89 protein-coding genes, 1 tRNA gene and 2 pseudogenes are annotated in these 108,600 nt (G+C 58.8%); 48 read left to right on the top strand and 44 right to left on the bottom strand.

Annotated features, from left to right (window positions below):
- The first annotated feature begins 563 nt into the window (after positions 1–563).
- Positions 564–1,379, top strand: a complete 816-nt coding sequence (locus HMPREF2849_RS02050) for a hypothetical protein (protein ID WP_049172588.1) — start codon at positions 564–566, stop codon at positions 1,377–1,379.
- 38 nt (positions 1,380–1,417) lie between these two features.
- Here the strand turns inward: HMPREF2849_RS02050 and HMPREF2849_RS11450 are convergent, their stop codons facing one another.
- Both HMPREF2849_RS11450 and HMPREF2849_RS02060 read right to left on the bottom strand, forming a co-directional pair.
- Positions 1,418–1,540, bottom strand: a complete 123-nt coding sequence (locus tag HMPREF2849_RS11450) for a hypothetical protein (RefSeq protein ID WP_255351592.1) — start codon at positions 1,538–1,540, stop codon at positions 1,418–1,420.
- 124 nt (positions 1,541–1,664) lie between these two features.
- Entirely contained in the window at positions 1,665–2,927 is a 1,263-nt protein-coding gene (locus tag HMPREF2849_RS02060; protein ID WP_070862535.1) for an aminotransferase class I/II-fold pyridoxal phosphate-dependent enzyme, read from the bottom strand.
- Here HMPREF2849_RS02060 and HMPREF2849_RS02065 point away from each other — a divergent pair.
- Positions 2,926–4,299 carry an aminotransferase-like domain-containing protein gene (locus tag HMPREF2849_RS02065; RefSeq protein WP_048731913.1) on the top strand — a complete coding sequence of 458 codons (1,374 nt, stop codon included), beginning with the start codon at positions 2,926–2,928 and terminating at the stop codon, positions 4,297–4,299. The two genes, HMPREF2849_RS02060 and HMPREF2849_RS02065, sit on opposite strands and share 2 nt — an antisense overlap.
- A 24-nt stretch (positions 4,300–4,323) precedes the next feature.
- Here the strand turns inward: HMPREF2849_RS02065 and HMPREF2849_RS02070 are convergent, their stop codons facing one another.
- Positions 4,324–4,740 (bottom strand): iron chaperone, encoded by a 417-nt coding sequence (locus tag HMPREF2849_RS02070; RefSeq protein WP_070652678.1) that lies wholly within the window; start codon positions 4,738–4,740, stop codon positions 4,324–4,326.
- A 59-nt stretch (positions 4,741–4,799) separates the two neighbouring features.
- On the opposite strand from HMPREF2849_RS02070, the gene HMPREF2849_RS02075 reads away from it, so the two are divergent.
- Positions 4,800–6,182, top strand: a complete 1,383-nt coding sequence (locus tag HMPREF2849_RS02075; RefSeq protein ID WP_070439242.1) for a DHA2 family efflux MFS transporter permease subunit — start codon at positions 4,800–4,802, stop codon at positions 6,180–6,182.
- On the opposite strand, the gene HMPREF2849_RS02080 is transcribed toward HMPREF2849_RS02075, so the two are convergent.
- Positions 6,166–6,858, bottom strand: coding sequence for an AAA family ATPase (locus HMPREF2849_RS02080; protein WP_070439245.1), 693 nt, complete (start codon positions 6,856–6,858; stop codon positions 6,166–6,168). The two genes, HMPREF2849_RS02075 and HMPREF2849_RS02080, sit on opposite strands and share 17 nt — an antisense overlap.
- The gene (locus HMPREF2849_RS02085; RefSeq protein WP_049193407.1) at positions 6,855–7,868 is read right to left on the bottom strand and encodes an App1 family protein; all 1,014 of its coding nucleotides are present in this window, start codon (positions 7,866–7,868) and stop codon (positions 6,855–6,857) included. The genes HMPREF2849_RS02080 and HMPREF2849_RS02085 overlap by 4 nt, the downstream gene beginning before the upstream one ends.
- A 93-nt stretch (positions 7,869–7,961) precedes the next feature.
- Between HMPREF2849_RS02085 and HMPREF2849_RS02090 the strand changes: the two genes are divergently transcribed.
- Complete coding sequence (locus tag HMPREF2849_RS02090) at positions 7,962–8,288, top strand: transglycosylase family protein (protein WP_005511827.1); 327 nt, start codon at positions 7,962–7,964, stop codon at positions 8,286–8,288.
- Here HMPREF2849_RS02090 and HMPREF2849_RS02095 read toward each other — a convergent pair.
- Complete coding sequence (locus HMPREF2849_RS02095; protein WP_070862536.1) at positions 8,285–9,514, bottom strand: HNH endonuclease signature motif containing protein; 1,230 nt, start codon at positions 9,512–9,514, stop codon at positions 8,285–8,287. The two genes, HMPREF2849_RS02090 and HMPREF2849_RS02095, sit on opposite strands and share 4 nt — an antisense overlap.
- Before the next feature lie 296 nt (positions 9,515–9,810).
- Between HMPREF2849_RS02095 and HMPREF2849_RS02100 the strand changes: the two genes are divergently transcribed.
- Entirely contained in the window at positions 9,811–10,332 is a 522-nt protein-coding gene (locus HMPREF2849_RS02100; RefSeq protein ID WP_070862537.1) for a GNAT family N-acetyltransferase, read from the top strand.
- On the opposite strand, the gene HMPREF2849_RS02105 is transcribed toward HMPREF2849_RS02100, so the two are convergent.
- Positions 10,289–11,206 carry an FAD-dependent oxidoreductase gene (locus HMPREF2849_RS02105; RefSeq protein WP_070862538.1) on the bottom strand — a complete coding sequence of 306 codons (918 nt, stop codon included), beginning with the start codon at positions 11,204–11,206 and terminating at the stop codon, positions 10,289–10,291. The two genes, HMPREF2849_RS02100 and HMPREF2849_RS02105, sit on opposite strands and share 44 nt — an antisense overlap.
- 54 nt (positions 11,207–11,260) lie before the next feature.
- On the opposite strand from HMPREF2849_RS02105, the gene HMPREF2849_RS02110 reads away from it, so the two are divergent.
- The gene (locus HMPREF2849_RS02110) at positions 11,261–12,259 is read left to right on the top strand and encodes an LLM class oxidoreductase (protein ID WP_049193400.1); all 999 of its coding nucleotides are present in this window, start codon (positions 11,261–11,263) and stop codon (positions 12,257–12,259) included.
- On the opposite strand, the gene HMPREF2849_RS02115 is transcribed toward HMPREF2849_RS02110, so the two are convergent.
- On the bottom strand, positions 12,243–13,280 hold the full coding sequence (locus tag HMPREF2849_RS02115) for an aldo/keto reductase (RefSeq protein WP_070862539.1): 1,038 nt from the start codon (positions 13,278–13,280) through the stop codon (positions 12,243–12,245). The two genes, HMPREF2849_RS02110 and HMPREF2849_RS02115, sit on opposite strands and share 17 nt — an antisense overlap.
- 145 nt (positions 13,281–13,425) lie before the next feature.
- Here HMPREF2849_RS02115 and HMPREF2849_RS02120 point away from each other — a divergent pair, with 145 nt between their 5' ends.
- The 3 genes from HMPREF2849_RS02120 to HMPREF2849_RS02130 all read left to right on the top strand — a co-directional run bounded on the left by HMPREF2849_RS02120 (position 13,426) and on the right by HMPREF2849_RS02130 (position 15,763).
- Positions 13,426–14,754 carry a PepSY-associated TM helix domain-containing protein gene (locus HMPREF2849_RS02120; protein ID WP_070862540.1) on the top strand — a complete coding sequence of 443 codons (1,329 nt, stop codon included), beginning with the start codon at positions 13,426–13,428 and terminating at the stop codon, positions 14,752–14,754.
- A 79-nt stretch (positions 14,755–14,833) separates the two neighbouring features.
- Positions 14,834–15,319 carry a hypothetical protein gene (locus HMPREF2849_RS02125; protein ID WP_070549589.1) on the top strand — a complete coding sequence of 162 codons (486 nt, stop codon included), beginning with the start codon at positions 14,834–14,836 and terminating at the stop codon, positions 15,317–15,319.
- 108 nt (positions 15,320–15,427) lie between these two features.
- On the top strand, positions 15,428–15,763 hold the full coding sequence (locus HMPREF2849_RS02130) for a YciI family protein (protein ID WP_049189837.1): 336 nt from the start codon (positions 15,428–15,430) through the stop codon (positions 15,761–15,763).
- Position 15,764: 1 nt separating this feature from the next.
- Here the strand turns inward: HMPREF2849_RS02130 and HMPREF2849_RS02135 are convergent, their stop codons facing one another.
- Positions 15,765–16,616: an SDR family NAD(P)-dependent oxidoreductase gene (locus HMPREF2849_RS02135; RefSeq protein WP_070652682.1), complete on the bottom strand. Its 852-nt coding sequence runs from the start codon at positions 16,614–16,616 to the stop codon at positions 15,765–15,767.
- Positions 16,613–17,830, bottom strand: coding sequence for a saccharopine dehydrogenase family protein (locus tag HMPREF2849_RS02140; protein WP_070862541.1), 1,218 nt, complete (start codon positions 17,828–17,830; stop codon positions 16,613–16,615). The genes HMPREF2849_RS02135 and HMPREF2849_RS02140 overlap by 4 nt, the downstream gene beginning before the upstream one ends.
- A 106-nt stretch (positions 17,831–17,936) precedes the next feature.
- On the opposite strand from HMPREF2849_RS02140, the gene HMPREF2849_RS02145 reads away from it, so the two are divergent.
- Together HMPREF2849_RS02145 and HMPREF2849_RS02150 are read left to right on the top strand one after the other, a co-directional pair.
- The gene (locus HMPREF2849_RS02145; RefSeq protein ID WP_049172559.1) at positions 17,937–19,145 is read left to right on the top strand and encodes an MFS transporter; all 1,209 of its coding nucleotides are present in this window, start codon (positions 17,937–17,939) and stop codon (positions 19,143–19,145) included.
- A 202-nt stretch (positions 19,146–19,347) separates the two neighbouring features.
- Positions 19,348–20,562 (top strand): Fic family protein, encoded by a 1,215-nt coding sequence (locus tag HMPREF2849_RS02150; RefSeq protein WP_070862542.1) that lies wholly within the window; start codon positions 19,348–19,350, stop codon positions 20,560–20,562.
- Positions 20,563–20,576: 14 nt separating this feature from the next.
- On the opposite strand, the gene HMPREF2849_RS02155 is transcribed toward HMPREF2849_RS02150, so the two are convergent.
- Positions 20,577–20,963, bottom strand: a complete 387-nt coding sequence (locus HMPREF2849_RS02155) for a Rieske (2Fe-2S) protein (protein WP_049172555.1) — start codon at positions 20,961–20,963, stop codon at positions 20,577–20,579.
- Positions 20,964–20,993: 30 nt separating this feature from the next.
- Positions 20,994–21,716: a YggS family pyridoxal phosphate-dependent enzyme gene (locus HMPREF2849_RS02160; RefSeq protein ID WP_049172553.1), complete on the bottom strand. Its 723-nt coding sequence runs from the start codon at positions 21,714–21,716 to the stop codon at positions 20,994–20,996.
- Between the two features lie 84 nt (positions 21,717–21,800).
- Here HMPREF2849_RS02160 and HMPREF2849_RS02165 point away from each other — a divergent pair, with 84 nt between their 5' ends.
- Entirely contained in the window at positions 21,801–22,967 is a 1,167-nt protein-coding gene (locus HMPREF2849_RS02165) for a glycosyltransferase 87 family protein (RefSeq protein WP_246822083.1), read from the top strand.
- Here the strand turns inward: HMPREF2849_RS02165 and HMPREF2849_RS02170 are convergent.
- Positions 22,964–25,381: an ATP-dependent RNA helicase gene (locus HMPREF2849_RS02170; RefSeq protein ID WP_070862544.1), complete on the bottom strand. Its 2,418-nt coding sequence runs from the start codon at positions 25,379–25,381 to the stop codon at positions 22,964–22,966. The two genes, HMPREF2849_RS02165 and HMPREF2849_RS02170, sit on opposite strands and share 4 nt — an antisense overlap.
- Positions 25,382–25,424: 43 nt before the next feature.
- Between HMPREF2849_RS02170 and HMPREF2849_RS02175 the strand changes: the two genes are divergently transcribed.
- The 4 genes from HMPREF2849_RS02175 to HMPREF2849_RS02190 all read left to right on the top strand — a co-directional run bounded on the left by HMPREF2849_RS02175 (position 25,425) and on the right by HMPREF2849_RS02190 (position 28,554).
- On the top strand, positions 25,425–26,318 hold the full coding sequence (locus HMPREF2849_RS02175; RefSeq protein WP_070862545.1) for a cation diffusion facilitator family transporter: 894 nt from the start codon (positions 25,425–25,427) through the stop codon (positions 26,316–26,318).
- Positions 26,319–26,427: 109 nt separating this feature from the next.
- Positions 26,428–27,375 carry an alpha/beta hydrolase family protein gene (locus tag HMPREF2849_RS02180; RefSeq protein WP_049189819.1) on the top strand — a complete coding sequence of 316 codons (948 nt, stop codon included), beginning with the start codon at positions 26,428–26,430 and terminating at the stop codon, positions 27,373–27,375.
- Positions 27,376–27,387: 12 nt separating this feature from the next.
- On the top strand, positions 27,388–27,888 hold the full coding sequence (locus HMPREF2849_RS02185; RefSeq protein ID WP_070862546.1) for a methylated-DNA--[protein]-cysteine S-methyltransferase: 501 nt from the start codon (positions 27,388–27,390) through the stop codon (positions 27,886–27,888).
- Between the two features lie 3 nt (positions 27,889–27,891).
- Entirely contained in the window at positions 27,892–28,554 is a 663-nt protein-coding gene (locus HMPREF2849_RS02190; protein ID WP_049172542.1) for a nitroreductase family protein, read from the top strand.
- 11 nt (positions 28,555–28,565) lie between these two features.
- Here the strand turns inward: HMPREF2849_RS02190 and HMPREF2849_RS02195 are convergent, their stop codons facing one another.
- Complete coding sequence (locus tag HMPREF2849_RS02195; RefSeq protein WP_070862547.1) at positions 28,566–30,626, bottom strand: oxidoreductase; 2,061 nt, start codon at positions 30,624–30,626, stop codon at positions 28,566–28,568.
- A gap of 183 nt (positions 30,627–30,809) precedes the next feature.
- On the opposite strand from HMPREF2849_RS02195, the gene HMPREF2849_RS02200 reads away from it, so the two are divergent.
- Both HMPREF2849_RS02200 and HMPREF2849_RS02205 read left to right on the top strand, forming a co-directional pair.
- The gene (locus tag HMPREF2849_RS02200) at positions 30,810–31,571 is read left to right on the top strand and encodes an SDR family oxidoreductase (RefSeq protein WP_049193380.1); all 762 of its coding nucleotides are present in this window, start codon (positions 30,810–30,812) and stop codon (positions 31,569–31,571) included.
- Positions 31,572–31,595: 24 nt separating this feature from the next.
- On the top strand, positions 31,596–32,327 hold the full coding sequence (locus tag HMPREF2849_RS02205) for an SDR family oxidoreductase (protein WP_016421787.1): 732 nt from the start codon (positions 31,596–31,598) through the stop codon (positions 32,325–32,327).
- Between the two features lie 82 nt (positions 32,328–32,409).
- On the opposite strand, the gene HMPREF2849_RS02210 is transcribed toward HMPREF2849_RS02205, so the two are convergent.
- Together HMPREF2849_RS02210 and HMPREF2849_RS02215 are read right to left on the bottom strand one after the other, a co-directional pair.
- Entirely contained in the window at positions 32,410–34,107 is a 1,698-nt protein-coding gene (locus HMPREF2849_RS02210; protein WP_049193377.1) for an AMP-binding protein, read from the bottom strand.
- A gap of 539 nt (positions 34,108–34,646) precedes the next feature.
- Positions 34,647–35,504: an HNH endonuclease family protein gene (locus HMPREF2849_RS02215; protein ID WP_083327259.1), complete on the bottom strand. Its 858-nt coding sequence runs from the start codon at positions 35,502–35,504 to the stop codon at positions 34,647–34,649.
- 314 nt (positions 35,505–35,818) lie between these two features.
- Here HMPREF2849_RS02215 and gltB point away from each other — a divergent pair, with 314 nt between their 5' ends.
- Together gltB and HMPREF2849_RS02225 are read left to right on the top strand one after the other, a co-directional pair.
- Entirely contained in the window at positions 35,819–40,441 is a 4,623-nt protein-coding gene (gene gltB / locus HMPREF2849_RS02220) for a glutamate synthase large subunit (RefSeq protein ID WP_070862563.1), read from the top strand.
- Positions 40,434–41,975, top strand: coding sequence for a glutamate synthase subunit beta (locus HMPREF2849_RS02225; protein ID WP_070862548.1), 1,542 nt, complete (start codon positions 40,434–40,436; stop codon positions 41,973–41,975). The genes gltB and HMPREF2849_RS02225 overlap by 8 nt, the downstream gene beginning before the upstream one ends.
- A gap of 8 nt (positions 41,976–41,983) precedes the next feature.
- Here the strand turns inward: HMPREF2849_RS02225 and HMPREF2849_RS02230 are convergent, their stop codons facing one another.
- Both HMPREF2849_RS02230 and HMPREF2849_RS02235 read right to left on the bottom strand, forming a co-directional pair.
- Positions 41,984–44,551 carry a multicopper oxidase domain-containing protein gene (locus HMPREF2849_RS02230; RefSeq protein ID WP_070862549.1) on the bottom strand — a complete coding sequence of 856 codons (2,568 nt, stop codon included), beginning with the start codon at positions 44,549–44,551 and terminating at the stop codon, positions 41,984–41,986.
- 132 nt (positions 44,552–44,683) lie between these two features.
- Positions 44,684–45,673: an LCP family protein gene (locus tag HMPREF2849_RS02235; protein WP_141737765.1), complete on the bottom strand. Its 990-nt coding sequence runs from the start codon at positions 45,671–45,673 to the stop codon at positions 44,684–44,686.
- Between the two features lie 366 nt (positions 45,674–46,039).
- Here HMPREF2849_RS02235 and HMPREF2849_RS02240 point away from each other — a divergent pair, with 366 nt between their 5' ends.
- Genes HMPREF2849_RS02240 through HMPREF2849_RS02265 form a run of 6 tightly spaced genes read left to right on the top strand, consistent with a single transcriptional unit; the run spans position 46,040 to position 53,940 of the window.
- Entirely contained in the window at positions 46,040–47,917 is a 1,878-nt protein-coding gene (locus tag HMPREF2849_RS02240) for a polysaccharide biosynthesis protein (RefSeq protein ID WP_049189807.1), read from the top strand.
- Between the two features lie 18 nt (positions 47,918–47,935).
- The gene (locus HMPREF2849_RS02245) at positions 47,936–49,180 is read left to right on the top strand and encodes a lipopolysaccharide biosynthesis protein (RefSeq protein ID WP_049189806.1); all 1,245 of its coding nucleotides are present in this window, start codon (positions 47,936–47,938) and stop codon (positions 49,178–49,180) included.
- A gap of 3 nt (positions 49,181–49,183) precedes the next feature.
- Positions 49,184–50,374 carry a glycosyltransferase family 4 protein gene (locus HMPREF2849_RS02250; protein WP_049189805.1) on the top strand — a complete coding sequence of 397 codons (1,191 nt, stop codon included), beginning with the start codon at positions 49,184–49,186 and terminating at the stop codon, positions 50,372–50,374.
- Positions 50,374–51,552 (top strand): DegT/DnrJ/EryC1/StrS family aminotransferase, encoded by a 1,179-nt coding sequence (locus HMPREF2849_RS02255; RefSeq protein WP_070429098.1) that lies wholly within the window; start codon positions 50,374–50,376, stop codon positions 51,550–51,552. Before HMPREF2849_RS02250 ends, HMPREF2849_RS02255 begins: the two co-directional genes overlap by 1 nt.
- Positions 51,549–53,276: a hypothetical protein gene (locus HMPREF2849_RS02260; RefSeq protein ID WP_070429099.1), complete on the top strand. Its 1,728-nt coding sequence runs from the start codon at positions 51,549–51,551 to the stop codon at positions 53,274–53,276. Before HMPREF2849_RS02255 ends, HMPREF2849_RS02260 begins: the two co-directional genes overlap by 4 nt.
- A 10-nt stretch (positions 53,277–53,286) precedes the next feature.
- Positions 53,287–53,940 (top strand): sugar transferase, encoded by a 654-nt coding sequence (locus HMPREF2849_RS02265; RefSeq protein WP_070429100.1) that lies wholly within the window; start codon positions 53,287–53,289, stop codon positions 53,938–53,940.
- Between the two features lie 29 nt (positions 53,941–53,969).
- Here HMPREF2849_RS02265 and HMPREF2849_RS02270 read toward each other — a convergent pair whose 3' ends face one another.
- The gene (locus tag HMPREF2849_RS02270) at positions 53,970–54,665 is read right to left on the bottom strand and encodes a NeuD/PglB/VioB family sugar acetyltransferase (RefSeq protein ID WP_070429134.1); all 696 of its coding nucleotides are present in this window, start codon (positions 54,663–54,665) and stop codon (positions 53,970–53,972) included.
- Positions 54,666–54,723: 58 nt separating this feature from the next.
- On the bottom strand, positions 54,724–55,251 hold the full coding sequence (locus HMPREF2849_RS02275) for an HPP family protein (RefSeq protein WP_224784065.1): 528 nt from the start codon (positions 55,249–55,251) through the stop codon (positions 54,724–54,726).
- A 140-nt stretch (positions 55,252–55,391) separates the two neighbouring features.
- Between HMPREF2849_RS02275 and HMPREF2849_RS02280 the strand changes: the two genes are divergently transcribed.
- Positions 55,392–55,685 (top strand): RNA-binding S4 domain-containing protein, encoded by a 294-nt coding sequence (locus HMPREF2849_RS02280; RefSeq protein ID WP_070862550.1) that lies wholly within the window; start codon positions 55,392–55,394, stop codon positions 55,683–55,685.
- A gap of 3 nt (positions 55,686–55,688) precedes the next feature.
- The gene (locus tag HMPREF2849_RS02285; RefSeq protein WP_070566502.1) at positions 55,689–56,570 is read left to right on the top strand and encodes a glyoxalase/bleomycin resistance/extradiol dioxygenase family protein; all 882 of its coding nucleotides are present in this window, start codon (positions 55,689–55,691) and stop codon (positions 56,568–56,570) included.
- 249 nt (positions 56,571–56,819) lie between these two features.
- On the opposite strand, the gene HMPREF2849_RS02290 is transcribed toward HMPREF2849_RS02285, so the two are convergent.
- Together HMPREF2849_RS02290 and HMPREF2849_RS02295 are read right to left on the bottom strand one after the other, a co-directional pair.
- On the bottom strand, positions 56,820–58,004 hold the full coding sequence (locus HMPREF2849_RS02290) for an isocitrate/isopropylmalate family dehydrogenase (protein WP_070862551.1): 1,185 nt from the start codon (positions 58,002–58,004) through the stop codon (positions 56,820–56,822).
- A 44-nt stretch (positions 58,005–58,048) separates the two neighbouring features.
- On the bottom strand, positions 58,049–58,597 hold the full coding sequence (locus tag HMPREF2849_RS02295; protein WP_049172509.1) for a neocarzinostatin apoprotein domain-containing protein: 549 nt from the start codon (positions 58,595–58,597) through the stop codon (positions 58,049–58,051).
- Between the two features lie 203 nt (positions 58,598–58,800).
- Between HMPREF2849_RS02295 and HMPREF2849_RS02300 the strand changes: the two genes are divergently transcribed.
- From HMPREF2849_RS02300 to HMPREF2849_RS02315, 4 genes are read left to right on the top strand one after another with little or no spacing between them, the layout of a single operon-like run.
- Positions 58,801–59,874, top strand: coding sequence for a heme/hemin ABC transporter substrate-binding protein (locus HMPREF2849_RS02300; RefSeq protein WP_016421807.1), 1,074 nt, complete (start codon positions 58,801–58,803; stop codon positions 59,872–59,874).
- 11 nt (positions 59,875–59,885) lie between these two features.
- Entirely contained in the window at positions 59,886–60,965 is a 1,080-nt protein-coding gene (locus HMPREF2849_RS02305) for a FecCD family ABC transporter permease (protein ID WP_049172506.1), read from the top strand.
- Positions 60,965–61,789 (top strand): heme ABC transporter ATP-binding protein, encoded by an 825-nt coding sequence (locus tag HMPREF2849_RS02310; protein WP_083310794.1) that lies wholly within the window; start codon positions 60,965–60,967, stop codon positions 61,787–61,789. Before HMPREF2849_RS02305 ends, HMPREF2849_RS02310 begins: the two co-directional genes overlap by 1 nt.
- Complete coding sequence (locus tag HMPREF2849_RS02315) at positions 61,782–62,468, top strand: biliverdin-producing heme oxygenase (RefSeq protein WP_070439286.1); 687 nt, start codon at positions 61,782–61,784, stop codon at positions 62,466–62,468. The genes HMPREF2849_RS02310 and HMPREF2849_RS02315 overlap by 8 nt, the downstream gene beginning before the upstream one ends.
- Before the next feature lie 55 nt (positions 62,469–62,523).
- Here HMPREF2849_RS02315 and HMPREF2849_RS02320 read toward each other — a convergent pair whose 3' ends face one another.
- The 4 genes from HMPREF2849_RS02320 to HMPREF2849_RS02335 form a co-directional block, all read right to left on the bottom strand.
- On the bottom strand, positions 62,524–62,997 hold the full coding sequence (locus HMPREF2849_RS02320) for a hypothetical protein (protein WP_246822085.1): 474 nt from the start codon (positions 62,995–62,997) through the stop codon (positions 62,524–62,526).
- A gap of 644 nt (positions 62,998–63,641) precedes the next feature.
- Positions 63,642–65,405: a phospho-sugar mutase gene (locus tag HMPREF2849_RS02325; RefSeq protein WP_070862553.1), complete on the bottom strand. Its 1,764-nt coding sequence runs from the start codon at positions 65,403–65,405 to the stop codon at positions 63,642–63,644.
- Positions 65,406–65,415: 10 nt separating this feature from the next.
- Complete coding sequence (deoC, locus tag HMPREF2849_RS02330; protein ID WP_070862554.1) at positions 65,416–66,066, bottom strand: deoxyribose-phosphate aldolase; 651 nt, start codon at positions 66,064–66,066, stop codon at positions 65,416–65,418.
- Between the two features lie 105 nt (positions 66,067–66,171).
- Entirely contained in the window at positions 66,172–67,458 is a 1,287-nt protein-coding gene (locus HMPREF2849_RS02335; protein WP_070862555.1) for a thymidine phosphorylase, read from the bottom strand.
- Positions 67,459–67,627: 169 nt separating this feature from the next.
- Between HMPREF2849_RS02335 and HMPREF2849_RS02340 the strand changes: the two genes are divergently transcribed.
- Positions 67,628–68,047: a cytidine deaminase gene (locus tag HMPREF2849_RS02340; protein ID WP_048732021.1), complete on the top strand. Its 420-nt coding sequence runs from the start codon at positions 67,628–67,630 to the stop codon at positions 68,045–68,047.
- A gap of 45 nt (positions 68,048–68,092) precedes the next feature.
- Positions 68,093–69,310 carry a NupC/NupG family nucleoside CNT transporter gene (locus HMPREF2849_RS02345; RefSeq protein WP_070862556.1) on the top strand — a complete coding sequence of 406 codons (1,218 nt, stop codon included), beginning with the start codon at positions 68,093–68,095 and terminating at the stop codon, positions 69,308–69,310.
- 35 nt (positions 69,311–69,345) lie between these two features.
- Here the strand turns inward: HMPREF2849_RS02345 and HMPREF2849_RS02350 are convergent, their stop codons facing one another.
- The 3 genes from HMPREF2849_RS02350 to HMPREF2849_RS02360 all read right to left on the bottom strand — a co-directional run bounded on the left by HMPREF2849_RS02350 (position 69,346) and on the right by HMPREF2849_RS02360 (position 73,977).
- Positions 69,346–70,539 (bottom strand): YihY/virulence factor BrkB family protein, encoded by a 1,194-nt coding sequence (locus HMPREF2849_RS02350; RefSeq protein WP_224783750.1) that lies wholly within the window; start codon positions 70,537–70,539, stop codon positions 69,346–69,348.
- Positions 70,540–70,682: 143 nt separating this feature from the next.
- Positions 70,683–71,684 (bottom strand): sugar-binding transcriptional regulator, encoded by a 1,002-nt coding sequence (locus HMPREF2849_RS02355; protein ID WP_049172610.1) that lies wholly within the window; start codon positions 71,682–71,684, stop codon positions 70,683–70,685.
- Positions 71,685–71,943: 259 nt separating this feature from the next.
- A complete protein-coding gene (locus tag HMPREF2849_RS02360; protein ID WP_070862557.1) occupies positions 71,944–73,977 on the bottom strand; it encodes a M13 family metallopeptidase in 2,034 nt (677 codons plus the stop codon).
- A gap of 106 nt (positions 73,978–74,083) precedes the next feature.
- Here HMPREF2849_RS02360 and HMPREF2849_RS02365 point away from each other — a divergent pair, with 106 nt between their 5' ends.
- Positions 74,084–75,010: a glycoside hydrolase family 25 protein gene (locus HMPREF2849_RS02365; RefSeq protein WP_069359693.1), complete on the top strand. Its 927-nt coding sequence runs from the start codon at positions 74,084–74,086 to the stop codon at positions 75,008–75,010.
- Between the two features lie 27 nt (positions 75,011–75,037).
- On the opposite strand, the gene HMPREF2849_RS02370 is transcribed toward HMPREF2849_RS02365, so the two are convergent.
- The 8 genes from HMPREF2849_RS02370 to HMPREF2849_RS02400 form a co-directional block, all read right to left on the bottom strand.
- Positions 75,038–76,066 (bottom strand): TIGR00730 family Rossman fold protein, encoded by a 1,029-nt coding sequence (locus HMPREF2849_RS02370; RefSeq protein ID WP_070429112.1) that lies wholly within the window; start codon positions 76,064–76,066, stop codon positions 75,038–75,040.
- A gap of 40 nt (positions 76,067–76,106) precedes the next feature.
- Positions 76,107–79,505 (bottom strand): arabinosyltransferase domain-containing protein, encoded by a 3,399-nt coding sequence (locus tag HMPREF2849_RS02375; protein WP_070429113.1) that lies wholly within the window; start codon positions 79,503–79,505, stop codon positions 76,107–76,109.
- A 132-nt stretch (positions 79,506–79,637) separates the two neighbouring features.
- Entirely contained in the window at positions 79,638–81,671 is a 2,034-nt protein-coding gene (locus tag HMPREF2849_RS02380) for a galactan 5-O-arabinofuranosyltransferase (protein WP_070429114.1), read from the bottom strand.
- Positions 81,672–81,745: 74 nt separating this feature from the next.
- Entirely contained in the window at positions 81,746–83,266 is a 1,521-nt protein-coding gene (locus HMPREF2849_RS02385; protein WP_246817651.1) for an MATE family efflux transporter, read from the bottom strand.
- The gene (locus HMPREF2849_RS02390; protein ID WP_069359689.1) at positions 83,182–84,243 is read right to left on the bottom strand and encodes a PLP-dependent cysteine synthase family protein; all 1,062 of its coding nucleotides are present in this window, start codon (positions 84,241–84,243) and stop codon (positions 83,182–83,184) included. Before HMPREF2849_RS02390 ends, HMPREF2849_RS02385 begins: the two co-directional genes overlap by 85 nt.
- Before the next feature lie 18 nt (positions 84,244–84,261).
- Positions 84,262–85,650 (bottom strand): alanine racemase, encoded by a 1,389-nt coding sequence (locus tag HMPREF2849_RS10920; protein ID WP_076772194.1) that lies wholly within the window; start codon positions 85,648–85,650, stop codon positions 84,262–84,264.
- Positions 85,644–86,636 carry an ornithine cyclodeaminase gene (locus tag HMPREF2849_RS02395; protein WP_070429116.1) on the bottom strand — a complete coding sequence of 331 codons (993 nt, stop codon included), beginning with the start codon at positions 86,634–86,636 and terminating at the stop codon, positions 85,644–85,646. Before HMPREF2849_RS02395 ends, HMPREF2849_RS10920 begins: the two co-directional genes overlap by 7 nt.
- Positions 86,633–87,601: a TauD/TfdA family dioxygenase gene (locus HMPREF2849_RS02400; protein ID WP_069359687.1), complete on the bottom strand. Its 969-nt coding sequence runs from the start codon at positions 87,599–87,601 to the stop codon at positions 86,633–86,635. The genes HMPREF2849_RS02395 and HMPREF2849_RS02400 overlap by 4 nt, the downstream gene beginning before the upstream one ends.
- A gap of 164 nt (positions 87,602–87,765) precedes the next feature.
- Between HMPREF2849_RS02400 and HMPREF2849_RS02405 the strand changes: the two genes are divergently transcribed.
- The 5 genes and pseudogenes from HMPREF2849_RS02405 to HMPREF2849_RS11520 form a co-directional block, all read left to right on the top strand.
- Entirely contained in the window at positions 87,766–89,298 is a 1,533-nt protein-coding gene (locus HMPREF2849_RS02405; RefSeq protein ID WP_035010183.1) for an ABC transporter substrate-binding protein, read from the top strand.
- Between the two features lies 1 nt (position 89,299).
- The gene (locus HMPREF2849_RS02410) at positions 89,300–90,247 is read left to right on the top strand and encodes an ABC transporter permease (RefSeq protein WP_069359686.1); all 948 of its coding nucleotides are present in this window, start codon (positions 89,300–89,302) and stop codon (positions 90,245–90,247) included.
- A complete protein-coding gene (locus HMPREF2849_RS02415) occupies positions 90,244–91,035 on the top strand; it encodes an ABC transporter permease subunit (RefSeq protein WP_070429118.1) in 792 nt (263 codons plus the stop codon). The genes HMPREF2849_RS02410 and HMPREF2849_RS02415 overlap by 4 nt, the downstream gene beginning before the upstream one ends.
- Before the next feature lie 20 nt (positions 91,036–91,055).
- Positions 91,056–91,542: pseudogene (locus HMPREF2849_RS11515) on the top strand (ATP-binding cassette domain-containing protein); the annotation flags it as partial.
- A 365-nt stretch (positions 91,543–91,907) separates the two neighbouring features.
- Positions 91,908–92,498, top strand: a pseudogene (locus HMPREF2849_RS11520) (ABC transporter ATP-binding protein); the annotation flags it as partial.
- A 200-nt stretch (positions 92,499–92,698) separates the two neighbouring features.
- Here HMPREF2849_RS11520 and HMPREF2849_RS02425 read toward each other — a convergent pair.
- From HMPREF2849_RS02425 to HMPREF2849_RS02435, 3 genes are all read right to left on the bottom strand, one after another.
- Positions 92,699–93,460 (bottom strand): decaprenylphospho-beta-D-erythro-pentofuranosid-2-ulose 2-reductase, encoded by a 762-nt coding sequence (locus tag HMPREF2849_RS02425; RefSeq protein ID WP_038627263.1) that lies wholly within the window; start codon positions 93,458–93,460, stop codon positions 92,699–92,701.
- Positions 93,461–93,485: 25 nt separating this feature from the next.
- On the bottom strand, positions 93,486–94,955 hold the full coding sequence (locus tag HMPREF2849_RS02430) for a decaprenylphosphoryl-beta-D-ribose oxidase (protein ID WP_070607246.1): 1,470 nt from the start codon (positions 94,953–94,955) through the stop codon (positions 93,486–93,488).
- Positions 94,956–95,068: 113 nt separating this feature from the next.
- Positions 95,069–95,296, bottom strand: coding sequence for a hypothetical protein (locus HMPREF2849_RS02435; RefSeq protein ID WP_038627265.1), 228 nt, complete (start codon positions 95,294–95,296; stop codon positions 95,069–95,071).
- 52 nt (positions 95,297–95,348) lie between these two features.
- Between HMPREF2849_RS02435 and HMPREF2849_RS02440 the strand changes: the two genes are divergently transcribed.
- The 6 genes from HMPREF2849_RS02440 to HMPREF2849_RS02465 all read left to right on the top strand — a co-directional run bounded on the left by HMPREF2849_RS02440 (position 95,349) and on the right by HMPREF2849_RS02465 (position 102,074).
- Positions 95,349–95,969 carry a hypothetical protein gene (locus tag HMPREF2849_RS02440; protein WP_070862558.1) on the top strand — a complete coding sequence of 207 codons (621 nt, stop codon included), beginning with the start codon at positions 95,349–95,351 and terminating at the stop codon, positions 95,967–95,969.
- A 51-nt stretch (positions 95,970–96,020) separates the two neighbouring features.
- Entirely contained in the window at positions 96,021–97,004 is a 984-nt protein-coding gene (locus HMPREF2849_RS02445; protein ID WP_070862559.1) for a hypothetical protein, read from the top strand.
- Between the two features lie 78 nt (positions 97,005–97,082).
- Positions 97,083–97,616, top strand: coding sequence for a GtrA family protein (locus HMPREF2849_RS02450; protein ID WP_053093006.1), 534 nt, complete (start codon positions 97,083–97,085; stop codon positions 97,614–97,616).
- 18 nt (positions 97,617–97,634) lie between these two features.
- Positions 97,635–99,557, top strand: a complete 1,923-nt coding sequence (locus HMPREF2849_RS02455; protein ID WP_016421829.1) for a glycosyltransferase — start codon at positions 97,635–97,637, stop codon at positions 99,555–99,557.
- Between the two features lie 10 nt (positions 99,558–99,567).
- A complete protein-coding gene (locus HMPREF2849_RS02460; RefSeq protein WP_070862560.1) occupies positions 99,568–100,770 on the top strand; it encodes a hypothetical protein in 1,203 nt (400 codons plus the stop codon).
- 161 nt (positions 100,771–100,931) lie between these two features.
- Positions 100,932–102,074 carry an endonuclease domain-containing protein gene (locus HMPREF2849_RS02465; RefSeq protein WP_246822087.1) on the top strand — a complete coding sequence of 381 codons (1,143 nt, stop codon included), beginning with the start codon at positions 100,932–100,934 and terminating at the stop codon, positions 102,072–102,074.
- 363 nt (positions 102,075–102,437) lie between these two features.
- On the opposite strand, the gene HMPREF2849_RS02470 is transcribed toward HMPREF2849_RS02465, so the two are convergent.
- From HMPREF2849_RS02470 to HMPREF2849_RS02480, 3 genes are all read right to left on the bottom strand, one after another.
- Positions 102,438–103,544 carry a glycosyltransferase gene (locus tag HMPREF2849_RS02470; RefSeq protein WP_070429125.1) on the bottom strand — a complete coding sequence of 369 codons (1,107 nt, stop codon included), beginning with the start codon at positions 103,542–103,544 and terminating at the stop codon, positions 102,438–102,440.
- A gap of 155 nt (positions 103,545–103,699) precedes the next feature.
- On the bottom strand, positions 103,700–104,482 hold the full coding sequence (locus HMPREF2849_RS02475; protein WP_005510871.1) for a galactan export ABC transporter ATP-binding subunit Wzt/RfbE: 783 nt from the start codon (positions 104,480–104,482) through the stop codon (positions 103,700–103,702).
- A gap of 46 nt (positions 104,483–104,528) precedes the next feature.
- On the bottom strand, positions 104,529–105,497 hold the full coding sequence (locus HMPREF2849_RS02480; RefSeq protein ID WP_080969573.1) for a galactan export ABC transporter permease subunit Wzm/RfbD: 969 nt from the start codon (positions 105,495–105,497) through the stop codon (positions 104,529–104,531).
- Positions 105,498–105,967: 470 nt separating this feature from the next.
- Here HMPREF2849_RS02480 and HMPREF2849_RS02485 point away from each other — a divergent pair, with 470 nt between their 5' ends.
- Positions 105,968–107,236, top strand: coding sequence for an aminotransferase class V-fold PLP-dependent enzyme (locus tag HMPREF2849_RS02485; RefSeq protein WP_070862561.1), 1,269 nt, complete (start codon positions 105,968–105,970; stop codon positions 107,234–107,236).
- 16 nt (positions 107,237–107,252) lie between these two features.
- Here HMPREF2849_RS02485 and HMPREF2849_RS02490 read toward each other — a convergent pair whose 3' ends face one another.
- Positions 107,253–108,221, bottom strand: a complete 969-nt coding sequence (locus tag HMPREF2849_RS02490) for an NAD(P)H-quinone oxidoreductase (RefSeq protein ID WP_016421835.1) — start codon at positions 108,219–108,221, stop codon at positions 107,253–107,255.
- A gap of 197 nt (positions 108,222–108,418) precedes the next feature.
- Between HMPREF2849_RS02490 and HMPREF2849_RS02495 the strand changes: the two genes are divergently transcribed.
- Positions 108,419–108,503, top strand: a tRNA-Ser gene (locus HMPREF2849_RS02495).
- The last annotated feature ends 97 nt before the right edge of the window (positions 108,504–108,600 follow it).

Here is a 108,600-nt window from a genome sequence, read left to right on the forward strand (position 1 = left end):
AAAATCAGACACACTTTTTGTCACTTAACCCGAGGTTGTTGGCTTGTCCTTTAACTCTCCTTTAACCCTGTCCGGCACTTATGGCCAGGTTTCGGGGACTTGTCGATGGATTCTCCTGACTTATCGATGGTTTTTCGGCACTTATGCGCACGCTGTGGGCCAGGCTCTCTCACTTGTCGATGCGCTATTCACTTGTGGACACGCTGTAGCGCATCGATAGGTGAATAGCGTGGCCATAAGTCGTCGGATGCGTCGGCCAGCTAGCATTGCAACGGCTCACGAGAAGAAATGTAGAAATCTCACAACTCATTTTGTATTGAAAGTAGAAGAAAACTTGAATAGTTTTGAGATGTGCATGAGGGCAGTCGGCCCCCATCTGGGGCATTGATATAGCGGTGTTCAGTCATGAGCTTGGCTTACGGCCATATTTTAACGACCATTTGGTACCTGTTCATATCGTGAAAAGGCAACTCAAGAATGTGTAAGAAGTATTAAGAGAGAGCCCGTTTGGTGAGTAATCTTCTTCCGAGGAAAACCTGCCAATTCATAGTCGGAAGGCAAACATGAAAATTGTATTTAGAGCAATGCTGGGTGCCGCAATTATTTTTGAAGGAGTTCTTTTCCTTCTTATGAATGTGGTATCTGGTTTGCCGGGTTGGGTATTCCTGTTACCACTTGCCGTGGTGGTTGCGGCTTTTCTCTTACTGTTTGGAGGTATGTGGCAAGACTATCTCAGAAATGGCAGGTCATGGGCTTCTTCGCTGTCCGAGACGTCAAAGAAATTTGGCGTACCTCGAAAAATACTAGCGTTACTCGTTTCGGAAGTTGGTTCGCTGCTAGCTGCTTTCACCTTTTTTAAGCCTCAGAGAAATGTCGACAGTGAAGTCAGATCCTTCACAGCATATAGAAACCTTCGAACTGTTGTTTTTATGATACTGGCGCTGAGCGTTGCAGAAATAAGCATAGTGCATTTTGCTATTTCTAATGCGTTTTGGCGATATTTATTGCTGGTAATTAGTGTTTATGCCGTAGTTCTTTTATCTGGATTTTACGTAACTGTTCGGGATCATCCACATCTAATGACACCGCAAGGACTCGTACTGCGAAATGGGCGAAGGCTTATTTGCGAAATTCCGTGGTCACACTTACGTCATGCGAGCTCCGTAACGGCAGGTGAAGGAGGGGACGTAGCAATTGACGAGCACGGCAATCTCAGGGTGCCTGTTTTGAGTGAAGTGAACGTCAAGTTAGAAGTCGATTCGCAGGTCGTGGCAGAAGATCTTTACAAGGGACCAATGATGGTTTCCTCGATTGAGATTTACTGCGACGACAAAGACACATTCCTGCGTGATCTCGCTGAGGAAAGGAATGCTCATTAAGTGCTTGGCAGCTTCCAGGGCTGGTAATCAACCCCGACCTACCGCCAGAACTTGGTCATCCCGCGCTTGTCCTCGATGTTGAACTCAATCATTTTGGCCAGCAGGTCCAGCGGCATGGACTCGGCCTTGCCATCCTTTGGCCAGGGGAAGCGGACCATCATTTTTCCGTAGGAGAGGCCGCGGTCATCGAACTCGTCGGAGAACTTTTCAATACCTGCGCGGGTCGAAGATGGACGGCCTTTATTGATGAGGATGCCCTGGCGGATTTAGCGATGTAGGTAGGGGCTAGCGCTTAGCGTACTTCTCCAGGTGAGCTGCGAAGCGAGCGGCGAAATGTTCAATTGTCTCGACCTCAGGAAGAAAAGTAATCCGGACATATGTCCCGCCTTTCACATTGAAAGCGCTGCCTTGGACGATGTGAATGTGTTCTGCTTCCAGAAACGAGAGAACGAAGTCCTCATCCTTATCAATTTCGTAAATATTGCCGTCTAGTCGAATGAAAATGTACAGCGCCCCTTGCGGCTCGATGAACGAGATTCCGGGAATCTTGCTGAGTGCTGTAGTGGCAGCAACTTTTTGTTCGAAGAGGCGGCCACCGGGTCGTACTAAATTGTCGATGCTGTGTTCTTTGCCCAGCACGGCAGCAATCGCGTGCTGGGCTGGAATTGAGGCGCACATCCGCATTGAGGCCAGTAGTCGAATTCCTTTAAACAGGGTGTCCTGTTCGCGAAATCCAGTTGCAGTCACCCATCCAGCTCTCAATCCGGCCAAGCGATGCGTCTTGGAAAGGCCGGAGAACGTTAAGCAGGGGACATCCTGCGCTAGGCAAGCTGTTGGAGTGAACGAGGCTCCAGGGTACACAATGCGGTCGTAGATTTCGTCGGAAAGCAGCACTAGATTGTGCTCACGTGCGAGCTGGGCAATCTGGGAGAGAGTCTCCGGTGAGTAGATGGCGCCTGTGGGATTGTTTGGATTGATGATGACAATCGCCCGAGTTTTGGCTGTGATGGACTCGCGTATGGCATCGACGTCTGGCTGCCAATTATTTTCTTCTAGGCAGGAATAGTGCACGGGGACTCCGCCGGCGAGGGTGGTGGATGCGGTCCAGAGTGGATAGTCGGGTGAGGGGATGAGGATCTCATCACCGTCGTTGATGAGAGCTTGTAGACATAGGTTTACCAGCTCCGAGACACCATTTCCGACAAGAACGTGATTGCTATCGAGGGCGGGGAAGTCCTCATTCTGCGAGTAGTAGTCCACGACAGTCTGACGGGTGTCGCTCAGGCCGAGGGAATTTGAGTATCCAGAAGTTTCCTCGAGGCCACGGTGCATAGCGGAAAGTACCTCTGCAGATGGCCGGAAGCCGAATGGGGCAGGATTTCCGACATTGAGGGGAATGACCTTTACGCCCTGGCGCTGTAGCTCGTCGGCCTTGTCCTGAATTGGTCCGCGCAGGTCATAGAGAACATTGTCGAGGTGATGCGAAAAATGGATTGGGCAGGATAGCACTGCGCGCTTCGATACGATAGCGCTACTATGTATATTCATGGTTAACAGTAGCACGTCTATGTTGGTCGGCGAGCTGGAAACGTGGATTGCGCAACACAAAGCCGGAGAAAAGCTGCCATCCAGCCGTGAAATCACACGGTCGTATTCGGTTAGCCCGGTGACAGTGCGAAACGCTATCCACGAACTGGCTACCCGCGGACTGGTAGAAGTGCGAGTCGGCGTGGGGGTATTCGTCAGGCATCGCCAACAACTCCCACGGGCGGACTTTAGCTGGCAAGTCGGAGCGCTGGGACCTCAGCCCAATACCGGAAGGGTTCTGGCCGCCACCCAGAGAGCTTCCACTGATGAGGCAATCAGTCTGCATTCCGGTTATCCGGATGAATCTCTGCTGCCAACGAACTTGGTACGAAGAGCGCTTACCAGAGTCAGTAAATCGTACGATGCCTATCGACGAGCACCGGTGCGGGGGATGGCAGAACTGCGGCAGTGGTTTGCTTCGCAACTGGTACGGGCAAATGAGCGCGATGTGGTTATTGTTCCGGGCACACAGAGCGGGCTCGGTGCCATTTTTCGTGCCATTTCACCGAAGGAACTCATCATTGAGTCGCCTTCATATTGGGGTGCAATCCTGGCTGCTCGGCAGGCTGGGATTTCTCTACTACCAGTGGAAAGTGATGATGAGGGGCCAATCCCCGAGAGTTTGGAGAGGCTGCTACGAACGAGTTCTGCACGAGCTTTTTATGGTCAACCCACGTTCGGTAACCCTCATGGGAAACGGTGGTCGACAGCTCGTCGTAAAACAATTATTGAAATCATAAGAGCGTTCAACGCTTTCCTCATTGAGGACGATTGGGCACATGATTTCGCATTCGACGCACCTGATGTTCCGATAGCGGCGGATGATGCCGAAGGGCATGTCATCTATCTGCGATCGCTGACAAAGGTGATTTCGCCTGCAGTTCGGGTAGGGGCAGTAATTGCCAAGGGGCCGGTTCTTCAGCGGATACTCGCAGAAGTTTCAGCCGAAGCGTTGTACACCAGTGGAATTTTGCAGGCCGTGGCGCTGGACGTCGTCAAGCAAAGTGCGTACGCGACGCACCTCAAAAATATGCAGGTCGCACTGCGACAGCGACGAAATGATTTGCTTGAAGCTTTATCCAGATATGCGCCGTCGGTGGAAACTCCACACGTGCCTCAAGGAGGACTCAACTTGTGGTGCAGGCTTCCCGATGGCACAGACCCCCAAGAGGTTGCCGAACGTTGCGAAGGACGGGGACTGATAGTTGCGCCAGGACGGGACTGGTTTCCCTCCGAGGAAATCGGCCCGTATTTACGCCTGAACTTCGCGGGTCCCCATCCCGAGAGATTTGTTGATGCTGCGATGATTCTGGACAGCGTGGTTTCGGGCTAGCCACTAAATTCGACGGAGACCTTCCTACCGCCAAAACTTGGTCATCCCGCGCTTGTCCTCGATGTTGAACTCAATCATTTTGGCCAGCAGGTCCAGCGGCATGGACTCGGCCTTGCCATCCTTTGGCCAGGGGAAGCGGACCATCATTTTTCCGTAGGAGAGGCCGCGGTCATCGAACTCGTCGGAGAACTTCACAATGCCGTCGCGCTCTGGGGCGATGGACATGTGTTTCTTGGCGTAGGAAAAACCGATGATAAAAGTGCCATCGAGCGTGAACATCGGCTGATTCCAGGCAATGCGAACGCCGAGTTCCGGGTACTTTTCATGAACCCATTCCAACACCTCGAGAGCGACAGCGCGCTGCGTGTCATCATCTACCCGCGAGAGGTGATTGGCGAAGAACTCGGCGATGGTTTCATCGGTCATATGCTGAACAGCCATAGCCTGGATTTTACTGTGCCATCAACTAACACCCGAGCCATCAACTAACATAACTCCGAGTGGCTACAGATTTGAATACTCAGTTTGATCCCAAAAAGGCGTGGCCAGCGCTATGGACCGTGTTACTCGGCTTCTTCATGATCCTGGTCGACGCCACCATTGTCACCGTTGGTATCAACACCATCCAGCATGAACTGGGCGGTGAGCTCAACCAGGTCATGTGGGTGACCAGTGGTTATCTGCTGGCCTATGCCGTGCCGTTGCTCATTACTGGCAGGCTCGGTGACCTCTGGGGAGTCAAGCACACCTATGTAGCGGGCCTGGTTATCTTCGTGTTGGCGTCGCTGGCGTGTGGGTTGGCGCCGTCGTTAAGCATGCTGATCATTGCCCGCGTGGTGCAGGGACTGGGGGCCGCGCTGCTGACGCCGCAGACGATGGCGCTGATTACGCAGATGTTTCCGCCGGCGCATCGCGGTGCGGCGATGGGCCTGTGGGGTGCGGCGGCCGGAATTGCCTCGCTGACGGGGCCGCTGGCCGGTGGCGTGTTGATTGAGCTGCTGAGTTGGCGCTGGATTTTCCTCATTAATGTGCCGATTGGGCTGATCGGGCTCGTTTTTGCGTTCCGCTATCTGCCGACCTTTGAGACGCACCGCAACAAGATTGATTATCTCGGTGTTGTACTCAGCGCGATTGGTATGTTCCTGCTGGTCTTCGGCATTCAGGAGGGGGAGAGTGCCGACTGGTCCGGTTGGATCTGGGCACTGATTGCCGGTGGCGTGGTGGTTCTTGGACTATTCACCGCGTGGGAGGCCAAGACCACGGCCGAACCGTTGATGCCGCTGTCCCTTTTTAAGGATCGCAACTTCACCATCTCCTCGCTGGCGATTGCTGTGACGGGGGCGCTGGTGGTCGCGGTTGGTTTCCCAATCATCCTCTTCGCCCAGAATGCCCGCGACCTATCGACCATCCAAGCCTCACTACTGCTCGTGCCGCAGGCGGTCATCTCCGGTGTCATGGCACCGTGGACTGGGCGAATGCTAGACCGGCTGAAGTTCCGTGAGTTCGCGCTGATTGGTTTTGGGTCCTCACTGGTGGGCATGCTCGGGTTCCACTACCTCATCCACGAGGACCTTTCCGTGCTGTGGCTGCTGCTGCCGGGCGCCGCATTCGGTGTGGCAAACGCGTTTATTTGGGGCACGCTGTCGACGGCTGCCACCCGCAACATCGACCCGTCCCTCGCCGGTGCTGCCTCCGGTGTGTACAACACCATCCGCCAGATTGGCAGTGTGCTGGGTAGCGCACTGATTGCCACCGTCATGGCGGCGGCGCTCAGCAGCAACCGTGGCGACTTCACCACCGCCATGAGTGACGCGATGTGGTTGCCGGTGGCACTGTCGGCCCTGGGTGTCGTGGCGGCGCTGGGGCTTAAGAATCCGAAGTAAAACGCTCCACCATGTAGTCCGCGATGCCGACGGGATCGGCTAGGAAATCCCTGGTTGCCCGTACCGCGAGGGTGTCTTCGAAGTGGGTGGTGTCGGCGTCGTCAAGCGAAATAATCGTTGCTTCTGGCGTGGCGAGCAGGATGGGGGAATGCGTCGCCATGATGATTTGTGCGCCGGCTTCCGCGAGCGCGCCGAGGCGGCCGAGGAGCTCCAGTTGGCGTAGGACCGACAGTCCGGCCTCGGGTTCGTCAAGGAAAATCAGTGATTCGGGACTGAAGCGGCGTTCGGCCAGCGTCATGATGGATTGGCCGTGGCTCATCTGGGTGAGGTCTGCCATTTCTCTGCCACCTGGTAGCTGCCCAAGCGACTCGTAATAGCGCGCGAGGTTCAGGTGCGCGTCGCCGCGAAAGAAGAACGTGTCCGGGGGATTGCGCCTGGTCAGCGCCAGTGGGACCGGGGAGGTGCGCTCTTGCGTCTTGTATCGCGAGCCACCGTCCGTATCGACACCCATCGCCGACGCCAACGCCTCCAGCACCGTCGACTTTCCCTTGCCGTTTTCGCCGGTCAGAATGGTAATCGGCGTGGTGAAGGCCATGGGGAAGGGCAGGGCGAGCTTTACGACGTACGCCGGGAGCTCGGCATCATCGTGAATACGGGCATGGCGGAGGTAGATCATGGTTGCGGCAGTTGGTCGATCTGTTTGAGCAGTTCAAAGCCGTCTGCGCCCTCGATGAACGGGACCTCCTTGTTCTCCAGCTTTTCAATTGGCACTGCCGTGCCGTGAGAGAGCACGTGCTCGCTGGGAGTGAGGTTGCGGATTGCGATGGCCGCGACCTTGTCGGGATGCTCCGCCGCGGCCGTGCCGTAGATGAGCGGGTCGTACTGGCCATCATCGCCGACGAGGATCCAGTTGATCTCGGGGAAGTCAATAAACAGGTCCCGCAGCCGCACCTTCTTGTGTTCCTTGCCCGAGCGGAACAGGCCGGTGGGCGTTGGCCCCCAGTCGGTGAGAAGCAGTGGGCCCTTCGGCAGGTTGTTGCGGTGTAGGAACTTTTTTAGTGTGCTGAAGGTGTTCCACGCTCCGGTGGAGAGATAGATGACGGGAACGTCCGTGTCCTCGTCGGTTTTGCTCGCGTAACGACGGCGAAGTTGCGCATAGAACTCGCTGAAGCCAGCGACGGCCTTGCGCTCGTCTGTCTCCTTGACCCAGGAGTTGTAGGCGGCGATGAGGGCGCGCGGCAGCATAGTGACCAAAACGGTGTCATCAATATCGGAGACGATGCCGTATTTGGTCTCCGGGGAGAGGATGAGGACCTCTGCAGGAGTGTCGTTGATGGTGATTTCGTGCCAGCCGGGTTCCAGGCCGTGATTCCTGATTAGTACCTCGATATAGCCGTTGCTATCCGTGGTGGTTTCCACCGTGCGGTCGCCGGCAGTGATGGTGACGGGAAAGTCCGCGAGTTCGACGGTAAAGAACTGCCAAAATCCGCGTTTTTTGTTTCGTTCTTCGTCTCGTTTTTTGGCCGGATCCTTCAGGAGGACACGGCCGAATACGCGCACGCGCTCTGCATTTCCGTACCCGGTGAAACCGATGATTTCCGGTTCCCAACCAGCGTTTTTGGAACGCTTGGCGGCCAGCGCGTTGATCCTTCTCTCGGTCTTGCGGACGACATCTGCCACGGACATGCTTTCCAGGATACGGGTTGACAGGACGGGGGAGGGTGCGCGTAGGTTGGTCGCCCAAGAGAAAAGTCAACCCTTTAGGAGTGTTCTCTTTTTATGCGTTTTTCCGGTAAGTTCATCGCATCCGCCGCTGTGGCAGCAGGCATGATTGCTGCCCCGACCGCGGCCGCTAACGCTGCATCAGTTAGCGCCTGGGATCAGGTTGCGGCTTGTGAGTCCGGCGGAAATTGGCAGACCAATACCGGTAACGGCTACTACGGCGGACTGCAGTTCTCGCAGCAGACCTGGAGCGGCCACGGCGGTGACCAGTACGCACCGACGGCTGACCAGGCCACTAAGGAGCAGCAGATTGAGATTGGCGAGCGCGTGCTTGCCTCCCAGGGTGCTGGCGCATGGCCGAACTGCGGTGGTCCGCTGGGTTAATCCTCCCCATCATCAAAGACCAGATCTGGCACAGCCGCGAATGACAGCCACCACTTCATGTAGTGGTCATGGCGTGCTTTCGTCTTCTGGGTAGCGCGTTTGTCAAAAGTCTGTCGGCCGAACCCGGCTAATGGTCCGGCCGGGACGGTCGCCGCGGTAACGCCGTCGGCAGAGGACCACACCTCTGAGCCGTCCTCATAAGCGGTGATATCCCAGAGCTTGTGGGTTTTCAGGTTGTGGTGCTTCCTGCATAGGCAGTGCAGATTCTGCGTGTCGGTGGGACCACCGGCTTCGGGGTCTTCCTGGTTGTACGGCGCGATATGGTCAATATCGCACTTGTACGCTGGGACTTCGCAGCCGGGGAAGCGACATGTTCCATCGCGACCGTGGACGCGGGCGACCTGCGCTGGAGTTGGGCGGTAACCATTGGTGGCGCTGTCTGCTGAGAGGCGGACATGCGTCACCTTTTGCATCCACTCCTCCGTGACCAGCGCGCCTAGCCAGCCGGCACTGTCCAGCCAGGCGTCATCACTGTGGGGCTCGCGGAAAACATTGAGCACAACTTCCGCATTGGTGCGCTGGTGGATGAGTTCCACAAATGCATCCGCCTGCGTCATTTCCTCATTCGCGCGGAAGACCGTTTCAATTGCGCACATGGCGAAATAGGCGCGGTCCGGCCGCAGTGTGAGAATGATTTGGGAGTAGCTGTCGGGACGTTCCACCAGAGTCACCGATTCCGTGTCGGTGATGGTGGGAATTGTGCCGTCGGCGCGAGCACGGTCATCCAAGTCCGCAGCAATATCACCAATTTTGGTGGTGAGCGTGCGAGGACCAATCATTGCTTGACGACGCTTCCGTGGCGTAACCAATGCCAGAATCTTCTTCTCTGCATCGGGTATTTGATCAGGCTCGATGCCGACTACGCCATGTGCAATGATGCCGAGTTGCCGCATGGATAATGCGCAGCTTTCCCGGGCGTATTCCGCCAACTGTGGCATTTTCTCCAGCAACAGGCCAATGTCACAGATACGCAGTGCTTCACTGCGGGTGATTCCCAGCCGAATGCTGATGCGAGCGGCATGGTTTTCAACGTCATCATCACCTGCAGGGCAGCAGGCTTCAATCAACTCAAGTTGGGCGCGGTTGGTAGCCCGCGCGAGTGCTGAGAGCTCATCTTCAGGATTTTCGTGAGCCCAATATGGTTCGGGTACTTGTTCGGACTTCATTGGATCCCCCTGGTGCTCCAATGGTTGTCGGTTTTCTTTCGAACTTACTTGCTATCATACGGGCATGTTTCTAGTTTGTAAAGAGAAATGAAAAGAAATATTGGGGAGTTTTCGAAGATGGTTAGCCGACTATAAAAGCACATGTTACCTGGGTGTTTGTGGGTTGTTCGCGGGGTAGCGTACCAAAATACAAATAAAACACCCGTTCGAAATTGAAAGCTTGGTAATCTCGCTTTCATAAAAGCGGAGTTGTAGAAAACAGCACAGAAACAGCGCAGACAGCGGGGAGTAAAACCATGATCATCCGACAGGCAACGCGGGAGGACGCCGCAGCAATCGCGGAGATCTACAACGAGGCCGTGATCAACACCGTCGCCATCTGGAACGATGACACCGTCAGCGCGGAGAATCGCATCGCATGGCTGGAGGCGCACTGGGACAAGGGCTACCCGGTTTTCGTCGCCACGCTTGACGACGAAGTCGCTGGATATGCCACCTTTAGCGATTTCCGTGACTTCGACGGGTTTCAGTACACGGTGGAAAACTCCATCTACGTGCATCCGAACTTTCAAGGCAGGGGAATTGGAGGCGCACTGTTAAGCGCGACCATCGATGCTGCTCGCGAGGCGGGAAAGCATGTCTTGGTTGTGGCGATTGAAGGCGGCAATGAGGGGTCGATTGCGCTGCACAAAAAGTATGGCTTTCAGCGTGTTGGGCTACTGCCGCAGGTGGGGACGAAGAACGGGCGATGGTTGGACATGCTGTTGATGCAGGTCATGCTGACAGACGGGCAGCCACCCGCTCGGCCGCGCGCTTAGCGAAGGGGCCAACACCCATGATCGTGGCGGCACCGGGGCCAACCCAGTCGCCGTAGCCGACGAACTCGATGAGGTCAGAGTCGATGCTGCGGAAAGGGTCGAGCGCTGGGCGGAAACCGGTGCACCAGATGAGGTGGTCCGCGTGGACGTCGTCAAGCGAAGAAAACATGGGCGTCCAGGTGAGTGCGCCGGAGTCGCGGGCTTTGCGGACGGGCGGTAGGACGACGATGTCGCCGATGCTGTCGGTGGCGTCCTGCCGGTAGCGTTTGAACAGGACGCGGCCGTCGACGTCGTTGGGCATCCAGCGTGGTTCGTGGCGGGTGAACCAGCTGGTGTCGATGTTGGAAAGTACCAGTTCAGAGGCAATTTGTGCGCCGGAGTTTGCCGCGCCGACAACGGCAACGCGGGAGCCTTCGAATGGCTCGGGACCTGGGTAGTTGGCCGAATGCCACTGTTTCGCGGTGGTCGTGCCGGGGTAATACGGGACGAAGGGCTGGTTGCCGGTGGCGGCGATGAGCTGGCGGGATTCGAAGTCACCGGCATCGCTGGTGAGGTGGAAGGTGCCGTCATGGGAGACGTGCGTGACGGCGACCGGGCGCTGAACGCGCAGTTCGTAGCGCTTTTCGTAGGAGCTGAGGTAGTCAATCACGTGGGAAGCGGGCGGGAAACCGTCATAATCGGGCATCTGGATGCCCGGAAGGTTGGAAAAGTCCGGGGTGGAAAAGAGCGTCAGTGAGGGCCAGACATTGCGCCAGGAGCCGCCGGGAGCGGGCTGATTGTCCAGAATGAGCGGATCAATGCCGCGTTTGTGCAAGTAATAGGCGGTAGCGAGGGCAGCTTGGCCGCCACCGACGATGATGACATCCTCAAGCATGTTTCCAGCTTAACGACGAGTGCCGCACCTCGAGCTGTACTACCGTGGAGCACCATGAGCTCGCTGTTTGATCTTTCGGACAAGCCCATCGACGAACTACCCGGTTACCAGCGCACATTCGCGCCGGGCCGACTCACGGTGGGGCTCAGCCTGCCCATCGAGCAGGACGCCGAAGCCGAGCCCAAGGACGCGCTGAGCAACCAGATTCGGCTGATTCAGAAAGTCGAACGCGCAGGCATCGCGGCGGTGTGGGCACGCGACATCCCGCTGCGCGTGGAAACATTCGGCGACGTCGGCCAGGTCTACGACCCCTGGATGTACCTCAGTTACATCGCCGCACACACCACCGATATCGCGCTCGGCACCGGTGCAGTCGTCGTGCCCTTCCAGCATCCGCTGGTGATGGCCAAGCGCGCTGCCACACTGGACAGGCTTTCCGACGGTCGTTTCCTCTTCGGCGTTGCCACTGGGGACCGACCCGAGGAGTTTCCCGCCTTTAACCAGGACAAAGGCAAGCGGGGTGAGCGTTTCCGCGAGCATATCGAGGTCTATAAAAAGGCCCTGAGCACTAGCTACCGGCCTATCCGGTGGTCCGAGGGCAAGATGGGCGGATCCGATGTGGTGCCCAAGCCGCTGGCCCGCCGAGTTCCGCTGTTGGCCACCGGCTCCTGTCAGCAGAGCCTGGAGTGGAAGGCCGCGCATACCGACGGGTGGTTCATGTACCACAAAGGCCTGGAGATGCAGAAGAAAAACATCGCCAACTGGCAGGAGGCGGTGGCGCAGGAGTGTGGCGAGGGCGTGTTCAAGCCCTTCTTGGAATCACTGTGGATTGACCTGCATGAAGACCCCGATGCACCCGCACAGGGCGGCCACTTCGGGTACCGCCTTGGCCGCAACAAGCTCATTGAACTGCTGCAATCCCAGCGCCAGCTCGGTATCAACCACGTCAGCATCAACTTTCGTACCTCGAAGCGGGATGCGGAAGAGCAGATTGATGAGCTGATTGAGTATGTGCTGCCGGCGCTCGATGAGCTCCCTACACAGACTCCGTAGCGCCCTGCCACTGATTAATCCCGCGGTCGACGGCCCACTTGTCGATCTCCGCGAGTTCTTCATCGCTAAACGGCGCAGCCTCCAGGGCGCCGAGGCTGTTCTTCAGCTGCTCCACCGACGATGCGCCAATCAGGGCGGAGGTCACTTCGTCACGGCGGAGCACCCACGAGATGGCCATCTGTGCCAGGGACTGGCCTCGTCGTGAAGCAATGGCGTTGAGCTCGCGGATGGCGGTGAGCGTGTCGTCGTTGAGGAACCCCGAGTTCATCTTGTGCGCCCCGAGACGCGAGGATTCCGGCACGCCATCCAAGTAGCGGTCGGTGAGAAGCCCCTGCGCAAGCGCGGAAAAGGCGATGACACCCATGCCTTCGTCGGCGCAGGTTGCCAGCAGTTCGTCCTCGATCCAGCGGTTGAACATGGAGTAGCTCGGCTGGTGAATGGTCAGCGGTGTGCCCAGCTCACGGGCGATTTTCTGCGCGCGACGAGTGAGCTCGGGGGAGTAGGAGCTCACGCCGACGTAGAGCGCGCGACCGGAGCGGACGAGGAAGTCGAGGGCGGCGACGGTTTCCTCGATAGGCGTATCCGGGTCGGGGCGGTGGTGGTAGAAAATGTCCACATAATCCAGCCCCATGCGCTTCAGCGAGGCATCGCAACTGGCCACGAGGTACTTCCGCGAGCCGCCGAAACCGTAGGGGCCATCCTGCATGTACCAACCGGCCTTGGAGGAAATGATCATTTCATCGCGGTAAGGAGCGAAATCCTTGGCCATGATGCGACCGAAGTTCGCCTCCGCAGAGCCCTGCGGTGGGCCGTAATTGTTGGCGAGGTCGAAGTGTGTGACGCCGTGGTCGAACGCGGTGCGCAGAATCTCGCGCTGCGTCTCGAGCGGCCGGTCATCACCAAAGTTATGCCAAAGTCCCAGCGTAATGGCTGGAAGCTTCAGCCCCGTGCTGCCGGAGCGGTTGTACGGCATTGTTTCGTAGCGGTTTTCATCGGCGCAGTACACGTCTGGGTAAGCCATGTCTACGAGGGTACGCGTGCTTAACGACGGGTAGTTGCGCACAAGGTGGCCGACAACGAGGCGCGTGGCCAAATGGTTACCCCTGGAAGTAATAAAAGTGAGCTTGCTGGGGAACAACTGAGGCAATTCGTCCGACTAATAAGGCATGACTTCAATAGCCACAGGCGATGCCGCTGGAACGCCAGCCGCAAACCCCGTCGCACAGACTCAGAAAAATGGTGGACCACGAGCATTACTGCACCGAATCCATGTCGTTGCAGGCATCTTCGTTGCGCCACTACTCGTTATTGCAGCTATCACAGGCGTGGCGTACGCCCTCGCCCCGAGCATAGAAAAGGTGGTTTACCACGAAGAACTAACTGCAACATCAAGCCTTCCCGCACAACCACTGGAAAAGCAGGTTGAGGTCGCGCAGCGCGTGCACCCTGACCTGCCGGTGACCGCGGTGCAGGTCCCGGAAAAGCCGGGGCAGACAACGCGAGTCATGTTCAATGATGAGCAGCTGAAGTCGGAGTCCTACCGACATGCGGTGTTCGTTGACCCAGGCGACTTGAGTATCAAGGGTGACCTGGTGCAATACGGTTCCTCGGCGGCGCTGCCACTGCGGGCGTGGATCTCGGAAGGGCACCGCAGGCTCTGGATTGATAGCAACTTTGGTCGCCTCTACTCCGAGACGGCAGCATCCTGGATGGGCGCACTGGCTATTGGTGGCCTCTGGCTCTGGTGGGACCGTTCGCGTCGCAAGCGGACACAGGGAACAAGTAAGAGGGCGCATCATATGCGTCGTCACGCGAATGTTGGCGTGGCGGTCAGCGTTGGACTTCTGTTCCTGACTGTCACCGGCCTGACGTGGTCGTGGGTGGCTGGAACGGGCATCGCAAAGCTGCGCGAGACGATGGACTGGTACGCGCCGAAACCAGCCATGACTGCGACTGCGCCAGCGAATTACGACTGGTCAGAGGCAGATAATGTTATGAACCTCGCACGTTCCGAGGGCCTGTCCGGGAAAGTCGAACTGACACCACCGGAAGCTGGCACGGTGTGGATGGCCAAGGAAGCCCGCGAGGAATGGCGGATGGGTATTGAGACCGTCACCGTTGACGGGTCGACCGGAACGATGGTCGATCGGATTCACTTTGCGGACTGGCCGCTGCCGGCGAAACTGACCGAATGGCTGATTAACGCGCACATGGGCATCTTGTTCGGTTGGGTGAATCAGCTGGTCCTGGCACTGATCGGTGTCGCTCTGTTGGCGATGATTGTGCGCGGGTACGCCATGTGGTTTGGGCGCGGTCGAGGTGGCCGCCCTGGCAGGCTCCCGGCGCCGACGCGTTGGCGGGACATTCGCCCGGGTGTTGCAGCAGCTGTTGTGGCGCTGCTGATTGCCTACTCGGTGGTTGCACCACTGTTTGGTGTGACGCTTGTTGGCTTCGTGATTGTTGATTGGGTCTGGCGGAAGCTGCGGAGAGGTTAGTGTAGGTTCTGTCGCCTTCGGGTTCCCTGTACCTAACGGCGTGGTAAGACCCATAAAAAACACTCAGGAGGGTAAACGCATGACAAGGTATTGGGATCACAGCGGCAGTATCTACAAAGACGACGGTCAGGAAGATTGGTGCGTTTACAATCCGTCTTTGCGTGATTGGGAGCGCACCCCGCGCGCTAAGGAAGCCTACGACAAGGCAGGACAAGACTCGTTCGACCCCATCACCGAGCAACAGGCACTCGCTGAGATTGCAGAGCAGCAGGAACAGCATGACGAAAGGGCGAAGAACAAAGTCAAGGAACTGCGCGCAAGAATGAAAGCTGTCGGCGCGCAGGCCAGGCAGACCACCGAACAGCCGTATCCAACCTTTTCTCAGCAATCCGCCGCATACCGTGAGGGCGCGCAGGCCTACAACGAGGGCAAATCTTGGCGCGATAACCCGCATGCCCCCGAGTCAGGTCTAGCCGCCCCGTGGCGCATGGGTTTCAATACCCGCAAGCAGCAGGTAGCGGAGATTAGGGCACAGCGAGCCGCCGCTGCGAGACAGGAAAACTAGGCCCTGGCCGCAAAAACGCTTAACCAAAGCTCTAAATTCCGTGCAAATTCCCGGTTCCAGCCCCGCGCAATCTGTTACACTTAGCAAAACGAAACTCAGGAGCTTGGTGTGCAGTACTTTTTCACGGTCCATGGCCGCAGAGATATCAACGCGTATGACTCTGATGAGGAAATGCACGCTGCCTTTGAACGGATTGGGCGCTTCAATCAGAAGCTTCAGGACGAAGGCCACTGGGTTATGTCCGGCGGGCTGGTACCGCCGGAGGATGCCATGACGGTGCTGCCGGATGGTTCACACAGCGATCTGCCGTACTACAACGCGATGACGTTCCCGTCAGCTTTTTGGATCGTCCAAGTCGCAGACGAGCAAGAGGCCATCAACCTAGCCCACGAAGCCGCGGAGGCGTGTGCGCAGGCCGTTGAAATGCGCGCCGTCGCCGATTAACTCACCGCAGCCCGTGCACCCGGCGCATGATGGTCAACATCGCTTGCGTCGGGATTCGGCGCATGAAGGGCACCGCAACGCTTGCCGACGACCCCCGCGCCACTAGAGCCAAAGGTCGCTCGGCAGCCACTTCGCGCATAACCACCTCAGCAATCTCAGAAGCGGGAATGCCACCTTTCTCATTGGCATTCAACTTCGTCAGCATGCGGTGGACATCAGCAGCGTAAACGGAGCCCTCATCGCCATACGTCGTCCGACGTGTAGAAATCCCCGTGTTGATGGCACCCGGCTCGACAACCGTCACCCCAATACCGAACTGCGCGACTTCACCGCGCAACGAAAGCCCGAAGCCGCGGATAGCGGCCTTCGTCGCCACGTAAGAAGAACGGTAGGACAGCGGCAACCCGCCGAGCATCGAGCCAACCAGCACAATTCGGCCACGACCGGCCTCGCGCATGCCGGGCAGCAGCTGCTGTAACAGCTCCACCTGTCCCAGAACATTGACTTGGAAGAGACGCTCAATCGCCTCGCGGGGTAGCTCCTCGAAAGCGCCCGACTGGCTCTCACCGGCGTTGGCGGCGACGACGTCGTAAGGCCCGTGGGCGACCACAGCAGCGATGTCGTCGGCGCTGGACATGTCGAGCGCCACCATCTGCACGCCCTCGGGGTGCGGCGCCTCGGCGCCCCTGCGGGACGTACCAACGACCTCGAAACCGGCCTCGGCCAGTGCCTCCGCGCATGCCCAGCCGATGCCGGAGGAAGCGCCGGTCACTAACGCACGGCCGCCACCTACACTCGGCAGTTTCGGTCCGCGGGTGAGATTCGCAAAAGCACCGGTCAGGCCGCCAATCATCGAGCCTGCACCGCCTCAATGGTCATGCCGCCCGCGCGGAGACGGCGGGACAGGGCGTCGCCAAGCGCGACAGTAGGAGTGAGCACGCCGGTAGCGTCCGGCAGATCGTCGTGGACGAGTGCGAGGGCGGCGCTGGAAATCATAATCGCGGTGCCTGCGTACCCCGGGTCTTCCTCGAGAGACACCTTGGAACGCCAGTGAATGCCGGAAGTATCGACAGTGTAGGCCTCGATGGTGAAGCGACCCTCGGCCTGTTCTTCAGCGCTCGGGCCCTCACCCGGCTTCGGCAGCTTCTTATCAATGAGCTTGGCCGTCGGCCCGAACGCCATCGCCGCCAGCGCCAACCTAGAGACAGCCGCGAAAATATTTGCGCGCACGAAAGCTCTCGGACCGCGGCCGACATTGAGTAGCTCGCGGTAGCGGAAGGAATCACCGTAATCCGCCAGCATCGCCGAGCGCTGAACAATGCGGGTGTTGAACGGCGACATGAAGAAGGGCGCTCGCCAGTGGCGGCGGAAGCGCGCCGGGCGCAGGTCGACGCCGAACTTACCCTGGTCGGGACCCGGCTCAGCCAGGGCGTACTGATCCGCGATGATGCGACGCAGCTTGGGGTCCTTCTTGGCTTGTGCAAGCTGGACGCGGACCGAATCGATGGTGCCACCGGAGACACCGCCCTTGACGTGCTTGAACAGCAGGGTTGTCTCACCGAGCTTGGTGTGGGCCGCCTCGTGGAGCTCGCGGACAGCGACGTCGGAAGGAATCGAGTCGAAGCCGCAGGAGTGGACAATCTTCGCTCCGGTCTGCTGCGCCACCTCGTGGTTATTCGCGATGGAGTCGTGGACGAACAGCACCTCGCCACACAGGTCGACGTAGTGAGTACCGGCCTTGGCGCACTCGGCCACCAGGGTGCGACCGTACTTCGCGTACGGCCCCACAACGGTCAGCACCACCTTTGTACTGGCCGCAAGCTCAGCCACCGCCGGCTGGTCGGCGGCATCCGCAACAATGACCGGCCAGTCCGATACGCCTGCGTTCTCCGCGACGTCGGCAAGCTTCTGAGCGTTCCTGCCTGCAAGCGCCACCTTCGTCTGACCGGCGTGTTTAGCCAGATAGTCCACAATCAAGCGGCCCACGAAACCCGTGGCACCGTAGACGACGATGTCGTACTCGCGGTCGTGGTTGCGACTCTGTGGCTGTGCGGAAGAAGTAGTCATGCCTACGAAACTAATAAAACAAAAGCGATACCGCGGGCGAATTAAAAAGGTTTTCTGAATCCGTGTATTCAGCGAGGGGTTTGGAGGGAGGGCTAACCTAGGACAAGTGACTAGCGCTAACGAAAACCCCGAACAGATCGAAGGACTACGGCCAGAAGATCCCGGATTCCGTCGCGCGCTTATTGCTGTGCTTTTCGCTGGCTTGGCATCGTTCCAAGCGCTCTACGCAACGCAGGCGCTACTGCCCACGCTTTCCGACGAGCTATCGGTCGACCCCGCCACCGCCGCGCTGACGGTATCCGCCACCACCGGTGGCTTGGCCTGTGCGATTATCCCGGTGTCCATTTTGTCGGAACGCTTTGGACGCAGGCGCGTCATCGTCATCAGCGCATTTGTGGCAACGCTACTGGGGCTCGTGGTGTCAATCGCGCCGGGCATCGGTTCGATGATTGCACTGCGCCTGTTGCAGGGCATTGTCATTGCCGGTGTGCCCGCAGTGGCTATGGCGTATGTCAGTGAGGAAGTCCACGCCGACCACGTCAGTCGCGTGATGGGGCTGTATATCTCGGGCACGACGGTCGGTGGCCTGCTCGGCCGTATCATTCCGTCCATTGTGCTGGAGTTCGCCTCCTGGCGGGTGGCGATTGCGGTCTCGGCGACGGTGGCGTTCATCTTCGCCATTCTGACCTGGTACTTCCTGCCGCAACAGCGCAGGTTTAAGCCGAAGAAACTGTCGTTTGCAGGGGAGGGGCAGGCCATTGCGCGACATTTGCGCGACCCGCGCATCCTGGCGCTGTGCGCCCTGGCGTTCCTGTTTATGGGAGCGTTTGTCTCCCTGTACAACTACCTGGGCTTCCGACTGGGCGATAAGTTCGGGCTCTCCCCGGCACTGGCAGGGTTCGTATTTATTCTCTACCTGTCGGGCACGTGGTCGTCGGCACGCGCGGGTGTGTGGGCGAAGACGGTGAGCCGCCGTCGCCTCATCGCCATTGCGACTCTGGCGGCGTGCATGGGCCTGGGGCTGGCGCTGCTGCCGTGGTTGTCCGCGCTGATCGTGGGCGTGCTCGTGTTCACGGCATCGTTCTTCGTGGCGCACTCGCTGTCCTCGTCCGGCGTGGGCCTGGTGGCACAGCGCGACCGCGCCGAGGCGTCATCGATGTATCTGTTCAGCTACTACGCGGGTTCGTCCATTGTCGGTTGGGTATCCGGCATGGTGTTCAGTCGCTTCGAGTGGGCAGGGCTGATTCCGTGGTTGGTGGCGCTGTCCTTCATCGCGGGCGCGTGTGCCGTAGCGGGGTTGAAGCCGAGGCGCTAAGGGTAACGCGGTAGGGGGAAAATCGCCAGCAAGGTACATTTAGACACCAAGAAACGAACCCTTAATGTAAAAAAACGGTGATTTTTTACATTAAGGGTTCGTTTTTAGGGCACTATATGTAGAAAGCATCATGTAAAAAGCATTGGAAACAGAAGGGGGGAGACTCGCCGTGAAGCACTATCCGCTTAAGAGGATCTTCCACATGTCTGCACACGATGCGGAACAGGCAGTGGAGAGCGAGTACCAGTCACGCAAAGACTCCCCGTCGACGATTCAGTGGCACTTTCCGCTGGGGCAGTGGCCACTCTTTTGCTGCATTACAAGCGATCTCGCAGCCAAGGTTGAAAAGATTCTGTCTCTAGAGCTGCAGATTTCACAGTTGTGGAATCGTCTGCCGGGTGCAGCGCGGACTCACTATCTCTTCAATCTGCTCCTGGCCGAGGTGGTAGCCACCAATGAGATTGAGGGAATCCACTCCACACGGCGAGAAGTCGCCGAGGCGTTGGACAACACTTCGGGAACCCAGCACAAGCGCTTTCATGAGTTCAGTCAGCTCTATTTCCGGCTGGCAAACGATGAGCGGATTGAGTTTCCGACAACGCTCACAGGGATCCGGCAGCAATACGATCAACTTCTCGGCGATGAAATTGGCGCCGAGGATGAGTTAGACGGTGAACTCTTTAGAGCATCAACGGTCACAATTACCGATGGGCAGCGACAGATTCATCGCGGTGTTGAAAGTGAAGCTGCCATTCACCAACTTCTCAATGAGTTCCTGGAAACGGTGAATTCCTCAGAGGACAATCGGCTTATTCGAATCCTGGCAAGCCATTTCATGTTCGAGTTCGTTCACCCGTTTTATGACGGCAATGGTCGGATGGGGCGTTTTCTGCTGTCAGTGGCTTTGCGGGAGAGACTCTCACCTGCCACAGCGCTGACTATTTCTCGCCAACTCGCTGAGGATAAAGCGAAGTATTACAAGGCTTTTACCACTACGGAAGACCCAATGAACCGGGGCGAAGTCACGTTCTTCGTCGAGGTGATGGCTGATGTCATTCTGAATGCTCAGCAGTATTTGCTGGAAGAGCTGCAGATGAAGTCCCACCAGTGCGAGAAGCTTGAACAGCGGGTAGCTGAGCTAACCAACTCGCCCGAGCAGGCACTGTCCGTGTCGCTGACAGACAACGAAATCGGGACGCTGTTTGTCCTGGCACAGGTTCGGTTGTTCGGACCTGATTATGGAATCAAGCTCGAACACGTCGCCGACACCATCGGCAAGGAGAAGCGGACAGCGCGAAAGTATCTCGCCGAGTTAGAGGCTCAAGGACTGGCAACGCCGACGAGCCGTCGCCCGCTGCGATTCCAGCTAGCGCCGGCTGGCGTAGACCTTCTAGGCCTTGAACCCACCGAACACTAATCTGCTTCCGGAACCTACTTCTGGCCCACAATCAGCTCAGTGCCTTCAGCTGAAAGCGATGCCTGACCAGCGGGCTTACGCGACGGACCAGAAACAACCTCACCAGTAGCAATATCAAAGTGGGAGTTGTGGTTCGGGCAAATCATCACACCATTGCTGACCTCGGTGATACGACCATTCTGGTGCGGGCAGGAACTGGAGAAAGCGGCGAACTTGCCTTCCTCCGGCTGCGTGACGACGTAATTGCCGATCACCACACCGCCACCAACCGGAATGTCGGCAGCGTCAACCTTCTCCACCGCAGACTTTGGTGCACAAGCGGCTACGAGTGCGCCAGCTGCAGTGGCGGCAGTTCCCAGGAGGAAACGACGACGGGAGCACGGGGAGACATCAGAACTCATGGCACTGAGATTACCTTCATTTGATTACCTTTATTTCTGATAGGAGCGCTCACCGAAGATGGCGCGTCCCACACGCACGGTGGTCGCCCCCTCGGCGATGGCTTCGTGGTAGTCGCCGGACATACCCATTGACAGTTCGTCGAGGCTGACACCGTCCGGCAAATCCCCGAGCAGACTGTCCCGCAGCTCCCGCAGCTCCGCGAAGGTCTCGCGCACATTCGGATCATTCTGGGCCGCGATGGTCATAAACCCGCGCAGGCGCAGGTTCGGGTATTCGCCATCGGGCCCAAACATGCGGACAAACTCAGCCGCGTGGCTCGGTGCCAGACCCGACTTCTGCGGCTCGCGGGAGGCGTTGACCTGAATCAGCACATCGAGCGTGCGCTCGGAATCAGCCAAGCGACGCTGCAGTGCTCCGGCCACCTTCGGGCGGTCCAGAGCCTGAAACTCATCGGCACAACTGACCAAGTGGCCAGCCTTATTCGTCTGCAGCGGACCAATGATGGCCATATGTGGTGCCTTGTCGCCGAAGGCCTCCCGGAATGCCTCTGCCTTGGCCACCGCTTCTTGGACGCGGTTTTCCGCTAGGCCAGCGCAGCCGGCTGCTGCGAGCTCCGGCCAGGATTCCACCAGGGCGTCGACAGGCACAGTCTTGCTGACGGGCAGCAGGCGGACCTCGGAGGGCTGGCGCCCGGCTCGTCGGCAAGCGTCGTCAATCTCGGAGCGAACCTTGCGATAGTTTTCCACGAACATACCTCCCACTCTAAGGCCTGAGTAGGAAGAACTGTGCGGTAGTGTCGAATCATGCTCATGGACAGACTCTCGACGCTTTCCGTCATGCAGAGACGGATCTTGGCAATTGTATTTGGGCTGGTGTCGCTGGTCGTTGTCATCGACTTCATCTATCTTGCGGCAACTGCCTACATGATGGACCTCGAGGTCTTCCAAGACGCCGGCTGGGCACTACGACGAGACCAGGATCTCTACTCACCAGAGTTTCCCACCAGATCGGGTTTCCGCTTCATCTACCCACCGTTTGCGGCGCTGCTGTTTTACCCGCTGACCTGGGCAGGACCGGTGACCCTGCAGATCATCTGGACATTCGCCACGCTGGCAGCGGTGTGGGCGATGCTGTGGATGGTCTTCACTCGTCTCGGCTCTGAGCGTCCGAAGCTGATGGCTACCTGCGTGCTCGGTGTTGTGATGCTACTCGACCCGCTGCGCGCCAACGTACTCTTCGGGCAGATCAACGTCTTCCTCGCGCTGCTGGTGGTCTCCGATGTGCTGGGCTTTTTGCCCAAGAAACTGCGTGGACTGGGCGTGGGTATCGCGGCGGGAATTAAGATCACCCCCGCGGCATATGCGCTGGTGTTCCTCATGCGCCGTGACTTTGCGGCCGTGGCCAAGAGCTTCTGCTGGTTCCTGGTGACCGTCGCTATTGGTTTCGCCGTGCGCTTTAAGGAGTCCATCTACTTCTGGACCGATGAGTTCTTCGCCGGCAACCGCGGTGGAGCCCCGACCTATGAGGCCAACCAGGCGTTCAGTGGTCTGCTCGCCCGCGCCGGGGTGGAGGGCACCGCGCTCGATATTGGCATCTACGGTTTCTTCCTCATCGGTGCCATCGCCGCTGCTTTCGTGGCTTGGATCTACCACCGCAATGGTTATGATGTCGCAGCCCTTGGTTTCGCTGCGCTGGCGGTCAGCTTCGCCGGGCCATATGCGGTCAGTCACCACTGGTCGATCGTCATGGTCTTCGTGCCGCTGGTGCTCTTCATCCGCGAGATTGGACACATTATTGTCGGCACCCTGTTCATGATTGCCAACTGGTGGGCACCGTACAAGGTGTTCGTGGGCAATGACTTCGGCCACGCTGCCAATGTGGGGCAGTGGTTCTACGGCAACATGCAGGGAATCATGGGGGGCGTGCTCTTCTTCACCTGCCTGGGCTACGCAATCTACCTCTGGCGCAAGCCCAGTCGCGTGCGGGCACAGGCAGCTGCTTAACGACGGCGCTTCGTTCTCGCAGTAGCCTGCTCCTCCCACGGGTTCTCCGGCCACGGGTGCTTGGGGTAACGGCCCCGCATCTCGGAGCGAACCTGTGCGTAGGCGCCATTCCAGAAACTTTCCAAGTCCTGAGTGACTGCGAGGGGTCGCTGAGCCGGTGACAGCAAATGCATTGTCACCGGCTTTTCCAATACCTGCGGGGTCTCCGCCAGGCCGAAGCACTCCTGCAACTTCACAGCCAGGACAATCTGCGCCTCTTCGTCGGTCGGGTCCTCCGGGTACTCCAGGCGAATCTTCGAACCGGAGGGGACCTCAAGGCGTTCGGGCACCAGCCGGTCGAAGTCCGTGGCCTCCGGCCAGGGCAGCAGGCGGCGGAGGTGCTCGGCATCTAGCTTGGGTGGGGTCAGACGGTCCAGCTCGCCAGCAAAGAGGAGCTCGGCCTGGGCCGCGAGCCCTGCGGGGGAGACATCCGGCCATGGATTACCGCGATGAGCGTGGAGAAAGGCCATGCGGCGGCGGAGCTGTTCGGTGTCGCGGCCGAGGTTGGAGGAGGCGTCGGTAAGCGCGTCGGCAAGCCAGGCGGAGTTGGCGGCGATGCACTGCTCGGGCGTCGGGGAGACCTGGCGGGAGGACAGTTCGATGGCGCCGAGCAGGTCGCGCTCGCGGGCGCGAACGCGGCCCTGTTCGACGCGCGCCGTGGTCTCCGTGCGGGCGAGGTGCCCGGCGGCGAGCATGGCGATTTCCAGGTCAATCGCCTCGCCGTCGCGAATCAGCGCGCGCCCATGGGAGAGCCGCGAGATGTCGGCGGCCGCGATCCATTCGTGGCCGCGCAGGTCAGAACCACGGGCGAGTTCCGCAGCGGTGCCGCCGGTGAAGAGGTATTCGTCGGAGTTCGCACTGCGGCGTCGCCCGATGAAATCCGGCCACGCCAGGGCCGTGACCAGCGCGGGGATGTCCGAGGGCAGCAGGTTGGCGGGGGCCTCAGTATCCAGCTCAATGCGGCGCACCTGCTTGACCAAGCCGCGGGCATCGGTGAGTTTCTCCACTGCGCGTGCGACCGCGTCGGCGTGCTCCGGCATCATGGCCGTGGCGGTCAGCAGCGCGCGTCCCATGCGCGGATGCACCGGCAGGGTAGCCAGGGTGTGGCCGAGTTCCGTGATGTCACCGGCCTCATCAACAGCGCCCAGACCAGCCAGAATGCGGTTTGCGACCTCCGCGTGGTGGGGTGGTGGGGCGTCGAGAAGCTTCAGTCCCTGCATCCCAGGCGTGCCCCACGCGGCGGCGTCGAGGAGCGCCTGGGTCAGGTCGGCGACCTCGATTTCCGGCGCGGGCCAGGCGGGAAAGGACGCGAATTCCGACTGGGAGACGCAGCGCACCACGATGCCTGGGCCTTCACGTCCCGCTCGGCCTGCGCGCTGGTTCGCCGAGGACTGTGCACACGAGCTGGTGACCAGGCCGGAGAAGCCACGCGCAATGTCGAGTCGCGGTCCGCGCGCGAGGCAGGCGTCGACAACGGCGCGCACGCCCGGCACAGTCACGGATGATTCCGCAATCGCGGTGGACACAATTACGCGTCTACCATCCGCTTGCCGACGGAACACGCGGTCCTGCTCCTCGGAGCTCTGCTGGCCGTGCAGCGTCAGCACCGCCACCTCCGAGGAGTCCGCGATATAACCGGCGCAGCGTTCCACCTCGCGGATGCCGGGGAGGAAAACCAGCACATCACCGGCGGCTTCTTCCGCGAGTGTGCTGGCCTGTGCAGCAACGTGCTGCAGGAAGTCGTCGGTCACACCGCGTGCATCCAGCCGCTGCGGAAAGGGCGCGTAGCGGATGTCCAGCGGGAAGATCTCTGCCTCCGCCGCCACAATGGGGGCCGGGGTGGAGCCGCCGAGCAAGGCCGCGAACTTCGGTGCGTCCACCGTTGCCGACATAGCGACAAGGCGCAGGTCATCGCGGATATCCCGCAGGTCGCGCACCATTGCCAACGCCAGGTCGGTGTCCAAGCCGCGTTCATGCACCTCATCGATGAGCACCGCGCTGGCATCCACATCGCCGTCGCGCAGCAGTCGGCGCAGCAGCACACCGGGAGTGACAAACTCCACGCGGGTGGCGCGGGAAACTTTTGCGTCGCCACGCACCGAGTAGCCAACTTCCTCACCGAGCTTCGTGCCCGACAGCTGCGCCAACCGCCGCGCTGCCGAGCGCACCGCCACGCGCCGGGGAGCCGTGACCACAATGCGGCCGCCCAGGGTGTTGGCCACCGCCGGTGGAACCAAAGTGGTCTTGCCGGTACCCGGTGGGGCCTGGACTACTACGTCGTGGTCGCGCACGGCGTCGGCAAGCGAGGCGAGTTGCGACGCGAACGGCAGGCCTGCAGAAATGTTCTGCAAATTGAACTGGATTTCGGTGCTCATAGAACTGGTAGTAACTCCGGAAAGACGGGTAAAGTGCCCGCATATGCAGGACTTATCTCGTTTTGGTTGGCTTTCAGTGGGGGCGGCGGTCGTCACCATCGCGCTGAAGTTTTGGGGCTACACTCTGACCGGATCGGTGGGCCTGCTTTCCGACGCGACGGAGTCGATTGTCAATCTGGTTGCGGCAGTTGTCGCAATTATTGTGCTCAAGGTTATCGCGCGGCCCGCGGACCGTGATCATGAGTTCGGCCATTCCAAGGCAGAGTACTTCTCGGCCGGGCTGGAAGGTGCCATGATCTTCGTGGCGGCGGCGGCCATTATTTATGTCGCCATCGAGCGGTTGGTGAACCCGCAGCCGATTGAGCAGATTGGCCTGGGCCTCGTCGTGACCGTAATTGCCTCGGTGATCAATGGTGCGGTGGCGCTGATTCTGCTTAAGGCCGGGCGCCAACACAACTCCCTGGCTCTGACCGCCGACGGCAAGCATCTTATGACCGATGTGTGGACCTCCGCCGGTGTTCTGGCGGGTGTGGCTCTGGTGTGGATTACTGGCCTGTGGTGGCTCGACCCGATTATCGCGCTGGCGGTGGCCGTAAACATCCTGGTCACCGGTTTCAAGCTGCTGCGCGATTCCGGTAACGGCCTGATGGACAAGGCCATGGAGGGCGAGGACCGCGTGGCGGTGGACGAGATTTTGGCCTCGCACCGCAATCGGAATCGGGGCATTGACGTTCACGAGATTCGCACTCGTGTGTCGGGGCATCAGCAGTTCATTGAGTTCCATGTGCTGGTGCCGGGCGCGTGGAGCGTCGAGCGCGGCCACGATGTGCTCACTGCGATGGAGGATGAGCTGCGGGAGCGCTTCCCGGGTGTGCATATTTCCTCGCATCTGGAGCCGATCGAGGACGAACGCGCCTATGGGGATGTGCAGTTGTAACGCGCGTGAGGCAAATTCCACGAAAGCGCTGAAAGTGATGAGCCTTACACTTTAAGATTGTGAATACAAAATCATGCACTGTTTAAGTCCACTCGAAGGAACTGCATAAATGACCTCCGAAGCCTCAACCACTTCCACTGGGGATAGCCGTTTTTCCGCGAAGAGCCCGAAGTTGCCGGAGCCGTGCCCTCGGCAGGACATCATTATTCCGGCAAATGACCGCGTCCTGCTGCGCGGAACCATGTTCCGCCCGAAGGAGAACCCAGAGAACATTCCCAACGGCATCATCACCGTTCACTCCGGTACCGGTGTGCCGCAGGGTTTCTACCACCGTTTCGCTGAGACCGTGGCAGAAAAGGGCTACGGCGTTATCACCTATGACTACCGCGGAATTGGCCAGTCCGCTCTGAAGACTGACCAGAACAATGAAGACATCCGGATGTCGGACTGGATCACCAAGGATATTCCGGGTGTGATTGAGTGGGCCAAGGAGACCTACCCGGACGTGCCGCACTTCGCTGTCGGTCACGCGGTTGGTGGTCACGGCATCGTCTACGCCGGCTCCGAGGGCACCTATGACGCAGCGGCGTTGGTCAACTGCCGCGGTATGCGTATTTCCAAGGTGCCGTCCGTGGCGGGCAAGGTCCGCGCATTCTTCATCTTCAATATTCTCGGCCCGATTAGCGGTTTCATCACTGGCCACATTCCGGCGTCGGCGTGGCGTCTAGCTGTTGAGCCGCCGAACGGTGTCATGCGTCAGTGGGCTCGCTGGGCTCGCAAGGAAGGCTACTTCTTCGACGATTCCGAGTTCGACTTCGCTAACCGCTTCTCCAAGGCTCCGCAGCCGTTCCTGTCCATCCGCGTTCCGGATGATTACTGGACTGAGGAGTCCTCGGCAGACCTGATCACCAATGTGATGAGCTCTGCTGAAAAGATTGAAAAGCGCCAGGCTCAGCCGGCTGGTGGCAAGGGCGTGGGCTACGGTGGTTACTTCCGCTCCGGTCACGAGAAGGAGTGGGACGAGCTGTTGGCCTGGTTCCAGGCCAACAAGGGCTAAGTAGGAGGTTTTATGGCGATTTCCCAGGTAGAAACGCCTTTCGGCGCGCTTGGAATCGCCACCTCCGCTCGCGGGGTCGTCGAAGTCAATCTCTTAGGCCCCGTGCTTGACGACGACCCCAGCGCCGCCGACCCCGAAGCGCAAGCGGTGGCGGAACAGGCAGCGCAGCAGTTCCGCGAGTACTTTGCCGGGCAGCGCCGCGAGTTTGCGCTGCCGCTGGACTGCGACATATTCACCCAGGATTCTTTCCGCGCTCGTGCGCTGACCGCACTGCGCGACGTGCCGTATGGCCAGGTTGTGACCTACGGTGAGCTCGCTGAAATGGCCGGATCACCCCGTGCCGCCAGAGCTGCCGGCTCGGCCTGTGCCACCAATCCGCTGGGCATTCTGATTCCCTGTCACCGCGTGGTGCCCGCCAGTGGGGGAGTGGGGTCTTTCGGATCCTATGCCGGCGGCCGCGAAATGAAGCGCTGGCTGCTCGAACTCGAAGGTTGGCAAACAGTTATTCTTTAATGCATGACTTCGCATTCTCCGCGCGACCAGTTCGCCACCGAATTTGAGAACATCATCCGCAACCGCCGTGCCACGCGCGTCTACGCTGACGAACCGCTTGACGACGCTGACGTGCGCCGCCTCCTGGAGCTATCTCTGGAAGCTCCCAGCGCCTTTAACATTCAGTCTCGGGCTATCGTGCGCATCGAGGACCCTGAGGTGCGCCAGCAGGTAGTGGAAGCTGCCGGTGGTCAGAAGCAGGTTGCCAATGCGCCGCTGCTGCTCGCCTTCATTGGTGAGCCGACCGGCTGGAAGCGCGGTATTCCACGCCTGGTTGAGGCCAACAAGGCGACTGGCCTGTGGGACGAAGTTGCCGCTGCCGAGCGGGAAGCCTCGATGACCTCCTTCCATAAGGTCCGCGAGGAAAAGGGTCTCTCCCGCGAGTTCGCAATCCGCGACGCCATGATTGCCGCTTCTTTCGCTATGGTCACTGCCAGCGCCTTTGGTTGGGCTAGCTCCCCGATGACGGGCTTTAGTGAGCAGAAGGTCAAGGAAGCTATCGGTGCCGGTGACACCGATGTGGCGGTAGCGCTGTTGCTGGCCATCGGTGTCCCGGGTGAGTTCCCGGCTCACCCGGGCCGTTTCGAGTTCGAGCAGCGCGCCTACACCGACCGCTACGAAGCGTAGCAGCCCTAGCCCTACAGCGCGAGCGCTACCTCAACGGCCTGGCGGATGGCACGCTTTGCGTCCAGCTCAGCGGCCACGTCCGCGCCGCCGATGATGGTGACATTGGAGTTATCGCCGGTGACGCTCTCGCGATCCTTGCCGCCCAGGCAGTCCAGATTGGATATCTGACCAGTACAGACAATCACGTTGTCAACCGCGATGACCTGTTGCTTTTCATCGATGGTGATGTGCAGGCCCTCGTCATCGATACGGTTGTAGGTGACGCCGGTGTACTGCTTGACACCGGCCTTCTTGATCTCCGCACGGTGAACCCAACCAGTGGTCTTGCCCAGGCCCTTACCGATGCGGGAGGTCTTGCGCTGCAGCAGGTGCACCTCGCGCTCGACCTCAAACTCCTCAGCCGCGCCAGAGACCGTGCCCGGCTTGGTCAGACCCGCGCGGAACTCCGCAGGGTCACCGACGCCCCAGGCGTCCTTCCAGGCCTCGATGGTCTGGTTCGGCTTGCGCGTGAGGTACTCACACACGTCCACACCGATACCACCAGCACCGATGACGGCCACCTTGTTACCGGCCTGCTTCGCACCCGAGAGCAGTTCGTCGTAACGAATGACCTTCTCGTGGTCGATACCGTCAATGCCCGGGATACGCGGGGTAACACCCGTGGCCACAATCACGTGGTCGAACTTGGCCTTGAGCTCGTCGACGTCGGCACGCGTGTTTAGGTGAACCGGAACTTCGAGCACCTCCAGGCGACGGGAGAAGTACTTCAGCGTCTCGCCATAGTCCTCCTTGCCCGGAATCTTTGCGGCGAGGTTGAACTGGCCACCAATCTGGTCGGCGGCTTCGAAGATCTCCGGGTGGTGACCGCGCTGAGCTGCGGCTTCCGCGAAAGCGAGTCCAGCCACACCAGCGCCGATGACGGCGACGCGCTTGGCCTTGTCCTTTGACACCGGCACGGATACCAGCTCGGTTTCGTAAGCCGCCTTTGGGTTGACCAAACAGGTGGAGCGCTTGGCCGCGAAGGTGTGGTCCAAGCAGGCCTGGTTACAGGCGATACAGGTGTTGATCTGGTCAGCTCGACCATCGCCCGCCTTGATGGCGAAGTCTGGGTCAGCCAGCAGTGGGCGGGCCATGGAAATCAGGTCCGCATTGCCGTCAGCGAGGATCTTCTCCGCAACCTCGGGGCGGTTGATTCGGTTGGAGGCTGCCACCGGGACGTCGACAAGCGAACGGAGACGACCCGTCAGGTCCGTGAATGCGGCGCGCGGCACGGACGTAACGATGGTGGGGACGCGTGCTTCGTGCCAGCCGATACCGGTGTTGAAGACATCGACGCCAGCCTCGACCAGACGCTGCGCGAGTTCAGTGGTCTCTGACCAAGTCTGGCCGTCTTCCACCAGGTCAAGCAGCGAAATGCGGTACTGCAGCAGGAAGTCCTCGCCCACCTCGGCGCGAATGCGACGGACAATTTCGATGGGCAGGCGCATGCGAGCCTCGGCGCTGCCGCCCCAGTTGTCCGAGCGGTGGTTAGTGCGCTCGGCCAGGAACTGGTTGAGCAGGTAACCCTCGGAGCCCATAACCTCGATGCCGTCGTAACCAGCACGTTTCGCGAGCTTCGCGGCGCGGACATAAGCGCCGATAGTGCGCGAGACATCAAAGCCGGTGAGGCGATGAGCCTTAAACGGGCTAATCGGCGACTGACCGGTATTGGCGGAGCGGGCCAGCGGGCTGTAGCTGTAACGACCGGCGTGCAGCACCTGCAGCACGATGTGGCTGCCGTGGGAGTGCACGAGGTCAGTAACGCGGCGGTGATTGTCCGCCATGCGCTTCGACGCCATCATCGAACCGGCCGGAGTCAGCCAACCTTCGATGTTGGGAGCATAACCGCCGGTGACGATGAGCCCCACGCCACCTTCGGCGCGTCGACCAAGGTAGGCAGCCAGCTTGGGGATATCACGGGTGCGATCTTCCAGGCCGGAGTGCATTGAGCCCATGATGATGCGATTGCGCAGAGTTAGAGGACCGACGTCGAGAGGGGAGAGAAGATGTGGGAAGTGAGGCTGGTCAGACATGCAACCAGTATCGCGGTTTTAGCGGCTGTGTATGAGGTGAATCGGAAAAATTCCGGCACAGTTTTATATACGTTTCACGTGGAACATCAGGTGTAAAGCACGCGCAGTCTTCGGCGCAGGAGGGTGTCGTATGACTACAGTCGGGAATATTAGTAGACGCATGTAGCAAGGAGTTGAGCCCCCATGACCTCTGAAACTTCAACTAATGGCAAGAAAGTAGCTGTAGTTACCGGTGCTTCTTCCGGTATTGGTGCAGCCACTGCCAAGCAGTTCGCAGCTGAAGGTTTCCGCGTTGTGCTGGGAGCCCGCCGCGAGGACAAGCTGGAGGCTGTCGCGGAGGAGATTCGCGCTGCCGGTGGTGAAGCGACGGTCTACAAGGTTGACGTCACCTCTGACGCCGATGTGGCGGCGCTGGCTAAGGCCGAACCGCGCGTCGACGTGCTGGTTAACAACGCCGGTGGCGCCTGGGGCATGGAATCGGTTGAAGGCGCTGTCGAGGAAAAGTGGCGCTGGATGTACGAGGTCAACGTGCTGGGCACCCTGCGCGTCACCCGCGCGCTGCTGCCCGCATTGAAGTCCACTAGCGGCATTGTGCTCACCGTCGGCTCGATTGCCGGCCGTCAGGTCTACACCGGCGGCGCCGGTTACAACGCAGCCAAGCACGCTGAGCGCGCGCTGGTGGAAGTCCTGCGTCAAGAGGTTGCTGCCGATGGCGTGCGCGTCACCGAAATCGATCCGGGGCGCGTCCACACCGACTTCTCACTCGTGCGTTTCGACGGCGACGAGACCAAGGCCGCAGCGGTCTACGATGGCGTTGAGTCGCTGACCGCCGATGATGTTGCCGACATCATTGTGTTCGCGGCCACCCGTCCGAAGCGCGTCAACATTGACTTCCTGCAGGTGACCCCCATCGACCAGGTGGGCGGCGCGAAGCCGAAGAAGTAAACCGACTACATAGAGGAGCCGTACATGAGCATCGATATTGCCGCTGACACCAAGATTGCCCTGGTCACGGGTGCAAGCCGTGGTATTGGCCTGGCGGTCGCCAAGGATCTCTCCCGTGACCACCATGTCATTGTGGGCGCTACCAGTGCTGAGTCTGCCGAGAAGGTGGCGTCGCAGTTGCCGTCGGCAAGCGTATTCGTTGCTGATCTGGGTGATACCGACGCCGTAAACGCGGAAGTGGCAAAGCTGTTGGAGGCGCTCGGTGGGCGCGGGCTGGATGTGCTCGTGCACTCGGCGGGCGTGTACGTCGATGGGGACGTGGCGGAGGTTTCGCGTGCGGACTGGTCGCGAATTATGGACATCAACGTCGTCGCCGTCGCCGACCTGACACGCCAGCTGCTGCCAGCGCTGCGCAAGGCGGAGGGCACGCTGGTAACCATCAACTCGGGCTCGGGATTCCGCGCTTCAGCTGGTACTTCACCGTATGCAGCGTCGAAGTTCGCGCTGCGGGCCTTCACCGATGCGCTGCGCGAGGAAGAGCGTGGCGCGGTACGAGTCAGCTCCGTGCACCCTGGGCGCGTCGATACCGATATGCAGGTTCAGCTGCAGTCGAATTGGCACCGCGATGATGCGGATTGGCGTTACGACGGAACGAAGTTCATGCGGCCTGAATCGATCGCAGCCGCAGTACGTCTGGCCGTTGATACCGGAGCGGATGCCAACGTGGATGAAATCCAGGTGCGCCCGCGCGGATAGCCGTGTAAAAGGTAGCGAAGATAAGCAAAAAGTGTGCCCACCAGGCGGATAGCCGGTGGGCACACTTTCGTGTGCAGGCTTCTTACTGAGCGTCCAGGTTCAGGCGCTCGTGCATTGCTTTGACCTCGCGCGGGACAACCTTGCCGATGGCGTTGCGCGGCAGGGAGTCGACGAAGAAGACGCGGTCCGGAGTGGAGTGCTCGGCCAGAGTTTCGCGGACGTACTCGCGCAGCATGTCCTCGGTGAGGTTCTTGCCGGCCTCATTGTCCTCGCGGACAACGTAGAGGAACAGGTCAGCGAAAATCTCGTCGTTTTCGTTGCTGCCGTGGCAGAAGACATCGGCGATGCCCGGCACCGGGCCCAGAATTTCTTCGACCTCGCGTGGGAAGACGTTCTCGCCGCCCTTGATCACCATGTCGTCGGAGCGACCACAGATGTACAGGTAGCCGTCCTGGTCGATACGGCCGAGGTCACCAATCTGGAACAGGCCATCGACGGTGGTGAACTTGTCCTTCTTGTTCAGGTAACCGATGAAGGAGAGCTCCTGAGCGGTGTGGATCATGCCAACCTCACCCGGCTCGACTTCCTTGCCGTCGTCACCCAGGATGCGAACCTTGGCGCCAATTGCCGGGCGACCTGCGGAGTCCGGGCGGGCTGCGAGGTCCGCGCCGGATGCGATGGAGCACAGGCCGGCCTCGGTGGAGCCGTAGAAGTTACAGATAACCGGACCGAAGCGGTGAGTCAGCGCGGAGACGAGCCAGCCCGGGATGGCGTTACCAGAGGAGACAATGAAGCGGAACGGGCCAATCTTGCGGTTCGGCTCCTCATCCAGAACATCCTTGATCTGGCGCAGGAAGAAGGCCGCGGAAATCATGCCGTTACAGCCGTACTGTTCACACTGGTCAACAGCCTTCTTCGGGTCGAAGACACGCATGGTGACAATGGTGGAGCCGGTAGCCATGCCAATCAGCACATTTGCCCAGCCCCAGGCGTGGAACATGGATGCGGACTGGTGAATGACCATGTTGCGGCGCCACGGAATACGATCGGCGATTGCACCCACAGTTGCCGGTGTCTTCGGCTCATTGCGCAGGACACCCTTCGGGATGCCGGTGGTGCCGGAGGACATGATGATGATGCGTCCCTGCTCCGGCTTCGGATCTAGCTTGGCGTTCGATGTACGACCTTCTTCAATGAGGTCTTCCATGAACACGAAGTTCTTGCCCGCGTTCTTGCGGGTCTCCGGCTTGGTCACGGAGGTAATAACGACGGTGACATCGTCGAGGTCTTCTGGCAGGTTGCCCAGGAACTCGTCATCGACGAACAGGAACTTGGCCTTATTCTGGTCAACGACACCGCGAATCTGAGTCGGGCCGGAGCCGATGTTCATCAGCATAATTTCGGAGCCGATGAATCCCTTGATGGCCATCGGCAGGATGATGCCGCGGCCGTTGCGTGCGATAACGCCGAAGCTGGACTTCTGGGTCATGCCACGGTCCATCAAGGCGCGAGCCAGGGCGTGGGCGTTGTCAAGCAGCTGAGAATAGGTGAGTTCACCGTCATCGTCGACAAGGGCGAGGCGATCCGGGTAGCGCAGCGCACTCATGGAAATCAGGCTGGCGACGGAGAACTTCAGGCGACGCAGGTAATCGAGAATCTTCGGCGCCGTCTTCGGAGTCATGTACAGGGCACCAGTACGCAGGAGTGGTGGAATCGACTGGGCAAAAGCCTTGATTTGGAGCCCAAGTGGTACTTCCGGAGCCTTCATTTCAGCTGCCATGGGTGAGAATCCTCCAAGATGATGGACAAGCGATTAATAGCGCCAAGCGACTCTTTAGTCACACTGACACCATCAGTCACAGTAGTGCGATTTTGTAACAACCAGACTTTAACAAACCTGTGCCGCGTCAAAAAGTAGTTTCCACGAAGAAAAGTAAAAAATACGCAGTCGGCGTGCGCAATGCTTTACGACGGATGCCTTTTCGCGTACGGGCTCGAGGATACAGTGTTATCAAACAGTTATAAACCGACAGGAAGCAGTGAATATAACGAAATGATAACACTGCGGTAACGAATTCAATTCTGATATTGACGTATATAACTCTATGAACCCAGGGGTTTTCGGTTGGTTTGTTTGACGGGGCGGGCAGTAGCTGAATGGCGGTCGCCCCCAGAAATTAGGGGGCTAGGAATCTTCTGAAAAATAGAAATGTTCGAGACTAGGAGGGGCGGAGGTTGCGAACACGTAGCTAAATAGGTGACATATTCGCCGGCTTGAGCCTAGAAGCGTGGTGTTGGTGAGCGCCTGAGGAAGTTGCCCTAATTCAGGGTTAGGGCGGCAAGTGCGGGCTCATCCTCTGGTGTGCAGGTGGAGAGCCAACGGTCGATGGCATCATACTCCGCCTGCGTGGCCCATAGGTGGTATTTCTGTTTTACCGCCACCTGGCGAGCGACATACTGGCAGCGAAATGGCTTATTGGCGGGTACCCAGGATGCGGCATCGCTATCCCGCTTCTGTTGATTGGCGGGGCCATCGACGGCCAAGAGGTTGAGGGGGTCATTGGCAAAGTCCTGCCGAACCTCTGGTGGGAGTTGCTGTGCCCCCTTTTGCCAGGCGTCGCTCAAGGCTACGACATGGTCGATCTGTACGGCGGAAGAGGTGTTGCGGCCGCGCTGGAAATCAATCATCGTGCCGGTATAGGGATCCAGTAACTGCCCTGAAAGCACGACGCAATCGCGACTATTTGGTTTGTACTCCTTATTAATAAGGTCACGATTCAAAACATCGTTTCGCGTGTCGCATCCGTTGTGCCCAAACTCGGCAGAGACGTCATCGCTCCAACGCTGCCCGAACTCGTCGCGCGCATAGCCGGTTTTCGGTGCCCGCCCTTTTATCTCCAGCTGGTTGAGGGCGCTACGGATGCCGTCGATAGGTGATGTGCTGGGCGCTGGGGTGTCGGGGACGTCCGGGGAGTCGGGCGCTTCAGGAATCTCGGGCGCGGGTTCCTCTGGCTCGGGCGTAAATGCGGGTGCCGGTGCCGGGCTGTATGACTGGCTCTCTGGAGTGGGGGCTGTGGGAGCCGTGCAGCCGCTGAGGATTGTCGCTGCGCCGATAAGGAGGGCGAGGCCCTGCAGTGGCGAGCGGAAACGACGGTTGGCGAGCATGGAGCTAACCATAGCGGTGGGGGCGGATTGGGTATGGAGGGAGGTTTGCTAAAGAATCGAACAATTGTGCGTAGTTAGCGGGGGTGGTAGCTCGATTAGGGGGTTATGGCGTTAAAGCGGGTAGTAAAAGCCCGGTTTTAGCCGAACGGGAAGGGTGTTCTAGCTCCTTCGGGGGTGGGTAAATATAGCTAGTTCCCTAAATACGTATTGCAATACGCCTAGATGAAAGTGCATTGTTAAAACAGTTGGAAATATAGATAACCCGTGTCCCCCAATTGGCACATTGCACCTACAAGGGGAAAACAGCCATGACAGCTAAGACAGCCATGACTCTGACCGAAACAGCGACCACATTGCCTCGTGGTCCTCAGAGGGAAGGTCTCTACCACCCGTCGAACGAACATGATGCGTGTGGCGTGGCCTTTGTTGCCGACATTTACGGTCGCCAGACCCATGACATTGTGGAAAAGGGCATCCAGGCACTGGTCAACCTCGACCACCGCGGTGCCGCCGGCGCTGAGAAGACCACCGGCGACGGTGCCGGCATTCTCATTCAGGTTCCGGATGCCTACTACCGCGCTGAGCTGAGCAAGGAAGGCGTTATTTTGCCGCCGGCCGGCACCTATGCCACCGGTATTGCATTCCTGCCGCAGTCGCGCATGGCCACCCTCGATGCCATCCGGGCTATTGAAGACATCTGCGCCGAAGAGGGCATCGAGATCTTGGCATGGCGCGATGTGCCGATTAACGCTGACGGGCTTGGCCAGATGGCTCGCCAGGCTATGCCGGTGCTGCGTCAGCTCTTCGTTACCGCGAAGAACTACGAGGGTCGCCAGCTCAGCGATATCGATCTCGACCGCAAGATGTTCTTCCTGCGTAAGCGCTGCGAGCGTGAGCTGGGTGAACAGGGCGCCGGCGAGGGCTCTGGTGGCGACACCGTGTACTTCCCGTCGCTGTCCAGTCGCACGATTGTCTACAAGGGCATGCTGACTACTCCGCAGTTGAAGGATTTCTACCTTGACCTGCAGCAGAAGGAAGTCACTTCCGCGCTCGCCATCGTGCACTCACGCTTTTCCACGAACACTTTCCCGTCCTGGCCGCTGGCACACCCGTACCGCTACGTCGCTCACAATGGCGAAATCAACACTGTGCGCGGCAACGAGAATTGGATGCGTGCCCGCGAGTCGCTGATTCGCTCTGGCAAGCTGGGCAACATCGACCGCGCACTGCCGGTGTGCGACCCCAACGGTTCTGACACTGCGCGTTTCGACGAGGCCCTGGAGTTACTGCATCTCGGTGGTCGTAGTCTCCCGCATGCGGTCATGATGATGGTTCCGCAGGCCTGGGAGCACGACGACAACCTCAGCCCGCAGGTTCGCGCGTTCTACGAGTACCACGCCTGCCTGATGGAGCCGTGGGACGGCCCCGCTGCCATCTGCTTTACCGACGGCCAGGTCATCGGAGCCACCCTGGATCGCAATGGCCTGCGCCCGGGGCGCATCTGGGTGACCGACGAGGGCCTGGTGGTGATGGCCTCCGAAGCTGGTGTCCTGGATATCCCGCCGGAGCAGATTGTGCAGCGCACGCGCGTGCAGCCGGGGCGCATGTTCCTGGTGGACATGAAGGCCGGTCGCATTATTGAGGACAAGGAGATTAAGTCCACGCTGGCCGCCACCGGTCCATACGAGGAATGGATCAAAGCGGGCCTGGTCGACATCACCGACCTGCCACGAGAGCGCTACCAGTACATGCCGCATGCCCGCGCGGTGTTACGACAGCGCGTCTTCGGCATCACCGAAGAAGACGTTGACCTCATCATCCGCCCGATGGCACTCACCGGCGCGGAGGGCCTGGGTTCGATGGGCTCAGACACGCCGATTGCGGCACTGTCCAACCGCCCTCGCATGCTGTTCGACTTCTTCTCGCAGCGGTTCGCGCAGGTGACCAACCCGCCGTTGGACTCGCTGCGCGAAAAGTCCATCACCAGCATGAATACGTTGCTGGGGGCAGAGACCAACATCCTGGAGCCCACCGCCGATGCCGCCCGTCGCATCCGGCTTGAGCATCCAATCCTGGACAACCACGACTTTGTCACCCTGTGCCAGGCGGGCAAGAACGAGGAGTATTCCGAGTTCCGTGCCGAGGTCATCTCCGGTCTGTACCCGGTCGCCCGCGGTGGCCGCGGCCTGCGCAACGCTATCCGTCGTGTCCGCCGTGAGGTCTCTGAGGCCATCGACCGTGGTGCCCGACTGATTGTGCTGTCTGACCGTGAGTCCAACGAGCGCTTTGCCCCTATCCCGTCGCTGCTGCTGACCTCCGCGGTTCACCACCACCTGGTGGAGGAGCGCACTCGCACGCGCGCCAGCCTCATCATTGAGGCTGGCGACGCCCGCGAGGTGCACCACATGGCCATGCTGCTGGGCTTTGGTGCCGATGCCATTAACCCATACATGACTTTCGAAACCATCGATGAGCTGCGCATGAAGGACCAGCTCGGAGCTCTGACGTTGGATCAGGCCTGCTCGAACTACTGCAAGGCTGCCTCCAAGGGCGTGCTGAAGGTCATGTCCAAGATGGGTATCGCCTCACTGCAGTCCTACCGTGGCGCTCAGCTGGCCGACACCGTCGGTCTGTCGCAGGAGTTCCTGGACGAGTACTTCACCGGCGCTGTTTCTCCGCTGGAAGGTATTGGTCTCGACGAGGTCGCAGAAGATGTTGCCGCCCGTCACCGCAGCGCATTCCTGCCGCGTCCGGAAGAGCAGGCACACCGTGAGCTGGATCTCGGCGGCGAGTACAAGTGGCGTCGCGAAGGCGAGTACCACCTATTCAACCCGGAGACAATCTACACGCTGCAGCATGCGACCCGCACTGGTCAGTACGCGGTCTTCCGCGACTACACCAACAAGGTTGATGAGCAGACCAAGCAGCTGGCAACTCTGCGCGGCATGCTCGAGTTCGCCTCAGATCGCGAGCCGATCGACATTGAAGAGGTCGAACCGGTCTCGAGCATCGTCAAGCGTTTCTCCACCGGCGCAATGAGCTATGGCTCCATCTCTGCGGAGGCACATGAGACGCTGGCCATCGCTATGAATCGCCTGGGCGCCATGTCCAACTCCGGCGAGGGCGGCGAGGACCCAGACCGTTTCGAAATGGAGGCCAACGGCGACTGGAAACGCTCTGCCATCAAGCAGGTCGCATCGGGCCGCTTCGGTGTGACCAGCCACTACCTGTCCAACTGCACCGACATCCAGATCAAGATGGCCCAGGGTGCAAAGCCCGGCGAGGGTGGCCAGTTGCCACCGAACAAGGTCTACCCGTGGATCGCGGAAGTCCGCATCACCACCCCGGGCGTGGGTCTGATCTCGCCGCCACCGCACCACGACATCTACTCAATCGAGGATCTGGCACAGCTCATCTACGACCTCAAGAACGCCAATCCGCGCGCCCGCATTCACGTCAAGCTCGTCTCCGAGCAGGGCGTGGGCACCGTCGCCGCTGGTGTCTCGAAGGCGCATGCCGACGTCGTGCTGATCTCCGGCCACGATGGCGGCACTGGTGCCTCGCCACTGACCAGTCTCAAGCATGCTGGCGGTCCGTGGGAGCTGGGGCTCGCTGAAACCCAGCAGACCCTGATGCTCAACGGGCTGCGCGACCGCATCCGCGTGCAGTGCGATGGCCAGCTCAAGACCGGTCGTGATGTCGTGGTCGCGATGTTGCTGGGTGCTGAGGAGTTTGGTTTTGCCACCGCTCCGCTGGTGGTTGAGGGCTGCATCATGATGCGCGTCTGCCACCTGGACACCTGCCCAGTCGGTATTGCCACCCAGAATCCGAAGTTGCGGAGCAAGTTCACCGGCCGTGCCGAGCACGTGGTCAACTTCTTCACCTTCATCGCCCAGCAGGTCCGTGAATACCTCGCTGAGCTGGGATTCCGTACCATCGATGAAGCGGTCGGACATGCCGAGTGCCTGCGTCTGCGCAAGGATCTGGGCAACCTTCCGCGCGTCGCAAAGCTTGACCTGGAGCGAATCCTGCACGTTGCCGAGAGCCCCTTCTTCGTGGACCAGGATTCCTACTGCACGAAGGCGCAGGACCACGGGCTTGAGGGTGCGTTGGACGAGCGCCTCATCGACGAAGCGCAGCCCGCGCTGCGTACGGCGCGCGCGAATGGGTTGGCGCCGACGCCAGTGGCGCTGCACCACGCCATCAGCAATGTGAACCGTTCCGTGGGCACGCGGCTCGGGTACGAAGTCACCAAAGTCGCAGGTAAGCAGGGGCTTGCCGACGACTCCATCGTCGTCAACCTGCTCGGTTCCGCCGGTAACTCGCTGGGCGCGTTCCTGCCGGCCGGTGTGACTATCAAGCTGGAGGGCGATGCCAACGACTTCGTCGGCAAGGGCCTATGCGGAGGCAAGATTGTGGTCCGACCTTCACGTTCGACCCCGCCAACCGCGGATGTGGCTACCGACACGATTGCCGGCAACGTCATTGGTTTCGGTGCCACTAGCGGTGAAATCTTCGTCCGCGGCACCGTCGGCGAGCGCTTCTGCGTGCGTAACTCCGGTGCCACGGCCGTGGTCGAGGGCATCGGTAACCACGGTTGCGAGTACATGACCGGTGGCCGCGTCGTAGTGGCGGGCCCGGTCGGTCACAACTTCGGCGCCGGTATGAGTGGCGGTATCGCCTACCTGCTGGATAACGAGGCGACGCGGGCGAACATCAACACCGAGTTGGTCGACATCGTGCCTCTCGACGATGAGGACATCAGCTGGCTGGAGGCAACGCTGTCGAAGCACCGCAAGCTCACGGGTTCTAAGACTCGGTTCCCGGCCGCACAGTTCATCAAAATTATGCCGCGTGATTACGCCCGAATTCTCGACGTAGTCGCGAAGGCAAAGGACAACGACGCTGACATCAACGAGGCAATCATGGAGGCAGTAACCAATGGCTGATCCGAAGGGTTTCATGAAATTCCAGCGCGAAGAGCCTGCTCATCGCCCGGTTCCGCTGCGTCTGATGGACTGGAAAGAGGTCTATGAGGAGGCTAGTCAGGAGCACCTGCAACAGCAGGCGACCCGCTGCATGGACTGCGGCGTGCCGTTTTGTCACTCGGCCTGTCCTCTGGGCAACATCATTCCGGAGTGGAATGACCTGGTTCGTCAGAACCGCTGGCACGAGGCTTTCGAGCGCTTGCACGCCACCAATAACTTTCCCGAGTGGACCGGTCGCCTGTGTCCGGCTCCGTGCGAGGGCGGTTGTGTGCTCGGCATCAATGATGATGCCGTGACCATTAAGAACATCGAGCTGGCCATCGTTGAACGCGGCTTCGATGAGGGCTGGGTGCAGCCGATTGTGCCGACTTTCGACACCGGCCAACACATCGCTGTCATCGGCTCCGGGCCGGCGGGCCTTGCTGCAGCACAGCAGCTGACTCGCGCCGGGCATGATGTCACGGTCTTCGAGCGCGACGACAAGATTGGTGGTCTGATGCGCTACGGCGTGCCGGACTACAAGATGGAGCAGCGTTTCCTCGACCGTCGTCTCGAGCAGATGGAAATCGAGGGCACTGAGTTCCGCACCAACATCTCACCGACGGCTGCTGACCTGGCAGAATTCGATGCAGTGGTCCTAGCTACCGGCGCGTCACTGGCCCGCGACCTGCCTGTCGATGGCCGTGATTTGGAGGGTATTCACCAGGCTATGGAGTACCTGCCGGGTGCCAACCGCGTTGCCGCAGGCGAGCTCGACACCCCGCCGATTGATGCGAAGGGCAAGAAGGTCGTTGTCATTGGCGGCGGTGACACCGGCATTGACTGCTTCGGTACCGCGCTGCGCCAGGGAGCGGCGTCCGTCACGCAGTTCGATATTCGCCCGCGTGCGCCGAAGTCCCGTGCGGCGTCGACTCCGTGGCCGATGTATCCGCTGGTCTGGCGTGTGGCCACCGCTCACGAAGAGGGCGAGTACACCATCACTGGTTCCGAGCCACCAGAGGTTACCGAGGCCCTTGGACTCAACGCCCGCGTTACCGGTGAGACTCTCGGCAAGCGCGTCTTCAACGTCAACACCGTCTCCTTCCACGGCGAGGACGGTCACGTGACCGGCCTGTCCGCCAACGAGGTCGAGGTCATCGATGGCAAGCGCGTGCCCATGGAGGACACGGATTTCGAACTCGATGCCGACCTAGTTCTCATCGCGCTGGGCTTCTCCGGTCCGGAGCGCGGCGGTCTGCCCCATGAGCTGGGGATTCAGTTCAACGATCGCGGTGTGATGATGCGTGACGACGACTACCTCGCCGTGCGCAGCGACATCGAGCAGAACTTCGACGGTCCGGTGTTCGTGGCCGGTGACAATGGCCGCGGGGCCAGTTTGATTGTGTGGGCTATCGCCGAAGGCCGCGCCTGCGCCGAGGCTGTGGACCAGTACTTGATGGGCGAGTCCAATCTGCCGCGCGCTGTCGAGCCGGAGGATGCTCCAATTAAGTTGTAAGCCCTGGTTTAGTTCACCACTATGTTGCCGCGTGCCCCCATTTCGGCATGCACCATCTGGTGGTCGACAAAGCGGTACGTGCCTGGCTCCGGGAATTCGGCCTCAACATAACCACCCTGCGCGGCACCGAGGTCAAGGGCTTGGGCACCGCCCACGCCGTCGTCAAGCAAAAGCGCGCCCTCCTTGTACACGCGATGGAACTGCGTGCCGACGATATGGAAGCTCGTGCCCTTGTTGGGGCCGGCGGCAAGTACCCAGAAACGTACCGTCTCACCTGCGCGAATGCGAATTGGGTGGGTGAGATACTGGTCGGGGTAGCCGTTGAACTTGTAGATATCGGGGTCCTCGGCCATGGTCTTGTCGGCGTCGGGGCCGTCCTCGCCCCAGTAGCTTTCCGACTGCACCAGAAGAACCTCGTGGTCAACATCAGTGAGATTCGGTGGGTCGATGATGACGGCACCGTGCATACCGGCAGCGATGTGCATGGACATGGGCATGGTTGCGCAGTGGTACATCCAGATGCCCGCGCGGTCGGCACGGAAGCGGTACTCAAGCTGTTCACCAGGGGCAATGTCGCGCATAGGCTCATCCGGTGCAACGATGCCCGCGTGGAAGTCGATGGAGTGACTCATCGTGCCATCGTTAATGAGCGTGACGACGAACTCGTCGCCCACCTTGCCGCGCAGAGTTGGCCCCAGCGGTTTGCCGTTGAATACCCAATGCTGCTGCTCGACGCCAGGGGCAGCGTAGCCGGTGAACTCGCTGGCTCGCAGGGTGACGTGGTGGACTGTGGTGTCCTCGGCGGGCGTCAACATTGGATTGATGGTGGGGGAGTCCGGACCGGGCTGTTCGCCGACATTCCCGAGTGCGCCTGGCGTTGCGTGGTCGGAGTGGCCGCTGTTCCCGGTGCGGTGTGAATGATTCGAGCCACCTGCATTGACCGTGAGCGTCATGCCCATCTGGCGGTGACCAGCAATGGTGCACCAGCCGTCAATGTCACCGGGAACAACCGGCACTTCAATGGTGGCGGAGTTGCCAGGGGCGACACGTCCGGTGTCCTCGCCGGTGGCCAAGCGCAGATCGTGGACCTGGGAATCAGCGTTGACCATGGTGATGACCAGTCGGTCGCCGGGGTTCGCCTCTATAACGTTCGGGGTATAGGTCATATCGTTGGCAGTAACCGTCACCTCGACGGTTTCTCTGGTGGGCGCAACATCGCTGGTGGTTTCAATGCTTCCCGTACCGCCACCGCCACCGCTCAGCGCAACGCCGACGGTTACTACCAGGCCCAATACAGCCAGAGCAGCGGTAGTTTGAGCACCGAGTCGACGTGCAGTTGCGTGCAGTTCGACCGGGTTCCGCGTTGCTTCCTTGTTGGCCCGTGCCTTCTGACTCTCTCTTAACGCACCAATCTGAGCCTTCGCGGCACGGCCGACAAGTGGCAGATAAGACACCAAGGCAAGGGAGACCATTGCGGAGACCGCCACTTTGGTCCAGGAAGGCAGCGGCATCAGCCACAGTGCCAGACCAATATTGATGGTCGACCAGCGAAATGCGCCCGCGCGGTCAAGTTCCTTCATACCGGCAGAGACTGGGCCAGCACCTCCGCCGATGGTGGCGGGCAAGAGTTGGCTCATCATGCCGATAAGCAACTGGGCGCCGAAACCGATTACCAGCGGCAGCGTGAGGGATGAGATTACGAAGCCGTCGTCAAGCGCCTTGACTGTGGCGACTGCGAGTGTGCCGATTAGCCAGACGACTGCAGCTGCAGCAGACAACGCCGGGTAGCTGAGGCGGTCGCGCGGGTCTTTAGCGACAGTCATGACGTTGTGTGCCCACGGGATGGCGGCTATGACCCAGCCGATAGTGATGATGCCAAGGCCGACGGAGGCGAACCAGTTGAAGCTGGTCAGTGCACCGATTGTGGTAGTCGCGATACCTATGAGCTGTACTGCTAGTGCCAGCTTCGGGCGGGAATGCGGCGACATCTGGGTTCGCCACAGCGCTGGGAACATGGTGATGAGCGTGCCGCAGGCCGCGAGCCCGAGGAAGCCAATGAGGTTGATGGCTTCATGTGCCAGTAGGAGGTCGTCGTGAAGCGCTTCGCCCTTCGGAGATGCGAGGATGGCGCCGAGCGTGGCGCCGATCGGCAGTAGGCATGCCGACGCGACGTAGTACGCAACGGAGATGGCGAATGGTCGATTGCGCTTCGCTACCAGGTCGCGTCCGAGGGAAATCGCATGCCATGCGACGGCGACGCCGACGACCGCTGCGCCGGCGGTGGTCACTGGCCACCAATCACCCAGCTTTCCGATGACTGTTGTGCCAATACCTACGTTGAGCAGGTAAATGTTTGCTAACTGAATGTGCCGATTGCCATCGGGCACATCGATTTTCAGTAGTTTCTCGGTGAAGTGGCGGCCCCAAATGAGGATGGAGTTGGTGACGGCGCCGAGGGTAAAGAGGTGCACCAACAGCCAGCGCCCATCGGAGACAAATGGGTGGACTAATGCGGCCACAATGATGGCAGCGAACCACCAGCGCACCGGCATACTGGCCTTGCGATGCCAGGACATGCGGTGACTCTTGCCAGGTTTAGAAGGTGGTTTGGTTGTGGGGGCTTGGGGTTCTGGTGTGGCGGGCGACGACATATATCAATAATACGCATACTAGTTGCGTATTTAATAGGGGTGCATGTAAGAGTGCTTTTATTTGGGCAGGTCTTCGCCGTTTTTGTAGGCCTGCCAGAACTGTGTGGTCTGCTGTGTCCAGACCGCATTGACACCATCGTCGGCAGGGCCTGTCGGTAGTGTCGCGGTGGACACCGGTGTGGACGCGGCGCGCTGCATCAGGCTGCGGACATCATTCAGACTGACAGTAGTGGCCGTTCCATTAGTTAGGGCGGTGAGGAGGGCAGTGAACTCCTTCATGGAGTTCACGGAGCCGCTGCTGTCAATGATTCCTTCGCTGCGGTAGTAATCCAGTAGCGCTCCCAGAATTTCCTGCTGGTGGTTGATGCGCGAGAGGTCACTGCCACCCGTTTCGGTCTTGCGAGCGCGAAGCTGTGTGACCACACCTTGGCCGGAAAAGTGCTGCTCACCTTTGCCTTCGCGGACGATGCGACCGCCGTCATCGACGGGGAGGTCTGCGCCGCCGAGGCTATCGATGATGCCGGTGACACCGTTGAAAGTGGTGGCGATGGTGTCATCGATGGGAATCCCAGCTTCTTCAGTAATCGCCATGGCTGCGCAGTCCATGCCCGCTTGGGCTGATCCGCGGTCATCGACATCGGCGACGGATCCGTAGGCGAATGCGGAGTTCAGTTTGTCCTTTTTGCCGGAGTGCTCGGTGGCGTGAGAACCAGCGCAGTCGGGTAAATCTACCAGGGAATCTCGCGGCACAGAGACAATGTCAATCCACTCCGGATCGTGACGCATACGCATGAGCATGATGACATCTGAGCGGTGTCCCACCATGGATGAGTCTTGACTATCGACACCAAGGATGAGCAGTGTCTCTTGGTGCGTGGCCGATGTGTCGGCGACGTTCTGTGTCTGACTCATCCGGTTTTGAATCAGCATCAGGGTAGCAAGCAACAGCGCCATCACCGTTAGAACTGAAACGGCAGTAATCAGTGCAGCAAGGAAGGGCTTTCGGATGATGAAAGCGCGTGCCCGACGCGTTGATGATGTGCTCACGGGGGAAGTGTAACCCTTTTGTCAAAAACGATTGTTTGAGTATTCACGCAAATACTTCCTTGAATAAGCATCTCAATAAAGAGGTGATTTTGCATTAATTGCAATCGTCAGGAAGTGGTTACGTTAGAAGTTAGTTTGTACAGCTAGTTATATGAATGTAAACAGATTGAAGCTTCGGTAAATAGTTGGTGAAACATTGTTTTACCAGGGAGAATGATGGGTGGAAAGGGTGGCTTTTTGGCTACCCGAACGATGGGGTAGCCCTTTGGGGTAGGAGCTGTAAATGTAGTTTATATCGCATAGTATGCCAAGCCTGTGGAACGCATTGTGCGTTAGGAAATTTAACCAGCAGTAAAAGGCATAAGAATGTTTATCCGAGACTGGAAGCAGCTCGCCTGGTGTGTATTTGATGTACTCGCTTGGCTGGTTGCGCTGTCCGCCGCTAACGGAATCGTCCGCGGGGAATTGGTATCTTTCTCTGAGATATCAGGCACTAATTTTTTGGTTGTCGCCGTCGCCGTAGTCGTCATTGTCCTGCTAGGCCTGCTGCTCGGGGAGTACACTAACCCGCAACGCGTATGGCCCGGCAGTCGAACTGAAGATATTGTTCTGCTGACCATCAGCATGGGTGGCGCTACCGCAGCCACTGGTTTGGCTCAAATTCTGAAGACCGTCCCGGAAATTGCGTGGTACGTTCCGTTCGCCGGTGGGTGTGTCGCAACTTTGGCAAGTATCTATACCCGAACTCTCGCTCGCTGGATCACCAACAACTTTGGTTCCCGTCAGACGGATGATCGCTTGATTGTTCTCGGTGCAGGCCGTCGAGCCAAGTTTTTTATTAACAGCCTTACGGATTCCGGTATTTCCCGTGAGAACCGCTTCCACTTGGTTGGAATCGTCGATCCCGAAGAAAGCGGCGAGAACCATATTTCTCGTATCCATGGTCTCCGCGTGATTCGTGGCATTGATCAGCTGGGCGAAGTCGCATCGCGCACTTCGGCGGAGTCGGTCATTATTGCGACTGATGAGCCACTGTCCACTGAGTGCATCAACGTCCTCAACCACATTTGTGAGGAATCGTCCCTGCGCCTGCTCATTCTGCCGCCGGTGGAGGAGTACTCGCGCCACCGTGGCGCTGTCGCTACCTCGCAGGTGCGCGAAATTAACATCGCCGACCTCATTGGCCGTCAGCCCCTACACCTGGATGAATCCAAGGTCGCTTCGATAATCCGCGGTAAGAAGGTGCTGGTCACAGGCGCTGGCGGTTCTATCGGTTCCGAGATCTGCCGACAGGTTCACCGCTTTGAGCCGGCAGAACTTATCATGCTGGATCGCGATGAGGGCGGCTTGCATGCCACTCAGCTGTCGCTGACGGGTTCGGCGCTTCTCGACGGCTCCGATACCGTCTTGGCTGATATCCGTGACGCGGAAATGCTGACGCAGATCTTCACCGAGCGCAAGCCCGATGTTGTCTACCATGCTGCAGCTCTCAAGCACCTGCCGCTGCTGGAGAGCTACCCTGCAGAAGCAGTGCAAACCAATGTCATCGGAACCCAGAACGTCCTGGATGCAGCCGCTGCGGCCAATGTTTCAACCGTTATTAATATTTCCACGGACAAGGCTGCGAACCCAGCCTCGATTCTGGGTGAATCCAAGCGCGCCGCAGAACGTCTGACTGCGCACATGGGGCAAACTCACGAAGGTGTCTGGGCATCTGTCCGATTCGGTAACGTGTTTGGCTCGCGTGGCTCGGTCATTACGACTTTCCAGCGTCAGATTGAAGAGGGCGGCCCGGTTACGGTGACGCACCCTGACGTTCAGCGCTACTTCATGACCATTCCGGAGGCATCGCAGCTGGTGCTGCAGGCTACCGTTATTGCAGAGTCCGGTGAGACTCTGGTGCTGGAGATGGGTAAGCCGGTCAAGATTGCTGAGCTGGCGGAGAACCTTATCAGGCTCCATGACGCAGACGTAGAGATTGTCTACACGGGTCTTCGTGAAGGTGAGAAGATCTCCGAGGACTTGGTTGATGACCGCGAGGTTCCCAAGATTGGTGATCGTCATCCGCTGATCACTGAGGTACGTGTTGAGCCGGAACGGCTGAATTCGCGGATTCTCCAGTGCACACATAATCACGATGCTTCACGTCGTTGGCTTGCAGAGCTCGGTGGGGCGCAAAGCAGTATTGCGGCGTATCCCGCTGATGCACAATCACTTGCAACCGCTAGCTCGAAAGCAAAATAGTTAGGATGACTCCCCACCGTGACAACCACCAGCTCCTCTAACTCCGGGCAGCTGGCGCAAAGAGTTCGAACAGTTGCGACGATTTCGGCAGCTTCAGCGCTCGCCGCAGTCGTCGCCTTTGTGGTCAGTATTCTTTCCGCGCGAGTGCTGGGGCCCGCCGGTCGAGGCGAGGTCGCTACCGTTTTGCAGTTCGCCTATATTGTGGCGCCCTTCGTCGGCTTTGGGGCCGATCGGCTTTTGCTGCGCCGCGATGATTACGACCACGGTCTCATTCCGAGTGGTTTCGCCATGACTGTGGTCGCTCTGATTGCCTGTGCCATCGCAGGTGTCGTCTACGGACCGTGGACGGCAATGGCCGGCATTGTCGCCTTGGTTACCGTGTCATTTTCCATGGTTCGTGCGATGGCTATCAGCCGCCATCGAGTGTCTTTCTTCGTCGCAGTATTCGTCTGTTTCCAGGGCTCAGTGCTGCTGATTAGCACTGCGCTGTATTTCGCTGGAGTCGAGGACTGGCGCTGGTGGGCTGCGGCCTACATCTTCCCGGCGCTGCCCCTGGCAATCTGGTCGCTGGCGAAGTCACGCGAGCATACCGATTCCCGTGTCGGCGGAGTGGTAGAGACGGCTCGTACAAATGCCCCGTTCATCGCATCGGGTCTCGGACCGCTGACGACCACACGCTTGGGGCGCGTTTTACTGCCGGCGCTGGCCTCGCCGGCGTCGTTAGGCCTTTTCGTGGTCGTGGCGACGGCGACAGAGCCGCTGTACTGGGTCGCGCAGTCAGTCGCCGATCAGCGCACCAGCGACCAGAGGGGTCGCGAACTCACCCCGTCTCGTGTGCTCCGACACCTTGGCATAGTCACTGCAGCGTACGGCGCGCTTGGTGCGCTCGGTGGTATGGCACTCTACTTCCTCATCGTGCCGGTATTCGGCCATGAGTTTGAGCCTGCTCGGGAGTTGGTGCTGCCACTGACTATCGCGGCCGTGGTGCTCGGCTGCTACCGACACCTGTGCGGTGAAATTCTCGGCAGCGACAATCCCCGTCGAATTGGCCGAGTGGAGCTCATTTCCGCCGTTATCGCTGTCATTTGTTACCCGATTGGCATTCTTCTCGGAGACGCCCTCGGTCTCGCGTGGACCAGCGCAGTTGTCTACTTTGCAGCAGCCGTTGTTGCCGCAGTGGCGTTGATGCAGCCGAGCAGAGGCCCGAAAAATCCATCAACCACCAACGAAGAACTTCCCGTCGACGTAATCGAGGAAAGCTAAACAATGCGAATCACTTATATCCACCAGCACTTTGTTCTCCCCGGTGAGCCGGGTGGTTCCCGACCCTACGAGTTTGCCCGCCGAATGGCCGCTGCAGGCCACGAGGTGACAATGATCTGTGGTCGCGATGAGGCCATGGATAAAACGGTCGATGGCATCCACGTGCGTCGTTTAGCGATTCCGTACCGCAATGAAATGTCGAAGCGCGAGCGCATCGTCAGTTTCTTCAACTTCCTGGTGCGCGCCTCCGCGGTTGCTGCCCGTGTGCCTGCCGACGTGATTTACGCGTCCTCGACTCCGCTGACTGTGGCGGTTCCGGGAATTGTGGCGAAGTTTACCCAGCGTGCGTCGTTGGTGGCGGAGATTCGTGACCTGTGGCCAGAGGTGCCAATCAAGTTGGGCTACCTCAATAATCCGGTGGCGATTTTCCTGGCCAAGCAACTGGAGAAGGCATTTTATGCGGCATCGAGCGAGGTCGTGGCGCTGTCGCCGTCGATGGCCGATGGCGTCAAAGAGGTCGCTCCGAAGAAGCGCGTGACCGTCATTCCGAATGCGTCGGACTTTGAGCGTTTTGATGTCCCGGCCGAGCAGCGTGCAGCTTTCCGCAAGGAGCAGGGCTGGGGCGATGACGTGGTGGCGGTCTACGCCGGTGGTTTTGGCATGTCCTACCAGCTGGAGTGGCTTGTGGATTTGGCGGCGCAGCTGCGTCGTGATGGCGTGGAGAATGTGCGCTTTGTCCTGCTGGGGCAGGGAAGCGACTCGGATGCGTTGTACCAGCGCGCCGAGAACGCTGGCCTCGATGCCGATGCGATGTTCCTCGGCCGTCAGCCGAAGGAAGATGTCGCCAAGTACGTGTCTGCCGCCGATATCGCGCTATCACCGCTGCGTGATGACCCCTGCCTGGAAGGCAACTCCCTGAACAAGGTCTTCGATGCCATGGCCGCATCGCGTCCGGTGGTATTCAACCACGGTGGCTGGCTGGAGGAAGCCGCAACCGAGCACGATGCCGGCTGGCGTCTCTCGCGCGATATTCCGACTGCGGCCAAGCGATTCGCTGAGATCATCTCCGACCGCGATGAGATGCGCGCAGCGGGACAGCGAAACCGCGAACTGGGTGAGAAGCGTTTTGCTCGTGACAGCCTGTACAACCAGCTCATCGAGGTACTCAACCGCGTTCGAAAGGTTCAGAAGTAATGACTAACGCCGACACTAACAAGCCCAATGAGCGGATCTTTCTTTCGCTCGCGACAGTCACCGAAGCAGAAGAACAGGCCGTCGTTCGTGCACTCCACTCTGGTTGGGTGGCTCCGTTGGGTCCCGAGGTAGACGCGTTTGAAGCGGAGATTGCCAAGCGCTGCGGTGTTGAGCACGCGCTCGCGCTGTCGTCTGGAACTGCTGGCCTGCACTTGGCGCTGCTCGCGCTGGGGATTGGTGAAGGTGACTACATCCCGGTTTCCACCATGACCTTCGCGGCCACGACCAACGCCATCGCTTACGTCGGCGCTACGCCGGTGTTTGTCGATGCCGCAGAGGACGGCAACATCGACCCTGAGCTGCTGCTCCGCACCGTCGATGAACTGCTTGCCGAGGGCAAGAGCGTTCCCGCCGTGATGATTGTGGACCTCTTCGGCCGCTGCGCCGACTACCCGGCCTTCGCGCCACGCCTGGAAGAACTCGGCATCGCGCTCATCGAGGACGCCGCCGAGGCGCTCGGTGCCAGCGTCGATGATCAGCCGGCCGGCAGCTTTGGCCGTGCCGCCGCGCTGTCTTTCAACGGCAACAAAATCATGACCACCTCCGGCGGTGGCATGCTGCTGTCCAACGATGCTGATCTCATCGCCCGCGCGCGCTACCTGTCCACGCAGGCGCGTCAGCCCGTCGCTTGGTACGAACACACCGAAATCGGCTACAACTACCGTCTTTCCAATCTGCTTGCCGCGCTGGGGCGGGCGCAGCATTCGCGTCTGGACGACATGATTGCTCGCCGTCGCCAGATTCGCGACGCGTACCTAGATTTGCTCGCCTCGCTTGACGACGATGCCCCTGGTAAAGGTACCCGCTTGCTCTCTGACTCCGACGAGCGGTTCACCGAGAACTGCTGGCTGACCTCGATTGTGCTGCCACAGGATGCCGTCGATAAGGGCGTGCTGAGCCCGGACAGCGTGATTGCGGCGCTGGATGAGTCCAACATCGAGGCTCGTCACCTGTGGAAGCCGATGCACCTGCAGCCGGTGTATGAGGGCGCGCGAGCGACCATCAACGGTACCGCTGAGAATCTTTTCTCCCGCGGCATTACTCTTCCTAGTGGTCCGGCGCTGGACGATGACGACGTCGCGCGGGTGATTGGTGTTCTGAAGGAAGTGCTGGGATGACCAAAGCTATCGACACGGGAATAGCCCGGATATCGCAACTGACAGCTATCGAGGCGGTTCTGTGGCTATTCTCAGTCGTCGTAGTGACATCGTGGACGGATCCGCTGCAGGGGGCGCAGATCGGTACCATTTTGTTGGCTTTTTTCTGCCTGCGTACTTTCTTGGGCAACGGCGGTCGGACAATCACACCGTTGGGCGTATTTGCGCTTGTGACCCTGTTTACGGCAGCTTTTCCTGCTTACGAAGCGTGGGATGACACAAGAGTTTCAACCGAAGCGTTGCGCACGGCCGTTGGCCTCACCTACTTGCTGACCTTTCTCGTGACCATGATTTCTTGGCGCTTTGGTCGAGAAATTCGTTTCGATAAAAAGGTGCTTCCTGGCCGGTGGCTTTTCATCCTCATCGGCCTTGCGCTGTACGCGTTTTCGTACCAATTCCGCGCCTCTAATCTACTGCCTGGCATCATTATTGAAAGCCCGGCAATTGTGGGAATCCTGCTGGTTTCCTTTGGTGCCTGGTGGTCGCGATCGGTGATTCTCCTGGTTTTGTCATTGCCAGTAGTGCTAGGCATGTCGGCGGTGTACGTCCTAGATATTCATAGTGGACAAGGCCGCTTGCGTATCGCAGCTGTGGGGCTTGGGCTCTTGGTGTTGTTCGCGATTCGTGTGCGGGGTTTTTGGATCAAGCTTCTGGCCATTGTTATGGGCCCTGGTGCGTTGATGGTGTTTGCAACGCTGCGTAAAGCTCACCAGGAGAGCATCAATAAGGGTAATTCAGCTAACCGCACTGGTCTGGAATCTTTGACTGATCCATTTGTTACCTTCGCAAATCTGGTCGACCTGCATGAGCAGGGACGCTTTGAATTTCAAGGCGGAAAAAACCTGCTGACTCCGCTAACGCCGATTGCGCCGGAGAGCTGGGATTTGCCTCGTGCAGTGGGGTACGAGTTGGTTAAGTATTGGAAGCCAGAGAAGGCAATCCCGAAGTACGACTGGTATTCGGTGGCCGCTAACGCTACCGGTGAGTGGTACTGGATGTGGGGCAGCATTGGTGTCGTCATCGGCGGATTAGTACTCGGACTCGGCATTGCCCTGTTTAACTGGGGAGTTACTCGCGGACATGCTGCACTGCAGACGCGCTGGTGGGCGCCAGCATTGTTTATTACTGCAGTGACTTTCGCGGCTGGTCTGGGTGACCTTATTTGGGGCGGCCTGCATATTTACTGGTTCCGGACGCTGCCGCGAATTGGTCTTGAAATCGCAATCGCATTCTTCGTTGCCTTTGTGGTGGGAATCGTTTCCTTGTTCCGCAGTGACAAGACTAGGTTGACCGAAAGTACCGAGGAAGAGGAACTCACTTCTGAGCCAGTGCAGGCGGTAAATGCTATCGAGCGAGTTGCCGATGAACCTGTATCTGAGACGGATTCGGAGCCGGAACCAGTCTCTGAAGTGGAACCAGAACCAGTACCCGCAGCCGAGCCCGAACCAGTCATGGTCGCCGATAGCGGAGAGCAGGTTGTTCCGGAGTCGGGGCCAGCGGTGACCGTCGTCAAGCAAAGCGCGCCTGACAACAAGAATGACAACACCAAACTGCGCGTTGCGGCAGCCGCGTTTGCGACGGCTGGGGCGGCAGGTGCGATTGGTTGGCTGGTTAGGACGCGCCCGAACGCGGAGGTCGATGCGCGTGCCGAAAAGCTCTTGCACGAAATGTTCAACGAAAAGTAGGAGATAACCAGTGGATTCATTGGGCATCCGCGCGCAGCGAGCAGTCAAGCGTGGCATCGACATCGCAGCCTCGGCGGCAGGTCTGATTGTGCTGTCCCCGGTGCTGGGCGCCACGGCCTTGGCAGTGCGAACCTCTATGGGCAAGCCAGTCCTGTTCCGTCAGGAACGTCCGGGCAAGGACGGCGAACTGTTTAACATGCTCAAGTTCCGGACGATGCATCACCTCGATCCGGCAAAAGGGCTTGTAGACGACGCCTCGCGCCTCACCGAGGTGGGAAAACTCCTGCGCTCCACAAGCTTGGATGAGCTCCCGGAGCTCATTAACGTCCTGCGCGGCGACATGAGCCTCGTCGGCCCGCGCCCACTGCTTGTGAAATACCTTGACCTCTACACGCCTCGCCAGGCACGTCGCCATGAAGTTCGACCGGGCATCACTGGCCTCGCACAGGTGTCAGGGCGCAACGGCCTTTCCTGGGAGGATCGCTTTGAGCTGGACGTTCAGTACGTCGACAATTGGTCATTGCTTGCCGACGCCAAAATCCTCCTCGACACCATCCTGGTCGTGCTTAAGCGGGATGGGATTGCGGAGGAAGGCCAGGCGACGATGACGGAGTTTACTGGCCAGCAGGAGAAGGAGAGCACTTGCCAGGAGACTTCTAGCTAGCGTTGGGCTCTTAAGCTAGCGCATTTTTGTTATCGCAGTGTTTTCTTAACCTTTGCGGGAACCCCGGCGACTAGCGTGTATTCGGGCACATCCTTGTTCACTGCTGCACCGGAACCAACGTATGAACCTTCGCCGACGGCCACGCCCGGATTGATAACGGAGTTAGCCCCAATGGTGGATTCCGCACCGAGAGTGACGAATCCAGAGATGGCGGCCAGCGGGAAGATACTTACAAAATTATTTGTCACGGCATCGTGGCCGACCTCCACGTTTACGTGAACTTGGCAGTGAGCGCCGATTTCAATGTTGCAAGTGATTCGCGCACCAGGGCATACAACTGTGCCCGGACCGATGCTGACCACAGCACCAATTGTTGTGTCAGGATGAACCAAAGTTGCAGGAATAAGTCCAGTGGAATCTGCACGGTGAGCAATCGAGCGTCGAGCAGCGCCGTTGCCGATTGCAACTACGTAGTGCACGTCCTTAGGCAGATCCTTGAGAATATTGGTATCGCCTAGGTACTCGATGCCTAGCTTGTGGAAATAGGTCATATCCGGGGTGCCATCATCAATGAGCCCCAAAATCTCCCATTGCTGTGGCAGTCCGTTTTCCACGGCGTAGTCATTGATATCGCGGATATGGCTAGCCACTTCGCGCCCAAAACCGCCAGCGCCGACGATGACAATCTTTTCGGTCGTCGTGTTGTTAATCCACTGCTTTGGCATGAGTGTCATTATCCCACTGATAGCCGTTTTTAGCCGGAGCGCTTGGCCCCGAATCCACCTACCACCAGTAGGTGGGATACCGAAGGCCGCGCAGTCGATTTGCGAGGATGCCAAGCACCACGATCATGATTGACGAAGCGAAAATGAAGCCTATGAAGCGGAAGTCGTTGGCAAGCCCATGGCCGTGTGGCATCAGTACGGTGACCATAGCAGTAGCGGTGGCAGGGGAATGAGCCGCGCGAGCAAGAAGCATGAGCGCGAAGGCAACGCCGGCGGCAACCGCTGCAGCAATGATGGTCGAACCCAGCATGTGCAGAATTGCGATGCCAGTCGTGCAGCCGATGAGGTGTCCGACCACGACATTTCGTGGCTGAGCCAGGGGCAGGTTCGGTGCGCCGACGATAAGCGCCATGGCAGCGCCAATAGGAGGCAAAAATAGCAGGTCAGAGACAGAAGTTGAGATGAGTGCCAGGGTCATCAGCGGCAGGCTCACGGCGACCGAGGCGGCGACAATATGGCGCAGCGGCGGGCGAGGTGGTGCTTCGCTGGCGATAAGGGGCCGTCTCGTTGGCCGTGAATAGGACATGGAAAGCATGTTAGGATGCGCTGCTTCGCTCCGCAGAGGTTCAGAGTTTTTATTGAAATAGAGGTTTCATGAGACGCTCTGAACCTCTCTGAACCAGCCAAACTCCGACCATTTTCGCCGGGTATGACACACTTAAGGGCATGGAGCCTATCGATGTCGCAATCCGGGACGAGTCCATCCGTCTCGGGCAATTCCTGAAGTTGGCCAACCTGGTGGAAACGGGCGGTCTGGCCAAGGAACTCATTGCTGAGGGCCAGGTCAGCGTGAACGGTGAGGTCGACACTCGTCGTGGCAAGGTGCTGCGTCCAGGGGACGTCGTCTCTATTGCTGGTATGTCGGCACGCGTGGCCACTGCCGATGAAGTCGATGATGACTACTTTGATGAGGCCACCGCCGATGGTGACTTTGATCCTGAAAAGTGGAGGAACCTGTAACTCATGCCCGCATTTCCCGCCGAATTTGGCATGCCCCTGCGCGTAGATTTGCTCTCCGCTGCACCGCGTAAGACCGAGCGCTTCTACCGCGGCGTTCTCGGATGGGCTTACCGCAACACCGCGCCGATTCATGAGGATGCCCGCGAAGCTTCCGTTGGTCGACGCATCGCCATGCTGTCCGGAATGCCGGTGTCAGTGCTGCTGGAGGCCGATAAGGACGCTGAGGATGCCTTCGTCAACCAGTGGCGTGTGAACTTCCATGTCGACTCTGCCGCTGGTGCCGTCGAGAAGGCGCGCGAGCTCGGCGCCGAGGTCTTCCAGGAACCGACTCCGCTTGTCGACGGATCCACAATGGCCGTCGTTTCCGACCCCGCCGGTGGCCTGATTGGACTATTGGAACAACCGGGTGAGCAGGCCTTCATCGCAGCGGGCGAGCCCGGCACCCCGGTGTGGTTCGAGCTGGTTGCAGGCCCGGAGGAGACCTTTGAGCAGGTCGCGGACTTCTACCACAACTTCTTTGGCTGGGAAATCGCCGTGCGCAACAAGAACGAGCACGGCACTTTCGCAGTCGCGATGGAAGACGGGGCACCGTTCGCTGGCTTGGTAGCCAGCTCGGTTGCCGCACAGACCGATGCGGCCGATAAGAGCTTCGTTGGCTGGCTAGCGTACCTCGGCGTGGAGAACATCGACACCGCTGTCGCTAAGGCTGAGGAACTGGGCGGTTCCGTGCTCGTCGCCCCGCAGGCCACCGAGTTCGGTCCGCTGGCAACCGTGCAGGACCCGTGTGGTGCGGCAGTTGTGCTCTGCGAGGTGCCGCTGCCGCCGGAGGAGGACATCCGCGAGTCCGACCCGCTGGAAGGCATTGACCTCAGCCAGTTCCAGTAGGGGCTCAGAGTTCTTCGTCGTCGTCCTCGGGGGCCCGTTTCCCGGTGTAGTTAACGTGTAAAGGATCGTCTTCGTTAGTGATCTCACGTAAAGGCACAGCTCGCGCAGCACTATATCTGTTTCTACTCATATTTCTTGGCCCTCCCCCTATGAGTAATCCCAGTCATCGGCGCTCTCCTTATCGGCGGAGGGTCAACGGCTGGGATTGATAGCAACCACTTTAATTACGCTTCGTAATCGAGTCAATGCCTACAACCCCAGCTCCGCCCGCACTGCAGTCACAAACTGGCTGGTAGTCGCGGTGCCGCCAAGGTCCAGCGTCGGCGCGGTACGTGTGGCGGCGTAGACGGCCTGGCGCAGCTTGGCTGCGGGCGCAAGCTCTGAGGCCGGTGCCCCAAGATGTTCCGCGCACATTGCTGCAGAGAGCAAAAACGCAGCCGGGTTGGCGATGCCGCGCCCGGCAATGTCCGGTGCCGAACCATGCACGGGCTCGAAAACCGCAAAGTCGTCGCCAACATTCGCCGACGCCGCCAGCCCCAGCCCGCCAATCAGTCCTGCACCAATGTCACTGAGGATGTCGCCGATAAGGTTTTCCGCGATGATGACATCAAAGCGCGCCGGGTCGGTCACCAGCTGCATTGCCACGGCATCCGCATTGGCAAAATCGAATGCGACCTGCGAATACTCCTCCGCCACCTGCTCAACTGCCCCGCGAATCACACGCGCAGAGTCCCGCAGGATATTCGGCTTGTCCGCCACCGTCACCGTCGGCGTGGCCTCCGAATCGGGGTTTGCCGCCTGCCGCGCGAGAGCCAACTTGGCCGCCTGTCGCGCAAGGCGGTGCCACGCAAAGGACGTCGTCACGCGCAAAGAAACCGCAACGTCGCCACGCTTATCGACGGCGCGAGCCACCGTCGAGTCCTCTGCCACCTCTGCCCACAGGTGGTGGTGCGGGGAGTCGGCCGGGGCGTCGTGAGGCGGAAGGAGATAGTCGTGACTGTAGAGACCCTCGGTGTTTTCGCGGACGATGGTGAAATCGGCAGTCGCGCCGGGCAGGGTGACCGGGCGGATGTTGGCGAAGAGGTCGAGGCGCTGGCGCAGCTGGAGAACAGGGGAGCGGTAAGTCAGGCCGGTACCGCGCAGATGCGGTGCTAGTTCTTCCTCAGCCTCGCGAGCGGGCTTGGAGGTAATCGCCGCGAGCAGAGCGGCGTCGCTGCGTCCGAGTGTTTCCCAAGTTTCCTGCGGGACGGGATTGCCGTGCGCGCACCACTGGGACCAGCCAATTTGTGCCTCTGTCAGCTCCCAGTGCGGGAAGACATCGGCGATGAGTCCTCGGCAGGCATCGGTGATTTCAGGGCCGATGCCGTCGCCGGGCAGGAGTGTGATGCGGCGCGGTGCCGCTTCTAAAGCAGTCGCAGGCTGGTCGGTTTCCATGGCTCTTAGCCTAGGACTGCGACGCCTGCGCGTGTGCGGTTTGGCTACTTTGCGAAAGTAACCGGGATCTCGGTGATGTCCTCGAAGCCCTCGCTGTGGTCACCGAAGAGCTTCAGCACGCAGTCCTGCTGGGTGCAGTCCACGGCCTCGCCGGTGGGCACAACGCTGAGCTCGAAGTGTGCGGTGTTGTCGTCGGCGATGGTGGTGGTGCCGCCGGACTTCTTGGTAATCCACTGCTGCGACTGGGTGCCGGCACTGCGGTCACCGGTGCAGTCCGGGACGGGGTTGCCTGGAGCCTTCTCGGCGGCGCAGAGTGCGGCGTAGTAGCCGTAGTCGGGGTCGAGACCAGACAGGTCGACGGAGATGACATCGCCCTCGGAGAGGTCGTTGACCGGCTCGGCCTCCATGGTTACTTCGCCGGCGCTGGCGTCGGTTTCTTGATCTGCAGCCGAGCTGGTGGTTTCCGAGGCGTTGGTAGCATCCTGTGCGGCATCGTCCGCGTCATCTGTGCCACAGGCGGCGAGAAGTGGAAGTGCGGCGACGGCCGGAACAGCCAGGAAAGCCGCGCGACGCTGGAGTGTACGAGTAGTCATAGGAGGTAACGTCCTTCCGAAAAACTGTAGAGATTACTATCTTTACTTAAGGGTAGGCTAACCTAGAACTAAAAGATAGCCTAAGATTCTTTGGGTGAGTAGAGCAAAGTCCTTTCTAAGCTCTTTGTTACTAGTGTTAGTCGTTATTTAGTCATTCTTTTTGTCGTCTATCTCCGTGCAGCGTCAGCTCACAGAGGGGGAATATGTTCACCGTGCCTGCCTGTCGCGTTCGCAGCCTTGCCGGAACACTGCTGAGTGTTGTCCTAGTCGCAGGACTAGTCGCCTGTGGTTCCGATGATGCCGCGAGGGAGGGGGCATCGTCGTCAAGCGCTGGCGTGACGACGGTACCGCGCGCCGACAACATTTCCGCTCACGGTGCCGCGCATGCGAACCTGCCTTCGGAAAACCCCGAAGTGCTGCTGAAAGACCCGAAACCGGCGGCGGACAAGGACTACCAGCGTATTCTCACGCTTGACCGGGCGGGAGCACTCAGTCGTGCGGTCTACACGCTTGGCCTCGGAGACCGTCTGGTGGGGCGCGACTCCACCTCCGATTTCCCGGCGGTAAAGGATTTGCCGAACCTCACCATCGGCGGGCATGCAGTCAATGCTGAGTCGGTGATGAAGCTAAAGCCGGAGCTCATCATTACCGATGGCACGATTGGCCCTAGCCGTGTCTTCGACACGTTTGAAAAAGCGGGGATCACCGTCGTCCATGTGTCGGACGAGCGCACTCCCGAGACGATCAACACGCTTATCGACGAAGTCGCGGGCGCAGTCGGCCTGGCTGACCAAGTTGGCCCGGTGAAGGAGCACCTGGACAAGGAGCTGGCGGCTGCGACCGAGTACGCGCAGGCCAAGGCCGATGGCCGCAAGATGATGATTCTCTACGTGCGCGGAACCGGTGTGGCCATGATTGCGGGACCGGATTCTGGTGGGCGTTCTCTGATCACTCGTCTCGGCGGTGTCGATGCCGGTGAGGGCGTGGGTATTGAGGGTGCGTTCACGCCGATTACGCCAGAGTCGCTCATCGCTGCGGCTCCAGACACCATCCTGGTTATGTCTGGTGGCCTGGAGTCCGTCGGCGGGATTGAAGGCTTGAAGGAAATCCCGGGTATCGCACAGACCCCGGCGGGCCAGAATGAGTCCGTTGTGGACGTGCCCGATTCGCAGCTGCTGTCCTTTGACTCGCAGTCGCCGCGTGCGATTCGCGCCATTGCGGATGCTCTCTACGGTGGCGGTGCTGGTGATGGCGCTGACAAGACTGCGGGAAAGTGACTGGCTGAGCAATGCAGACAACCGCGAACAAAACTAGTCCGTTCAGACAGGTGGCCGTTTTCATTGGACTCGCCCTAGCGCTGGTGCTGGCAATAGGTTGGTCGGCCTCCGTGGGGCAGTTCGGCGCTACCATCGGCGAATCACTGAGCTCAATGGTGAGGCTAGTGTTCAATGGCGGTCTCGGTGACGCGCCAGAGCCCATCGACACCGTGCTGTGGCAAGTGCGACTGCCGCGCATCGCGCTGGCCTGCCTCGTTGGCGCGGGGCTCGCCCTCGCAGGTGTGGCGCTGCAAGCGGTGTTCGGCAACCCGCTTGCCGAACCCGGCCTCATCGGCGTTTCCTCCGGCGCCGCGGTCGGCGCTGCCACCGCCACAGTTTTGGGCACCGCCGCCGGGCTTTCCGGAGTGCTCGGCGGAGTGTTGAGTGTCTTCGCCAGCAGCTGGGCCATTGCGGTCTCAGCTTTTATTGGTGGCGCGGTAGCCACGGCTATTGTGGCCGCCAATGCGCACGGTGGCCGCGATATCGCTCGAATCATTCTGGTCGGTGTGGCTGTGAACTCCATCTGTGGTGGTCTGGTTTCGCTCCTGACATTCGTAGCCTCCACGGCTGCCCGCGACCGCATTGTGTTCTGGCAGATGGGCTCGTTTGCCAGTGCCACCTGGACGCAGGTTGTCATTATTACGTTGGTGACAGTTCCGGCCGTGATTGCCATGTGGGTCAGCTACCGCAAGCTGGACATTCTGAGTCTTGGTGAAGCGCAAGCCCGCCACCTGGGTATTAACGTCGTCACGCTGCGTCGCGCCATCATTTTTGGCACGTCCCTGGTCGTGGCGGCTGGAGTGGCATTTTCCGGCATCATCGTCTTCATCGGCCTGGTCGTGCCGCACGCTGCACGACTGCTGCTGGGACCAGCGCATCGCACGCTGATTCCCGCATGCATCCTCGGCGGCGCGCTGGCCACAACGCTGGCCGACCTCGCGGCCCGCACCATGATCACCGGTGCGGACCTGCCGCTGGGAATGCTCACCTCGATTGTCGGTGGCCCACTGTTCTTCTGGCTGCTCCTGCGTTCGAAGAGGGCGGTGCACTAATGGAAATTCACTCTGGCCTGGGTATTTCTGCCGAAAATGTCAGCATCACCCTGGGTGGTCACCGCATCCTCAACGATATTTCCGTGGTCGCCGAGCCCGGAAAAGTCACCGCGCTGGTCGGCCCGAATGGTGCTGGAAAGTCGACACTGCTCGCAGCGCTTTCTGGCGACCATGAGCTCAGCGGCGGCAACGTCCGGATTGGCGAGCACTCCATTGCCGAGCTCTCCATCGCCGACCTGGCCCGCTACCGCGCCGTCCTGGTACAGAGCCAAGAACTGTCCGTGCCATTCACCAGCCGTGAAGTCATCGACTTCGGACGCAACCCCTGGGGCTGCCCGAACGAGGAGCTGCTCGCGGAAGTGATCACTGAATGCGACGTCGCGCACCTCCTTGACCGGGAAGTCCCGACCCTCTCCGGCGGCGAGCGCGCCCGCGTCCACAGCGCGCGCGTGTTCTACCAGGACACTCCTGTCGTGCTTCTCGACGAACCGACCGCAGCCCTGGACCTCCACCACGCCGAAAAAATCATGGGAATGATGCGCGCCCGCGCGGCGGCGGGCAAAGCCGTGGTCGTGGTCCTGCACGATTTGTCCGCCGCAGCGGCGTATGCCGATCACGTTGTGGTGGTGGCGCAGGGGCGCGTCGTAAAGCAAGGCCCGCCTGCGGAAACCCTGGATGCACAGACCGTCAGCGAAGTCTACGGCATCGGTGTGGAAGTGCTTCAGGACTCCGCGGGCAACCCCGTGCTGGTGCCTCAGCGTGCGGGCCACAATCTCTCACCCCAGTCTCCGAACCTCACAGAGAAAGAAGAAAATCATGGTTGAAAACACGATTAAAGAAGGTGACAAGCAGGCTGCTCAGCCCCTGGCAGAGCGACTCAAAGTGGAGACTGCGGGTGTCCACAGTGAAGCGGAGAACTCCGACTTCATGTCGAGGCTGCTTGCGGGTGAACTGAATGCGCAGGCGGCCATCGATCTAACTGGTCAGCTCTACTTTGTGTACGAAGCGTTGGAGCAGGCAGTGCGGTCCACTGCGGAGTCGCCGCAGGTCAGAGCGGTCTACGATGCGCAGCTGGAGCGCCTGGAGGCTCTGGCGGCCGACCTTGAACATTTGGTGGGGCCTGACTGGCGGGAAAAGATCTCGCCAGTGGAGGCGACAAAGAACTACGTGGCCGAGCTTCGTGAAATCGAAAGCAACGGCAACGCCAACGCCGCATTGGCACACCATTACGTTCGCTACCTGGGCGATCTTTCTGGTGGTCAGGTGATTGCGTCCATGCTGGCCAAGCATTACGGCATCGGTGCGGAGGGAACCCGATTCTATGACTTCTCCGCTATCGGAAAAATTAAGCCCTACCGCGACGGCTACCGACGGAGTCTGTCTGAGCTGGGCATTTCGGATGCCGATAAAGATGCCGTGGTCGACGAGGCGAAGAAGGCATTTCGTCTCAACCGAGCGATCTTCCATGACCTAGCTGGTGGTCTGGACGACGCAGTGGCGTAGGTTGCGGCGGAGGGCGCGGACTGGAGTGTTGCGACTGTGGCTGTGGGGGTGTGCATTAGCCGATGTACACCACTGCGTTACGGCCGCCCGTGCACTTGATGTTGCCGCCAGCAGGACGGCACCACATGTTGTAGGTCAGGCCAGTCGTTGGGCTGTAGGCCGTGATGGTGCCGGATTCCGCACCAGTGGAATTGCGGTAGCGGACGTAGGCGCTGTGTACATTTCGAACGAACGGATCGCTCGTTGAGGACGTGCCCTTCCATGCGCTGGAGAGGTTGCCGCCAGCCAGGCCCGATGAGCGAGACGAGCCCGAATTACCGGATGAGCCACTCGAATCTTGAAGAACCACGGTCTCAGTCTGTGTGACCGGTGGGTTGGGCTGGCTCGAAGCATCGGCAGCGGCCTGTGTAGTGGCAGCCGTCTGTGTGTCGGCCGCAGTTACCGAGTCATCTTTACTCAGGGTGACATAAAGTACCGCGCCAACCAGGCCCAGCAGGACCACGACCAGCACTGAAATGAGCGCAATCATTGCGCCGGAAGTACCTGATCTTTGCTGCGGATACGCCGGGGCTGCGTAAGCGAAAGTTGGTGCCGGCTGCGCAGCGAATTGGGGCTGCGGCTGTGGTTGGGGTTGAGGTGCCTGGTTCGGGTACACGGGGCCGAAAGAACCGGTGGAAGGATTCGAATTGTAGTTGGGGTCTGAGCTGGGGGACTCGTTATGCGACATGCTGGACGACCAATCACGAGGAGGAAGTGTTCCCCCTGTGATGAGCCCAACCCGCGTAGCGAATGGTGTTCCATCCCCTGGGGACACGGTTAACGGCTTTTATTGTATTACTGGGAAAACTGTAAAGCATGTTAGGAGACGCATGTTGTCCGCAAAATGCGGCAAGGACGGGTTTAGCTAGACCCGAAATGAGGTGGTGAGCTTCAAATGAGGTTGTGACCATCGAGAAACTGCCTAAGTTTATGTCAGTTTCGGCACTAATTTCTGCTTGTTTTTGTCATAAACCTAGTCAGTAACTTGTGAGCCGGCCCAAGACTCCGGGCTGCACATGCGAAACTGGGGTGCGCGTGAAACCCCACGGCCATTTTTCGGCCGTTTTGTTCATGCGCACCCCAGTTTGTTGCGAGGTGTAGCTGGTAGCTGCCTATTGGTTAGCTGCTTAGTGGCTACATCCCCAGGATTTCCTTGAGTTCGGCCTTAATCTGGTCGAGCCGCTCGGCCGCGGCCACGTGCGGAATCGCGGCCGAAGCGACCGGCAGCACGACTTCCAGGTAGCACTTCAGCTTCGGTTCCGTGCCGGAAGGCCGGGCAATGACGCGGTCGTTGGCCTCGGTGAGGATGAGAATGCCGTCAGTAGGCGGGATGTGATAGCTCTCGCCCTTGGCGTCGACCATGTCTAGGCCATCATTCATGTCCGTGACCTGCGTGACCTTCGCTCCGGCCAGCTGTGCAGGCGGGTTGGCGCGCAGAGTGTCCATGCCCTTGGTAATCAGCGACCGGTCCTCGACACGGAAGGTCAACGGGGCGGTCTTGTAGAGACCGTGGGCACGGGCAACATCATCCAGCAGGTCCTGGATGCCAAGACCCTGGCCCTTCAGTCGCGCCACCGCGTCGGCGACACGCACCGCCGCAGATACGCCGTCTTTGTCTCGCACGACTGCCGGGTCAGTGCAGTAGCCAATGGCCTCCTCGTAGCCGAAGACGAGCCCGTCCACACCAGCAATCCACTTAAAGCCGGTCAGTGTAGCGCGATAATTCAGTCCGTGACCTGCGGCAATCTTGCCCAGCAGGCGCGAGGACACAATCGAGTTAGCCATTGTGGCCGGAAACTCTGCGCCCTCATCATTGGTCACGGTCGCAATCCCACGGGCCTCGGCATCCGCAGCGATGACTTCACCCAGAAACGCACCGATGTCATCGCCGGAGAGCTGTCGCCAGCCGCTATCGACGCCGCTGTCCGGAATAGCTACCGAGCAGCGGTCCGCATCCGGATCAGCCGCGATGATGACATCCGCGTCTTCAGCACGTGCCAGCTCAAACGCAAGATCCAGCGCCCCGGCTTCCTCCGGGTTCGGGAACGATACCGTCGGGAACTCCGGATCCGGCGCGAACTGCTTCTCAACCACGCTGACATTCGAGAAACCTGCCGCGTTCAGTGTGCGCACGATGGTCTCGCCACCGACACCATGCATCGGGGTGAGAACAATCTTCGCTGCCTGCTTCTCTTCGCTTGACGACGTCGTTGCGAGCGCAGCCGCCCGTTTCACATAGGCGTCCAGTAGTTCAGGACCAACCTGCTCGACGGCATCGAAGTCACGCGGAACCTCATCAGCTGGTGGAGCAGCGGCAATGGCGTCCGCAATTTGCTTGTCATGGGGCGCGATAATCTGGACGCCTCGGCGGGAATCAGACTCCACCGCGCGGCCACCGAGGTAAACCTTGTAACCGTTGTCCTTCGGCGGATTGTGGCTGGCTGTGACCATAATGCCGGCATCGGCATTGAGGTGGCGTACGGCAAAGGCGGTCACCGGTGTGGGCAGCTGCTGCGGCAGGGCCAGGGCCTTGCCACCGGCTGCGGCGACAACCGCGGCGGCATCGCGGTGAAAATCAGCGGAGCCGTGGCGGGCATCGCAACCAATGACCACGGTGAAGTCATCGCCGACAATGTTCTTCAGATGCGCAACCAGGCCAGCGGTGGCACGGATGACCGTGGCACGGTTCATGCGAGACTGACCAGCGGCAACGACACCGCGAAGACCTGCAGTGCCGAATTCGAGTGGCCCGGCGAAACGGCTTTCCAGCTCGGCAATCGCATCGGGGTTGGCGGCCTTGGCTTCGTCGTAAAGCGAGGAGAGCTCAGCGGCGGTGGCCGAGTCCGGATCGTGGGCGATCCAATCGGTGATGGTGGCTTGTAGCTGTTCGGAGAGCATCGGGGTTAGCCTACTTCAGACCGTCGAGGACAGCGGCGGAGGAAGAAAGGCCCAGGCGAGAGGCGCCAGCGGCGATCATTTCCTCAGCGGCAGCGGCATCGCGGATACCGCCAGAGGCTTTGACTCCAAGGCGGTCGCCCACGGTTTCGCGCATGAGTTTCACGGCGTGAGCGGAAGCGCCGCCAGCTGGGTGGAAACCTGTGGAGGTCTTGACGAAGTCTGCGCCTGCGGACTCGGAGGCCTTGCAAGCTGCGATGATTTCCTCATCGGTCAGGGCGGCCGACTCGATGATGACCTTCAGAACCTTGCCCGGAATGGCATCGCGAACAGTCTTGATTTCGGCCTCAAGGTCGTCGAAGCGGTGCTCCTTGGCGAAGGCGATGTTGATGACCATGTCAATCTCTTCGGCACCATCGACCACGGCGCGGGCGGCCTCGGTGGCTTTGACCTCGGCCTTCACCGCACCGGAGGGGAAGCCTACGACAGTGGCGATGTGCAGGCCCTCAGGCACCTCGACTGGGAGCTGCGAGGGGGAGATGCAGATGGAGTAGGTGCCGAGCTTGCCGGCCTCAGCGATAAGAGCCTTGACCTGGTCAGAGGTGGCTTCTGGCTTGAGCAGGGTGTGGTCAATCATCTTGGCAACATCAGCGCGGGAAGTCATGGGAGAAATCAAGTCCTTTCGGAAATTTGGGAGAGAGCGTCAAGGTAGGGAGGTGGCGGGCTCGGGGCGGGGAAGTGGCGCCGACGCGAGCCCATCAGTAATTTTCTAGGACACGCGATCGAGGATAATCTCGTGCTCGGCTGTCGGCGCGGTGTCGCCGATTTCAATGCCTGGCTCGATGGACTCGAGAGCGCGCTCGAACTTATCCGGAGTTTCAGTGTGCAGCGTGAGCAGCTTCTGGCCCTTGACCACCTTGTCTCCCGGCTTGGCGAAAATCTCAATACCGGCAGTGGCCTGCACCGGATCATCCTTACGAGCACGTCCTGCGCCCAAGCGCCAGGAACCAACGCCGAGAGCCAGTGCATCCAGCTTGGTCAGGTAACCGTCAGCCTGCGCAACCACATCGTGCGTGTGAGGTGCCACCGGCAACGCGGCATCCGGATCGCCGCCCTGAGCGCGGATCATCTTCTTCCACGAATCCATTGCGCGGCCGTCCTTCAGAGCCTGCTCCACGTCAGCATCGTGTACGCCGGCCAGCTCCAGCATGTTTCGGGCCAGCTCACAGGTCAGCTCCACGACGTCCGCGGGGCCACCGCCAGCGAGAACCTCCACCGATTCGCGGACCTCGAGGGCGTTGCCGATGGTCAGGCCCAGCGGAGTGGACATGTCCGTTAACAGTGCGCGGGTATTCACGCCCGCATCGTTGCCCAGGTCAACCATGGTGCGGGCCAGTTCGCGGGCCTGATTCAGATCCTTCATGAAAGCGCCTGAACCGACCTTGACATCCAGCACCAAGCTGGAGGTGCCCTCCGCAATCTTCTTGGACATGATCGACGAGGCAATCAGCGGAATGCAGTCCACCGTCGAGGTGATGTCACGCAGCGCGTAAATCTTCTTATCCGCAGGTGCCAGGCCCGCACCGGCTGCTGCGACGACCGCGCCGGAATCCTCCAGGATTTGCATCAGGCGGTCATTCGGAACATCAGCCTGCCAGCCTGGAATGGATTCCAGCTTGTCCAGGGTGCCGCCGGTGTGGCCGAGGCCGCGGCCGGACAGCTGCGGGACGGCCACGCCGTAGGAGGACACCAGTGGGCCCAGCGGCAGCGTGATCTTGTCACCGACACCACCGGTGGAGTGTTTGTCCGTGGTGGGCTTGCTCAGCGATGCGAAGCTCATGGTCTCGCCCGAGTCAATCATCGCCTGAGTCCAATCCACAATCTCGCGACGGTTCATGCCGCGGATGAAGATGGCCATGTTCAGCGCCGCCATCTGTTCATCGCCCACGACACCGCGAGTGTAGGCATCAATGACCCAGGAAATCTCTTCCGGACTGAGCTCACCGCCATCACGCTTTACCTTGATGACGTCAACTACATCGAACTTTTCAGCCATTGTTCGCTCCTTTTATAGGCGATTGTGCTTAGCGATATTGGTCTTGTGAACTCTGCTGATTCCGATTATCATCAGCACTAGAACAAATGTCAATAGGCAACTTTCCATTTGTACCCACATAAGTATGTTTGCATAAACACCTCGAACAGGCTCGGGGAGGGAGAGCACAATGTCCTACATTTCAGACGAAGAACTACTGGCTAAGGCCTACGCAGCCACGGAAAACTCGTACGTCCCCTATTCAGGTTTTCCGGTCGGTGCCGCACTTCTGCTTGACGACGGCACGGTGGTCACAGGCTGCAACGTGGAAAATGCGTCCTATGGGTTGACCAACTGCGCAGAGCGTACAGCCGTGTTCCGCATGGTCGCGGAGCACGGCGGCAACCATAAGATTGCGGCCTGTGCCATTGTCGGGCGAAAGGCGGCACCGTGCCACCCCTGTGGTGCCTGTCGGCAGGTCCTGCACGAATTTGGGTGCAAGCGTGTCATTGTGGAATCCGAGCGCCCGGAAAATGGTGGTTTAGGCGCTCCGGCCAGCATCGACTTCGAAAAAATTCTCCCTTACGCCTTTGGTCCCGAGGACCTGTAGGCATCATCACCACAGCCTCTTTTATCAAGAAAGAAGACCTTAGTCATGGATAGACTGCAAGGCTTACTGGGCATCATCCTCGTCATCGGATTTGCCATTGCTATCTCAAAGAACAGGAAAGCCATTAACTGGCGCACGCTCGGTGTTGGCCTGCTGCTGCAAGCGGTGTTCGCGCTGGTAGTGCTGAAGTGGGAACCCGGCTTCCAGGCGTTGAAGAGCGTCGCCGGTGCCATTGAGAAGATGATCGACTTTACAAATGAGGGCACCTCATTTGTCTTCGGTAATCTTTTCGACGGCACGGGGAAAAACTTCGTCTTCGTGCTCAACGTGCTGCCAGTGATCATCTTCCTGGGCGCAGTCCTCGGTGCCCTCTACTACCTGCGGGTAGTGCAGTACTTCGTTGAGTATGTCGGGTCCGCACTGAAGTTCATTATGGGAACCTCGAAGGTAGAGTCCGTCTTCGCTTCCACGGTGGTTTTCCTCGGGCAGTCGGAGGCTCCGCTCGTCGTTAAGCCGTATATTCCGAAACTGACCAAGTCGGAGCTGTTCGCATGTATGTCGGGCGGTTTTGCTTCGGTGGCCGGATCGACGTTGATTGGTTACTCCCTGCTCGGTGCGCCATTGGAGTACCTGCTGGCGGCATCGGTAATGAACGCGCCGGGCTCGCTGCTGATTGCGAAGACTTTCTGGCCGGAGACGGAGGAATCCGATCTGGATGCGTCGGTGAAGGATGTCCGCGACACTGAGTCGAAGAACGTCATTGACGCGCTAGGATCGGGTGCGTTGGCCGGCGGTCGTATCGCTGTGGTTGTGGCATGTCTGTTGATTGCGTTCATCGCTGTGATTGCGATGCTGTCGGCCATGATTGGCGGCATCGGCGGCTGGTTCGGTCAGGAAAACTGGTCACTGGAGGGGCTGTTCGGCCTAATCTTCGCGCCGATTGCCTGGTTGATTGGTGTGCCGTGGGAGAACGCAGGGCTGGTCGGTAGCTTCATTGGTGAGAAGACGATTCTGAACGAGTTCGTCGGCTACACCTCGTTCTCGGAGCACGTCGACTCGCTGGATCCGAAGTCCATCATGTTGGCGACCTTCGCCCTGGCTGGCTTCGCCAACCTGTCTTCCATTGCAATTCAGATCGGTTCCTTCGGTGCGCTATCGCCGGAGCGTCGCGGTGAGATTGCCAAGAACGGTCCGCTGGCGCTGATTGCGGGTCTGTGCACCAACCTGCTCAACGCTGCAATTGTGGGTGTGATTGCGCTATAGCTAGGTGCTTGCTGTGTGGTTAGTTACTGGCCCTGCTAGTCGATCTTCTGGAACGGATCGGTAGCAGGGTCAGTCTCAGCAGCGGGCTGCGAGGAAAAATCTTCAGTTGCTTCTGCTGGCATTTTATCCAGGCGGTCGGGTTCCTCAGTTCGGAATTCGGCCGCCTGCTTTTCTAGATTCTGATGGATTTTCTGCTCGCCCTCGGCGGCCGCGGTAGCTCGGGGTGGAAGCTGGATGTATCGCTCTGCGGGCAGGCCGGCGCGCAGTTGGCGCATCCTCTCAACCTCGGCATCCAGCTTGAAGCCGAAGACCACGACGACATTAATGCCCCAAAGTGCAGTCATGAGAGCAATGACGGCACCCATGGCGCCGTAGGGGTTTGAAGCCGCAAAGTTGAACAGGTAAAGCTGCAATGCCTTGCCAATACCCAGCGAGCTGATAATTGCCAGTGCCGAACCGGTACTGAGCCAGCGGAATTTGCGCATGCGCACATTCGGTGTGAAGTAGTACAGCGAGCCAATCAGAATCATCGACATGACGATAATGACCGGCCAGCGCAGCCAACTCCAGACGGAGATGCAGAAGTCAATGACCTGTCGCGTGGTCGATTCAATACCCAACGGGCGGGCAACCGGTTCGACGATGGTGATAACTAGCTGGTCATTGACAACAATCGCAATGAGCAGTACCACCGTGCCAATGAGCAGCAATAGCGTAATGGCGACCATGAGCAGGTGGTAGCGAATAAGCGTGCGGCCTTCGGATACGCCATAGATGGAGTTACCCGTGCGCGAAAATGCGCGCGTGTAGGCCGACGACGAAATCAGCGCAAAGACAATACCGATAGTCAGTGCGACGAGACCGCCCGTGGCGGAGCCGATAATCGTTGAGATGACATTGCGAATCGGTTCGGCATACTCAGCTGGAATGTAGCTGCGGATGAAATCCTCGGTCAGTCGGTTGAGGTCATCGGTGTAACCGGCCAACATCAGCGTGGCAATTGAGTAAATCGCAAGCAGTGCGGGTGCGAAGGTTAGCACCGTGTAGTAAGTCAACTTCGCGGCGGCGTCGAAACCGAGCTCCAAGAAAAACTCGATACCCGCACGCTTGAGAGCGTAGAGCGCTCCTTTCCACCCCACGGGTGGCAACTTCTTCGCGGACTGAGCAAAAGATGCGTCCGCCGACTCGTAGGCCTGGAGTGTGTGCTTGATCTGCTGTGCTGGTGACACCTAAAGAATCGTCCTCTCCGACCGGACAGCGGCTGCAACATATATGCGGACATCTGCGCTCGCTTAAGTCTATCGGTCGAAGAGGGCAGAGACGCTTCTCGGGCCCGGGTGTCAGTTCTTTGTACTGATGCGTCCCGAGACAGCTAATCCGTGGCAGAGGGAGGGGTGGAGCTAGTGGGTGAGTCTGGCGAGCCCGGTGAGTCCGATGAGTCGAGCGAAAGTAGGCGCTCGGCGGTGGCATCGTCAATGACCAAGTGAGTGGCCAACTTTGTTCGAAGGGCCACATCGATAGCCTCGGCCTTGTGTGCGCCACCGGCCACAAGTACCCGAGTGGGGATCCGGCGCAGGTCAGAGAGGCTGATACCTACCGTGCGGGCATCGACCTCTGGCAGCGCAATGCCACCGTCCGGGCGGTAGAAGCGTGAGCAGGCATCGCCCACTGCGCGCTCCACGAGTAAGTCCTTTTCGGTTGCCGACAGCTGCCCCAAGTTCAAGGCCAGTGAATCATGGTCGACTGCGCCGACAGTGAAAACGGCAATGTCCACCGTCCGGCCAAGCGCCAATACGCTGGCGATGAACCGATCCTGTTCCACGATGCGCTTGGTCTCGACCGAATCGAAAATCACCGGCAGCGGCAATGTGCGGGCATAGGCATGGAAAGCGTGGCAGAACCCGCCAATAGTGCGGATGTCATTCGTCGACTTATCGGAATGACTCATTCCGCCCTTGAGCTGCACAATTTCCACGCCCGAGACATCCTTGGACTTCAGTTGCGTGGATACGGAGTACATGGTCTTACCCCACGAAACACCGAGAAGGGTACCGTCGACCACCAGCTCGTCGAGAAGCTCGGCGCCCACACGCCCCAACTCGCGGAGCAAGACCGCGTTGCCAGCGCGTGCCGGTTGCGCCAGGCGCACATCGTTGAGCTGGTAGCGATCCCGCATCTGCGTCGCGGTCTCTGAGGCTTCCTCGCGCGGGTCGTGGATTTCAATGCGCACGTAACCGCGCTCACGGCCAAGGTTGAGCAGTTTAGAGACCGTTGGGCGGGAAACCCCGAGTTCGGTTGCAACCTGAGACTGTGTGAGCCCCTCGCCGTAATAGAGCTTGACGGCGGTGAGTGCTTGGATGTCGCGGGTGTCCACAGCGGCCTCCTCCAGCAAGAGCACTTAGTAAGCGCACTTGTAACAGGAACCTCGCTTGATTGGGACCCTGCCCGACTTGGTCATCGGGAAAGCGTGCGCCTCACCTGTGATTTTAGTTCTACGTTTGCAAAAACAAAAAGTCAGCTTTTGCATTTGTAGTAAACGGTGAGGCGTTTGCTGTCCCCGGAGGCTGCGGAAGGCATCGGAGAGCCCGGAAAGCATCGGAGGATAAGGCAGCGCAGGTTGGGTTCCCGCAGAATTACCAGATATTCACGCGCTCATTCGGCTCACGCCACATGCCGTCCCCCGCTGAAGTGCCGAAGGCCTCATGGAACTCATCGATGTTGCTGGCAATGACGTTGCAGCGGAACTCCGCCGGCGAGTGCGGGTCAATGGCAAGCAGCTGACGTGCAAACTCCGGACGAATCTTGGAACGCCAGACCAGTGCCCACTGCTTGAACAGGTCACGGTAGGTCTCGGGGGTGTCCTCCAACCCGAGTTCCTTTCCGCGGGCAGCGAGGAAACGGCGGAAAGCGACGACAGCAATACCAAGCCCGCCCAAGTCACCGATGTTCTCTCCCAGGGTGAAGCGACCGTTGACACCGGGCAGGTCAGCGCCCTCCTCGGCCTGCTCGCGCAGAGCCTGCGGAACCAGGCCCTCGTACTGGTCCACCAGTGCGGAGGTCAGCTTCTCAAAAGCTGCGCGATCCTCATCGGTCCACCACTGGTGAAGGTTGCCGTGACCGTCATACTGCGAGCCCTGGTCATCAAAACCATGACCAATCTCGTGACCAATAACCGCACCGATGCCACCGAAGTTCTCCGCTGGGGAAGCGTCCGGTGAGAAGAACGGCGACTGCAAAATCGCAGCCGGGAACGTGATGTCATTGACCACCGGATTGTAGAAGGCATTGACCGTCTGCGGAGTGCCATGCCACTCATCACGATTGGCCGGGGTTCCCAGCTTTGCCACCTCATAATCATGCGCAAAAGCGCTGGCAGCGCGAGCATTGTCCATCAGTGAATCCCCGAGCTCCATCGCCGAGTAATCACGCCAACGCTCCGGGTAGCCAATCTTGGCCTTAAACAGCGACAGCTTCTCCAGCGCCCGCTCCTGTGTCGCCTTCGTCATCCACGGCAGCTTCGAAATTCGCTCCCGGTACGCCGCCAGCAGGTAGTCCACCAGTTCCAGGACCTGCTCCTTGTACTCCGGAGGGAAGTGCTTTTCCGCATACAGCTTGCCGACGTCATGTCCAACCGCCCCGTCCGCAAAGGCAACACCACGCTTCCAGCGTGCACGCTGCTCGGTCGAACCCTGCAAGGTGCGGCCGTAGAAGTTAAAGCTCTCCGCAGAGAAGTCATCCGACAGGTAGGCAGCACGCTGGTGGAGAACGCGCCACAGCGCCCACAGGCGCAGATCTGCCAGGTCAGTGTCCTGCCACAGCTTGCTCAAGTGCTCGAAGTACGACGGCATCATCACCACGATGGTGTCGATGGCAGTCTGGTTCGTCTCATTGACACCGGTGGCCGCGAGCCACTCCGCGACCGGGAAGCCGGTGGGGAGGTCAGCAATAGCGGTCTTGTTATAGGTCTTCAGTGCGTCGCGGGTATCGACCACATTCCAGTGACCAGTGGCAATGCGCTTTTCAAAAGCCACGATGCGCGCCGCCGCAGCGGCCGGGTCCACCAACTCGAATGCAGCAAGTGCGGTGGAGAGGTCTCCCGCGCCGTCGTCATGCGAGGAGAGGAGCTTCAACATAGCGGCAACATGCTGCTCATAGGCGGCGAGAGTGTCGGCGTGGCCAGGCTCGCGGTAGTAAGCCTCATCCGGGAGGCCGAGGCCCGACTGCAGCAGGTAGAGAGCATCCAGGTCCGAGCCGGAATCCTTCTCTACCCAGTACCCGAGCGCACCACCGACACCGAGGCGGTCGAGGCGGCCGAGTGCCAACGCCAGCTCATGCGCGTTCTCGGCGGAGGCAATCATTTCTAAATCCTGTGCGAGCGGAGCAGCGCCGGCGTCATTAATAGCGGCTTCGTCCATGAAAGAGTTGTACAAGCGAGCGACGCGGGAATTCGGATCCGCATCGGCGGCAGTGGTGATGAGCTCGCGGACATTTTCCTCCGCCTCATCCCTTAGGTTGTAAAAGGCGCCATCGATGGGGCGGTCAGCCGGGATGACGTGATTGCTAATCCACTCACCGTTGGTGGCCAAGTAGAGGTCATCCTGTGGGCGAGGAGTTGTTGAGAATTGGGACGTTGCGGACTGGGTCTCAGTATTAGTGCTATTTGTCATGCCGCCAGTCTAGGGGCAAGGGCGGATTGAAGCTGTGACTGGAGGGGTGGAATAAGTTTAGGCTTACGAATGGGGCTGAAGTGGTTTAGGGGGTAAGGTGCAAACCATGAAATTTCTTCCACTTTCCGCGAACGCGGTGTTGAAGCGACGCCCGGGACGCGCCACTTTGGCAAGTATCGTGGCCGTTGCGCCGCTGACCTTGGGTGTTATTGCACCGGCAGACGCACAAACACAGGACGCATCTGCACACTCCAACCAGTCCGCTGCTGATTCCAAGGGGTCGCTCGACTTTTTGACTGTTCAGGAGTCGCAGGGCTCTGATGCCAACGGTTCGTCAACTGGTTCGGCTACCAGCGCATCGTCAAACTCGGCTCGCACCGGCTTCAACATGGGGCCGACCGGCGTGGACGTTTCCAAGTGGCAGCGCCCAGGTGGCGTCGCGCTGAAATGGGACGAGGTCGCAGCCAGCGGCCAGAAGTTCGCTTTCATCAAGGCCACCGACGGTGTCGAAGGTGACCAGAAGTACTTCCTCGAGGACTCCATTGCTGCAGCGAAGGCCGGTCTGTATGTGGGCAGCTACCACAAGGCACATCCGGATCGCTCCGCAATTGCGCAGGCTGACCAGTACGTAGAAGCACTGCAGCAGCGCGATGAGCAAATCTCCACAGACAAGACACTGCCGCCGGTGCTGGACATCGAGCTGGATAATGGCCTCAACCCGACCCAGCTGCAGAAGTGGACCAAGGACTTCCTCGAGCGCGTAGAGGAAAAGACCGGCGAAACCCCGATGATTTACACCTACCGTTGGTTCTGGCAGAACCCGATGGGTAACTCGACCGACTTCACCGACTACCCGCTGTGGCTCGCCGCCTACGAAGACAGCGCTCCGACCTCGCTGCCGGGCGGTTGGGAGAGCATGGCCTTCTGGCAGCGTTCCTCCACCGGCCGCGTCGATGGCATCCCGACCATCGTGGATGAGGATGTCTTCAACGGCACCGAAGCTGAGCTGCAGCAGCTGGCTGCTGCTCACTAGCAGTGTGTTGTGGGGCCTGGGGGCAGGCTAAAACTTCGTCCGCCCCGCACGCCACGCAATCAACGCAGGCAGGAGCTTGTCGACGTCGTCGACGACGATAAGCGCATCGAGAAGCTCCGGTCGCACAAACCCCGCATCCACAACTTTGCGCAGGAGCGCCAACAGGGGCTCCCAGAAGCCCGAAGGTCCCAGCAACGCCACTGGCTTGGCATGAATCCCCAGGTGCTGCTGGGTCCACACCTCGAAGAACTCTTCCAGTGTGCCCGCACCGCCGGGGAGTGCAACAAAAGCATCGCCGAGCTCATACATGCGCGACTTTCGATCGGCCATAGTCGCAACAGTTTCCAGGTGAGTCAGCCGCGGATGGGCAATTTCCTTCTTGACCAAGACCTCGGGGATGACACCTGTGACACTGCCGCCGTCGTCAAGCGCTGCGTTAGCAACCGTGCCCATAAGACCAATCGCCGCGCCACCGTAGACGAGCTCCACCCGATTTTCCGCGAGTGTCTGGCCGAGACGTTCGGCGGTGACGCGCCAGGCGGGATCGTTGCCGAAGCCGGAGCCGCAGAAAACAGTTAGTGACGACAGTGCGCGCTGTGGCTGTTCACGGCCAGCGGCAAGCTGGGGCAGCTCTTCGCGGAGCTTCGGCAGAGTGGTTTCGACCAGCATAGGGGCGATTTTCCCGGTCGGTAGCCAGGGGTCGAGCCAGCGGACCTCTTCAATTTCGGCGTGGGGCTGAACGTTCGCCAGCTCATCGGTGAACTCGCCGACATAGCGCACATGGTGGCCGACGACCTCGAAGCCCGCCTCGTTGGCGGCGGCCGCACGGGCGATATTCCACGGACGCAGCTGCGATAGCTCGATGTCCACGCCGAGCTCCTCGGAGACTTCGCGCGCGGCGGTGACCTCCGGGTGATCGACGGACTCACCCGGCTCGAACTTGCCGCCGGGCAGCATGAACGTATCCGTGCCCCGCTTACGAACGCACAAAACCCGCCCCACCGGGTCAGTCACAACCATTGCGGCGACAACGATGGAACGGGTTTGTGCAGTCACTCGGTCCCCTTAGGTGAAGGAGGCACCGAGGCTCTTTCGCCTAGGGATCCTTCACAATCATCTTCCCGGGCGAGTATAGACCCGAGCGAGTGATATCTTCATACTCAATTTCGGCGACATCCGGCTTGACCTTGTCCTTATTCGGACGCGGCGAGAGCTTCTCGACGGAACCCCAGTCGCGGCGCCAGTCGTTCTTGAGGTAAGTCGGTACGGACGTAGCCTCATTCACAGCGTCGGAGAATCCGAGCGGACCACCGCCATCGACCGACTGCCAGACATCTGCACCGACGACCTTCAGGCCACGGTCCGGAGTGATGCGGTACTCCGGAAGCTCTGCGACACCTGCGTAGTGGTCGAACGGACGCTGGCACGGGAACTGGAAGGCAACCGGCCAGTCCGGGATAGTCGCAGTTTCCGGCGAAATGACATCAGTCATCGACTGCAGCTCGGCCAGGCGAGGAGGGGTCAGCGCCAGCCACTGATCCTCGGAGACGTCATTGTCCTCCGCTACCAGTCGCACAGCGGTCGCTCCCTCTGGGATCTCCTCGGTCAGGAAGCGCAGGTTACGCCAGGTCGGAGCAGGGCCGATATCAATCGGCTCCGACTCGGAGAGGACCTCGAAGCCATCCTCGTCGCCGCCCTTGCGACCGTACTCTGCCACCAGCTTGCGGCCCTGCTGAGCCACACCGTTGATGTCGTGGTGGAAGATACGGCCGGCCGCCGATACGACGAGCAGCGGGTGGTTCTCATCAATCTCAGGCAGCTGGAACCAGGAAGTTTCCAGGCTTGCAGGACGCTGAATGTCCTCGGAGTAGGAGCCAAGCACCGGCACCTTATCCGGATCCAAGCCAAATGGCAGCTCGACCTGCGAGCCGTTGACACCCTTGTCGGCACGCTTGCCGCCGTCGGTGCCCGACGCGGAGCCGCCCTCAACTGTGGCTTCCGGATCAGTAGACTGATCATCAGTGTCGGCAGTACTTGCCTGGCTCTGGCTGGTGTCCACAGCTTCGGCCTTCATGTTAGACGGGACGCCGTTCGGGTCGAAGCCACGGTTCTTGCCGCCACCGCGCAACGATTCCGCTAGCGGCTTGCCATCGACGGTATTCAGGAAGCCATCGTTCGGATCGGTTTCCATCAGCACATCGCTCGCCATATTACATGTCTGACCAGCCAAGGAGCGGATATTACCAGCGGCGACCGAGTATGCCGGGTACTGCGATACTGCGCCCTTGCCCAGCGAAGCCACCATGAACATCGTCACCAGCAGCGTCGTCACTGCAATCGGGGACGATGCAACTGCATTGATGCGGCGCGCGCGTGCCGACTTTTCCTGCGACTTCGGCTTGGTGCGGAACTCCTGGACGAAGTTCATTACGGCACCAGCCAGCAGCAGTAGCAAGGCTAGAGCCAATACTGCTGAACCCAGCTGGTGGCCGCGCAACTGAATAGTCTTGTCGAACCACGGCACACCGTAGGACGACACATACCACCAGCCGTTAATGCCCATCAGCGAGAAAGCGAGGATGAAGGTGATACCACCGGCAAAGAACAGCTGGTTGCGCGGGTTACCTGCTACCCAATGGCTAATGGCCATGGCGGCAAGTGCTGCCAGGGAAGCCGCGATGCCCGCGTATACGCCGAAGTGGTGCGTCCACTTTGTCGGCGTGAAGGTCAGGAAGAACATGGTGCCGATGAACATGAACACCAGGCGTGCCGACGGGCCGGCCAGAGCCCCCGGAACGGTGCGGTGACGAAGCAGCGCGGCAATCGTGATGGTCAAGCACGCCAGTGCAATCAGAACCGGGAAACGACGCGGGAAGGCGCCGTCGACCGACTGCAGCACCAGCCAGTAGTAGCGGACGTACTCGTTGTACCAAGGCTCCGACGGGCCGATGATGCTGCGGACGCGAATGGACTCGCGGACCGTGGCCAAAGTCTGGTCGCCGAAGACACCGGCCAAGATTGCGGTGCCCGCAGCCAGGAACGGCGCAATCTGCATCAGTGGGGCCTGCCAACCACCACCGAGAGCCTTATGGCGCTCAACGACAATGCGCACCAGCATCGGGATGCCTGCGAGCAGGGCAGCAACTGCCATTAGGCCCGTTGGGCCCGAGCCCAGTGCCAGCGTGGCGATAACCACTGCGACTGCAGCTGGCAGCAGGCGTCGAGTCAGAATTGCGCGCTCAATGAATGCCCAGGTCAGCAGGGATCCCAGAGCAATGACCGGCTCCGGGCGCAGTCCGTTGTTGTACGGCAGCCAGAAGGCCAACAGCACACCAGCAGCAGACCAGTAGGCCACCCGGCGCTGGGCAATCTTCTCGCCGAGGCGTGGGATAACCATTCGGGAAATAATGAACCACACCAGCAGTGCGGACAGCAGCGCCGGTAGTCGCATCCACAGTGACGAGGTGGACACCTTCACCATCAGCGACAGCAGGTCGTAGTAGGGGCTGCCGAACGGTGACTCAGGAGCGCCGAACCAACGGTAGTAGTTCGCCATGTAGCCCGACTCGTCGGAGACGCGCGCCATGGTGAAGATGTAACCGTCATCGGAGGTGTTGCCACCGATGAAGTGCCAAACAACCAAAATCGTGCCGACCAGGATGTCCAGCGGAGTCGGCTTCAGCGCACCGCGCTTGAACAGCGGAGTGAAGGGGGAACCGTCGATACGGTCAATGCGAGCCAACGCGACCAGGGAAGCCAGCGTCAGAAGCAGACCCAAGTACATGACGATGTACTTCACCACTGTCGGGTGTGAGGTGTAGCGGGAGTCGATGTTCATGTGGACATCGAGTCCATCGGCTACGGCCTTGGCCGCGTCGCCGTCAGCGGGCAGGTCAGTGTAGATACCGGTGACCTGCGGACGGTAATCGCCCTGTGTGGTGGCGGTGAGCTTCTCACCATCTGAGTTCTTGGCGCCGTCGATGTTGACGGTGGTTTTGTGCTCGGTGGAACGGATTTCCAGGATCCTGCCCTTGTTTGCGGCAAGCTCCTTCTTATCCAGGCTCATCACCACGCTGTCGCGCAGAATGACGTCGAGGCCGTCCTTGCCCGAACGCACCATCAGACCCCGTTTGGTCGGCTTATCCGCGGTCGGGGGGATAGTCGACAACAGGGTTGTCCGCTTGTCGGAAAGTTCATCCGTCAGGGACAGAGGCAGATCGACGCTCAGATCCAACGGTGCCTGCGCCATAAGCGGTGCATCCACTGAGTTCAGTGTGTCGCGCTGAGGCCAAGACACGGAGGACTGAGTATTCACGACCGGGAGGAACGGTGTGATGACAAAGCAAATGAAACCGACGATTCCAGCGATAATCGCTGTCCAACGAGTCAGTGTCGTAGGAGAGGGGCCGTCCATAGGCGGTCTCTCCACGCGGTCGATGGTCACTTCGGGTGAGCCGTCGACACTTTCTTTGATTTCTTTAGTTTCGGCAGTCACAAGGAAAGATACTACGGTAATTGGCGTTTTTCTTTGAGTTTGCAACGCGAAAGCTACATCACAGTTTCCACATTAGTAACAGGAATCACGTTTATAGCAGGGGATAGCCGCCCAATACCTACTTGCCAATACCTACTTGCGAACCGCCACTACGAACGGGCCGACCTGGTTTAGCTCCCAGTGCTTCTCAAATGCAGAGCGGGCAAAATTCAGGCTCCGGAAGACCACATTCGGATTGTTCGGATAGATATCATCCGCGATGTCCAACGTCAGTGGAGCGGCATCCTCGCCATCAGGTGTCTCAACCTCGCCCCGCAGCACAATGGCATCCGGTCCGCGCCACGGCGTTTCATCCATGGCCTGCACGAGCTCATCGGGGTCGCGAATCTCCGACCATTCCTCCAATGCCTGATTACGGCGGTCGAACTCACCCAGAGGGTTAGCGTAGTGGCTGGTCAGCGCCTGGAATCCGTACCAGGGATAGAGTGCTTGGAAATTCTTCTCATCCGTCAGCACCACTGTCTGGGCCGGATCGAGCCCGGCCTCCTTCAGCGTTTGGTCCACCGCTGAGTACCACGCCCCGGCATTCGGTGGGAAGCGGTCCGCGCGCTCGCCGTTACCGTCGGTGTCGGTATGCGCCAAGTCGATGGCACCATGCAACTTATTCGGAATCGACTGCGCGTAGCCAATGCCCGCCAGCAGCAAGACTGCCGCCATTACCGCGGAGACACGCTTGGCAATGTGAGCTGGTGCCGCCTGCGGCCAATACTTCTCGATGCCGTTGAGACGGGCGTCGGCAAGCGCGACCACACCAGCCGCGATCAGCATGAACGTAATCGGTGCGGTGAGGCGGAACCCCAGCAGCGTGCGTCCGAGCAGCGTCGCCACCATCGAGGCCACTACCCAGCCATAGAGCACCAGCGTGCCCAGGCCGAGCGCGCGGGCATCCGGCTCCGTGGCGCTGACCAGCATGCGCACGACACCGATGAAACACAGCACACCGATTACGCTGGCGGCGAGCATCGGCAAAGGCAGCTGCGCGCTCTCCGGGGGCAGGTAATGCGTCGCTGTCGCGCCCGAGCGCGGTGCCCCCGTCACAACCGCCAGCATGTACGGACCCCACACCGTCGCCGCAATCAGCATCGATCCCACGCCCATAATGATCAGGCGCACTACAGGCATCCACGAGCTTGACGACGTCCACGCGACCACGGCCAACACGACCACAATAAGCGCGCCTACGGCAGTGTAAAGAGTGTAGAAAGTCGCAGAAATACCCAGGAAGACGAGCACGCCAAACATGGCGGACCAAGCGCCGGTGAGACCGCGCCAGGCCATCACGGTCATCGCCGGAAGACCCATAGCAACGACTGCGGCGTAGGGCTCATCGGCGACAGTGGCCAGGGCGACGGCCGTGGTTGTCAGCGCAATGCCAGTGGCTACTGGCAGGGAGCCACTCAGGCGTTGCCACACCGGAATCAAAACACAGCCAGCAGCGGCGAGTGTCATCAACGCCCAGGGCTGGAAGACCTCCCAGCCGGCAATGCCCAGGATATTGGCCAGGCGTCCGCCCAGGAAGAACCAACCAGCGGGGTAGAAAGACGGGATGTCGATGTACGACATGTCATGCAGGCCAGGCTCCGCGGCCATCCTGGTGAGGTATTCAGTGCGGAACTCCTGGTCGACAGACAGACCGTCTAACCACAGCTTGGTCGAGCCCAGCGGCAGGCCGACGGCAGAGACCACCAGAATGGCCGGTGACATGTAAGCCAGCAGGTACGTCAACCACGTTAGCCACCGGGGGCGATTGTCTTTGCCCTTGGTGGCGAAGAAATACAGCAGGACGGTGGTGAGCGTCAGCGTGATGACAATCAGCGCTGTTGCGACCGCCCTGGTCAGCTGCGAGCCGCCAAAGGCCGGCAGTGACAGGCGGTGGAACACAAACCAGGACGCCAGAGCGATAACCGAACCGCCCACAAGCGCTGCGACCAGGTAGAGGAGGGCAGCCTTGAGGGAGAGCTGGTCATCATTGAAGATCTCGTAGCGATCTTCGTCGGTGAACTCGCCTGCGAGCCGGTTTGTGGAAAACTCTGTAGTTTCGTCAAAAGCTGGCGAAGCCTGTTGGGCTTCGCTGCATGATGAGGTGTCGGCCTGCTTGTCAACCATGCTTTTAAGTGTTGCACACGAACGTGAACGACCGGATACCTGCGACGTGGATATCGCTTTGAGGGACGAGTTCTTTAGAGTTTCACGGTAAGGTCTTTACGCGTCGCGAGAAGGAAAGCTCTCCAAAGGATTATTGAAGAACTGGCAAGCCCGATGACCAATCCCCACCACACCCCGTGAGGCCCTAGACCGATGGGAAAAGCAAGTATTAAAGCAGCTGGCAAACCTATAATCCAATAACCAGTGAGGGATGCCTTCAAACCAGTAGTGGTGTCGCTAATCCCGCGCAGGAGACCGATAGCTATGTTTTGTGCAGTATCGACAAATTCCATCACTGCGCCAATAGCCAACAACCCCAATGCGATGCTTAATGTCTCGGTGGCATTGGATTTCTCGGAGCTGTTTATAAATGGGGAAAGTACGAGGCGGGGAGCGCAAAGAAAGCTGACGGAAGCAACAGCAACGATGGCAGCCATCATCGTTTGAGTTCGAATGCCGACTTGGCGTGCAAGGGAGTTGTCATTCAGACCCCAAGCGCGACTCACAAGAATAGAGCTGCCGTGGGAGAACCCAACACCAATCTGGAAAACAATAAAGGTTATTTGATAGACGACGTTGTGCGCTGCGAGTGCTTCTGTGCCAAAGGATCCCATGACCATCGCCAGCACAGAAAACATGCCCGCTTCGGCTCCGTAGGTTGCTGAGACTGGAAGCCCCAGACGAAGCTGAGTGCGGACGAGGTGACGGAGCCTTCCGTGCATCGTGTCTCTGTCGGCACTCCAGAAATCGAGGGCAAGAAAAGTTGAGAGGTCGGGATCTCGGATGGTGATTCGCAGGTAAATTAGGGCCGACAATAAATGAACCAGTGTGGTGGACAGTCCAATACCTAGCAGCCCCAATGCAGGAATAGGCCCGAACCCGAAACCGAGTGCGTAGTTCAATGCTGCATTCACTACAATCATCGCCACGGTGATGTGCAGTAGAGATTTTGGTTTGCCGAGGCCTACACAAAACTGACGGGAGACTTGGAACCACAAACAAGGAACAAGACCTGGCGCGAGCAACCACATCATGGAAGTGGCTGCGGAACTAATCTCAGCGGACTGGCCGAAAAACGGTAGGGCGTAGGCAATCGCCATCAGAACCAGTGCTCCCACTAGACCGCTGACAGTTGCTAATAGCCAGCCGGTGCGTGAGAGGTTGCGAATTTCGCGTTGCAGCGTAGCGGCAGATAGTTCGGAGTCCGCTCGCTCGCGAGATTTGCTTTCGTAGAGTGAATGAGCCGACGCAATTCTATTGCCCAGCGGTGTTAATAGGCCCACGGCCATTGTGCGTATCTGGTTAAACCACACAACTGCCAAACCTCCGCCAGCAAGAGCCCCGAGGCTAAGTTGGCCCATCATGAAAGTGTCGGTGGTTGAAATTGCGATATTCGCAAGCTGTGTGCCGGCAAGGGGAAGAGACAACGCCAAAATCTGGCGGTTTAGTTTCTGAGAGGTAGCTCCGGGCACTACTTTTCCTTCGACCATGAAACTCGTGTTGAATTTAGCGAAATTGGGCTTTCCCCAGCGCGCAATGACATAACTTGTTCCCAAATTTTGGACTCGAGAGCTACATCGAGCAAATCGCGTTCGGCCATCCACTCATCGTTGAACACGGTATCTAGATACTTTTCCCCTCCATCGCACACCATGGTCAATGATGTAGAACCAGCGGGAAAGCTCGGTAGGAGCTCGAGGGCTGCCACTACGGCTCCACCGGCAGATCCTCCCAGTAGAAGTCCCGTATGCTTTGCGATCGCCCGACATGCAGCGAAAGCTGCCTTGTCGGATACCTTTGCTCCGTAGTCGAGTAAGTCGTAGCGAACCGAAGTGCCGATAACTGCACCTTCGGGGGTGCCCGTTCCAGATTGCCAATAGTCGTGTCCAGGAGCACCGAATGCAATGGAACCTTCCGGTTCGACGCCTATAATAGTGGGACGGTGTCCCAATTGATGGAGACGTTCAGTAACTCCAAAGAGACTTCCACCTGTGCCTACAGCACTGATGATATGAGATGGACTTGCTCCGAGATCATTCAAAATTTCATCAGCTGCAGGGTAATAACCCATTGAATTTGCAACATTGTCGTGCTGCTTCATGAATACCCAGCCGTGTTGTTTGCTGAGCTCCTCAGCATGGTTTTCTCTAGCCGATGTGGCGAGCGAATCGTCATCTTGATTGGAAACGAAGCACATCTGTGCATTCATTGCACGCATGGAGTTCAATTTATCTTTACAAGAATGATTATCGACGACTGCTACGAAGTCGTATCCGCGCTCAAGTGCAAGAAGTGCTAAGCCCTGTCCAGTATTACCGGAAGTCGATTCAACGATAGTGCCATGCTCTTGTAGTCGGTTATCCTGCTCTGCCGCCTTAATCATCGACTGGGCCATCCGGATTTTCGCACTTCCAGTTGGGTTGAATTGCTCGAGCTTAAGCAAAACGCGACTTTTCTGGGGAGTACAGACAAGCTCGAACAGAGGAGTATTGCCAATGAGTTGAGACATCTGCGTATAAATTCTTTTTGGCATCTTTATTTGGCCTCTGTTCTAGCGATCTTCCGTGATGGTCATGGTGACAGGATTAAAGGCGTATTTCTGAGGAATCCGATATCCGTGGAAAGCAGACTCGTTCGAGTCCATTTGATACCCGGCTGTGTCGGGATAGACTAGGAAATCTCCAGGTCGAGGCCTGTCGGGGAGTTGAATCATTCTTTTGCTGAGATAATCGCTGTCTAAGCACGTTGATCCGGAAACTGCTGTTGCGGTAGCTACTCCCGAGTCGATAATGACTCCGTTACGCACAAGGTATGGGTCCGGATAATACTCCGAGTTGAACCATTGCTCTGAGAGGCTGAGACTAGTTCCACGTACGACAGTTACTGTCCGTGCAGCATTGGGCAATGCGTGACACGAAAGAACAGGAAAGAAACTAGCACCCGCGAACTGGCATAAAGACCGTCCAGGCTCTGCCAAAATCTTTATGTTGTGACGATGAGCGCGCTGAGCCATGGAGTCCGAGCTGCGTCGAGTGGACTCCATATCTCGACGTGTCAGTGGGCGATGTTGATTAGCTATAAACCGTAGTGAGTATTGTCCGGATAAAGGTGATCCGAACGGATATTGGTCTTTAGGTTTATCCGAATCTATGAACATTTCGTTTTTTAGTCGAGATTGTAGGTTTCGCCAGACTCCATACTCGACTGAGCTTGTGGGAAATCCACCTCCAATGGAAATAGTGTCGGCCCGTGGAGACAGGGAGCGCACCTTGAGTAGGGTGTCGATTGCCAGATGCGACATGTTTATCCTCTCGTGGAGGTCATAACCGTTGCAGTGGAAACTTAGGCCGGTAATTTCGATGTTGGCACGGCCTTGGCTAAGACGAGCGGTTAGAGACAAGGCGGTATCGATGCTCATACCAAACCGTGTGGAGGGGGTTTGGTTCGCAATCCGGAGAAGAACTCGGAGCTGATTAGGCGTATCGATTTCGTCGACAAATTGGGAAATTATTCTTGAATCTACTTCATTGGAAATAGTTAGAGTTGCATCGTGGCAAACTGCCAAATGGATAAGTTCTCGACTCGGTGTAGCACCAGTAATGATTAATTTATTTCCTGGTACACCAGCGGCCAGAGATGATTGGAACTCTTCTACGCTGGCGACATCGATTCCACTGTCGAAACCACGAAGAGCACTCAGTGCTATCTCGCGACTGAAGTGCGCGGACTTATTTGCCTTTTTGCCAAATCGAATACCGAATTTAATGCCGACTTCCTTAGCGGTTGTATGCCAGGCTGAAAGTGTTTGAGCAAATTGGTTTGGGCAAAGGACATGAAAAGGGGTGTCGGAAAGCTCAGCAATGAAGTCAAGTTTCCCTGAGCCAATCAGAGCCGTTTGCCAGCTTGGAACATCAATCTTGCATGATATGGCACTTACCACAGGGATATCTCCGTCCCGAATCCCTGCTTAAGACCTTCCTTGGCGAGGATTTGGCCGACAGCGATATCGGTTAGAACTAGTCCGCTGTTATAGCAAAACGTAGTTTCGTCAATACGAGGCAGTTTGCGCCCTTTGCGGAGCAAATCGGATAGTTCGGCATGGACATTCGGCAACCGACCATCGGTGTCAGCGTAATCGCGACCGGTAACATTCATCTGTTCGATACTCGTCGTGATGACTCTGCTCGCTTGATGACAGATATCAGGGGCGATTCCGTAGCCCACAACAACGACGGTTGCGTGCCGGGGAATATCGGATGCTGTGACAGTACAACGAGTCTCAGGTCCAGCGGCCCCGATAATGAGATCACAGTTTGAACTCACAGTTGTAGGATCGTCTACAATCTTGATTTTTATTTTTCGGCCAAGCTTCACTGCTGCTGTTGATGCAATCTTGGCGCCTTTCTCTAGTCCCACGCTGTGGCTGCCGGCGAGATAAATCGTGTTTAATGTTTCAAAGGTTTCAAGGAGAAAAGGGGCTGCGTTTTGTCCTTGGGTTCCCGAACCGATGATGAGAGCGCTCTGAGGAATTGCACCAGCATACTGTGCCAACAGCGCTGAGACTGCCGGGGTTCTGAGAGTTCCTGCCGCAGCGCCGTCGAGAAGTGCAATAGGATATCCGCTGGAATCGTCGTACAGTGTGAGGGTCGTGTAATAGCTTCTATCCCTGGCGCTTTGTTGGTGAGTTTTGCTCCAATGGGTATAGGAAGTCTTGAATCCGACGGAATTTGAAGAACGACTTCTGCCGACCATCGAGTAACTCACGCTTTCAGGTACTTCAACTTTGATTTTCCCTGGGCACAGAGTTCCTGGCTGGTCGAGCTCGATGAGAGCGGATTTCACCGACTCGAGTACGGACTCGGGTGAAATTTTTATTTGAGCTAGTTCTGATCTGCTGAGGACGGTCAGGTTAGTTCGCTGTTTCATAGGATTTCACCATCCATAAATCGGATGTGTTGGCCGTAGCCGGGTTCGTTGATTTCATTGATGGGGCGTGTGTTTTTGGTTCCCATAATGTTGATGCGTAGCATCCAGCGGTCGGTCCCGTCGTAGTTGGCTACGAAAGGTACTCGTCCGTGGGCGCATCGGTCATTGTTGATGATGACCATCTGACCTGGCTTTATAGGCACCGTATAGGTGACAGTGTGAAGAGCCTGTTGAAGCTTCTCAAATGCCTCCCACCACTGTAAGGTTCCAGAATTTTTGTCTGTGTAGGCGGGGTCAAACCGCATGCCTAAATTGCCATCAGTTTTCCAGATTGATGTCATGGCAGTAGGAGCTGCATATTCGTAATCACCGTAAGATGCATCTGGAATAATGATGGCTCCGTCCCCGGTTAGAATTTTTTTCGAATCTACATCGAGTAGATGCCATGCTTCATCGATGGGGGCCAGCGTAGTGCCGACATTTTTGGGGTTACGAAGACCAAATAAAGCGAAGTGCGTCGCGCGCCGCGGATGAAAAGCATCTTCTGTGTGCAGAGTCAATGTGGTGTTGCTGCTGGCGCCAACTTGCTGGTTCTCCTGGCTGCGGGTCGGCACCAAGTCTGTGGTGATACGGCCTTTCTGCTGTCCGAACCATCCGAATGGGCGACCGACAGCGCTAGCGATGATCGCAAGAACGAATCTCCAGGTTCGGACCTTGCCAACGCATTCCTGCCACGTGGCTGGGGTAGGTCCGTGAACTGCAGGGAAGGGAAGTCCATGGATGGAAGTGGCATGGGCAGTAGGGGAGAGCAGAATTAGTTCTTTCAGTTCCTCCAGCTCATCAGTCAAAAGATGATTGATGGCATTGTACGAGTCGGGAGAGCTAATCTTCTGTGTCGCAGCCAGTTCGTCGGCAGCTTTAACGATCCTGTGTGAGAGTTCTTGGCTCAGGTGCAAATGCTGCATGACAGAGAGATTAGGTGGGGGTAGCCTATGCTGCAAAGGGTGACCTAGGTAATTATTCTTAAAAGAATTTCGTTAGTAGGCTTGCCTAAGCTTTACTGCTGCTGTAGTTGTTAGCTATGTCTTTTCTCCTGTGGGCAGTCTTTCTTAGAGATTAAGGAACCATCATGACCAATTTTTCTCGACGCCAATTCCTCGCTGCAATGGCAGTTATTGGGACAGGCACTTTTCTGACGGCGTGTACGTCACGAGAGTCGACGGCAGGGGATGGGGCTGCCAGTGGGGATGAAGTCGAAAACGTTAATGTGCTGCGTGTTGGGGCTCTCGGGAAAGCGGCAAGCGCTCAACGAGACCCTTACCAGCTTTTGCCTAATGATTCAGATATGCTTATTAGCTCCCTGATCTGGGAGGCTCTGACGGTGCCGGGCGAGAAAGAAACTGTAGTGCCACGCCTGATGCAGGAATGGAAACAGAATAATCCGACTGAGTGGGAATTTATGATTGCCGACGGTGCTACCTTCCATGATGGTTCCTCGGTCACATCTGAAGATGTCGTGTGGTCGTTGAAGAAGATGCTTTCGGATGAGGAAAACTCATTCCGGCTTCCAGTGATGCCTGATAGCATTCGTGCTGCTGGAGCCAACGTCGTTGTGATGGAAACTGCGGAACCGAATTCACAGCTTCCGATGCTTGCGCGATTGATGACCTTCGTGATGAAGAAGGGTTCCTCTGCTGAAAAGCCCATTGGATCGGGGCCGTTCCAGCTGGTCAGTTGGGAAAATGGTTCTGCTAAGCTCAAGCGTTTCGATAACTATCACGGAACAGTAGCAGGAGTTGCTGAGGTCCATGTCATTCCATTTGAAGACTCCACCGCAATGACTAATGCGCTGTTGTCCGGGCAAATTGACTTAGCTCAAGCTGCGGGTCCTATTGCGGCCCGATCCGTCGAAGGAAATGAAGATATAAAGATTGTGCGCCGGATGAATGACTCGGTTATTCCACTAATCATGCGTACCTCAGATGGGCCTTTCTCAGATGTGAAAGTTCGTCAGGCGCTGCGCCTTGCAGTTGATCGGGAGCAAATCATCCAACGAGCTCTCTCCGGTTATGGAACCCCTGCAAACGACATTCTTGGAACGGCAGATTCGAACCTGGATTCTTCGTTAGTGCGTAAGCGTGACGTTGTGAAAGCGAAGAATCTCCTCCAAGAGGCAGATTTTGACCTTGAGAAAACGTATGATTTGTACGTTACCCCTGAGGCTCCGGGTCAAGTAGAGGCGATGAAGGTTATCGCTGATCAGGTGAAAGAAATCGGCATGACTCTCAATGTAGTGGAGCAGGATTCGGGTACTTTCTACGACGAGACATGGACCAAGGCAGACCTATATTGTGGCTATTGGGGAACTAATGATTCTGTGCTCTTCTTCGCTGGGAAGGTTCTCGACGGTGACGCGGCCTCTAATGAGACCGCATTTGATGATGCTGAATTCAACGAGATCTATGATCAGGTACTGGAAAGCACCGATACTGAGAGAATTAACCAGCTAAGCCGCCAGCTGCAGAAGATTGAGTTCGAGCGATCCGGGTATCTGGTCTGGGGTGCATCTGACGGAGTCGATATTGCGAGAGCTAATTTGAGTGGTCTGCCTAAGGCTCCAGGCTATGGTCGTGTCCTTCTTGAAACCGTCCAGAAGGCTTAGTGTGCCAGCGGAAATCGCGCGTTGGCTTATTCCTCGGCTGATAATTCGTGGAGGCTTACTTTTCGCAGTTCTCGGACTTGTTTTTGTAGCGATTGATTGGCTGCCCGGTAATGCTGCCTCCGCAATCTTGGGCGCAAACCGGACCCCGGAAGCTCTGGCAGCGCTAGAAAGAAACCTGAATCTTGATAAGCCGCTTATGGCCCGCTTCCTGAGCTGGCTGGGAAGTGCGTTTGCGGGCGACTTTGGTACTTCCGTAAACGGAGTACCGATTATTAATCTGCTGAGTTCAGCGCTGCCTGTGACGCTGGCAACAACTGGTATGGCATTTTTAGTCACTGCTGTTCTTTCGGTAGCAATCGCCATTTTTTGGGCTTCACGTGCTGAAAGACCCTGGATTTCGCACATTATTGACCGATCGACAGTGGCATTAATTGCGCTACCAGAGTTTGTCGTTGGTGTGTTTCTGGTAGCGGTATTCTCTCTCTGGCTTGGTTGGTTTCCCGCGGTCACTATTACCGCGGAAGGCTTGCCAACCCAGATAAGTATGTACGCATTACCGGTTATGGCGCTGGTAATTCCTCAGGCGGCCTGGAATTCGAGAATGCTTTTCGCAGCGTTCGAGGATGCTTCTCACAACACTGCGGTCCGCAATGCTGAGCTAAACGGAATCGTGGGAAATCAGCTGGCACTTCGACATATCCTGCCGCTATCCGCACCGACATTTGCTACTTCAATGGCTACAACAGCAGGTGTTTTGATAGCAGGGACAGTCACAGTCGAAGCGTTATTTAACCATCCTGGAGTGGGGCTTTTGGTGTCTAATGCAGTCGCGCAACGGGATATCTCGGTGATTCTTGCCGTACTTGCTGTAACAGGGGCGATCATATTGGTGTTGCTGACTGTGGCAGATGCAATAAAAGTCGCATTCACCCCGAAGGTGCAACTATGATTCGAAGGTTTTTAGCGGGGGCCTTTATCGCCCTAGTGTTAGGCGGACCGGTCGCTGCTGGTTTGTTTGGCATTGAACTGTCGGCGCATGGCGTGCCCTTCGCTAACGGTAACGAGGAGGGTTTCCTAGGAACAGAACACCTGGGGAGAAGCGTGGGCGCTGCAGTGCTTGTCGGTGGCCGGTCCTTGGTCGTAACTGCAATTATCGTCGGTTCTTTGACCACGGCATTTGGCGCTCTATTCGGTATCTTGGGGTCGCTAAAGCCAAAACTGGGCTTCTTTATTGAAGCAGTGGCGGATGTCACCATCTTGGTGCCCGCAGTAATTCTTTTGCTTTTAACTGCAGTCTTGTATCCCAATGGTGGGCTACCAGCGCTTATTGGTGTTTCGGTTGTGGTGGGTACGCCTTATGCTGCCCGTGTGGTCGCCGCCGCCACCTATCCCGTTGCTAACGCTGGTTATGTTCAGGCTGCGCTGGGCAGTGGCGTATCGACCGTCTCGATAATCTTGCGGGACATCATTCCCAATATTTCCGCAGTACTTCGTTCGGTATGGAGTCTTCGCATTATCGAAGCGCTGTATGTGCTGGCTACGGCGAGCTTCCTTGGGGTCGGGAGAAGCCTCGGTGAGTTTGCATGGTCAGCGATGGTGCGGGATAACGCGAGTGGAATATCACTGAACCCCTGGTCAGTACTTGCACCAGCCGCCGCGTTGGCAGCGACATCGATTGCTGTAGTGGCCCTGATTAATGGGAGGCAGAAGGAACCGAAGGATGTGCCGAGCTCGTGATTGATGTAGATATTTCCGTGATGCAAAGCGGGCACGTTATCCTACCCCGCACAGTGCTCACTGCCCGAGCGGGTGAGATTACGGTTTTAACTGGGGTGAGCGGCTCCGGGAAGACCTCACTTTTAAAGGCATTGATTGGTGCGGTACCGGAGAGATCGGAAGTAATTGGTGGGGTTTCTGTCGAGTCCAGTGAGTGGCGAGATGTAAACCCGCTGGAGCTTCCATCATGTGAATTAGCTCATTTTCGCCGTGAGCACATTGCTTTCGTAGGACAGGATCCGGGCGCCGAGTTGCCACCATTGATGTCAGTAGCCCGGATGCTCCGGGAGCTAGCTCCAGCGGCCGACGTTGCAGCGTTGCTGCAGCGTGTAGATCTTCCAGCCAGCATTGCTTCCCGACGTATTCACCAGCTTTCTGGTGGACAGCAGCGACGGGTGGCACTGGCTCGGGCACTATCGCGTTCGCCTGAAGCCATCGCTCTTGATGAGCCCTTCGCCGGCCTTGACTCCGATACTTCGACGGTAATCGCTCATCTGCTAAGAGGCATCGCGGATAGTGGCGTTACGGTCATTTTCACCGCCCACCAGGTTCCTAAGCTTGCGATTTGCATTGACTCGGTCGCGGCTGTCGGGAATGGAACGGAAAAAAGCGATTCGATCACCCAGCGCGTGGAACGCCAGAGTGTAGAGACGACTTCTGGCCACAGCCCGCGTTCAGTAACGAAAGACATCCAGGTCACAGAACTCTCCAAAGCCTCGATTGGTGAATCTATGCCGGGGGCGGGGGCAGGGGCGGGCGCGTCTCCAGTCTTAAGAGTTTCCAACCTGAGCTGCGTGAATAATGAACGCGTGACTCTTTTTCAGGGCCTCTCTTTCGCTGTACAGCGTGGCACTATGGTTGGGGTCAAGGGACCGTCGGGAAGCGGAAAGTCGACACTACTTCGGTGCCTAATCGGGCTAAACCACGCAGAGTCGGGTGAGATTGAATGTGCTGGTGTAACTCGTGAAGCTAAGCGTACATGGCCACGGAAGAATCGTTTGATGATGCAGATAGTTCCGCAGGATCCTGCCTCTACGTTGAACCCGAAAATGACCGCGCTCGATGCCGTAGCGCGTGCAGCCCGGGTGTCGGTAAGGGGACGCCGTGACGCACGCCGAGCGGCAATAGATTTGCTCGATAAAGTCGGTATCGATAAGCAGCTCGCACAGCGTAAGCCAAGTGGACTCTCTGGAGGGCAGAGGCAGCGTGTTGCAATCGCACGTGCTCTAGCCGTGCGCCCAAAGCTCCTGCTCTGCGATGAAATTACCTCTGCGCTTGATTATCAAGCAGCGACCAAAGTGATGAGCGTTCTGCAAGAACTCAACAGCGAGGGAATGGGCATAGTTCTAGTCAGTCACGATGATGAGCTGCTGCAATCGTATTGCTCCACGGTTATCCCAATTGGAACTGCAGCTGTGGGTTGAGACCAATACACGCTTGGTTGTCTGAGCCCAGGCGCTAAAAGTGGGGTCAAGGATGAAAAGGGGCCTAAGTGCAAGAAACTCTCAAGTTTCTTGCACTTCTCGCCCTCCTCAGAAAACAGCCCTGGGGTTTTATCGAAACGGATGCAAGAAACTTGAGAGTCAGCGCGGAAATACCCTGTAAAAGCTCTGCTGTTCGAGTCTTAAATCGGCAGCTTCTTGAAGATCGGGCGCGGGATGTGCTTCAGCACCATCATCACTAGCTGGAATGCCGGCGGAGCCCAGACCAGGGTCTTACCGGCCTCGACGGATTTCACTGCGAGCTTGGCGACATCTTCCTTGTTCACGGTCAACGGAGCCTCGTCCACGTCAGCGGACATACGGGTACGGACCTGACCCGGGCGGATAACCAGGGTCTTGACGCCGTACTCCTCCAGGGCCTCACCCAGGTTCAGGTAGAAACCATCCAGGCCGGCCTTGGTGGAACCGTAGACAAAGTTGGAGCGACGCACGCGCTCACCAGCAACGGAGGACATGGCAATGAACTGGCCGTGACCCTGCGCCTTGAACTTCTGACCAACCAGAACACCCATCGACACCGCGCCGGTGTAGTTGATGTTCGCAGCCAGGACGGCCTTGCGCTGGTTCTGCCAGAGCTCCTCGGCGTCGCCAAGCATGCCAAACGCGACGATGCAGATATCCACGTCGCCGTCGGCAAATGCCTTCTCGACGACCTCCGGGTGGGAGTCGAAGTCCGTTGCGTCGAAGTCGAGGGTGACCACCTCGGAAGCGCCGGCGGCCTTCATCTTCTCAGCGGAGGCCTCGCGCAGTGGATCGTTGGGCAGGGAAGCCAGGATGACCTTGGCCGGGCCCTTCTTCAGGAACTCGGCGGTAATAGCCAGGCCGATTTCACTAGTGCCGCCGAGCAGCAGGATGGACTGGGCAGCGCCTACAGCATTAATCATTGGGGCTTAAATCCTCTCGGTTCTTTTAGTGCAGTTCCAGTCGACGCGACATGTCAGAGGCGAAGACACCGTGCGGGTCGATCTCGTTGCGGGTGTTCAGCCAGCTCTGCATCTCGGGGTACATCTGGTGGAAGTTAGCGGCGGAAGTGCGCGATTCCTTGGCCAGGTAGAGGCGGCCGCCGAACTCCATGACGCGCTTATCCAGATCATCGAGGAAGGCGCCCAGACCCGGCTTGATCGGGAAGTCCACGCAGACGTTCCAACCCGGCATCGGGTAGGACAGTGGGGCCTTGTTGCCGGGGCCAAAGAGCTTGAACACGTTGAGCGCGGAGTAGTGGCCGGAGCGCTGCATGTCCCGGATGATGTCCTTGAAAGGCTCGACGGCGTCGGTCGGTACCACGAACTGGTACTGCAGGAAGCCGTTGGAGCCGTAGCCACGGTTCCACTCGCCGATGAGATCCAGCGGCTGGTAGAACTGGGTGAGGTTTTTGACCTGGTTACGCGCCGGGGCGCCCATGAGGTAGTAGGCCTCACCGATAGCCATGAGGGAAAGCTTATTCATGGTGAAGTTCGGGAAGATATCCGGAACCGTCATCAGCTGCGGAGCGTTGAACTTCAACGGATCCTTGGCCAGCTTCGGGGCGAATTCCTCCAGCTGCGCCAAGGTTGCCAGCGAACCGCGGGAAATAGTGGAACGGCCCAGCTTTGGCTCCGGGGAGATGACGTCGAACCACGCGGAGGAGTACGTGTAGTTGTGCTCCGAGCCATCGGAGTGGAATGCCACGGTCTCGTCGAGGTTATTCGTGCGGTCCGTATCAGCGATGAAGTAGGCCGTCTCGGTCTTGGTCATCTTGATCCGAGCGCGGACAATAATGCCGGTCAGGCCCATGCCGCCGACAGTTGCCCAGAACAACTTGCCGTCCGGGTCATCTGCAGAGCCCTCCGGCTCGAGGTGCAGGATACGGCCGTCAGCGACCAGCAGCTCCATCGACAGCACGTGGTTGCCGAAGGAACCTGCAGAGTGGTGGTTCTTACCGTGAATATCCGGACCAATGGCACCACCGATAGTGACCTGGCGAGTTCCCGGCAGCACCGGCACCCACAGGCCGTAGGGCAGTGCGGCCTTCATCAGCTGGTCCAGCGTGACACCGCCGTCGACATCAACAATCGCCGACTCCTGGTCAATGGAGTGAATCTTGTTGAGCTTCTGCATGTCGATGACCAGACCGCCCGAGTTCTGGGCGGGGTCGCCGTAAGAGCGGCCCATACCGCGGGCAATTACACCGCGGCGCAGGTGGGCAGGCTTGTCGGAGTTCTGGTCTGCGACAGCCTTGACGGCGTTAACGATTTCATCCAAGTCCGGCGTCGACAGCACCTGGGACTTAGCGGGGGCGGTACGACCCCAACCGGTCAGGGTCCTGGCTTCTGTGTGTACGGCTCCGTAGGCACCGTTCGAAGCATCGGTGCTGGACTTGCCGTTAGTGTTAGTGGACATCAAGGCTAGGCTACCCCTTTGCACCGGCTCCGTCGCCCGTGACGCTCCGAGGTGTTGGTCACGCTTGAGGCCGCGCACGGGCCGTCGGAAAGCGAGTGAAATGTACGGAGAGACTATAGATCCATAATTTTTCGGATCTCTTCCGGCAGCATTTCCTGCGAGGTGATCTGCGGGCCGTCGTAGGCCTCGAGTGCGCGGTAGACCTGTGCGCGCTCTGTGCTGTCGAGGATGGGCAGTTCCTCGGCGAACAGCATGACCATCTGGTTCGACAGCGGGGTGTTGGTGTACTCGGCGGCCATGTTGATGGTTTCGCGCGGCTTCTTCTTAAAAAAGTCGAACATGCGATAAAGGCTACCCCGCTTCGAATCCGCCACTCGCGATACCATCAACCTCATGACTTCCACGCCTGCTGCTGCTCCGCAGACCCTTGCCGTATGTAGTTCCACATCGCCCGTTGTCATTTGGCATGTGGAGCTCTCGCCGTCCTTTGCAGGCGAGAGGTTGTCGGGTGCATGGCTGGTGGATCCGCTTGCCGACGGAGCCCTGGAGACCGCCACCAATCTGCTCACCGGTTGCTTTGTTGCGTCTGTGACCGCGGGCGATGGTGACGGTGACGCTGCGGCAGAGAGTGCAGAGAGCGCTGAGGGGGCGGACCTGCTATCGCATGCGATTGAACAGGCAGGGGCCACGGTGATTGACCTGACGGCATCCGTGGCCGGCATTCGTGACCACATCGGACAGCTGCGTGCTGCCGCGAAGGAAGAGAAGGCCAAGCCCGGCAAGGGAAATCTGACGGAGCCGCGGTTCCCCAAGGTCAACGACGTAGAGGTTATTGATTTTCCGCATGTAGGCGAAGAAGTCGCAGGGCCGGTGCTGGGGCTTGCCCGCGGGGTAGAAGAGCTGGTGGCGCAGTGGACCGCGGTGGAGTCGCAGCGCCTGCGTCGCAAGTACTTGGTAGAGCCGTGGGGTGCGGAGCCGCGCCAGATTCCGCTGGTAAAAACGCGCGCATTGTAGCGAGTTTTTGCTATCCAGGCCACCTTGTTTTTCCTGCGTACGCTGTGAAGTATGGCAGCACAGACCGATAACGTAGTCGCCTTCCCAGGCGTTCGCGTGGCCACGGAACCGGCCACGCTCATTATCGGTGCCTCTTTAGAGGAAGAACCGTGCAGTGCCCACCGCGTCTTCGGGGTCAATGACCAGATGGATCTGCGAAGCCTGTCCCGCGTGTTAGCGGTCATCTTTGGGTGGGGCGACGAAAGCGTGCCGACGAAGTTCCATTTGCCCGGCTCTGCGGTGGAGTCTGTGGCGCAGCTGGTGACTGGCGGCAGACCCGCAGCGGGCGAAGTCGTCGATGTTCCCTTATCCACCACAGTTGCCGAGGTGCTGCAAAGTCCCGGCGATACCCTTATCTGGCAGTGGGGCTTGTGGGAACATACCTTGCAGGTCAGAGAAGCTTTTGCCCGCGATGAGGCCACCCCGGATGCCCTGTGTATCGGTGGCTCGGGCTCTATCCGCGCACTGGGAGATGTGGACGCGGAGGAGCCGGTAGATATTGCCGCAATCAATAGGGAATTGACCGGACGGGACTCTATTCAAAATACGCTGGCCACCGCTCGTGCCGATATCGTGGACATCATCGAGAGGTCGGGGGTGTTTGAATTCGTGCCCCTGTTACAGGCTCTGGACCTGCAGAGGTCGGAAGCAACCGCGCTGGAATTGACCGGGGAGGCGGGGGAGAGCGTCGTTAAGCGATTGCGCGCATTGCCTATAGAGGACGCCGAGAAAGACCCAGCCGGGCACGATGCGGCATTGGTGGAGCTGCTGTGCTTGGCGGCGCTGACCTCGGATGAGCTACGGCATGATGTGGCGGCGCATGTCATGGAGCGCCTCGGCTGGGAGAGCGACGAGGGCATCCCGCTATCCGGCGAGGACGTTGAGGAATTGGCGGCGGCTAGCTGGGCGGAGATGAGCGCGTTGGGGCTAGCTGGGGAGGATGCGCTCTCGCCGGTGGAGCGGCTGGATCTGCTGCGTGAGGCGCTGCGGCGTTAGTTCTTTTCTCCTCTTTATTGCCTGTTTATGTTCGCGCTGGCTGTTTGTTAGCTGGCCGGTGGCCTAGAATTCCTAGGCGTGTCAGCGAATGAAACAGCAAATGAAAACCCGAACCGCGACAACGGCAAGCTCGGAAACGGCTCCCACGAAAACGGTTTTGTCGTAGAGGACTCGGCCGCAGTGCCAATGGCGACGGAGACCAAGGACGAGCACGGACTGAAAGTGCAGATGATGCGCTTTATCATCTCCGGCGTCATCGCGGCGGTGGTGGACTTCGGCCTGACGTTTATCATGCTCAACGCCTTCGGGGCGACCAACTTCTGGGGTAAGACGGTCGGCTGGGTTTTCGGCACGATTACGGCGTACATCATTAACAGCCGCTGGACCTTCAAGTCGAAGTCCTCGGCGAAGAAGGTGCTGGCAGTTGCGGTGCTGTACTTGATTACTTACGCCACACAGGTCGGCATCTTTAATGTGTTGCAGCCCTGGCTTGTCGAGGCCTGGGATTGGAACGCGCAGTGGGCACAGTTCGGCGCATTCGTCGTCGCACAGGGCGTTGCGACGGTAATTAACTTCATCATTCAGCGTGTATTCATCTTCCGTGTGAAATAGCGCGATACGCTGGGGGACGTGACTTCGACTGCTTCTAATAAGGAATCCACTCAGCTGACCGCCGAAACCGATGTTGACATGCTGACTATTCAGCGCGTGCTGTTTGCTCCGCCCGCAGACTGGGTGGAGCCGGATTTGTACTACCGAGTCGAAGGCGTTGGCGCCTACGACAGCTCGGTGCAGGCCACCCGTAACTCGATCACGCTCGGTCGCCACACCGTGGTGCGCACTGACACCTACTTCGGTCGCTTCCGAGCTTCTTACTGGCAGCGCTGGACCTCAATTAAGCAGGTCGAAATCCGTGCGCGCGTGGTCGGTTCCGCGCGTGTGCTGGCCTACACCGAAGATATTGGGGGCCACCTTCGCTTGGAGGACTCCTGGGCAGCGGGCGGCTCGGATGCCGACGGCAACTGGACCGGTGAGCACTCGCCGATGTCGGGCTCTGCAAATGAAGAGGTGCGCCTGACCGTTCCGCTGGACCGCTTCGCCGATGGCGGTGCCATTCACCTGCGCTTCGACACCGAGGACGCAGGCGCAAAGATTTCCGATGTCCGCTATGTTGTGCCCAAGTCGGCTATCAAGCGCGATATTCCGACTGACCTGGTCATTTGTTCTTACAACCGACCGGTTGACTGTGCTCGAACCGTCGCCACGCTGGCTGAGGATTTGCCAGCCCTTGAGCGCGTTCGCACCATCCGCGTCGTTGACCAGGGCGAACAGCACCCGGCTGACGAAGCCGACTTCATCCAGGCCAAGGAGATCCTCGGCGAGCGCCTGAACGTTGTCCACCAGCCAAACCTCGGCGGCGCCGGCGGTTTCTCCCGCGGCATGCGCGACGCCACCGCTGCGGGCGACTGCATGGTTCTGCTTACCGACGACGACATCCGCCCCGAGCCCGAAACCACCCTGCGCCTATCCGCCCTGGCCGTATGCGCGGAAAAGCCGATGCTGCTCGGCGCGCAGATGCTCTTCCTGTTCAACCCGACCAGCCTCTTCCGTACCGGCGAGACCTACAACTGGAAGGCGCTGACCGTCGAGGAGAACGACCCCAAGTTCGGTTACGCCGACGTGGATGTGCGCAAGTACCACCAGCTGCGTCGCCTGGGCGTTGACTACAACGCCTGGTGGACCTGCCTGGTGCCGTCCGAGGTCATTAAGAAGATTGGCCTGGCGTTGCCGCTGTTCTTCCAGTACGACGACATCGACTACGGTTTCCGCGCCGCCAAGGCCGGCTACCCGACCGACACCATTCCGGGCGCCGCCGTCTGGCACGCCGATTTCTACTGGAAGGACATCGAAAACGCCGCCCAGTACTTCGGCCTGCGCAACTCGCTTATCGCCGCCACCATGCACGGCGATGTCACCGCAAAGGACATGGTCAACGTCGCTTCACGACGAATCCTCTCGAACCTGGTCTCCATGCGCTACGGCCTGGCCTGGACGCAGATGGAAGCTGTTCGTGACCTGCTACGTGGCCCGGAGGTGCTGAAGAACGCATCGCAGGGCGACTTCGCTCGCATTTCTGCTGGTCGAAAGAACTTCCCGGAGACCGAGCTGCTGCCGATGCACGAGATGCCGGGTGGTCTGACCCCAGTTCGTCCGCCGTCACACGAGATCTCCAGCGAAAACAAGACGATGGCAAAGCGGCTTGCGTACACCCAGATGGGTAAGAAGCGCCCGGGGCCGGTGGCTGTGGCCTTCGAGGACTCCTTCTGGTGGCACATTTCCACCTTCGACGACGTCTGGGTCACCGATGCCTCCCAGAACGGTGTGCGTCACCTGGTCCGCGACCTGGATAAGGAAAAGTCCATGCGCGCCGAGACCATCAGCCTCATGCGCGAACTGTCCTCCAAGTGGGACGACCTTGCGAAGCAGTGGCGTGCCGCCGTGCCATCTTTGACCAGCGAAGACAACTGGGAAAAGTTCTTCCAAGGCGAGTAGTTCTTCAATCATGACCACGCACACACCCACGCCTTCGACTAGCTCAGATGACAAAACCCGCAAACAGCTCATCACCATCTTGGTGCTGCTGGTGTTGATTATCCTGTTGCTGGCTCTGTTCCTTTTCCTCCAGGTTTCTGGGGATCGAGGTGGCGATTCGGCGGCTGCTGAGGGCAGTGTGTCGTCGTCAAGCGAAAATGGCGATGCGCAGGTGCAGGCGCAGGCGGAGAAGGCCGTCGTTGTGTACAAGCAGGTGCTGGCGAACCCGGCGCCACTGCAGACTTTTGTCGGAGAAGTTAGTCCTGGTGGGGCGATGAAATATGCGCTCGTGCATCTTGATGATGGGTGCGTGCCCGAGCTGGTGTTGAACTATGGCACAAGTGCGATGAGCGCCGAAATTGATGCGATTGGTGTCTACGGCGTTGACGAAAATGGTCAGGAAATTCAGTTTCAGAATTCCTACCATGACGGCGTGACTTCTGTGGGCGGTGTACGTCGCGCTCTTCAGCGAGCTACTGGTCAGCCGGGTATGTTCTCGTTTTCTGCAGAGAGAGGCGGACGTAATCAGGAAGATTTGCTGGTGACGCGCCAGGGCAATGAGCTGGTGGAAACGCCTGCGAATCCGGGTTCTGGGGAGTTCGAACAGTTTAACTGGATTCCGGTTGACAACCTGGATGTCGTCGAGGCCATTGCTGCTGGTAATGACTGCGCGCCGGGCTCGGGCTCGAATGGTACTGGCGCTGATGGTGGTAACGGTGGCAACGGTGGCCCGAATCCGACGGCGGGGCAGCAGGCTTCGGGGTCGGGTTCGAACTCGGACTCGGGCTCGGGTTCGCAGTCTGGGGCTTCGGGTTCTAGTCCGCAGGGGTCGAGCAATGGAACCAGCGGCCAGCAGACCGTAACCGGTACCGTGAAGGTTTTCCAGAACCGAGCCGAGGTTCTCGCTTATCAGCAGCGTGAGGATCCCAACCCCCATACTGCCGACAATCGACAATTTGCGATTCTGGTTCTCGACCAGCCAACTGAAGTGACAGCAACGCTTGCAGGAAGTAATGAAACTGAGACACGCACTATTGACCATGTTGTGATTAACCCAAATCGCCACAGCGATGGGGAAAGGGCAACGATTAGCTTCTCAGCTGACGAGAAGTACTGGCCGTCAGACACCGGCATTCCGTTCGGTCTCGCAGTTGAGGACGGCGCCAAGTATTAAGTAAGCGACAGCTGGGTGTCCGCAGCTAGTTATCCACAGCCGCCAAATTGTCCACAGATAAGTGCAATTCGGCGGCTTTTCCGCTGCCAATTTTCACGGAGTCGGTCATAAATGAAGGCACTAATTCCATGCGTGAATTCCTGTAGCCGACCTCGGGGAGCGTGCCTAAACCAATGCCTACCTGGAATTACGATTCCGATGGCCTCATCCATGCGGCTGCGCAGAAGCAAATCAAGCATCCTTGTGAATACGTCAGTGCCACGTCAGAGCTGGATAATCTGCACGGCCACGTCGAAAGCACAAATATTCGAGATAAATCCCTGCTCAGACTGGCGCACGGCACCTACATCGAGTGCTCTCGCTGGAATGCGCTGTCAGCATTCGAACGTTTTCAACTGCAGATAAAGGCACTGGTCAAGCCAGGTTCCGGGACAATCATTACGGGCGAAGCAGCCGCTGCGTTGCATGGCATCCCGTTGCTTGTTCGAAATGCCACAATCGCGCTTGCCAATTCCGGCCTGCGCCGACCTGGCGGCGGATTGCGCCATGTCGGTGGCAAAATCCTCGAACAAGACATCGTTCGCATTGGTGGGCGCTGCGTTACCGATGTGCCGAAAACCGTCATCGATATTTGCCGCACCGCCGAGTCCGAAAACGGGCCAATCATCGTTGACACCGCACTACGACAGTGGTGTGACCTCGAAGAATTGCGTACAGTCTTCACAAATTACCCACGTTCGCCGGGGACCCGTCGCGCCCGCGAGCTACTTCGAACTGCCAGCGAACACAGCGAAACCATCGGTGAGTCGATCACAAAGAAATGCATAATCGACTCAGGAATTGCCACGCTTTACGACGAAAAATGCGTGCTCATGCAGCAAGTCGAGTTCTATGACAGTGAAGGATTCATTGGGCGCGTCGATTTTTATGTGCCTCATCTGAATTTGATCATTGAGTTCGATGGGCTGACTAAGTATTCCGGTGGCGGGGTAGCAGCTACGGAGACTGTGCTTCTGAAAGAGCAAGCTCGCGAGAAGCGTCTGCGAAACCTCCACTTAGATGTACTCCGCTTCCAATGGTCACAGGTCATTAATGGGGACTGCGTGGAGGTCTTGCGACAGTTCGCTATTCGGCAGAGGCAGCGCATTCAGGCAGGTGGATTGGTATTTTCGTCCGAAGTTGGGCGTTTTCGTCAAGCCACTGTCCCGTATAAAGATCGGCAGCTCCGTGAGTCCAGAATCCAGGAGCGTAAGCAGCGTTTGCAGCTTCTGGAAAATGCACCGGCCTCGCGCGACTCAGGCTAAGTTCAGCTGCTGACCTGTTGCAATTGTGCTCACCGGACTTGGAACGATTTCGAGCGGACTGGCTCGGATTTCCAGCGACTTATGGCCAACTTTCCGCCACTTGTCGATGACTTTTCAGGACTTATGGCCACGCTGTTGGCCTGGCCCGCGCACTTATCGTAGGACTATTCACTTATGCGCAGGCTGTAGCGCATCGATGAGTGAATACCTCATCGATATGTCAGTGGAGGAGAAGGGAACCAGGGGTTAGGTAACACTTTTGCGCACTGAGCACTCGAAATGCGGACTACACGACCCGGGCGAGATCAAATATGCAGGCCAGCGCCACAGCCTCAGCCCCACCAGCCGCAACGCCAGCCCGAACTACTTCGACTTTGGATCGAAGCGCTCGAAGTTCTCCGCGCGCCCCTGCTTCAGTAGCTTGAACCAGCGGTAGAAGCCGCGGACATCGCGACGCTGGACCAGGAAAAACCAGCCGAAGCGCAGGAACTCCTGTGGCATGAGCTTGCGCATGCCGGGCTGGCTCATCAGGTAGCCGCGGTTGCGGTAGGTGAAGTAGCGCTTGAAGTCGTTGGTCGGGTACTGCGTGTGCATCTTGCCGCCGAGAATGGGCACAAATTCACCCGAGCCGGAGGGGTGCAGGTAGGCCGTCGTCAAGCATGTGCCGAACCGGAGGCCGGAGCGGACCAGGCGGCGGTGGAATTCGACCTCGTCGCCGCGGATGAATAGGCGGTAGTCGGGAACGCCGAGCTGTTCCAGCGAGCGGGCGCTAAACAGCGCGCCGTTGAACAGGGATGCGATGCCGGGCAGGAGATCGTGGTTGCCGTCGATGGTCTCGAGGTCGCTAGGCAGTTCGAGCCCGGTAGCAGCCTTCTGATCTGCGAAATTGGTGAACCACTTCGTGCCCTCGGAGTCGCGTACTTCCGGGAGTTTGGGGTTGATGCCGCTTTCGAAAAGCTCCTCGCGATGACGGCGCCACACCAGCCCGCGGCGCAGGGGGAATGCCAGCTTGTTCGGGGCCTTAATGTCGCAGACCACCGGCGAGACAGCGTCGAGCTGGTGACGTCGCGCGCAGCTGTGCAGCGCCTTCAGCACGTAGGAGTCCTCCGGGCGCCCGTCATCATCGGCGCACCAAATCCACTCCGCGCCCAGCGACAGCGCAGTCAGCATACCCAGTGCGAAACCACCAGCGCCGCCCAGGTTCGTCTTGGAGCCGACGTAGTGAATCTCCGGCGCCGATCCGCTTTCCGACGACTGCTGCGCCGCCACCTGCTCGGCGAGTTCCTTGACCTTCGGGTCGTTGCCGTTGTCGACGATGATGAGCCACTTCGGCATGTGGGTCTGGCTGGCAACGATGGGAAGCGATTGACGCAGGTCCTCGATGCGGTTGTGAGTCACCACGATTGCGGCCGTTGCTGCTTCATCGTGCTTTGGGTGGTCAGCCGAGTTTTCGCTCACTTCGTTCTCCATCGGGGGAAGTACCGTTTATTACTGTTTTTATTGCTGTCTATCTTGCCATGTTGCTCCGGGTGGGCAATTCCAAGCATCCGTGCCGCCCGCCAGCCGCCCGCCAGCCGTCCGCTCGGCCACGATGGGGAACTGCGCCCGGACTCCCGGCGAAGCTGCTACCGTCGCTGCGCGAGCACGCGGCGCACCTGGTCGGCGGCCTCTTTACCTTCGTAGGCTTCGACCACTTCGTCGACAAGCCCTGCCTGTCGAACCGTACCGTGATCAATCCACAGTGCCGTGTCACACAGCTGCGCCAGGAATTCATTCGAGTGCGACGCAAACACCAGCAGACCGGAGCGGTCGACCAATTCGGTCAACTTCGTCCGGGCCTTCGCCATGAATGCGGCGTCGACGGCTCCGATGCCTTCGTCGAGAAGCAGGATCTCCGGCTCAATGGACGTGACCACACCGAGCGCCAAACGCACGCGCATACCGGTGGAGTAAGTGCGCAATGGCATGTGCAGGTAATCGCCGAGTTCGGTGAATTCTGCGATTTCGTCGAGCTTGGATTTCATCTGCTTGCGCGTCTGCCCCAGGAACAGGCCACGGATGATGATGTTTTCCAGGCCGGAGATCTCCGGGTCCATGCCGACACCGAGGTCGAACACCGGAGCCACACGCCCGCGCACATCGGCGGCACCGCGCGTGGGCTCATAGATTCCCGACAGTAGTCGCAGCAGCGTGGACTTACCCGCTCCGTTGTGGCCAACCAAGCCGACGCGGTCGCCCTCGCGCAGATGGATGTTGATGTCCTTCAGCGCTTCAATGACCACGACGTTGGAGTCATTGCGGCCAATCGCACCACCCGCGGCGCCGAGGAACGCCTTCTTCATCGACCGCGATTTGGCGTCGAAAATGGGGAAGTCAACGCACGCGTTGTAAGTATCAATGCTGACCATGCTTATCCCTTGCTAGTTCTATTCGCTTTACGACGGCCTTTGCGGCCTAAACCCAGTAGCTCACGCGGGAGCGCCACAGGCGCATGGCCCCGAGTGCCAGCAGCAGGCCGACTGCGGTGCAGGCGAGGACAATCCACCAGTGGTAGGTATCCACCGGCTCGCCGGTTAGCGGGGCACGGATGATTTCCAGGTAGTGGAACAGCGGGTTGATCTCTGCGATGCGTGCGCGTTCGGCGACGGCACCGCCCTGTTCCTCCAGCGTCTTGGTGGTCCACACAATCGGAGTCATGTAAAACACCAGCTGAATTAGGGAATCCAGCAGTGGTGCCACGTCGCGGTAGCGCGTAGCGATGATGCCGAAGAACATCGTCACCCACACACCGTTGACCACCAGCAGCGCCATCGCGGGGATGACCAGGAAGAAGTTCCAGCCCAAATCCGGCCGGAAGACCAGCACGAGGATCAGCCAGATCACCATGTTGTGGGCCAGGAAGAGCAGCTGCCGCCATACCAGCCTGTAGACGTGAACGCTCAGCGCGCTGGGCAACTGTTTGATCAGGCCTTCGTTTTCAATGAAGACGGTTGCGCCCTCGCGCACGCAGCCGGAGATGAATCCCCAGATGATCAGGCCAACGGTCACGTGTGGCAGGAAGAACGCCAGCTCCTGCTGGAACAGCAGCGAGTACAGCAGGCCGAGAGCCAGGGCCATGGCGCCGGTGGCAATGGTGATCCACAGTGGGCCAAGCGTGGAGCGGCGGTAGCGCTGCTTGATGTCCTGCCAGCCCAGCTGCAGCCACAGCTCACGCTGGCCGAAGCCGGTAACCAGATCCTGCCAGGCAGCGCCCATGGTGCGGGAACGCGACTTGAAAGCCGGTGCCTCACCCGTTGCGTCAGTTATGCGCGCAATGTCGCGACGGAGAGTTTCCTCCGTGCGGATAGCGGAGCCATTGCGCACAGTATTGGCCGGCTGGTCGGCTGCAGCTGCGGATTGGCGATCATTTTCTGCGTTAGTCACGTCTCCAAACTACTAGCTAGGGCGGTTTAGATTGAATACCGACGGCACCGGGCGAGCCATTATTCCACGTCGTGACGGCGAACAACCGTCGCGTGGGGTGGTCGTCCTTGGTGGTGACGTGGTGCTTCTGAGGCTGTTTCCACGGTTGGTTATGTGACTGGTTATGTGCCCCTGGAAAACTTACATACAATCGCCGCTGTAACTGTTTTTGGCCTGCGGCTGGTGCATAAGGTTCACGCATCGGGAGTGCTTGCGCATGGATACAGGCAGGAAAAGTTCGGCCAATTTTAAGCAACTACTAAAAAGGGATAAAGATTATCCTATATGGGGTTGCTTCGATAGAATTGGCTCCAACTAAGATGTGCAAGCGATACACGGTTCGGGGCATGAACGCTCGATTCGTGAGTGATTGCACAGTTAACTCTGAAATAGATATCGCAGCTTGAATTCGAAACCGGGAAAGGGTTTTCATGGCCTTCGATGTGCCGACAACCAGGGGTGCTTACTCGTCGCTTTCCGACGGGTGGACATACCTCAATGCGGGTCAACGCGCCCAGGTGCCCGAGCGTGTCCAGGCTGCGATGATTTCTGCATTTCGCAATGCGCAGAAGTCCCTTCCTGGTGAGACTGGGGCGGGGGCTCATGGCCAGTCTCGCAGCTCGGGCGTTCCCGCTGCAGCGGAACTAACCGCCAGTGCGCGCCGGGCTTTTGCGGACCTCACTGGCGGCCCGGTCGCCGGCGTGGTGTTGGGATCTTCGCGTGAGGTGCTCATGGAGCAGTTCACGTCCGCAATGAGTCGACGCTTGACGCTCGGCTCTAACCTGGTGATTTCTCGCATTGGTTCGCAGGTCGTACACGCGCCACTACGCCGAGCGGCCAATCTCTACGGAGCTCAAGTCCGCATTGCTGAGGCTGACTTGTCCTCGGGTACGTTGCCGTCCTGGCAGTTCGACGAGCTCGTAGACGAGCACACTCGCCTCGTTGTCGTCCCGGCCGCGGATCCGTTCATTGGCACCATTGCCCCGGTAGCTGACATTTCTCGGCGGGTGCATGAGCACTCCAACGCCTGGGTTTTGGTTGATGCTTCGGATATTGTCGCCTACCGCGATGTGTCGATGAGCAAGCTGGGCGCCGACATCATGCTGGTTGATGCCTCCGTGCTGGGCGGGCCTGAGGTCGCAGCATTGGTGTTCAAGGATCCCGAGATGTTCGAGCGCATGACGTCGTTAAGCTATGTGCCGAATGTGCGCGGCGTCGAGCGGATCGAGGTTTCCGCGGTGTCGCCGGCATTGCTCGGCGGAGTGTCGGAATCGGTGCTGCACCTGGCATCGCTGGATAGCACGGCGAGGGGGTCACGTAGGCATCGCATTGAAACGGCGATGCCGCAGGTTTCTCGCTACTTGACGACGTTGTCGGAACGCCTGATTGCAGCGTTGATGACCCTGCCTCGGGTGTACATCATCGGTATGGATACCGAAGATGATTCTTTCGCGAGTGTGTCGCGGGCACAGCACATTCCGCGCGTTAGCTTCCTCGTCGATGGGGTGTCGGCGAAGGTGGTTGTGGACAGGCTGCTGGATAATGGCCTGGTGACCAGCATTGTTGATGCATACGAATCGCCACTGCTGGAGGCCATGGGCATCGATGAGGCTGGAGGCGCCGTGGGAGTTGGCCTCCAGCCGTTCAATACGCCGCACGACATTGACCAGCTCGTGCGCGCAGTTGCCTCGCTCGGTTAGCTAGGCAGCCGGTTAACTAGACGGTCAGCACAATCTTGCCGCTGACCGCGCCACTGTCGAGCAGCTCGTGGGCCTTGGCTGCGTCACGCATATCCATGACCTCATGAATTTGAGGGGTGACGGTGCCGTCGGCAAGCATTGGCCAGATGGTGTCCTCTGTGGCGTTGACGATGCGAGCCTTGTCAGCGAGATCGCGGTAGCGCAGGCCGGTGGCGGTGATGGAGCCGCGCTTGCTCAGCAGGCGGCCGATGTTGAGCTCTCCCTTAACGCCGCCCTGCATGCCGATGATGACCAGGTGGCCGTCCTTCGCCAGGGCCTTGACGTTTCGGTCGAGGTACTTTGCGCCCATGATGTCCAGAATGACATTGGCGCCACCCTCAGCTGCAACGATCTCCTCGAAGTCCTCTTCCTTGTAATTGATGAGGATGTCGGCGCCGAGCTCCTTGCACTTAGCCAGCTTCTCCGCTGAACCGGCGGTGACTGCGACGCGAGCACCGAGCCGCTTGGCCATCTGAATAGCGAAAGTGCCGATGCCGCCCGCGCCACCGTGGACCAGCAGTAGGTCGCCTTCCTTGGGGCCGGCAATCATCACGACATTCGAGAACACCGTGCAGGCAACCTCGACGACGGATGCGGCCTCGGTGAATGAGTAGCCATGTGGCAGTGGGAGAATCTGGCCGGCCGGGACTGCGACCTTTTCGGCGTAAGCGCCACCGGAGAGAAGGCAGCAGACCTCGTCGCCGACTTTCCAGCCCTGAGAGTCGCCCTTGACCTCTTCAATGACACCCGCGCACTCCAGGCCGAGAGTGTCGGTCACGCCTTTCGGTGGCGGGTAGTGGCCAGCGGCCTGCAGTAGGTCAGCACGGTTTACGCCAGCGGCCTTGACCTTGACCAGCACCTGCCCATCCTCGAGAGTCGGTTCCGGAGCATCGGCCCATTCCAGGGCGCGGGGGTTGGAAAGATCAGTCTGAATGATTGCCTTCATAGTCTTCAAAGGTAATGCAAAAACTGGTTATGCACGCGGTATTTCAAGCTCTTTTGCAATTAGCAAAAATAGTTATGTCTGTAGAGGTGGATGCTTGGGGTGTGGTTTCCGATGAAGGGCTTGCGAAAGGTGCTGGCAAGGGGTGTTATGAGGGCGTTTGCTGCCTTACGGCGGTATGCGGTTATGATGTTGGCGTTGGAAGTATGGCAGAGCGGCCGAATGCACTGGTCTTGAAAACCAGCGAGGGTCACACCTCCGGGGGTTCAAATCCCTCTACTTCCGCAGCTGGGAGCCCTCGGTAGATCTTCTACCGGGGGTTTCTCCATTTCTCCTAAAAGTTGGCGTAGGGTTAAGTGACAAAAAGTGTGTCTGATTTTCA

Origin of the sequence: Corynebacterium sp. HMSC073B01 (assembly GCF_001838255.1) — a bacterium.
In the GTDB taxonomy this organism is placed as follows: Bacteria; Actinomycetota; Actinomycetes; order Mycobacteriales; family Mycobacteriaceae; genus Corynebacterium; species Corynebacterium jeikeium_D.

Coding starts and splice junctions, on each gene's coding strand:
- HMPREF2849_RS02490 (WP_016421835.1), bottom strand. CDS start 108,221: ATGAAGGCAATCATTCAGACTGATCTTTCCAACCCCCGCGCCCTGGAA.
- HMPREF2849_RS02460 (WP_070862560.1), top strand. CDS start 99,568: ATGACCACGCACACACCCACGCCTTCGACTAGCTCAGATGACAAAACC.
- HMPREF2849_RS02255 (WP_070429098.1), top strand. CDS start 50,374: ATGACTAACGCCGACACTAACAAGCCCAATGAGCGGATCTTTCTTTCG.
- HMPREF2849_RS02400 (WP_069359687.1), bottom strand. CDS start 87,601: ATGCAGCATTTGCACCTGAGCCAAGAACTCTCACACAGGATCGTTAAA.
- HMPREF2849_RS02060 (WP_070862535.1), bottom strand. CDS start 2,927: ATGAATATACATAGTAGCGCTATCGTATCGAAGCGCGCAGTGCTATCC.
- HMPREF2849_RS02390 (WP_069359689.1), bottom strand. CDS start 84,243: ATGCCAAAAAGAATTTATACGCAGATGTCTCAACTCATTGGCAATACT.
- HMPREF2849_RS02210 (WP_049193377.1), bottom strand. CDS start 34,107: ATGGCAGCTGAAATGAAGGCTCCGGAAGTACCACTTGGGCTCCAAATC.
- HMPREF2849_RS02205 (WP_016421787.1), top strand. CDS start 31,596: ATGAGCATCGATATTGCCGCTGACACCAAGATTGCCCTGGTCACGGGT.
- HMPREF2849_RS02315 (WP_070439286.1), top strand. CDS start 61,782: ATGGTTGAAAACACGATTAAAGAAGGTGACAAGCAGGCTGCTCAGCCC.
- HMPREF2849_RS02250 (WP_049189805.1), top strand. CDS start 49,184: ATGCGAATCACTTATATCCACCAGCACTTTGTTCTCCCCGGTGAGCCG.
- HMPREF2849_RS02470 (WP_070429125.1), bottom strand. CDS start 103,544: ATGGAGAACGAAGTGAGCGAAAACTCGGCTGACCACCCAAAGCACGAT.
- HMPREF2849_RS02110 (WP_049193400.1), top strand. CDS start 11,261: ATGAGCTCGCTGTTTGATCTTTCGGACAAGCCCATCGACGAACTACCC.
- HMPREF2849_RS02240 (WP_049189807.1), top strand. CDS start 46,040: ATGTTTATCCGAGACTGGAAGCAGCTCGCCTGGTGTGTATTTGATGTA.
- HMPREF2849_RS02150 (WP_070862542.1), top strand. CDS start 19,348: ATGTCTGCACACGATGCGGAACAGGCAGTGGAGAGCGAGTACCAGTCA.
- HMPREF2849_RS02445 (WP_070862559.1), top strand. CDS start 96,021: ATGGCAGCACAGACCGATAACGTAGTCGCCTTCCCAGGCGTTCGCGTG.
- HMPREF2849_RS02310 (WP_083310794.1), top strand. CDS start 60,965: ATGGAAATTCACTCTGGCCTGGGTATTTCTGCCGAAAATGTCAGCATC.
- HMPREF2849_RS02185 (WP_070862546.1), top strand. CDS start 27,388: ATGGCGATTTCCCAGGTAGAAACGCCTTTCGGCGCGCTTGGAATCGCC.
- HMPREF2849_RS02090 (WP_005511827.1), top strand. CDS start 7,962: ATGCGTTTTTCCGGTAAGTTCATCGCATCCGCCGCTGTGGCAGCAGGC.
- HMPREF2849_RS02170 (WP_070862544.1), bottom strand. CDS start 25,381: ATGAGCACCGAAATCCAGTTCAATTTGCAGAACATTTCTGCAGGCCTG.
- HMPREF2849_RS02295 (WP_049172509.1), bottom strand. CDS start 58,597: ATGACTACTCGTACACTCCAGCGTCGCGCGGCTTTCCTGGCTGTTCCG.
- HMPREF2849_RS02260 (WP_070429099.1), top strand. CDS start 51,549: ATGACCAAAGCTATCGACACGGGAATAGCCCGGATATCGCAACTGACA.
- HMPREF2849_RS02230 (WP_070862549.1), bottom strand. CDS start 44,551: ATGTCCTGGCATCGCAAGGCCAGTATGCCGGTGCGCTGGTGGTTCGCT.
- HMPREF2849_RS11450 (WP_255351592.1), bottom strand. CDS start 1,540: ATGATGGTCCGCTTCCCCTGGCCAAAGGATGGCAAGGCCGAGTCCATG.
- HMPREF2849_RS02215 (WP_083327259.1), bottom strand. CDS start 35,504: ATGGTTAGCTCCATGCTCGCCAACCGTCGTTTCCGCTCGCCACTGCAG.
- HMPREF2849_RS02345 (WP_070862556.1), top strand. CDS start 68,093: ATGGATAGACTGCAAGGCTTACTGGGCATCATCCTCGTCATCGGATTT.
- HMPREF2849_RS02435 (WP_038627265.1), bottom strand. CDS start 95,296: ATGTTCGACTTTTTTAAGAAGAAGCCGCGCGAAACCATCAACATGGCC.
- HMPREF2849_RS02195 (WP_070862547.1), bottom strand. CDS start 30,626: ATGTCTGACCAGCCTCACTTCCCACATCTTCTCTCCCCTCTCGACGTC.
- HMPREF2849_RS02190 (WP_049172542.1), top strand. CDS start 27,892: ATGACTTCGCATTCTCCGCGCGACCAGTTCGCCACCGAATTTGAGAAC.
- HMPREF2849_RS02125 (WP_070549589.1), top strand. CDS start 14,834: ATGACAAGGTATTGGGATCACAGCGGCAGTATCTACAAAGACGACGGT.
- HMPREF2849_RS02050 (WP_049172588.1), top strand. CDS start 564: ATGAAAATTGTATTTAGAGCAATGCTGGGTGCCGCAATTATTTTTGAA.
- HMPREF2849_RS02200 (WP_049193380.1), top strand. CDS start 30,810: ATGACCTCTGAAACTTCAACTAATGGCAAGAAAGTAGCTGTAGTTACC.
- HMPREF2849_RS02080 (WP_070439245.1), bottom strand. CDS start 6,858: ATGATCTACCTCCGCCATGCCCGTATTCACGATGATGCCGAGCTCCCG.
- HMPREF2849_RS02380 (WP_070429114.1), bottom strand. CDS start 81,671: ATGGTTGACAAGCAGGCCGACACCTCATCATGCAGCGAAGCCCAACAG.
- HMPREF2849_RS02365 (WP_069359693.1), top strand. CDS start 74,084: ATGAAATTTCTTCCACTTTCCGCGAACGCGGTGTTGAAGCGACGCCCG.
- HMPREF2849_RS02430 (WP_070607246.1), bottom strand. CDS start 94,955: ATGTCCACTAACACTAACGGCAAGTCCAGCACCGATGCTTCGAACGGT.
- HMPREF2849_RS02415 (WP_070429118.1), top strand. CDS start 90,244: ATGATTCGAAGGTTTTTAGCGGGGGCCTTTATCGCCCTAGTGTTAGGC.
- HMPREF2849_RS02285 (WP_070566502.1), top strand. CDS start 55,689: ATGCCCGCATTTCCCGCCGAATTTGGCATGCCCCTGCGCGTAGATTTG.
- gltB (WP_070862563.1), top strand. CDS start 35,819: ATGACTCTGACCGAAACAGCGACCACATTGCCTCGTGGTCCTCAGAGG.
- HMPREF2849_RS02085 (WP_049193407.1), bottom strand. CDS start 7,868: ATGTCCGTGGCAGATGTCGTCCGCAAGACCGAGAGAAGGATCAACGCG.
- deoC (WP_070862554.1), bottom strand. CDS start 66,066: ATGACTTCCCGCGCTGATGTTGCCAAGATGATTGACCACACCCTGCTC.
- HMPREF2849_RS02305 (WP_049172506.1), top strand. CDS start 59,886: ATGCAGACAACCGCGAACAAAACTAGTCCGTTCAGACAGGTGGCCGTT.
- HMPREF2849_RS02175 (WP_070862545.1), top strand. CDS start 25,425: ATGCAGGACTTATCTCGTTTTGGTTGGCTTTCAGTGGGGGCGGCGGTC.
- HMPREF2849_RS02320 (WP_246822085.1), bottom strand. CDS start 62,997: ATGATTGCGCTCATTTCAGTGCTGGTCGTGGTCCTGCTGGGCCTGGTT.
- HMPREF2849_RS02160 (WP_049172553.1), bottom strand. CDS start 21,716: ATGTTCGTGGAAAACTATCGCAAGGTTCGCTCCGAGATTGACGACGCT.
- HMPREF2849_RS02485 (WP_070862561.1), top strand. CDS start 105,968: ATGGCCTTCGATGTGCCGACAACCAGGGGTGCTTACTCGTCGCTTTCC.
- HMPREF2849_RS02325 (WP_070862553.1), bottom strand. CDS start 65,405: ATGCTCTCCGAACAGCTACAAGCCACCATCACCGATTGGATCGCCCAC.
- HMPREF2849_RS02280 (WP_070862550.1), top strand. CDS start 55,392: ATGGAGCCTATCGATGTCGCAATCCGGGACGAGTCCATCCGTCTCGGG.
- HMPREF2849_RS02405 (WP_035010183.1), top strand. CDS start 87,766: ATGACCAATTTTTCTCGACGCCAATTCCTCGCTGCAATGGCAGTTATT.
- HMPREF2849_RS02275 (WP_224784065.1), bottom strand. CDS start 55,251: ATGTCCTATTCACGGCCAACGAGACGGCCCCTTATCGCCAGCGAAGCA.
- HMPREF2849_RS02095 (WP_070862536.1), bottom strand. CDS start 9,514: ATGAAGTCCGAACAAGTACCCGAACCATATTGGGCTCACGAAAATCCT.
- HMPREF2849_RS02340 (WP_048732021.1), top strand. CDS start 67,628: ATGTCCTACATTTCAGACGAAGAACTACTGGCTAAGGCCTACGCAGCC.
- HMPREF2849_RS02475 (WP_005510871.1), bottom strand. CDS start 104,482: ATGGTCAGCATTGATACTTACAACGCGTGCGTTGACTTCCCCATTTTC.
- HMPREF2849_RS02300 (WP_016421807.1), top strand. CDS start 58,801: ATGTTCACCGTGCCTGCCTGTCGCGTTCGCAGCCTTGCCGGAACACTG.
- HMPREF2849_RS02180 (WP_049189819.1), top strand. CDS start 26,428: ATGACCTCCGAAGCCTCAACCACTTCCACTGGGGATAGCCGTTTTTCC.
- HMPREF2849_RS02115 (WP_070862539.1), bottom strand. CDS start 13,280: ATGGCTTACCCAGACGTGTACTGCGCCGATGAAAACCGCTACGAAACA.
- HMPREF2849_RS02225 (WP_070862548.1), top strand. CDS start 40,434: ATGGCTGATCCGAAGGGTTTCATGAAATTCCAGCGCGAAGAGCCTGCT.
- HMPREF2849_RS02425 (WP_038627263.1), bottom strand. CDS start 93,460: ATGATTAATGCTGTAGGCGCTGCCCAGTCCATCCTGCTGCTCGGCGGC.
- HMPREF2849_RS02100 (WP_070862537.1), top strand. CDS start 9,811: ATGATCATCCGACAGGCAACGCGGGAGGACGCCGCAGCAATCGCGGAG.
- HMPREF2849_RS02070 (WP_070652678.1), bottom strand. CDS start 4,740: ATGGCTGTTCAGCATATGACCGATGAAACCATCGCCGAGTTCTTCGCC.
- HMPREF2849_RS02065 (WP_048731913.1), top strand. CDS start 2,926: ATGGTTAACAGTAGCACGTCTATGTTGGTCGGCGAGCTGGAAACGTGG.
- HMPREF2849_RS02360 (WP_070862557.1), bottom strand. CDS start 73,977: ATGACAAATAGCACTAATACTGAGACCCAGTCCGCAACGTCCCAATTC.
- HMPREF2849_RS02155 (WP_049172555.1), bottom strand. CDS start 20,963: ATGAGTTCTGATGTCTCCCCGTGCTCCCGTCGTCGTTTCCTCCTGGGA.
- HMPREF2849_RS02120 (WP_070862540.1), top strand. CDS start 13,426: ATGACTTCAATAGCCACAGGCGATGCCGCTGGAACGCCAGCCGCAAAC.
- HMPREF2849_RS02105 (WP_070862538.1), bottom strand. CDS start 11,206: ATGCTTGAGGATGTCATCATCGTCGGTGGCGGCCAAGCTGCCCTCGCT.
- HMPREF2849_RS02270 (WP_070429134.1), bottom strand. CDS start 54,665: ATGCCAAAGCAGTGGATTAACAACACGACGACCGAAAAGATTGTCATC.
- HMPREF2849_RS02335 (WP_070862555.1), bottom strand. CDS start 67,458: ATGGCTGAAAAGTTCGATGTAGTTGACGTCATCAAGGTAAAGCGTGAT.
- HMPREF2849_RS02440 (WP_070862558.1), top strand. CDS start 95,349: ATGACTTCCACGCCTGCTGCTGCTCCGCAGACCCTTGCCGTATGTAGT.
- HMPREF2849_RS02290 (WP_070862551.1), bottom strand. CDS start 58,004: ATGGAAACCGACCAGCCTGCGACTGCTTTAGAAGCGGCACCGCGCCGC.
- HMPREF2849_RS02395 (WP_070429116.1), bottom strand. CDS start 86,636: ATGAAACAGCGAACTAACCTGACCGTCCTCAGCAGATCAGAACTAGCT.
- HMPREF2849_RS02135 (WP_070652682.1), bottom strand. CDS start 16,616: ATGATTGGCGGCCTGACCGGTGCTTTTGCGAATCTCACCCGCGGACCG.
- HMPREF2849_RS02140 (WP_070862541.1), bottom strand. CDS start 17,830: ATGACTACTTCTTCCGCACAGCCACAGAGTCGCAACCACGACCGCGAG.
- HMPREF2849_RS02165 (WP_246822083.1), top strand. CDS start 21,801: ATGCAGAGACGGATCTTGGCAATTGTATTTGGGCTGGTGTCGCTGGTC.